Genomic DNA, 89,227 nt, shown 5'->3' on the forward strand with positions numbered 1-89,227 from the left:
CCCCCCTCCGGGGGGGGAGAAGAAAGATTCTGGGGGAGCGGGCGCGCCCGCGAAGGGCTGCAACGCAGCCCCAATCGGATCAGAACTCGACCTTGACCGCCTGCGAAGCACGGGTCGCCTTGGCACGCGCCGCTTCGACCGATTCGTCACGCGCCAGGCATACGCCCATGCGGCGGGTACCGTTGATTTCCGGCTTGCCGAACAGGCGAATGGCAGTATCCGGCTCGCTCAGCGCCGCACCCAGGTTGGCAAAGCTGGTCTGCTGCGACTGCCCCTCGGGCAAGATCACCGCCGAAGCCGAAGGGCCGAACTGGCGCACTACCGGAATCGGCAGGCCAAGAATGGCACGGGCATGCAGGGCAAACTGCGACAGGTCCTGGGAAATCAGGGTCACCAGGCCGGTGTCATGCGGGCGTGGCGAGACTTCGCTGAACCACACCTGGTCGCCCTTCACGAACAGTTCCACGCCAAACAGGCCACGACCGCCCAGGGCATCGGTGACCGCCTTGGCCACCCGCTGCGACTCGGCCAGCGCCTTCGGGCTCATGGCCTGCGGCTGCCACGATTCCTGGTAGTCACCCTTCTCCTGGCGGTGGCCGACTGGCTCGAGGAAGGTGGTGCCACCGACGTGGCGCACGGTCAGCAGGGTGATTTCGTATTCGAAGTCGATGAAGCCCTCGACGATGACCCGGCCTTTGCCGGCGCGGCCTCCTTCCTGGGCGTAGGCCCACGACTTCTGCAGGTCGGCATCGCTGCGCAGCAGGCTCTGGCCCTTGCCCGACGAGCTCATCACCGGCTTGACCACGCACGGGTAGCCGACATCGGCCACGGCCTTGGCGTAGTCTTCATAGGTGTCGGCGAAGTGGTACGGCGAGGTCGGCAGGTCCAGCTCTTCGGCGGCCAGGCGGCGGATGCCTTCACGGTTCATGGTGAGCTGGGTGGCGCGGGCGGTCGGCACCACGTTGAAACCTTCGTTTTCCAGCTCGACCAAGGTGGCGGTGGCGATGGCCTCGATTTCAGGGACGATGTAGTGCGGCTTCTCGGCCTCGATCACCGCGCGCAGGGCCACGCCATCGAGCATGTTGACCACGTGGCTGCGGTGCGCCACCTGCATCGCCGGGGCATTGGCGTAGCGGTCGACGGCGATCACTTCGACGCCCAGGCGCTGCAGCTCGATCACCACTTCCTTGCCCAGCTCGCCACAGCCGCAGAGCAGTACACGGGTCGCAGTAGGCGACAAGGGGGTTCCGATACGGGTCATTTCAGGTCCTCGAAGGCGTCCGGGGCCGCACCAGGCTTGGCGCCGCCCGCTGAAAAAGGACCGCTATTCTACACCATCAACCCGCCACGGCGGCCCGCCGGGCGCGAAATGCCATGGCCAGCCACACGGCGGTGACCCCGGCGAATTTCGAGGCCATGGCGGTGCCGATCACGGCTGGGGTCAGGGCACCGATCATGCCGAAGAAGATGAAGGTGTCGACCGGGATGCTCAGCGCCGAGCTCAGCCACAGGCGGTCGCGCAGCGGTCGGCGGGTGATGCTGAACACCAGCCAGTCGATCAGTTCGGAAATGAAGAAGGCGGTGGCGCTGGCCAGGGCGATGGCCGGTTCCGAGGTGACGTAGGACAGCACCAGCGCCGCCAGCATGGCGACCAGGGCGCCATGGCCGAAGCGGGTTTGCACCATGTCGCGCAGGATGAACACCAGGCCGCCCCAGGCGGACCAGATGATGTCCAGGTGCGGCGCGCTGGAGAAGGCGTAGTTGATCAGCACTACGCTGCTGATGTAGGCAATCAGATAGAACATGGCGGGTAGTCTGTGGGCAAGCGGCACAGATTACCGCTGGCTTCATCGGCAGGCAACGGTACAAGGTCGGCGATGAAGCCGACAAGGTATTTAGCCTCCGATAATCAGGCCGGCAGCTACTGCCCTTTCATGGCACAGCTTCAGCACCGCCCGGCGCTCGTCGTTGTCCATCCGCCCCCAGCGGCCGATCTCGGCCACGGTTCGCTGGCAACCTGTGCAGATATCCTGCTCGTCCAACGCACAGATACTCACGCACGGCGAGGCTACCGGTCGCTCCACTACATCACTCATCATCAACCACCAACTCCCGTGCATAACGCTGGGCATTGTGCACGTAATGCGCGGCACTGGCTTCAAGCATGCGTTTCTGCTGTTCGGTCAGCTCGCGCACCACCTTGCCCGGCGACCCCATCACCAGCGAACCGTCGGGGATCTCCTTGCCTTCTGCAATCAGCGCATTGGCGCCAATAATGCAATGCTTGCCGATGCGCGCGCCATTGAGGATGACCGCGTTGATACCGACCAGGCTGTAGTCGCCCACCGTGCAACCATGCAGCATGGCGTTGTGGCCAACGGTCACGCCCTTGCCCAGGGTCAGCGGCGAGCCCATGTCGGTGTGCATCACCGTGCCATCCTGCACGTTGCTGCCTTCGCCAATGTCGATCAGCTCGTTGTCCCCGCGCAGCACCGCGCCAAACCACACGCTGGCATCGGCCTGCAAGCGCACCTTGCCGATCAGCGTGGCGTTGGGTGCGGCCCAACTGGTGGGGTGGCTCTCGACCCGCAGGTCGCCCAGGCGGTATTTCATGCTTGCTCCTCAGGCTGCAACGCAGACGACGGGGTTGGCCCCGCTCAGTTTTCGATGTAACGCTCCGGGGGCTGGTGCAGGCTGATGCCGGCATCGAACAGCAGGTTGACCAGTTCGACGATCATGATCGCCGACAACCCCCAGATCTTGTATTCACCATAGCGATAGCTGGGCACATACCAGCTGCGCCCCTGGTAATCGATACGATGGGTATGGTCGCGCGGGTCCTGGCGGAAGAATTCCAGCGGCACGGTGAATACTGCCGCGATCTCGGCATCATTGGCACGGTATTCGACAAAATCGGGGATGAGCCCGACGAATGGCGTCACTTTCAGGCCGTGCAGCGAAATCAGCGGGCTGAGCGGGCCGATCACTTCCACCAGGCCTGGTGGCAGGCCAATTTCTTCTTCGGCTTCACGTAGCGCGGTGAACACCAGGTCCGGGTCTTCCGGGTCGCGGCGGCCACCGGGAAAAGCCACTTCGCCGCCGTGGGTGGACAGGCCCTTGGCGCGCAGGGTCAGGACCAGCTCGGGCGCTTCGCTGCGGGTAATGGGCAAGAGGACCGCCGCTTCGGGGAACCGCCGGTCGGTTTCCAGTGATGCGGGTTGGTGGTTGCTCATTCGGCGAAGTAGCTCGTCCAGCATTGCGCACGCTCATATCCAAGGCCTGCCTTGCATGATGCACCAAAGGCGCGAAGCACCCAAGCCCCGTGCGCTTGCGACGGCACGGCCGGCGCGCCAAGATAGCCCGGAGCAAAAGGAACGACACATGAAATTCTGCAGCGCGTGCGGCCAGCCGGTCACTCAGCGGATCCCCGAGGGCGACAGCCGCCTGCGGTATGTCTGCGAGGTTTGCCAGACCATCCACTACCAGAACCCCAACATCGTCGCCGGCGTGTTGCCGACCTGGGGCAGCCAGGTGTTGCTGTGCCGGCGCGCCATCGAGCCACGCCGCGGCTTCTGGACCCTGCCCGCCGGTTTCATGGAAAACGGCGAAACCCTGGACCAGGCCGCCCGTCGCGAAACCGTCGAGGAGGCCTGCGCCCGGGTCGGCAGCATGAGCCTGTACCAGCTGTTCGACCTGCCACACATCAACCAGGTGCACGTGTTCTTCCGCGCCGAGCTTGCGGACCTTGATTTCGCTGTCGGTGTCGAAAGCCTGGAGGTGCGGCTGTTCGAGGAACATGAGATTCCGTGGGGCGAGCTGGCTTTCCGCACCGTCACTCGCACACTAGAATGCTACTATCGCGATCGCATCAGGCAGCACTACCCCATAGGCCATGAATACCTGCCGCCGATGAACGTCTCGCCCACCACCTAGAAGCCTTCAGGGATACCGTTACATGCGCTGGTTGCTTGCCCTTTTCTGCCTTTGCGTTACCTCGGTGTCCCAGGCGGCCTTCACCGAGACCATCATCCGCAAGCCCCAGCCGGCAGTGCAAACCCCGTCGCCTTCGCAGCAGGCCATGCAACCGCTGATCGACAAGGTGCTGGTGATCAAGTCCGAGCGCCGTCTGCAACTGATCAGCCGTGGCGAACCGCTGAAGACCTACCGCATCTCGCTGGGCAAGCAGCCAAAAGGCGCCAAGGAGCGCGAAGGCGACAAGAAAACCCCCGAGGGCCTTTACTGGCTGGACTGGCGCAAGCAAAGCGACCGTTTCAACCTGGCCATACACATCAACTACCCGAACATCAACGACGCGGCCCGTGCCACTCGTGAAGGGGTGAGTGCCGGCAGCATGATCATGATCCATGGCACGCCGATCAACGACGAGTATCCGGAGTGGTACTTCCATACCCTGGACTGGACAGATGGGTGTATTGCCATGCGTAACCGCGACATGCAGGAAGTGTGGGACCTGGTGCGGGATGGCACGTTGATCGAAATTCGGCCCTGATAGCGGGCCTTTCAACTGATGCTGTAGGAAGCTTCCCACCATCAGGCAAGAACGCGCCCTACAAGCGCTTAGGCCGGGTACTGCATCCAGGCGAACCCCTTAATTTTTAGCATCCACGCAGACGAGTACGAAATCCGTACATCATTTGCGGGGTGCTTCAATGCCGTTCCACATTCATCGCGCCACCTGCTGGGCGCTCACCTGCTGCCTGTCAGGTTTGCTGGCCGCACCACAGGCGTTGGCCGACGACCCGGCCAGCCAGCAACTGCGCGATCAGCAGCGCGGGCTGCGACAGCTGGAACAGCAACAGCGCCTGGAACGCTGGCAGCGCCAGCCCGCCCCTGCCGAAAGCCACGACGCCACCGCCCCCCTCCCCCACGACCAGCGCTGCTGGGCCATCACCGGCGTACGCGTGGCCGGCAACCGCGAGCTTTCCGACTCGGCGCTAACGCCAACCCTCCGCAGGTTCATTACCCCGTGCATGGGTATCGCGGAAATCAACGGGCTGCTGAAAGCCATCACCCAGCGCTATGTGCAAGCCGGATACCCGACCAGCCGGCCCTACCTGCAGCAACCTCCACAAGACGGCGCACCGCTGAACCTGGTCATCGTCGAGGGGTTCGTCGAGTCCATCGAAATGGCCGGCCCCGAGTTGCCCCTGTCCCTCCCCGGCGCCTTTCCCGGCCTGCTCGGGCAGCCACTGTTCCTGCCAGCCCTGGAGCAAGGCCTCGACCAGCTCAACCGGCTGCGCGCGTATGACCTGTCCGCAGAGTTGCTGCCCGGCGAAATGCAGGGCGGCACCCGGGTTGTCGTGCAGCCGCGCAAGGTGGCCTCGCGCGGGCACCTGGACAGCCGCTTCGACAACCGCGGCAGCGACCTGACCGGGCGTCATCGCCTGAACCTCGGCTTCGGCCTGGACAGCCCGCTGGGCCTCAATGATGACCTGCGCCTGTCACTGAACGGCACGGTGCTCGATGCGCCCGGGCAAAGCCAAGGCATCTCGCTGTACTACAGCATCCCCTACGGCGCCTGGACCTTCGCGCTCAGCGCCAGCGAGCTGCGCTACGAGGCGCCGCTCCCCCACAGCCGCCAGGTAGCCGACGGCAGCAGCAGCTACCAGGGCCTGAGCGTCGAGCGGGTGCTGTGGCGCAACCAGCAAGGCATGCTCAGCGCCAGCGCCCGGCTGGACCGCAAGCAGATGGTCAACCGCAGCGCGGGCGCGGTGATCGTCCAGCAGAGCCCCACCCTGGTCTCCTTGGAAGCGGGTATCAACCTGCTGTGGCTCCAGGGCGGCCTGTGGAATGGCTACCTCGGTGTCGCCCAGGGTATCGACGCCTTCGGCGCCGACCGTTCACCGCTGGGAGCGGAACGCCTGCGCCCGGATTTTCGCAAGTACCGCGCCAACCTGCTGCACCTGCGCCAGGGCCCGGCCAGCCACCCATGGCGCTGGCAGAGTGAGCTGAGTCTGCAATACAGCAGTGACCCGCTACCCGCCGTCGAGCAGTTGCTGGCCAGCGACGATTCGGCCGTGCGCGGGTTTCGCCTGCGTACCTACTCAGGTGCCAGCAGCGCCGCCTGGCGCAACACCGTCAGTCAGCCGCTGCCGGAGCGCTGGACGGCTCCCCTGCAGGTACGCCCCTACATCGGCCTGGACCTGGGCTGGACCCGCACTGCCGAAGGCAAGCCTTCACAACGCCTCGCCGGGGCCACTGCCGGTGCCGAACTGAGCCTGCCCGGCAGCCACCTGCGCCTGGGCTACCAACGGGCACTGTACGCCAGCGACCTGCCCCGCCCGCTGCTGGAACCCGGCTTCTGGGTAGTGGAACTGGCCCTGACCATCTGAATCACCCACAACAAAGAGAACGAGAACATGCAAACACTCTCGCAGTCACCGTATTCCCGCCCGGATATCTTGCGCTGGGCCATCTTCCTCGGCCTGCTCGGGCCCGGCGCCGCACTGGCCCAGGGCGGCCTGGCAGCAACCAGCGGCCCCGGCGGTACACCGGTCATCAACGACGGCCACGGCGTCCCGGTCATCGATATTGTCGCGCCAAACGCCAACGGGCTGTCACACAACCAGTTCCTCGACTACAACGTCGACCGTTCAGGGCTGGTGCTGAACAATGCCACCCAGGCCGGGCAGTCGGAACTGGCCGGTGCCCTGGCGGCCAACCCGCAATTCCAGGGCCAGGCCGCCTCGACCATCCTCAACGAGGTGGTCAGCCGCAACGCCTCGCTGATCGAAGGGCCGCAGGAAATCTTCGGCCGCCCGGCCGACTACATACTGGCCAACCCCAATGGCATCACCCTCAACGGCGGCAGTTTCATCAACACCACACGCGCCGGCTTCGTGGTGGGTACTCGGTTAGCCGGGAAACACTGAGCGGTAACGACTATCGCCGGGATGTATCGATCGATGCGTCCAACTCGCCAGTGGACCTGGGCACCGCGGTGGCTGAAATGGCCAAGGGCAAGGGTGCGGCGGATGGGGAGAATGCACTGGATCTGGGGTTGTTGAGGACCAGTGGGCACAATCGCAGTGAGCAGTGGGCTTCGAGTGTGCAGGGCAAGAAAAACTGAGGCAGGCGCCGCGCCGGAGGGCACGGGCTTCGTGCCCTCTTTTAGTATTTGGGCCAGACAGTTGATTGGTTGTAGGAGCGGCCTTGTGTCGCGAAAGGGCTGCAAAGCAGCCCCCGGTTTCAGCGCATATGCACAAATTGCTGGGGCTGCTTTGCAGCCCTTTCGCGACACAAGGCCGCTCCTACACACGCCGAGCCAGCTTGCCGGCGATAACACCTGTCTACCAGCGCAAATTCCGCTGCCCTGCCAGCGCCTGCGGCCCAAGCCACTGCACGCCACGCAGCAAAGGCGTCAGCGCCGCTTCTGGCTGCAACTCCACCACCACTTGCGCCCGTCGCGCTGGCAGGTCAGCATCCACGGCCAACAGATGCTGCCCCGGCTGCGCCAACTGCCCGCGCAGGTGCCAGCCGCTGCGGCAGTCCATTTCCAGCCAGCCCTGCCCCAGGCCCAGTGACCAGGGCTCGCTCAAGGCAAGGTCGGTTACCGCGATGCGGCCTTCGCTGGCACGGCATTGCCGCCCTGCTCCCTGCACCCGCAACGCGCCTTGCCACTGGCCGGCCAAGCGGAAATCCGTCGTCACCGTCGTCTGGGCACCCATGGCCGTCGCCCCCAACCGCCAGCGCCATGGCCAGCCTTCGACGCGCAACCGCCAGGCCTGGCCCTGAAAGCCCAGCTGTGCATCCGCCTGCAAGCGCCAAGGCTGCACCGCCCAACGCAATGGCCCGACCGGCCCCAGTTGCTGCGCCTGGCCTTGCCACAGGCTGCCGCTGACCTCACGCGCAGGCAGGCCTATCCCGCGCACCACCCAGCTGGCCGGCAGTTCCACCAGCAATGTCACGGTGAATACCAACAGCACCCACGCCACACTTCTTCGGCTCATGGCCGCACCACCAGGTCGAAGCGCAATCTCTTTTCATGCTGTTCCAGCCCCCACTGCAATGGCTGTACGCCTTCTGCACGCAGGGTCTGCAACCAGCCTTGCAGCACTCGCTCGTCGGCCACCTGCCCACGCAGTTGCCAGGTCTTGCCCTGCGCATCGACCTCGGCCAGTTCGATCTGCCGCGCCTGGGCCGACTGGCGTAGCCGCTCCAGGCTCAACCCCGGGCCGCCTTGAAGGCTGGCGGCCTGTTCGGCCAGCCCGCGCCACTGGCTGAGCTCGCGCCATTGCGCAAGGCCTGCGCGCAGGGCCAGGAAGGCCAACAACAGGGCAATCAGTGCCCAGGCGAACTTCAAACGATGACGCTGTATCCAGTCCCGGTTCATGAGGCTGCTCCCAAGTCGAACACCACTTGGCCGTCCTGCACCTGGACAGAGGCCCCGGCGGCTGTCGACATGTCGCTCCATGGCGGCGCACCGCCCTCGCCTTCCAGCCGCAAGTGCCAGCGCTGGCCATCGAAGCGCACCGCTTGCAGGCGCCAGCCGGGGTGGTCACGCAGCCAGGCCTGCAACGCAGCCTGCAGGTCTTCGAGCTGGCGCGTGCGCAGCTGCTGTTGCAATTCACTTTCGCGCAGGCGTTTGAGGGCCTGCGCGGCGTGCCGGGGGCTGGCCTGCTCACCGGTCACGGCGATGACCTGGCTGCGCCAGAGTTGCGCCTGGGCCCACTGCTTGTTCAACCACAGCCCGCCCCAGACGGCAGCCAGTACCAGGCAGGCCGCGAGCAGCCGTTGCTGTGGCCGGGACACCACCGGCAGCGAACGCACCTTGCGGGTACGCTCGAACAGGCCGGGCAATGAATCGAGCGGTGCCAACGTACTGGGCCAGTCGCCGCTCAGCGAAACCTTTTGCAGCTCCGCCCACGGTTGCCGTGGCACCTCGCCCAGTGCATCCGGCCAGGCCAGCCAGTGCTCCTGCCTGTCTTCGGCCAGCCCTTTGTACAAATACATGCCGGGTGTGCGCTGCCATTGCCAGGCACATCCCGCCTCGGGCGGCGGCAGCAGCTGTAGTTCTACCCAGCAACGTGCCACCTGCAAGCCCCATTCGGCGCACTGCCCGCGCCAGTCGTCCAGTTGCTGACGGGCCACTACCAGTAACCGAAGGTGGCCTGGCTCGCGAGCCAGGCAGGCACATGTCACTTCGTCGACGGCCTGCAGCAAACGGTCTTCGAGCAACAGCGGCCATTCTTCACGCTTGAGCCCGGGCGGTGCCGGCACGCGGAAATAGCTGCAGGCCTCGGCAGGCAGGATCAACGCCACACGGGCCTGCAGGTTCGCCGGGGGCTCGCCCTGCCCATGGCGTTGCACAAGGCCGCCCTCGGCCAGCGCCCAGTGCCAGACAACGCCCGGTCGCAGCAACAGCCACGACTGGGCCGGGCTGCGCCGCCGCCATTCAAACTTCATGAGCGCCCCCACGGGAGGGCGAAAGTGCAGACATAGGGTGCTCCGTCACGCTGCAGTTCCAGACGCACGCCACGGCCGGGGTGCGCAGGTTGGTCGGAAGGCCAGGCCAGCCAGCGGCCGCCCTGGTAATAAAGAACATTCATGGCGCTGACCCGGTCGAGCCGCTCGCGCTGGACCCAGCGTGGGGCGGCGGCGGCATAGAGATCGGCCGAGCTTTCCAGCAGCAGGCGCTGCTCACGCGCCTCGAAGCGCAGGCGCTGGCGCTGCAGGCGCGAGCCACCTTCGGCTTCCGGCATGCCGGTAATGGCGACCCAGAGCAACTGGTTGCTTGCCGGTTGCCAGTCCAGCCAGCGGCTGGCCAAGGGCAGGCGCTGGTCGTAGACACGGCGCATTACCGGGCTGTCGAAGCGACGCTCCAGGGCCAGGCAGAAATCCAGCACCGAGGTTTCCTGATTGGTGACCTGCAGGCGTTCGCGAACCTTGAGCCAGCCGTTGACCAGGGCGGCGAGCATGATGCCGAGTACGGCGGTAAGTGCCAGGGCGACCATCAGCTCGATCAGGGTAAGGCCGGCCTGGCGGTGCTTGCGGGGCTGGGTCCGGGGCTGACGGGTATGCGCCCTCTCTGTGGGAGCGGGCGCGCCCGCGAACACCGGCGAAGCCGGTGCCATCCACCGAGTCGCCTGCTTCGCGGGCATGCCCGCTCCCACAGGGACCGCACAAGCTTCACGGTCTCTGTAACTCATGGCTGCTCCAGGGGCAGACACCTGCGCGGGGTGGTAATGGGCCTCTGTGGGAGCGGGCGCGCCCGCGAACACCGGCGCAGCCGGTGCCATGCACCGCGGTGCCTGCTTCGCGGGTAAACCCGCTCCTACAGGGACCGCGCAGGCTTCACGGTTTCTGGAACTCATGGCCGCTCCAGGGGCAGGCATCTGCGCGGGGTGGAACCGGGCCTCTGTGGGAGCGGGCGCGCCCGCGAACACCGGCGCAGCCGGTGCCATGCACCGCAGTGCCTGCTTCGCGGGTAAACCCGCTCCTACAGGGACCGCACAAACCCGCTCCTACAGGGACCGCACAAGCTTCACGGTCTCTGTAACTCATGGCCGCTCCAGGGGCAGGCATCTGCGCGGAGTGGAACCGGGCCTCTGTGGGAGCGGGCGCGCCCGCGAACACCGGCGAAGCCGGTGCCATCCACCGCGGTGCCTGCTTCGCGGGTAAACCCGCTCCTACAGGGACCGCGCAGGCTTCACGGTCTCTGTAACTCATGGCCGCTCCAGGGGCAGGCATCTGCGCGGGGTGGAACCGGGCCTCTGTGGGAGCGGGCGCGCCCGCGAACACCGGCGAAGCCGGTGCCATCCACCGCGGTGCCTGCTTCGCGGGTAAACCCGCTCCTACAGGGACCGCACAAGCTTCACGGTCTCTGTAACTCATGGCCGCTCCAGGGGCAGGCATCTGCGCGGGGTGGAACCGGGCCTCTGTGGGAGCGGGCGCGCCCGCGAACACCGGCGCAGCCGGTGCCATCCACCGCGGTGCCTGCTTCGCGGGTAAACCCGCTCCTACAGGGACCGCGCAGGCTTCACGGTTTCTGTAACTCACGGCTGCTCCAGAAACACGGTGTACTGGCCTAGCGGCAGGCGCTGGTCGCGGTCGGCGAACAACAGCAGCTCGCCACGGCGCAGGCCGCGTACGCCGGTGCGGCGCAGTTGCAGTTGCCAGTGGCAGCGCTGGCCGCCTTGGCTCAGTTCACCGCCAACCTGGTTTTCCGCCGGCCAGTACTGCTCAACGGCAAAGCGGGTTTGCAGTTCTCGCACGCATAGCAGGCCAAGGCGGTGTTGCTGCAGGTTGTCCTGCACCGCCAGGCGCTGGCGCAAAACCTGGCTGGTGATCACCGCCAGCACCGCGGCAATCGCCAGGGCCACGGTCACCTCCAGCAGGGTGAAGCCACGCTGATGCCGCTTCATGGGGCAACCACCACCTGCAAGCGGCCATCGCGGCTCCAGGCCCATTGCTGGCTGCCATCGGCCCAACGCCAGCACACCTTGCCTGGTTGCGCCCAGCCATGCGGAGTGAACAACAGGCGCGGCTGCGGGCTGGCCGGCCAGTCCGGGCGCAGCCCCTTGGGCCAGTCACCAAGGGCGACTGCCTCGACCACCCAGCCATTACCCTCGAGCCGGACGAACTCCGGACGCTGGCCATTCCAGCGCAGCCCGCGCAGCTGCCCGGCATGCCGGGCCAGCGCGGCCTGCGACCGGGCCTCGCTCGCCAGCCGTTGCAGCGCCTGGTCGACACTGGCCTGGCTGTTGCCGAACCCGGCCACCGCCAATCCGGTCATCAGCCCGGCGATGGCCAGCACCACCAGCAATTCGATCAGGCTGAAACCCCGCTGACGGCGCACCCGTTACAGCTCCCAGTTACCCAGGTCGGCATCCTGGCCTTCGCCGCCTGGCAGCCCGTCGGCACCCAGCGAGTACACGTCGACCCGGCCATGTTCGCCGGGCATGCGGTACTGGTAAGGGGTGCCCCACGGGTCTTCCGGCAGGCGGCGCACGTAGCCGTCGCTGCGCCAGGCCCGTGGCAGCGGCTCCTGGGCCGGCTTTTTCACCAGCGCGGCCAGGCCCTGCTCGCTACTGGGGAAGCGCAGGTTGTCCAGGCGGTACATGTCCAGCGCCTGCTCCAGGGTGGCCAGGTCGGCCATCACTTTCTGCTTCATGGCCTTGTCCTGGTTGCCCAGCACGCTGGGCGCGACCACGGCGATCAGCAGGCCGATGATGAAGATCACCACCATGATTTCCATGAGGGTGAAACCGCGCTGGCGGTTACGTCGATGCTGCATGGCAGTACTCCTTGTCGTCACAGTTGCAGGCCCTGGTTGAGTTGCATGATCGGCAACAGCACCGCCAGCACGATGAACAGCACCACGGCGCCCATCACCAGGATCATCAGGGGTTCGAACAGCGCCATGGCGGTATCGACCTGGCGGGCGAAGCCGCGCTCCTGGTCGTCGGCCACGCGCTCGAGCATGTCGGCCAAAGTGCCGCTGGCCTCGCCGCTGCCGACCATGTTCACCAGCAGCGGCGGGAACTGCTGGCTGGCATCCAGCGCGCGATGCAGGCTGGTGCCGCCCTGCACCTGCTGGCGCACCTGCTCCATGGCCAGGCGGATACGCCGGTTGCCGACGGTTTCGGTGGCCACTTGCAGGGCTTCGAGCAGGGCCACGCCGCTGCCGCTGAGGATTGCCAGGCTGCGTGCCAGGCGCGCGCTTTCCAGCACCTGAAGCAGGCTGCCGATATGTGGCAGGCGTAGCAGCAGCTGGTCGCGGCGCAGGCACCAGTGCGGCTTGCGCAGCAACCAGCCGCCGAGCGCGCCGAGCAACAGGGCCAGCCCCAAAAGCCAGGGCCCGGCCTGCACCAACCCTTGGCTCAGGCCGATCAACAGCGATGTAATGAGCGGCAGGCTCTGCCCGGCATGGGCGAATTGTTCGGTGAGCTTGGGTACGACGAAGGTCATCAGGCCTACCACCACGGCAAGCGAAACCCCCATCAACACGGTGGGGTAGATGAGCGCGGTACGTGCCTTGTGCTGCTGTCGTTGAACCTGCTCCAAATGGTCGGCGAGGCGGGTCAGCACCTGGGCCAGGCGACCGGACCGCTCGCCGGCCTCGACCAGCGCGCAGTACAGGCCGGTAAACGGTGCCCCCTGACGTGCCAGGCTGCGAGCCAGGCCCAGGCCTTCGGCCAACGAGCCGCGCAAGGCCACCAGCACACTGTGCAAGGCGGGCTGGCGCAGTTGCCGTTCCAGGGTAGCCAGGGCGTCGACCAGAGGGATACCGGCACCGGTCAGGGTGGCCAGCTGACGAGTCAGTTCGCATAGCTGGGCGCGGCTCAGGCGCTGGCGCCGGGGTTGCCGGGTGCCGGCTTCGTGACGCTGCAAGCGGCGGGCGAACAGGCCCTGCTCACGCAACAACTGGCGGGCATGACGTTCGCTGTCGGCCTGCAAGCTGGCCTTGCGGGTCTTGCCGGCGAGGTCGACGGCCTGGTAGCGATAGGTCGGCATGGCTCAGCCCTGCACCACGCGTAGTACTTCGGCCAGGCTGGTCTCGCCACGGGCCAGGCAGTCACTGGCCATCGCCACCAGGCTCTGCCGGCGCTCGGCCAGGTAGTCCTGCATGGCCAGTTCACTGGCGCCGTCGTACAACAGGCCGATCAGCCCGGCATCCAGCTCGATGAACTCATACAGGCCCAGGCGCCCGACATACCCGCTGCCCTGGCACTGCTCGCAGCCCACCGCGTGGTAGCTGCTGCCCAGCGCCGCCAGCTCGGGCCACAGGTCGCGTTCCGCCGGCTGCAGCGGGTGCGCCACGGCGCAACTGCACAAGCGCCGCACCAGGCGCTGGGCCAGTACGCCGCGCAGGCACGAGGCGATCAGGAACGGTTCGATGCCCATGTCGCGCAGGCGGGTCACCGCGCCCACCGCACTGTTGGTGTGCAGCGTGGACAACACCAGGTGGCCGGTGAGGCTGGCCTGTACGGCGATCTGCGCGGTCTCCTGGTCACGGATTTCGCCGAGCATGATCACGTCCGGGTCCTGGCGCAGGATGGCGCGCAGGCCGCTGGCAAAGGTCAGCCCGGCACGCGGGTTGATGGCAGTCTGGCCGATGCCGGCGATAGCGTATTCCACCGGGTCCTCGACCGTGAGGATGTTGCGGCTGCCGTCGTTGAGGCTGTTGAGGCTGGCATACAGGGTCGTGGTCTTGCCCGAACCGGTCGGCCCCGTGGACAGCACTATGCCGTTGGGCCGTGCCAGGCAACTGCGCAGGCCCTGCAACACCGCCGCCGGCATGCCCAGGTTGCCCAGCGCCAGCAGGTTGGCCTGCTTGTCGAGCACGCGCATCACCACCCGTTCGCCGTGGATGCCGGGCAGTGTCGAGACCCGCACATCCACTTCGCGCCCCGCCGCACGCAGGGTGATACGGCCATCCTGAGGCTGGCGCTTTTCGGCGATGTCCAGACGGGCCATGACCTTGATCCGCGACACCAGCATGGCCGACAACGCACGCGGTGGGCGCAACACTTCGCGCAGGTGGCCATCGACGCGCAAGCGCACCACCAGGCTCTGCTCGAAGGTTTCTATGTGAATGTCCGAAGCGCGCAGGCGCAGGGCCTGGCCGAACAGGCCGTTGATCAGGCGGATTACCGGGGCTTCGTCGTCGCTTTCCAGCAGGTCCTCGATGCGCGGCATTTCGCTCATCAGGCTGTCCAGGTCGACCTGGTCGCCGATGCCTTCGATCAGCGCCTCGGTGGCGGCATCGCCGGCCTGGTACAGCTGGCCGAGGCGTTCGTCGAACAGTGCAGGCTCCAGGTATTCGAGCAGGCTGGGCTGGCCGTGCACGCGCAGCAGCTCCTGCAATTGGGCGCTGTCGGCGTCATGCCGCAACCATAGCTGCCAGCCCTGCTCCGCAGGGGCCATGACCACCCCGCTCTGCCGTGCCTGGCGATAAGGCAGCATCACCAGTCACCGCCTTCCAGCCGTGCGCGGCTGGAGGGGAACACCTGCAACAGCGGCGTAGCGTTTTGCGCATCCGCCAGGTCGGGCAACTGCAGCGGCGTGGTCTGCTGCAAGGTGCGGTACTTGTCTTCGCTGAGCCCGGCCAGGCTCGGCCCATCACGCAGGATGCGCGGGCGGATGAACACCATCAGGTTCTGCTTGGTGTTCTTCGTGGCGTCGGAGCGGAACAGCCGGCCCAGGTAAGGGATATCGCCAAGCAGCGGCACACGCTGGTCGCTGGTGCTCAGTTCGTCGCTGATCAGGCCGCCGAGGATCACCAGGCCGTTGTCCTCGACCATGACCTTGGTCTTAATCTCGCGCTTGTTGGTGATCACGTCGCTGGCAGCCGTGGTGTCGGCAATCGACGACACTTCCTGGACGATGTCCAGGCGCACGCTGTTGTCGACGTTGATCTGCGGCTTGATGCGCAGCTTCACCCCGACTTCCTTGCGCTCGATGGTCTGGTACGGGTTGGCGTTGTTCTGCGTCACCGATCCGGTGACGAAGGGCACTTCCTGGCCGACCAGGATCGACGCCTCGGCGTTGTCCAGGGTCAGCAGGGTGGGCGTGGACAGCAGGTTGAAGCCGCTCTTGCCCTTCAGCGCGTTAACCAGCATGGCGAAGTTGAAGCCGCCGCCGAAATGGCCGATACCCGCCATGGCGCCGGTGGTGCTGGACAGCAAATCGCCAAGGGCCTCGTTGTCGCCGCTGGCAGCGGCCCCGGCGATGCTGGCGATGTTTACCCCGTTGCTACCGAAGTTGACGATGCCGGCACCGAACTTCTCGTCAGCGAACAGCCACTGCACACCCAGTTCCTGGGCGCTGCTGTCGGACACCTCGGCGATGATCGCTTCGACTACTACCTGGGCACGGCGGATGTCCAGCTGCTCGACGATGGCGCGGTAAGCGGCCAGCTCGCTGTCGGGGCCGACCATGACCACGGCGTTGGTGCCTTCTTCGTACTCCAGGCGGATGCCCGAACCCCCGGCGACAGGCACTACGGGCCTTTCCTTGCCCTCTGCTTCGCCCGCACCTTCAGAGGGCGCCATGCCTTCCTGGCTGAGCCCGCGCAACACCTTGACCACTTCACCAGCATTGGCATGGCGCAGGTAGATGACCTGGGTACTGCCACTGCCTGGTACGTCCTGGGGGCGGTCGAGCTGGCGCAGCAAGCTGGCGATACGTTCCAGGTTGCTGCGCCAGTCGGTAACTACCAACTGGTGCGCTGCCGGATAAGGTGTGATCACACCGACCCGTGGGTCGATCAGGGGCTTGAGAATGCCCAGCACCTGCTCGCTGGCGGCGTTACGCACATTGAATACCCGCGTAGCCACACTGTCGCTGCCTTCCCCCTGCTGCCCTCCCGCCTCCACCGGCACAGGCTCCAGGCGAGCGGCCTGGTCGGGAACGATCTTCACGCTGCCGTTGGGCAGGTCGACAGTGGCGTAGCCCTGGGCGCGCAGCTGGGCCAGAAAGATGTCGTAGATGGCATCGGCGTCGTGCAGGTCGACGGTGCGCACGGTGACCTTGCCCTTGACCCGGGGGTCGACGATGAAGGTGGTGCCGGTGATGCGCGACACGCTGTCGATGAACTCGCCCAGTTCGGTGTCGACGAAGTTCACCTCGTACATCGGCGTACCGTTGTCGTCGAACACCGGCTCTTCAGCACAAGCCATGGACAGGGCCAGGCTCAGTGCGGCCGCCACGCAATATCTAACAGGCATCGTTCATCCTTGCCGCTTGAAGCCGGTCACGGCGGGGCGTGGCGGCCAGGGCAGGCGTTCACGCCGCCCCTGGTTGTTGAAAATCAGGCCATCGCTGTCGATGTCCTGCAGCACGATCCCTGGCGCCAGGCGCTGGCCGCGGGCCAAGGTGCGCACCTGCTCGCCATAGCGCAGCACCACCACGCTGGAGGCCAGCGGCTGGGCCTTGAGGCCACCCAGGTATTGCAACGGCAGGCGGGTGATGGCGATGGCACCGTCGTCGACGGGTACCTGCCAATGGCCAACCATCAAGCCAGGCAGCGGCTTGTCGGGCGCGGCGGGCGCAGTGGCCGGTTGCGGGGGGGGGGGGGGGGGGGGGGAGGCAGGGGGGGGGAAGAAAGACACAAGAAGGGGGGCAGGAAACAACCGCGCGGCGGGCGCAGTGGCCGGTTGCGGCTGGCGGCCCAGTTGCAGCACGCACTGGGCCGCCAGCCAGCCGACCAGGGTCAGGCCAGCGCCAGTCAGCAGGCGCGAGGCGAGCATCACGAGGCCAGTTGCCTTGGGTGCCAGCCCGGGTGCCCCTGCACGTAGCGCACTTCGGGCAGTTGCAGCGGCGCCAGTTGCCAGTCGGTCGCCTGGCGGGCGAGCCAGGCTTCGACCCGTTGCCACAGCGGCTCGCCAGCCTGGTTTTCGAATTGCAGGCCAAAGGTGCGGCACAGGCCCTGCACCGGCTCCAGGCCACTGATGCGCTTGCCTTGCGGGCTGTAGCTGACACGCCAGGCCTGGCCCTGCCAGCGCGGCAGGTCCTGGCTGTTGTCCAGCAGCAGCGGGTCGCCGAACAGTTGCTCCGCGGCGTTTTCCAGCACTTGTTCGACCTGCCGGGCCGGCGCTTCGACCACCGGTGCCGGGTAGCCACCGGTGAGGCTGATCAGGTGTTCGCGGGTAATGGCCGCCCCGGCGGGCAGCGGGTAGTCATAGCGCAGGCCCGGCAGCAGTGCCGGCATGCTGCTGTCGTCGGCCAGGGCCTGATGCAGCAGGCGGTCCCAGCTGCCGCCTCGGGTGTCGCGGCGCCACAGCGCCTGGGGCGCGCGGGCCAGCGGTTGGTCGAGCCAGGCCGCGTGGCCGGCGCGCTGCTGGCGCAGTTCTGCCTGTAATGCCCCGATACGCTGCTGCGCGGCGGGTGCCAGCTGGTGCTCAAAGGCTGGGAAGAAACGCCCGTCGAACTGCCACAACCCGGCCACGCGCTGGCAGCGCAGGCGGAAGGCGCCGCTGCCCCGGCAACCGGCGAACAGCACCGGCACGCGGCGGCCGCTGGCCTGGCTCACCTGGACCGGCGCCGGCCACAGGTCCTGGCCGCGGGCGCACAGCAACACGTCGATCTGCGGCACCCGCTCGGCCAGCCACAGGCCCGGCCCGGTACCGACATCGGCCATGGCTACCACCAAGTCAGCATCGCGCCGCGCCTGTTCGAACACCGGCTGCAATGACTGGTACCACTGTTTAAGGGAGGCTTTCTGGTCCTGGGCGTAGGGGTCGGTCACGCCGACCACAGCAATACGTGCACCGCCACGTTCGAAGACGTGCAAGGCTTCCAGGCCCAAAGCCCGGCGTTGCGTGTCTGCCAGCCCGGCGCCCAGGGTAACGGTGCCAGCCTGGCGATACAGCGCCGGGCTGCGCTGTGGCCACAGCACGCGCTCGTCGCTGCTGACCCGCGCTTCGCTGCCCAGCAGCTGGCTGCCCTGCAGGCCGCTTTCGCCCTGGGTCAGGTAGGCCAGGCCACTGCCATTCCAGCCCTGGCCGTTCTCCAGGGTCAGGCTGTTGCCCGCCCCAGCCTCACCGCGCAGCTGCTCGAGCAACGCCGCCAGCACCGCATAGCCGCCCAGTTGGGCAGATGCAGCCTGGCTGGCATCGAGCAATGGCGCCAGTTGCGGGTAGGCGATGCTGGCACTGCTGCCGGTCATCCATGGGGCGCGGCCCAGGTGGCTGACCGGCCCCAGGCGGGTGGCCGGCACCACGGCCTGGCCAGGCTGGCGGGCATCGAGGGTGTCGGCCACGTACAGCAGGTCGAAGCTGGCATTGCCGCCCTGCTGCCCAGGAAGGGCGGAGCAGGCGCCGAGCAACGGTGCCAAGGCACCGATACCCATCCAGCTGATCACTTCGCGCCTGTGCACACTGCTTGCCATCGAACCCGCCATCCTTATCCATGTTCATTCAGGGCACCGGATGTTGCGGCGTTGGCATTACAGTTTGATGGCAGAAATCCGACAGCCATTCCAAATTGATCTGTAGAGCACGCTTCTAAGAGCGAGTTGTTTTAAAACCCCTTTAACATTTCTGCCAATGAATCATCATATTTGCGCACTAAAGTCGCGGTTCCTCCAACTCAGCCAACATAAGGACACCCTGATGAGTCGAGATACCGGCGACAACCTGGACCGGAACCAAAGCGGCAACCTGCCGATGGCCAGCGTCATGGACGCCTACCTGAGCCGCCGCAGCGTGATGCGCGGCAGCCTGGGCGCCGCCATCGCCATGATTGCCGGTACCGGCCTGACAGGCTGCTTCGACGGTGGTGGTTCCGACCACGATGACCCGGTCACCGAACCGCCAGTGACCGAGCCCCCCGTGACTGAGCCGGAAGTGCCGAAACTGGCACTGGGCTTCCAGTCCATTCCGGGCTCGCGCACCGACGCCTGCGTGGTAGCCGCCGGTTACAGCGCCTATGTGCTGGCGCCCTGGGGCACGCCGATCAACAGCAACGGCAACCCGTGGAAATCCGACGGCAGCAACACCTCGACCGACCAGGCCAACGCCATGGGCATGCACCATGACGGCATGCACTTCTTCCCCATCAACGGCAGCTCCGAAGACGGCCTGCTGGCGATCAACTTCGAGTACATCGACACCGCCGCCCTGCACCCGGCCGGCCCGACCACCGATGTGAACGGCAAGCGCCCGGTCGAGGAAGTGCGCAAGGAAATCAACGCCCATGGTGCCGGCGTGGTGCGCCTGCAGAAAATCGGCGGCCGCTGGCAGGTGGTCGACAACGACCCGCTCAACCGCCGCTTCACTACCGCCTCGCGCATGGAAATAACCGGCCCCCTGCGCGGCACCGATCACGTGAAGACCAAGTATTCGCCGGACGGCACCCACTGCCGCGGCACCAACAACAACTGCGGCAACGGCTACACCCCCTGGGGTACCTACTTGACCTGTGAAGAGAACTGGCCAGGCATCTTCGTCAACAAAGGTACCCGCCCTGAAGACCAGCGCCGCATTGGCGTGGGCACCTCCAGCGGCCAGTACAAGTGGGAAACCGCAGCCGGTGACAGCAGCGAAGTGGCAGATGAGTTCGCCCGTTTCGACGTCACCGTAAAAGGCGCCAGCGCTACCGACGACTACCGCAACGAAGCCAGCACCTACGGCTACATCGTCGAGATCGATCCGTACAACAGCGCCACACTGGCCACCAAGCGCACCGCGCTGGGCCGCTTCCGCCACGAAGGTTGCTGCCCGGGCCTGGCGGTCGCCGGCAAACCGCTGGTGTGGTACATGGGTGACGACTCGAACAACGAGTACCTGTACAAGTGGGTGTCCACCGCGGTGTGGGACGCCGCCGATGCCAACCCGGCCGACCGCCTGGCCACCGGTGCCAAGTACCTCGACCAAGGCAAGTTGTACGTCGCCCGCTTCAATGCCGACGGCACCGGTGTATGGCTGCTGCTGGACGTAGGCACCGCCACCACTGGCGGCAGTACCCTGGGCGCACTGTATGGCGACCTGCCGGGCATCATCCTCAACACCCGTGGTGCTGGCGATGCCGTGGGCGCAACGCCGATGGACCGCCCGGAATGGACCACGGTCAACCCGCTCAATGGCGACGTGTACCTGACCCTGACCAACAACAGCGCGCGCACGCCGGAAAAGGTCGATGCAGCCAACCCACGCGGCCCGAACCGTCACGGCCACATCATCCGCTGGCACGACAGCGATGACCAGCTGAGCTTCACCTGGGACATCTTCGTGTTCGGCGCCAACGCTGCCGGCACTGCCGACATCAACCGCTCCGGCCTGACCGAACTGAACCAGTTCGCCAGCCCGGATGGCATGAGCTTCGATAGCCGTGGCGTGTTGTGGTTCGAGACCGACAACGGCGAGAGCACCGTGACCGACTACACCAACGACCAGCTGCTGGCAGTGATCCCCACCAACCTGGTGGATGCCAGCGGCAAGCAGGTGCCGGTGAACGCGCAGAACCAGGTGGACCTGCGCCGCTTCTTCGTCGGGCCGAATGGCTGCGAGGTGACCGGCATCACCTTTACCCCGGACAACAAGACGCTGTTCGTCAACATCCAGCACCCGGATAACTGGCCGTATACCGACAAGGCCACCGATGCCACCCCGGCAGGTGCCACGGTAAGGCCGCGGGCTGCGACCGTGGTGATCCAGCGTATCGATGGCGGGGAGATCGGCACCGCCTGATTGATCTGCGCACGGGGGCCGCTTTTGCGGCCCTATCGCGACACAAGGCCGCTCCTACAAGGAATCGCATTCCCCTGGAGGAGCGGCCTTGTGTCGCGATGGGCTGCAAAGCAGCCCCGGCCACCTTACCAGACTATTGGATTTGAGCCACGCACCCGCACTTGCTGCGCAGTACCCGGGGAACTGCCCAATCACCGGCAAACCATTTCCTCAGAAGTGGAACCAGCTGAGTGCGTCAACACCAAGTCGACTACGGATTTGGTCTGCGTGCTCTCTGATATTGGACATGGCTCGCTCATAATCTAAACGTAGTTCGGTGCCTTCTGCCAAATATGAAAGATTCTGACTAAAGGTTTGTTCGTATCTATTCATGTCAATAAGTTGCTGATACAGAGACTCTGCCTGATCGAGGTCAAGTAGCTGTGGTCCCGCAGCTTCATGGCGGGGCGGAGTTCGACCCCCGTTGCCCGATGGCAGCTGTTGATCTGTACTAACTGCTGGTGCACGACGGTTAGCCAGATACTCTGTACCCGGCTGAGCCATAGGGTTTCTCAGTGTTTGCGTAACAGCTTGTGTGGGCATTTGTTGCCGCTGTAGTCTGGCACGTAGTGCCTCCACACGCTGTTCTGCAGTCTGCCGCTGAGCGTCTTGGTCCCCTGCCCTTCGCGGTTGCTTCAATAGCGTTCGCGGTACTCTACGCAGACCGCTTAGATCCGCGTGACCACTTGGATCCGACCCCATGACTGGATTTCCAGAGCAATAGCTATAAGCATTTCGTCCGCCTGCACCAAAAGGACTCCAGCCATCAGGTGAAAGAAATCGCCTCAGGGCTGGGCTGTAAGCCCGATAACCATTGCCTAGCAGGTAGGTGCCGGAACGGCAGTCTTCTCGCTCACCATTGTAGCCAAGCATGAATGCCGAGCTAGCTTGGTTTGGGTGGTGCCCGTAAGGGCAATAGGCACGCAGAGCTACTGACACAAGGTTTGGCCTCGCAAGACGGCGAGCTGAAAGTTTTGGTCTTTCCGAGGCAAGGCGCAACTAGCAAGACTATCAGTACACGCGGCTGGTTTCAGCTCACGATCACAGGTCCTGAATACCGTGCAATTCCCGTATGTGGCTGGCTTGCCGGCGATTGGGCTGCAGAGCAGCCCCGGCTATTTCAAGCCTTACCAGGCTATCGGCTCGCGGCTACGCACCCGCACTTGCTGCGCCGGTACCCGGGCATGCCATTGCACCACCCCCAATGCCTCCACCTGGAACTCGCTGCGTATCACCCGCCCCTCCTCCGCGAACGACAGTTGCAACAGGAAATACCCGCTGTTCAGCAGCAGCCCTTCGCTCAAGCGCTCGAAGGTTTCGTCATCCACCGCCCCCAGAGCCTGGCGTAGCGCAGTTGCATCCACATACCCCGACGCCGGCCGGCCGCTGATGATGCGGCTGAGCAACGAGCGCGGATAACGCCCTTCATACAGCGCTTCCAGCAACGGCAGATGCTCCAGCCCCAAGGCATTGGCATTCAGCCGCCAGCCGGTGGTCTGCGGCAAGGCGCACAGCATCGGGTAACGGCTTTGGCGGCTGGGGTCCGGCTCCAGTAGCAGGTTCAGCTCGCTGGTATCGAGCATTGGCTGGTTGGCCGCCAGGCGCGGTGGTTGCTGGCGCAGGTACTGGGCGCTCTCGGCGCCCTGCAGGCGGGCATCGCTGTCGGCATCCAGCCAGTCGGCCAGGGCATCGACCAGGCGCTCGGCAGCCATGTCGCCGCCCAGCAGGTAACGCAACTGGCGCTCAGCACGCTCGCCGTCAGCGCCGAGCAGCGCATTCACGTTGAAACAGGTGTGCTGGTCGCGCACCCGCAACTGCGCCTGACCAGCGCCAAAATCGTAGCTCAGCGGCTGCCCGCGCAGGGCCTGCCAGAACAGCGGGCTCAGCCGCCAGGCCGGGTCACGCAGGGCCTGTTCGGCGTAGGCCAGGCCAGCCTGCTCCATCGCTCGCGCCTGAACCCGCTGGTGCAACAGGCGCACCTCATCGACCTGGCGCCGGCCGTCTTCCACCAGCCAGGCCATGCCCGCCGCCAGCATCGCCAGCACCACCATCACCATCAGCAGGGCCGCGCCCTGCTGTTGCCTGCCACCCATCCGTGCGTGCCTCCCTCGCTGAACAAAACGCCAGTCAACACGTCCGGTGTTGCAGGTAGATGGCAGTGACCGTTCGTCATGTGTACGTCATCTGCACGAGGCAGGATTGTCTTTCCTTTTCATGACCTTACAGGAGTGGTCGCAATGGGTGGCATTGGAATCTGGCAACTGGTGATCGTACTGCTGATCGTATTCCTGCTGTTTGGTACCAAGCGCCTCAAGGGCCTGGGTAGCGATGTGGGCGAGGCGATCCAGGGTTTTCGCAAGTCCATGGGCGGTGACACTGACGCCACTCCCCCAGCGCATACGCAGGTGCAGCAACAGTGCCCGCTGACCGGTCAGGGCACGCAGCAACCGCAAGCGGACCGTCAGCCCTGATGTTCGAGGTAGGCTTCAGCGAGTTGCTGCTGGTCGGCATCGTCGCGCTGTTGGTTTTAGGCCCGGAGCGCCTACCGGTGGCGGCACGCACCCTCGGGCGCGGCCTGGGCCAGGCGCGCAGGGCCATGCACGCCCTGCGCACGCAGGTGGAGCGGGAGATCGAACTGCCCGCTGTCGAGCTACCCAATCTCGACAGTGCGCCTTTGCAGCGCCTGGAACAGGAGATCCGCCAAGGCATCAGCCTGAAAACGGAGCCGGCCAATGATGCGGCCACGGTCGCTCCCCCCAAGGAAAACCTTTCATGAGCATTGCCATGGACCCGGCGGCGAGCATGCCGCTGACCGAACACCTGCGCGACCTGCGCAAACGCCTGGTGCGTTGCCTGGCGCTGGTGGCGCTGGTGTTCGCCGGCCTGTTCCCCTTCGCCCAGACGCTGTACACGCTGATCTCCGAACCGCTGCGGCGTTTCTTGCCGGAAGGCGCGAGCATGATCGCCACCAGCGTCACTTCGCCGTTCCTGACGCCGTTCAAGCTGACTGCGATGTGCGCAGTGTTTATCGCCATGCCACTACTGCTGCACCAGGCCTGGGGCTTTCTGGCGCCAGGGCTGTACCGCCGTGAACGGCGCATTGCCCTACCGTTGCTGGTATCGAGCATCGTGCTGTTCTACGCCGGCATGGCCTTCGCCTTCTTCCTGGTGTTCCCGATGATGTTCGGCTTCTTTGCCAGCGTTACACCAGAGGGCGTGGCGATGATGACCGATATCAGCCAGTACCTGGACTTTATCCTGGCGCTGTTTCTGGCGTTCGGGCTGGCGTTCGAGATCCCGGTAGCGACGTTTATCGTGGTCTGGGTGGGGTTGGCCGATGTGGCCTCGTTGCGGCGCAGCAGGCCCTACGTGATCGTGGGGTGCTTTGTGGTGGGGATGATATTGACGCCGCCGGATGTGTTTTCGCAGACGATGCTGGCGGTGCCGATGTGGGTACTGTTCGAGGTAGGGTTGCTGGCGTGCACCGGGCTGCTCACAAAACGCTGACAGCTGCGGGCACGCTACAGGTTTACCACCTCAGCATGACCGCCGTTGCGCCGCCAGTGCGCGGGGGCGCCTGCCAATGTCGATCCAGAACGGCACGACAGGCAGATCATCCACCAACTGCGGCTGAGAAATTATCCGGGTAGTGACCCCCATTCGCCTGAGCAAGCGTTCATTGCCCGGCGCACTGAACGCGATCAGGCGCCTGGCCCCCAGTTCGTGCGCCACGCCAATGACTTTACGCATGAACCACGTGGTGTCATGCCAGCACGGAGCCGACTGCGCGCGGTGCATCAATGAGCGCCGGCTTGAGAAGCGTGACAACTCCCAGACCCGTCTGGAGGATGGCAGTGGCGTGTCTCCCATCAACTGCGGAAAGACCTCGCCCAACAAGAACGGGCGATCCGTTGGAATCAGGCGCGCGCATCCTACAATTTCCCTGCTGGCATCCCGTGCAAGCACGTATACGGTATCTGGGCGATCGAACTGGTCCACCTCCTCGCCTTTGGCGCAGGGCAAAGCCCACCCCATCTGCTCGATGAACACTTCATAACGGTACCGTGTCAGCGCCGAGAATACTGTGGGGCACATCTGCCCGCGGTTACCCGCGATCACTTCGAGCATCGGCTTGCCTCCAGCACGCACGGTCCCATGAAGCGTGTGATGGCCGCTACTACCTCGCTGCCGCGCTCCAGGTATGGCACATGCCCGGTGCCCTCGATCACCTGGCTGCTGGCGTCAGGTAACGCGCGTAACAGCGACTCCAGCACTGCAATGGAAAACACCTGGTCGTCGCTTCCCCAGATCACCAGTGTCCTGCAGGCAATGTTCGGTAACTGGCCAACCAGTATGTCCAGCCCTTCGTGTCGGGTATCGGCTACAACTTTCTGCAACGTCGTGTAGCGGGCGCGGCCGCTGGCGGCGAGTGCCCTTGCAATCCGGCCGGTCACCTGAGGCGGCCGGACAAACAGCAAGCGCCAGAAACGCTGCATCTCCTCGACTGAACGGTAACCAAAGTTGCCGTCCTGGCCGTCACGCAGACTGGCCTGGAACACCGGCCCCAACACTGCCTCACCCAGCCCGGACGGAGCCAGGAGTACCAGCCGCTCGACACGTTGCGGTTTCCTGGCAGCATAAAGCGCTGCCACACAGCCGCCCAACGAACTGCCAATCAAAACGACAGGGCGTGCCGACAGCCGATCAAGCAGGCTTGCAAGTTCGGTCAGCATTGCCTGCGGCCCCAGACTCTGGTCGGCCAGACAAGTGGACTGGCCATGCCCTGGCAAGTCAATGAACAGGCAATGGTGCTTGCGGGCGAGCTGATAAACCTCTGGGCCCCATTGATCCTTGCTTGCCCCCAGGCCATGCAGAAACACCAGGCTCGGCCCCTCCTGCCGCGTACTTTCCAGGTAGGCCAGGCGACCTTGGCGCCTGGGTTTCAGGGCAAAGCGCCAGCGATTGAGGCAGCGCAGACCGGCCAGCAGCGCACGATCAACGACGTTCATCGACCGCCTCCCGCCCTGTGCTATCTGTAACCGCCAGGTTATTACGGCTTGGCAGCCGCAACTGGCACAGTGCAACCCCCAGCAAGGTCAGCACGGCCCCGAGCAACAGGCGAGGCCCGAAGCCCTCGGCAAGCAGCGCCTGGCTTACAGCGATGGCAAAGACTGGCACCAGCAGCAGATACGGCGTCAACTGTTGCATGCTGTTGCGCCCCAGCAGCCAGAACCACAAGCCGAACCCCAGCAAACCACCACTCAGCGCCGTGTAGACCATGGCCAACCAGGCCTGAGTGCTCGCATTGGCTACCGCTGACCACTGGTCCCCTTCCTGGACCAAAGACCAGACCAGTAATTGTGGCGCTGCGACCACTGCCGTCCAGGCACTGAGTGCCAGCGGGTCCAGCGGCCCCATGCGCTTGGTCAATACAGACCCGGTGGCAAACGCCAATGCCGCCAGCGCCACCAGCAACATGCCGGTCAGGGTGCCTGAAGGGGCATCACTGACGAGCAACACCAGCACCCCGAAGAATGCCAGGGTGATACCGGCTACCACCTTGAGCTTCAAAGCCTCACCGAGCAGGAGGCAGGCCAGGATCAAGGTGAATGGTGTGGCCAACTGGTAGATGATCGCTGAAGTCGAAGCATCGACCCGAGCGATGCCGCAATACAGCAAGCCAAAATGCAGCGTACCCGTCACCGTTGCAACCAATGTCATCGAGACCATTTGCGTGCGCTTGCAGCGTCGCAGGAACGGAAAAAGAAACAGCGCCATGATCGCGTAACGCATGGCGAGCATGAGGATCGGTGGCAACTCGGCGCCGCCGATCTTGACTGCAGTGACTTGCGCGCCCCAGAGGAAGGCGACCAGCAGGGCAAGCATGGAATCTTTCAATGACATGGCGATCATCCCTTCAGGAATTGTATCGGGCGAACCACGCCTGGCACTTTGACCTGCGGGCGCCAGGTGGAGTTGAGCCTGTTGTAGTGTTCAAGAAGCCGGTCAAGGGTTTCGCAGAGCGCCTGTTCGGCTTCTGGGTCATGTGCAAGCTGGGTCTGGAAGCAAGGTGGGAACCCCGAACCGACCAGGATCATCTTGTTCAGCAGTACGTTTAGGACAACCTGTGAGAACACTGCCGTATGGCCATAACGGCGTCCGACGACGGCAATGGCGGCAAGCTTGTCCCGCAAGGGGCGATTCCGGGGGCGCATGAAGCCGTACCCCACGCGCTCGAGAAAGGCCTGAAAACGGCTGTTGAGGCCATAGGCATGCATGACCGGCACGTACAGCAATGCGTCCGCACGGTCCAGCCGCGCCACCAGCTGCCCGACATCATCGGGTACGGCACAGTCCTCGAGAGAGCAGGCGTTATCCGCATCGCAATAGTCGATGCGATAATCCTTCAACCAGATTTCATCGACCTCGGCCCCCTCGCCCAGGTGGCGGCGCACAAGTGCCACCACCCGTGCACTGACACCACAAGGCCGGCTTGACCCGACTATGACGGCCAGTTTCATCACTCAGGAAGCCTCACGCATGCTGTCCTCGCCCGCCAGATAGGCACGCAGGGCCTCCTCCAGCAGTTGCCCGGTCAGCCACAAGGTGACGCGCGCCACTTCCTTGATCTGCCGGCGCTCTTCCTCGGTCTTCACCGCACGTTCCATGGCCAGGCGAACTTCCTCGGAGTGCTTTTCGTCGATGGTCGAATGCGCGACGAAGAAGGTCATCTGCTCGTCCTTGAGCTTCAAGTCACTGCGGAAGCGATCAAGCACCGGCTGGATATGCTCATAGACGTCCTCGGCCCAGTAGCTGTAGCCCAGCCGGGCGATCGGGCCCTTGCGGATCGCTACATCATTGAGGAATGCGATCAGAGCCTGGGTGGGTGCCAGCGGTGCGGGCATCTGCTGTGGCAGCAGGCCGACAGCCTCCAGATCGCGCAGGACCATGCGCTCATGGCCAAGCTCCTCCAGTGCATGCTTGTAGACGAAACGAAGCAAGGTGGTTTGCTCCGGGTCGGCGCTGAATGCACAGGCAGCCTGGTTTACCGAGTTGTAGCGTGTGTAGTGATAAACCTGCAGCATTACCTGCTGGTACAGCGCTGGTGGGGTGGCATTGGCCAGGCTGAACTTCCAGTATTCACCCTGCTTGATCTGGGCCCAGCCCGCTTCGACGATGGCGTCGAGTTCCTTGAAGAATGCCTGCATTTCAATTGCCTCCTTTGACGGTTTGGTAAACGTGTTCAAGCTCCAGGTAAACCAGGCTGTAGCGCCGCTCGGCCTGAGCTGTAGCCCAGGTGATGTCATCCGCGAGCACTCGCCCGCCTAGCCCGACATACAGCGCGGCCAACTGGCCCCGGCACAGCGCTGAAATGAATCGCAAATGGGTGTTGGCCTTCAGCCAGATAGCCGCTTGCAGCAAGAAGGTGCGCAGGTGTCGGCCGCCGCGGTAGCGCTCGTCCAACACCAGGCGATTAGCGTCGAAGGCATCGGTGGGTATCGGAAAGTGCACATGCACATCAACCGCGCGCTCGGCAAAACTCAGACCGTGGCCCAAAGGGGTTGCACGCAGCGTACCGACCACATGGCCGTCATCCAGGTACACCAGGTGGTAGGAAAGGGCATCGCGCAGCGCTTCGCGCCGCTCGTAATCATCCTCTTGCGCAGGATTTTCCCCCAGATAGCGCGCCCGAAGCTGCCTGACAGCTTCGAACAACTCGCTGGCGGAATCGATCACACATACGGACAGACCCATGGCTGCGCTCACCGACCTTTGCGTTGATCAACGATGCGGGCCTCTTTCCAACTGAACCAGCTGCCCAGGTTCACATGCTCGGCCAGGTCATCGACGACCATGACTGTGGCTTCGACCCCCAGGCGTTCGCGTAACCGCTCTTTGACAAGCAGCACCAGGCGCCCCCGATCACCTTCGAAGAAACGCGACATCTCCAGTTTGGCAATGACGGTATCGCGATCGTTGGCGCGGCTGAGGACGACCTGGTAGCCGAGGCACTGCTCGACCCCTTCGAGCAAGGCCTGCTCGATCTGCGCAGCAGAAAACGCGCGGTCATTCAACTGCACCGCATCCTTGACGCGCCCGACCACCTTGACAACCTGGCGCATGGACTGCGCAAAGCCAGGGCGCGACTGGATCGATACCAGGTCACCGGTGCGATAACGGATAAGTGGTTTGCTGCCGGGTATCAGCATGGTCACGCACAGTTCACCCTCCCCGGTCGCCCCTTGGCTCTGGCCCGTAACCGGGTCCAGCACCTCGATGAGGTAGTTCAGACGATGAGGCACCAACTGGTCATTGGCATTGCAAGCCGCAATAATCATCGCTTCCTGCGAGCCATACAGGCTGTTGTAGGCTTCTGCTCCCCACAGGCTGAAAAGGTTGTTCTTGAGTGCCGGCGTACACAGTTCGCCGCTCATCATGAATGCGCGCAGGCTGAAGTCTTCGCGCGGATTCAATCCTTGACGCTCGGCCTCCTTGGCCATGGCCAGCAACAGGCCAGGCGCCGATGCGAGGACCCCAATGCGCAGATCCTTCAGCAGCTGCAATGCCTTGGGCCAGCCGATTACCGGCGAATGCGGCCAGATCTTGGCGTTGCACAGTTCGAGTTGGGTACAGACGTCGCCCAGGGTATCGCCAAAGGAGTGAACTTCGGTCGGTCCCATGATGCCAACCACGGTCTTCTCGCCCGGAAAGTGCTTCTCCACCACGGCCTGATAGGCCATGGCCAATTGACGATTGCTGGCATGGCTTTCTTTCCGATCCCGTGGGCAGGGTGTCGCCGGGCCGGTGGTGCCGGTGGTTTCGTAGTAGAAGATGGCATCTTCAAGTGGCCCAGAAAGGATATCGAAGCCCGCTTCGCGCAAGTCATCCTTGGTAGTGAAAGGCAAGGTCGTCAACGCGTCGAGGGACAGGTTGCCAGCATCGACCTGGGCCAGGTGCCGGGCGTAGAAGGGAGAGTTGCGCTTGACGTGATCGACTACCTCTCGCAGCTGTTGCTGATGCCATTCGGCCAAGGCGGCATCGGTCAGCGTGTCAGTCCAATATGCATGGTGAATCGGGTCATAGCGTTTCTTGAAGGTGTCCAGTTGTTCTTTCATCTCAGGCGCTCCGGTTGAGGGGGACTGCAACTCAGCGACCGGTACCTTAGTGGTTGAACTTGCAGTTACCCAGCTGCGCTATTCCACAGTTGCGCGCACCTTCGAATCTTGATATGGCACGGTGCCATACGCGATCTGGTATTATTTACCGCGCAAACTATTGCGACTCTATAGTTTCCGCCTGCCTGACTATTCATGCGGCAACTGTTGACACTGTACAACCGCGCTGGTAGTTTCGGTTCACTGTGGTCTTCTACCGCAGTGCTTAGCCAAGACTGGGATGTCTAAACATGTACTATCACCTTTCTGCTATCCGCTCCTCCCTCAGCTACCCTGTTAGCTGCTCTCGTGCCGTCCTGGCCATTTTCAAAAGCAATACCTGGCGTCGCTAATACAGCGAAGACCAGTGCTGGCTGTCTGACAGCCGTCTCCTGATCTTTTTTCTCCGTACCTGGGCAACCGCCCTCCAGCCTTGCCGGCTATTCGTCAGCATGCCTGTCAGGCTGCGCGACGCGTGGCAGCGGCGGCGGTCGCCGGTATCCGGTATCCGGAACATAACTTTCAGACCCAATTAAAGTGCTCGAGCACTTTAAATCCGTTGGCGCTTTCTGTTGAAAGCGCCTGAACCGCTTCACCCTGAAAATGGTATTAACCGTGAATAATCATTTACTCCGCGTGGCCACACTTCGCCATGAAGAACGTCGCGCTACCGATGCACTTGGTATTTATGCGCATGCACTTGAGCAACTCGGCCGTGAATCGGTGTTCATTCTCGAGTCGCTCTCTGGCCCGAGCCGTGACCGACGCGCCACCATCATTGGCCTGGAACCACTATTTGAAGTCTGTATCGATGAACGGCACGCTTACCTTCGTGGCCAGCCTGAACTCTGCGATCACCTGTATGGCTGCCTGCGTCAGCACGGCCTGAATATCAGCGCGGATTTGCAAATCGAATTACAGGACCGCGAAGCCGCTTGGGATCTACTTCGTTACATTCAGAAATTGTTCCTGCCTTCGCCGGGCGCGGCCCACAGCCTCGCCTACTTCGGCTATTTCTCGTACGACAGTGTACGGCTGATCGAGCGCCTGCCCGCTCTGGCCGAACAGACCCATGACTATCCACTCATAGCCTTGTCGGTTTACCAGACGCTGGTGTACTTCCACAGCAATGGCACGGTAGAGACCCTGATCAACAACAACGCGTTGTGGCCTGCACGCAGCCTGGCGGCTTATCCATTCCTGCAGGCCCCTGCACCTGCCATCTCGCAGGCGCAGCCCCATTACCCGCAGGTATTCGAAGAAACCCGAACAGTCACCCCGGAGCAGTTCAACCAGCGGGTGGAAGTGGCCATGGAGCATATCCGCGCCGGGGACGTGTACCAGATCCAGCTGGGCCACGAGATCCGCATCCGCTCGCAGGTCACGCCATTCGATGTCTACAAGAGCCTGCGTACGCGCAACCCTTCTCCTTACATGTACCTGGCACATGTCGGCGGGATCGACTTGATCGGTGCCAGCCCCGAACTGTTCGTCAGGATCAAGGATGACCTGATTGAAATGCGCCCCATTGCCGGAACTGTAGGCAAGAAACCCGGCGTCGATCCGACCGACCTGGTACTCGAACTTACCCGTTCGGAAAAAGAGCGCGCGGAGCACCTGATGCTCATTGACTTGTGCCGTAACGACATTGGTCGGGTATGCCAGGCAGGGTCGCTGGAGGTCGATGAATTCATGCTGGTGGAAGAATATTCGCACCTGTACCACATGGTTTCGAATGTGCGCGGGATCTTGCGCCCAGGCCTGGATGCCTACGACGTGATCAAGGCGTCATTCCCGGCCGGGACCATGTCAGGCGCCCCCAAGGTCAGGGCGATGGAACTGATCGAAGCGATGGAAAGCAATCGCAGGGGCATCTATGCAGGCGCCCTAGGCCTGATCGGCTTCGATGGCAGTGTCAACACTGCACTGTGCATTCGCTCCACCGTACATGACCAGGGCACCTATCACCTGCGGGCCTCCGCAGGCGTGGTAGCGGACTCGACGCCCGAAATGGAGTGGAAGGAAACGCTTTTCAAGATGGGTTCCGTTTACCGCGCAGTGACCGGCAAGGAGATTGCACTGTGAAAGTCTTTTTGATCGATGCCTACGACAGCTTTGTCTTCATAATCAGCCAGTACCTTGAACAACTCGGGCTGGAAACCCGCGTCGAGCGCCATGATCAGCCTGACCTGATCCAGCGGATCGAGGCCTTCGCGCCGGACTTCTGTGTACTGGGACCCGGCCCTGGGCACCCTGCGGATGTTGGCTACATCGAAATCATCGAGCATTTTCAGGGACGCCTGCCGCTACTCGGCGTCTGCCTGGGCCATCAAGCCCTGGGGTTGGCGTTCGGCGCCCAGGTCTGCCGCGCTGCACATGTCATGCACGGCAAGGTGAGCGAGATAGAAAACGATGGCAAAGGCGTGTACGCCCATACGCATGGTCGTTCGATCAAGGCAACCCGCTATCACTCCCTCATGATCGCAGAACAAGGCCTGCCCGAGTGCCTGCAAGTGACCTCACGGTCCACCGACGATGGCTACATCATGGGCGTTCGTCATCGCACGCTGCCAATCGAAGGCGTTCAGTACCACCCGGAAAGCATCCTCACGGAAAACGGGCTGGACGTGTTCCGAAGCTTCATCAGGCAGTACCTGGGCTGACGTGTAAAACGGCATGGAGCCATGTCATGGCACCGCTTGCCTGAGGGCCGGACCGGCCCCAATCCCCGGAAAACCGAACGGCATTCCATGGTTTGTGCAGGGCCGACACCGCCCTGTCAAACCATGGCATTCCCGCAGACGCAGGGCACGCCGTGTAACCGGACGATGTCACGTGGGCGCCGGACCAATGCGGTATCAACAGGAGCGAATTGTTTATGGACAAGCACACCGTATCGTTTTCTGCTCACGGGCAGACCGAGGTTTCTTCATCAATGAGCACTTTCATGAGTCTCGCCAAGGATACCAACCGCTCTGACTGGGAGCGCCTGCTGAAAAAAGTATTGCGCAAACTGGGCTTCGCCAGCTTCCTGATCAGCCTGGGGCCTGCCCGTCCACTGGACGCGAACCCGTTACAGGGGGTTATCACGACCTTTCCCAGGCAATGGCTGGAGCAGTACTGCAGCGATGGGCTCATCGAAATAGACCCTATCCTCAAGCACTGCCACCGGGAACTGGTACCGATTTTCTGGGCTGCCGAACGCCGGAGGGCACGCGGTCGCTCGCGGCACTTTTGGGACCAACGAGAACAGTTCGGGTTACGCAGCGGTGTCAGCATACCGCTGCGCTACGAACTGTTCAGGGGCACCTTGAGCGTGGCATTCGACGACAGCCAGGCCGCAAGCCAGCCAGACTTCTCCAACCCGGCAGTCAGCCAGCTGTTCATGCTGGTGCCCTACCTGCTAGCCGGCTTGCGTTACCAACTGCATGCCGGTATGCCAGTACGCCAAGACCTGACGCCCAAGGAGACGGAGTGCCTTTACTGGGCCAGTGCCGGTAAGACCAGTTGGGAAATCAGCCATATACTTGATTGCTCAGAGCGTACCATCGACTTTCACCTGCTCAACGCCCGACACAAACTTGGCTCGGTCAGCCGGCAGCAGGCGGTTGGTACCGCCGCCGCCAGCGGGCTTATTACGGCAACCCGTAGCCCGCTCGGCTATAACCGCCAGAAGTGATAACCCTGAGCTTCGTAAGCGTTGCGATCCAGCACCGATTTGACATCGACGACGCAAGCACCAGGCAGCAGCTTTTCATGCATCGCGCTCATGGCTTTGCTGCGATAGGCCTCATGAGGCACCGCGACAATCATTGCATCGGCAGCAGGCAACCGTTCCCAGGCGGTCAGCTCGAAACCGTACTGCCTGGCAACCATCACCGAGTCGGCCAACGGATCATGCACATGCACGTTGACGCCATAAGCGCGCAGCTCGACAACAATGTCATTGACCTTGGAGTTGCGTACATCGGCGCAGTTTTCCTTGAAGGTGAAACCCAGCACGTTCACGGTGGCGCCCTTGACAACGCGGTTGGCGGCGATCATCTGCTTGATGGTTTTTTCGACGATCCACTTGCCCATGGCATCGTTGATGCGCCGCCCTGCCAGGATCACCTGCGGGTGATAGCCATGTGATTCAGCCTTGTAGGTGAGGTAATAGGGGTCCACACCAATGCAGTGCCCACCCACCAGGCCCGGCTTGAAGTCCAGAAAGTTCCACTTGGTGTTGGCGGCCTCGAGCACTTGGCACGTGTCGATCTTGAGCTCGGAAAAAATTACCGATAGCTCGTTCATCAGCGCAATGTTCAAATCGCGCTGGGTATTCTCGATCACCTTGGCAGCCTCGGCCACCTTGATCGAAGGTGCCCGATGCACACCGGGACGAATGATCAGTTCGTACAGCCCGGCCACTGTAGCAAGGCTTTTCGGTGTATCTGCCGATACCACCTTTACCACTTCGCACAGAGTATGCTTACGATCACCTGGGTTTATGCGTTCAGGTGAATAGCCCACATTGAAGTCTTCTTTCCAGCGCAGGCCGGACACTGTTTCCAATACCGGGATACAGCGCTCTTCGGTGGCACCCGGGAACACCGTGGACTCGAAGATTATCAAGGCGCCCCGCTTCATATGCGTCGCCACTGTCTCGCTGGCTTTCAACAATGGCGACAGGTCGGGCTGATTGGCCGCGTCGACCGGCGTCGGAACCGCGACAACGATAATGTCGGCATCACGCAACACCGCCGGGTCTTCGCTGTAGACAAGGTGAGTGGCCTGTTGCATCTGCTGGGCGGTCAGCTCCCCGGCAGGGTCGATCGCATCACGGTACTGCTCGATGCTGCGTCGGCAGATATCGAACCCGATGGTGGGCAGGTGCCTGCCGAACTCCACTGCCAGCGGCAGCCCGACGTAACCCAACCCCACTACCGCTACGGTGCCCAAAGTCGTGTCCATCCTTAGCTCCTTATATCCCGTGCCTTGCCTTCAGTTGCGCAGCCCTTGGGTAAATGACAACAACGATTCGTAGGCATGCATGGCCTGCCCGCTATCCACTGCTCGCGCCGCCATCGTTACGCCTTCGGCCATGCTGGCAACCTTGCCGCATACATGGAGCGCTGCGGCACTGTTGAGCAGAACGATGTCGCGGGGCGCTCCCGGTTGCCCCTGAAGCACGTCGAGGAACATCTGTCGGGCTTGAGCGACACTTTTCACCCTCAAGGCGTCCAGTGCTTGCGGGACCAGACCGAAGTCGGACGGGTGCAGCAGGTATTCGCTGATGCAGCCGTCCTTGAGTTCGGCGACAACAGTGGCGCCAGACAGTGAAATCTCGTCCAGGCCATCCAGCCCGTGGACTACCATTGCCCGCTCGCTGCCCAGCGCATCGAGAACCTGGGCCATGATCGGCACCAGTTCAGCGCTGAATACCCCGAGTAGCTGGCGATCAACGCGTGCAGGGTTGGTCAGCGGGCCGACGACATTGAAGATGGTGCGCATGGCCAGTTCGCTGCGCACCCTAGTCAAGCCAGGCAATGCCGGGCGATGCACAGGCGAGAACATGAAACCGATGCCGATCTCTTCAAGGCACCTGGCAATCTGTTCAGGTCCCAGGTCAAGGTGCAGCCCCAGTGCCTCCATGACATCGGCACTGCCGCAGGTGGAACTGACACTGCGATTGCCGTGCTTGGCAACCCGTACCCCAGCGGCAGCTACCACAAAGCTGCTGGTAGTCGAGACATTGAAGGTGGAGCGGGCATCGCCACCCGTACCGCAAAGATCTATCAAAGGCCCCTTGCATGCATGCTGTACCGGAATCAGATGCTCACGCACGACCCGTGCGACGGTTTCGATTTCATCTGCCTGAAAGCCCCTGACCTGCATGGCGGTCAACAGGGCGGCAATCAGCGAATCGGGCAGCCGCCCTTGCATCAATGCACCAAATGCACCCTGCAACTGCGCGGCTGGCAAAGACTCTCCCTGGCTGTATCTCATCACCAGATCTCGTACATTCTGCGGCATGTTCAGTACTCGTCAGTTGGGCCGGAGGCCTGATTGCGCGGCAGCGACACCGTGGCGTGCATCGACCAGGCTGGCTTGCTGCGTACCTCGCGCGTTGTGGGAAAAGGCCAGCCGGGCATTGGTGCAGAACGCTTCTATGGCCTGGGCTGACTTGCACCCCGCCGAGGTCTCGACCCCCGAAGAGACATCCACGCCAGCAGGCGTCAAAGCCCGTACCATGGCCGCGACATTGCCCACCTGAAGGCCACCGGCGATCATCGCCGCACGGTAGTCTCCCACCGGCCAGCGGTGGGCTATGCCATCCCCCGCGCCAGGGTCGAGCAATGGCAGTTCGCTGCTGCTGGGCCCTGCCCGATAAGCTGTCGGTTGAATGCGGCGGATCAGCGGCAGCCCCAGGTTCGCCCAGCAGCAACCCCGTTCACTGCCGTGCAATTGCACCAGGTCCGGGGCAAGCGCAGCACAGGCCTGCCTCACATGCTCGAACGGCTGATCCATGAAGACAGCAACCACCCGGGCCCGCCCCGCCACCTGCTTGCGCAGCGCTACCGCTTGCTCCACGGTCAGGTAGCGCTTCGAGCCAGTTACCAGCACCAGGCCTATCAGGTCGACGTCAGCATGCAAGCAAGCCTCGACATCTTCATGGCGGGTAATGCCACAGACTTTTATCGTGCCCTGCGGCCACACCACAGTCATGCGCGCCCCCCGTTGAACGCCGCCAGGTATTGCTTCGCCTGTTCCGCCGCATCAACCGGATTGGCCAAACGCCTTGCCAGGGCGCTGCCGATGATCACGCCCTCCGCCTGCTGCCACATGAGCCTGGCCTGCTCTGGCGTACCTATGCCAAAACCCACCGCCAACGGCAGGCTGGTCACCCGCCGCACCCGCTCGACGAATGGCGTGATATCGGCCAACTGATCGCGTTCGCCAGTGGTGCCCAATACTGAAACCAGGTAGAGAAAGCCCCTTGCGTGTCGGGCAATAGTTGCCAGGCGATCGTCGCTCAGGTTTGGCGTAACCAGGAACACTTGATACAGCCCCTGAGCTTCCAGCGCTGTACGCAGAGGTTCACTGTGCTCTACAGGCATGTCAGGAACGATCACGCCACTGATCCCTGCCCTAGCCGCTTGCTCGGCGAATTTCGCGTACCCGTGATTGAGCAGCAGATTGGTGTAGGTCATGACCACCAGCGCAGGCGACTGCCCGTCGCGAGGCAGGCTGGCGATCTGCTCCAGCGCCAACGACAGCGTCATGCCATTGGTAATTGCCGTATGGCTGGTGTGCTGAATGACAGGGCCGTCGGCTACCGGGTCTGAGAACGGGATGCCCAGCTCCACGATGTCGGCCCCGCCCTGCTGCACGGCCAGCATCAGTGCCGGCAGGCTGTCTAGCGCGGGGTAGCCCACAGTCAGGTAGGGCATCAGCGCCTTTCTGCCCTGCCACGCCAAGGTGGCGAAACAGCTGTCGATTCGGTTCATTGCAGATTCTCCTTCACTGTGGTGAGTTCTGTGATGGTCTGCATATCCTTGTCACCACGACCGCTAAGGTTGACGATGATGCGTGCGCCTTCAGGCAAGCGAGGCGCCAGCATAATTGCGCCAGCCAGGGCATGCGCGCTTTCCAGCGCCGCGATGATGCCTTCGCTGCGTGCCAGCAGTTGCAGGGCATGCAAGGCCTGCGCATCGCTGGCCGAGAGGTAGCTGGCCCGACCACTGTCATGCAGCTGCGCGTGCTCCGGGCCGACCATCGGGTAATCCAGGCCAGGCGCCATGCTGTGGGTCTCGCCGATCTGGCCATGGCAGTCCTGCAGTACATAGGAACGGCAGCCTTGCAGTACACCTGGGCGGCTTTGCCCGCCACCACTGAAGCGGATCGAATGCTGCCCGCTGTCTTCACCCTGCCCTGCGGCCTCGATACCGAAAAGTTGCACGGATGCGTCGTCGACGAATGCCGAGAACAGGCCGATGGCATTGGAACCGCCCCCTACGCAAGCAACTACGGCATCGGGCAACGCACCCTGTTCGAAAGCCATGAACTGGCGCTTGGCCTCATCGCCGATAACGCTCTGGAAATACCGCACGATCGCCGGGTAGGGATGCGGTCCCAAGGCTGAACCCAGCAAGTAGTAGGTGTCATCAGCGTTGGCCACCCAGTCACGCAGTGCTTCGTTGATCGCATCCTTGAGTGTCTGCGTGCCACTACTTACCGCAACCACCTTTGCCCCCATCAAGCGCATGCGCTGTACGTTCAGTGCCTGGCGATGGGTGTCGCGAAGGCCCATGTAGATGACGCACTCGATACCCAGCAAGGCGCAGGCTGCCGCCGTCGCCACGCCATGCTGGCCGGCGCCGGTTTCGGCCACCACGCGGCGCTTGCCCATCATCTGGGCCAACAACGCCTGCCCAAGGGCATTGTTGATCTTGTGCGCGCCGGTGTGGGTCAGGTCCTCACGTTTCAGGTAGGTTTTCACGCCGATCTCGCGCGAGAAGTTTTCCACCAGTGTCAACGGCGTGGTACGGCCAACATAGTGTTCGAGCAATTGCCGGTAGCGAGCCTGGAACTGAGCACTGCCAATAACCTGCCGGTAGCACTCCGTAAGCTCACCGATGGGGGGCGAAAGGGTTTCTGCAATGAAGCTGCCGCCATGCTCGCCAAACCACGGGCCTTGATGCCGCAGCGCCTCAAGGGCCTCGCCGCCCTTGCTCAAACGCCGCGCGGCCAGCTTCAGTGCCGCGGCCACCGGAGCGGTTTCCAGTGGCGACAGGACGCAGCCAAGCAGCAGCAGTTCACTGCAGGACGGCCTGACCGCCGTATGCTCGGTGTCTCGAATGGAAAACAGGGACAGCACCTTGCTGGCATCACGCAGTACCAGTTGCCCTGCCGGTAAGGCTTCCGCGCCCTGCCCGCCTACAGGTAGAAACGCTTCGCCTTCGGTCGAAATATCCAGCCTCAACTTGCCTTCGATCGCCTTGGCATCGAAGGCCCCCAGAGAAGTCATGGTCGACACTGCAACCCAGTTCACCGTGTCGACCAGCGCATTGATCTGCGGTAGACGCGCCTGTGGTCGGCCAAACGCCCGGTAGATGAATCCGGCGACCGAAGGCAGCTGCTTGCGTGGATTGATACCGGCCTGCTGGTAGTAGGCCGCAAACGGGGCAACTGCGGGGTGGGCGAGCAAACGGTCCTTGTCCACGCCCGCCCATGCGGCTTCGCTAGCGGACCAGTCCAGTGCATCGCTGTAGCCATGACCAACGCCCGGCACACGCAGCGCCAGCACTCGCGCACCTGGGAAGTGGTCTTGCGCAGCGGCAGTGACGTCAATTTCGAAAATCTCGTTCATCGTTGCTCCTCGAAGTGCAGAACGCTGCCAATCCCGGCATCGTTCAGCGTGTCTGCCGTCATCAATCTGTGCGTGGCAATCAGGATGTTGTAATGATTGGGAAAGTGGCACTCGTCGAAACCCAGGACCCAGCCAAGGCAGGCATCCCCCGACCACAGCAGATCACCGCGCTCGATGACCCCGGCTTGCTGGATTTCCACAAAGCCGATAAAGCCGACCCGGTCGATTCGGCTACCGGCCTGGGCATCCAGTTGGTCGGTGCTCACCACCTCATGCAGTTCTCCCTGGCGCACGCAACGCGAAGCATGTTCGATCAAGGTCATGCCACGGTCATGCCGGGTATGGAACAACAGCTTGACCAGCTTGCCGTCCAGCCGCGCTTTCGAAGGCCTCGGGCTCCGCTCAACGACCATCACTGGCCTCCAGCGCATAGGTATCACGCACCAGCCTCACTGCATCGATGCCGATCGTCCCGTCTTCGGCGTTGCCGCGGATGCTGCTGGCCAAGTGCGCCAGCACGCCCTCGTATTCGTGGTAGAGCGAGGTCTTGAACCCTTCACTACCTTCGAGCATGTCGATGATGAACTGGCTGCCATCGGCATATTCGATCAGCAGGTCTTTCTGTTCGCCAAAGGGGTAGTCCCAGCTCAGCTCCGCACTTACCGCCAGCCCGCCCGGCCCGGCCAGTGAAATTTGCGCACCCATGTCGACGCCCATCGCGTTGCGCCTTATCTCGGCCCTCTGGACCTGCAGCGTTCCCAGCGCGAAGCTGAGGGTGTCGTATACGTTGGGGCCGTTGTCGGCAACACAGCCGCCACCGCACGAAGCACTGTCCAGGTACCAGGTATCACGACCGGCATGCTCTTCGATGCGTTCGTGATAGCGCGCTGTAACCTGCCGCGCGCCTTCAAACCGGCCTTGCTCCAGTGCCCGTAACAGATGATGGTTGTAGCGGCGATGAAAAGCCGTCAGCAGCGTCAGCTGGTAACGCCGGGCCATGTCCCTGAGTTGCAGGGCCTGCTGCAGGTCCAGCGTCAGGGGTTTTTCGCAGCAGACGTGTTTGCCTGCCCGCAGCGCCGCCTTGCAGGCGTCGAAATGCAAGTGGTTGGGCAGGTTGATGATGACAGCGTCAAGCTGCGGGTCGTCGAGCAAGGTGGCATAGTCATCGTGACAGGCCACCGGGCTGGCCGCGAAAGGTGCCAGGCGCTCCTGTGAGGTATCGCACACCGCCCGCAGCTCGCACACCGTGCTTTGCTGCAACGCTTTAAGGTAGTAATGGGAAATGACTCCCATACCGATGATGCCAAGCTTGATAGTCATGCAGCTGTCCTCTTCAGGGGCGCGATGCCGAGCCTTGCGGCGATATCATCGAGTTGTGCCAGCAGGGCCTCGTCGACCGGTACACCGAGACGCAGGCGTTCCTCACGCACTTGCGCATCAGGCTCGCCGGGGTAGCGCAATGGCTCGAAGCCCTCATGCACGGGCGCGTCGTGAATGAACTTGAGCAGGCGGTCCATGGCTTCGGTAAACGCGTTGGAACTGCCGAATGCGTCAGGGCGCAGCACAAGGAAGAAGTGCCCGATGTCGTTACGCCCTGCCGCCATCTGGTCCGCGCCGGTCTGGGCACCACTGAGCGCTCCGCAAAGGATGTCAACCATCAGCCCCAGACCGAATCCTTTGTGCCCGCCCTGCTCGAACCTCGAACCGCCAAGCATCGGCAACATGCCGCTGCCGCTCAGGTAACTGCGCGGATCTTCAACGGCCCGGCCCTGGGCATCGAGCAGCCAGCCTGGCGGCAACGTTTGCTGCCGCCGAATGGCCTGCTTCACCTTGCCACTGGCACAGACGGTAGTGCTCATGTCCAGCCAAAAGGGAGCAGCCGCCCTTGCAACCGGTGAGGCCAGACTGATGGGATTGGTACCGATCAATGGCGCCACGCTGCCCATTGGGTGAGCTACCGTTTCGCGGCCCAGATTGGTCATGGCCATGCCGATCATCTGGTGCTCAAGCGCCAGCCCGGCATAGAAGCCGGCGGCGCCGAAGTGGGAGCTGTTGCGCACCACGACACAACCGACGCCGTAGTCGCGCGCCTTGTCTATTGCCCGGGTCATTGCCTGGCGGCCAGCCAGCAAGCCGAGACCACCACCGGCATCCAGGGTGGCGCAGGCGCCCAAGTCGCATGCCCAGCGCGCTTCGGCCAACGGATTGATGTCACCGCCGAGGATACCGGCCATGTAGACATTGCCCAGATTGGCAATACCGTGGGTGTCGTGACCAGCAAGGTCGGCATGTTGCAGTACCTGGGCCGCGTCCTGGGCCTTGTGCTCTGGCACCCCGCAGGCGGACAGTGCCGCGACCGTGAAACCGTGCAGCTCACTGGCTGCGATGCGTTGAAACTCCATGTCAATCATCCTTGTTTGGCAGCACGGGTTGCCTGCCGGGCGACAGTTATCAGCAGCGTTTGAACAGCCTGGGCGAAATGCTCCAGCTCGGGGAGCGTGACATGCTCCCTGCTGGTGTGCGCTCCGTTGGCGGCCAACGACCCCGGCCCCCAGACGATGCTGTAGGCATGCGGGCCTTGGGCCCACATGGCATCGCAGGTAAACGCCTGCGCCGGATCGGGATTGGCCAGGATGCCAGCCTCGGCCAGCAGGTGTTGCAGCGCCACGTCGTGGTTATCCAGTACCGGCAAACCACGCTTGAGCCACCGCGCCTGGCAGGTTGCCTGCAACCGCTCTACGGTCCTGGCGAACGGCTGACAGCCGGCAAACCTTGCCTGGCATTCCTGCAACGCATGTTTGAACGCCTCGTCCACCAAACCTTCGGCGTCACGGGCCAGCGTCGCGCTACGGTAGGCAAAATTGAACAGGCAGCGCCCGCTGCCATAAACCCTGTTGTGGTGCATGCCGGTGTGCAGCCCAGCCAAGGTCATTTTTACCTGCAACTGCTGCAAGGGCGCAGCCAGCCGCGCCGCCATCGACTGGGCAACGAAGCCCAGCACCAGCGTTGCGTTATCGCCTCGTTGAGGAAAATCATCCGTCGAGTCCTCGCCATCCATGCTTACTTCATATGTCATGGAGGTGGTGGAAGCATCGAAATAGCCGCCACCGGTTGGCTCGACGAACACATTCAGGCGCCCTTGATAGCCCAGCGCGCAAAGGTGCCGCGTGCCATAGATACCCATGGCGCCGCCTTCCTCACCAGCTACCACCTGTATCAGTACCCGTACCTGGTCCAGCACTTGCGGATGGCGCAGACGCAAGCCGTCGAGGGCAGCGAGCAAAGCAAGGCCAGGGCCCTTGTTGTCCACTGCCCCTCGCCCATGCACGCAAGTGCCGTCCACCCGCACCGGCAAATGGGGTGAAACCGTGTCCATATGGAAGTTGAACATCACCGTGTGCGGCGCTGTGCCCTGGCCGACTTCCAGCACCAGATGTGGCTGGCTCTCGAGAAAACCCGGCATGTCCGCCATGCGTCGTTGCACCGGTACTGGAACCTGCCCGGCAGCTGGCAAAGCACCCACACCGTTGAATACCTCATGCATGCCAATCTGCTGCGCCCATTGCGAAAAACACGCATTGGCCTGGGCAATGGATGAAGGCTCGCCGGTTTCCATCGGTGTTACCGTGTCGATGCTCAGCAACGTTTCCAGCTTGGCGACATATTCAGGCGTGAACAGCATGGCGAACCTCCTGACACGAAGCGAGCAGGTCCGAGGCCTTCCTGGCGTATGCCTGGTAGGTCTGCCATTGCTGATGTGCATCAGCACCCTGCAGTTGCAGGTGGGGAATCAGGCACAAATGCGGTTCTATGGAGAACCAGCCTGCGTAATCATGCTCAAGCAACAAGTCGATGCAGGTGCGGGCCTGGGCGTGGCCATCGCCAGGAAAGCTGTAGTGCACCTGCTGCTGCGCCTTGTAGCCATCTTTCAGGTGTACATGCACCACATGCGGCAGCACCTGGCGCAGAAAGTCCAGTGCTTCGTAGCCATAGCTGAGGCCATTGCCAATGTCGAAGAGCAGTTTCAGGTGCGCTGAGCCAACGGCATCGAGCAATTGCAGCGTATGCTCGGCGCTCTGCCCGCCCCAACCTGCGCAGTTTTCATGAATCAGCACTACATCCGCCTGTTCGGCCATTTCGACCAGCCGCTTGAAGCGCTCGACCACCGCGTTCTGCCAGTTCGCTTCGCTCAAGCCGCAATTGGGATATGACATCACCCGGATCATCCCACAGCCCAGGCGCGATGCCATCTGTAGCAGCCGTTGCAACTCGTCCATGTCAGCCTGGAACTGGCCATCGATGCGGCTGCCCCAGTTACCGATCTGTGAGGCCAGTGCCACCACTTCAAAAGATTGTCTGCGCAGTGCATCGCACAGCGAAAGGCGTGAACGCTCCGACAGGTTGGCCACCGGTACATTGTCGACACTGCGCAATTCGAGGTGCTTCCACCCCAATTGCGTATGGCATTCCACCTGCTGCGCAAGCGTGGGGCAGCCCTCGTCGGATACGCCGGTGAGCTTAAGCGGCATAAGCATGGGAGAACGCCTCCAAGGCTGCCACCACGAGGGAAACCTGCTTGTCATTCATGCCAGGGCACAGTGGCAGTGCCAGGCACTGACGCGCCAGCATTGCCGCCACCGGGTAGCTGCCTTGCGACCAGGCGGCAAAAGCAGGTTGCGCCGGCAGAGGTGCGGAAAAATGCACCTTGGTCGCAATACCTCGAGCTGACAAGTGATGGTTCAGCTGCTCACGCTGGGCACAGCGCAGGACATAGGCATGGGGTGAAAAATTTGCCGAGCCTCGCTCTTGCCCTGCAAACAAAGGTCCAGCTGCTTCAATCGCCTGGTCGTAGCGCCTGGCAATGGCTTGTTTTCGCGCGAGTTGTACGGCGTTGTCTGGCAAATGGCGCAGCAACCAGGCCGCATTGACCTCATCCATCCTGCTGTTCATACCCAGCAGTTGGTGATAAAAGCGCCGCTTACCGTCCTGGCCATGATTGCGCAGCATCCTGACGGTGTGTGCCAACTGATCATCGTTGGTGACCACAGCGCCACCGTCCCCCAGCCCACCCAACGGCTTGGCCGGGAAGAACGAATAGACGCCCACATCCCCCAGGGTTCCACACCTGCGACCGCGCAAGCGGGCGCCAAATGCCGTTGCGCTGTCTTCAAGCAGCAGTACCCTGTCTGGCAACACGCCCCGTATGGCATCGATGTCGGCTACCCCACTGAACAGGTGGGCAACCAGCACGGCCCGCGTCTTCGCCGTCACCGCCTCGGCCACCGCTTGCGCGTCCAGCATGCAGGTGCCGGGATGAACATCGACAAACACGGGTGTCGCGCCTGCGCGTACAATCGCCGAAGCCGCCGACACATAACAGAACGCAGGGGTTATCACCTCATCGCCTGCGCCGATGCCGGCAGCGATCAACGACAGCGTCATGGCGGAAGTCGCTGAGCTCACACACACGACATGCCTGGTCCCCACCTCGTTCGCCAACGCCAGTTCGAAGTCCTGAACGTTCTGCTTGAGAATGAAATCACCTTGGCTAACCTGGCCAACAAGAACATCGAGGATTTGCTGCGGCGCGTGCGGGTAACGTCGCTGGAAGTCCTGGTACTGGATCATGGCTTGGCTCCGTTCAATGCGTAGAATTCGCAAATGGCCTGACAGACCAGCGCAACATCGGCCGTGGTCAGGTCGGCATACAAAGGCAGGCCCAGCGCTCTGGTGGCGGCGCGCTCTGCTACCGGGAAACTGCCGGGGGCATGGCCGTGCGATGCGCAAACCGGCTGTAGGTGGAGGGGCAACGGGTAGTAGCTTTCTGTACCGATGCCACGTGCAGTCAAAAAGGCTGCCAGGGCATCACGAGACTCGGCCTCGATCAGGTACACGTAATCCACGCAGCGTTGCTGTGCAGACCTGGGCAGCGTGAGCGGAAGCTCGAGCCACTGATGCAGCGCTGCAAGCCCTTGGTCATACGCCCGCCTAAGCACAGCTCGTCGCTCGATGTCGGCCTCCAGCTCTGGCAGTCGCGCCCGCAGCCACAACGCTTGCAAGTCATCCATCCGGCTGTTGTAGCCCAGACACTGTGCCAGCCCTTGGGCATCGCGCCCGTTGTCCAGTATTTGCCGCGCCCGCCTGGCGAGTTCTGCATCCTGGGTCAGGATCATGCCGGCATCACCCAGCGCCCCGAGCGTTTTTGTGGGGAAGAACGACAGCACGCCCATCTCGCCGATCAGCCCCGCATGGGTACCATTCCAGCGCATGCCGATACCTTCCGCGCTGTCCTCCACAACGTACAGGCCATGGCGGCGGGCGATACTCATCACACGGTCCATGTCAGCCATCTGACGGAACAGGTGGACCGGCATGATGGCCTTGGTCCGGGGTGTGATCCGCGCCTCGATCTGCTGGCAATCGAGCGCATAGCTGTGCACCTCGACATCGACGAACACAGGCGTGGCGCCAACCTGCAACACGCAGGACACCGAGGCGAAGAAGCTGTAGCACGGCACAATGACCTCATCACCAGGGCCAATACCGAGTGCCATCAGGCATATCACCAACGAGTCCGTGGCATTGCCGGTAGCAATGGCGTGAGCCGCACCGGTGTAGCTGGCCAGCGCCTGCTCAACTGCACGCACTTGCTGGTCATTTACCCAGCCAGCCTGGCCGTGCAACTGTTCAAGCCCCTCCTCCAGCAACGGTAAGGCGCGGCTCAACCCCTCGGTGATCCGGAAAAATGGAACAGTCATCAAAAGGCCTCCTTGGCCAGGGCGTCATGGGGCGAAGTCGAACTGGCTGGCGCTGCTGCGGCGCGCGCCATATCCAGCAGCGCAACCACCTGCTGATTGAATGCCAGCGTGCTGCCCAGCGGCGCTTCATCGGCATTTCCGGCAAGGTACTCAGAGAAATGCTGGTAGTACCGGCCCAGGCAAGCGGTCAGCGGTTCATCGGCAAAAGCGTCCAGCGCTGCTGCTGTGGAACACCTGAACTGCGCATAGCTGTCGTCGGCACTGACCGGGAAAAACCCTTCACACCAATGGCCATCGTCCAGCTCAAGCCGGATGCTGCGCTGCCGCACAGGGCTGGACAGGTCGGAGTTCAGCTGCACTTCGATTGCCTGTTCATCCACCCAGTGGATCAACCCGCTTTTCATGGCTGGTCGCAGGCAACCTTGCAGTTGCAGGTCCTGCACGGCGCACTGCATGGCATCGCGCGGCGCTTTGGCGAACAGTAGGGCGAGGCTGACCTGGTGCGGCATTTCTATATCGAACAGGTGCTCATCGCTCCGCGCCAGGGTACGAGAAAAGCGCGGCTTGTGATGTTCTACCCGTATCCTTCTCAAGCTGTCTTCGCGGCCGTGCAACCACTGCCTCAACCGCGGCACCAACTGGCTGTGGCTCCACACTGAAACGACAAGAATGCGTGCTTGGTAAAAGGCTTGCAGCGCCAGCAACTGCTGGCATTCGGTCAGGTCCATGGCCATTGGTTTTTCAAGAATGATGCAGCGGTAGCCCGCTTCCAGCGCCTGGCGCACATGCTGCAAATGCATGGCCGGTGGCGTGCAGACATGCACCACACCGTGCTTGCCCGAGAGGGACGCTGCGTCTGGGAGCTGGCGTTGCTTGCTCACTTGCTCAGGCACGGCAGCACTGACGGCCGGGTCGACGGCAATGATGCTGTAGTCGACATTGCCCAGCCGCCCCTGCCGATGCAGCGTACGCAGGCTTGCCAGATGCAGGTTCCTGCCGCAGTGGCCGAAGCCAACGATGATTGGCTGAATCATGCTGGCACGCCCAGCCCAAGCAGGTGCCGGATTTCCAGTTGGGGGTCCGGCGCCGCCAACAGGCGCTCGCCGATCAACGTCGCGCTAAAGCCGATGGCCTCTACGGTGCGCATGTCCTCGCGACCAGCGATGCCACTTTCGGCCACTGCAATGACCGAAGCGGGCAACCGCCCGAACAGCTGTGCAGTGCGGTCGAAGTTGACCTGGAACGTGTCCAGGTCTCGGTTATTGATGCCGATGATTGATGCGTCCGCCGCCAATGCCTGATCGATGTCTGCTTCATCGAACGTCTCGACCAGCACTTGCAGGCCCAATTCCGTAGCTAGCCTGTGCAGTCGCCCAAGGGTGTTTGCCGGCAGGCAGCGCACGATCAACAGTACAGCGTCCGCCCCGAGGGCGCGGGCCTCGAAGACCTGGTACTCATCGACAATGAAATCCTTGTACATGACCGGCAGCGTCAGACCAGGATGGTTGGCCAACTGTCCGACAATGTGGGGGGCATTGCCGAAGAACCGGCTGTCGGCAATAACCGAAAGCGCGCTCGCACCGCCAGCCTGATAGTCAAGTGCCAGTTGCAACGGATCGTAGTCGGCGCGCAAAACGCCCCTGGAGGGAGAGCGGTATTTGCACTCGGCGATAATCGACACCCCTTGGCCAACCAGCCGGGCAGCAAAGTCGCGTGGAGGACGCGCACCTTCAATACGGCTGAGCATTCGGTCTATGCCGAAGGCTTGCTTGCGCTGAGTGGTTTCAGCGACCTTGTACCTGACGATTTCTTCGAGCATGGCCTTCCCCTTGGCAAATCCGAGACGACGCCGGGGTCGATGCCTAGCGATGGAAACCACTGCGTCAGCCCGGGCGAACGGGGAGAAAACCTACTGGCGGCTGGCCATACTGACTACCTACCCAATCAGGTAGGTTCGCGCGCTGGTGCCACCAATACTTTTCATGGCAGTTTTACTGGGGTATAAAAAACACGGAAAGGCATCAGAAATGGAGATTCGATGCGCACCTGGATCAACGGGCTTTTGGCGTGGACCAACTCGATAGAATGCGAGCACGACCTGTTCACGGGGGTGCAGGGTTACACCAGAGAAATGGAATTCGAGTGGTTTTCGTTTGGTGTACGCACTTGCCTGCCGTTTTCCAACCCTGTCATGCAGATGCGCTGCAACTTCCCGCCAACCTGGCAGCGCCGCTATCACGATGCCAGCTACCTGCAAATCGACCCTTCGGTACGGCGCGCCTGTGCCAACCCCTCGCCGTTCGTCTGGGATGACGACATGTTCGACCAAGCCCCCGAGTTCTGGGAAGAAGCCAAGTCGGAGGGATTGCGCATTGGCTGGGCGTGCTCGCTCACCCACCCTTCACGCCAACAAAGCATGGTCACCCTGGCCCGAGGGCACAACCGATTGCTGGCATCCGAGCTCGATGCCAATGAACTGAAAATGCGCTGGCTGCACGAATCCATCGCTCCGTGCATCGAGCGGCTACTGGTCCCCCGCGTTTACCAAGCCTGTCAGTACCACCTGACCGCTCGGGAAACAGAAGTACTTCGCTGGACTGCAGACGGTAAAACCCTAGACGAAATTGCGCAGATCCTCGCGATTTCAGTCGATACGGTCAAATTCCATGTGAAGAATGCCATGAACAAGCTTGGCACCACGAACAAGACTGCAGCCGTAGTCCGGGCTGCCGCCATGGGAATGATCAGTTGAACCTATCACTCGAAGGAGCGTTTCCGTGTTTCCGATGAAAATCTGGCTCGCCTACACCACAGCCTGCCTGCTGTTGGTCATCTCGCCTGGCCCGGACAACTTGCTTGCAATTGGCCGCGGGCTCAGCCAAGGGCGAATGGCGGCATTGGTTTCCGGTCTATCGTCTGGCATGGGTATCGTGTTTCATGTCACCGCTGCCTCGCTGGGGTTGACCCTGCTGATCCAGACCTCCGAACTGGCATTCTGGGTGGTCAAACTGGTTGGTGGCGCCTACCTACTGTGGCTTGGTATCAAAGTCTTGCGCTCGCGCAGCCTGATAACCTTTGCACCCGCAGCCCGGCAACCGTTGCGTAGTATTTTTCTCACCGGTTTCCTGTCGGCAGCACTCAACCCCAAACCCGGCCTGTTCGTACTGGCGTTTATCCCCCAGTTCATCAGCCCCTCACTCGGCTCGGTAACCGTGCAAATGCTGGTCTATGGACTGTGGTTCGCCCTGCTTACCGCTACCGGGTTCGCCTTGATGGGGGTGTTTGCTACCCGGCTTTCAGGGTGCATCCGCCAGCGTCCACGCCTTGCCAACGGACTTAATCTGGGGGCCGGATTGACGTTCATCGCATCGGGCTTGTCGATCGCAGCACTTAGCCAGCGATAAGCTACGTAACAACCACAGGCGGCCAATAACGGGCCGCCGATGGTTGCGTAGTGGGGACAGGCCATTGCAAAAAGGCCTGGAAGACTTCAGAAGTTCATCAGCTCATAAACTTCGTATGCAGGTGTTTCATAGGGGTGGCTGTGCTTGAGCGCAGCGACGACCTGAACAATCAGCTCGTCAGCCACCACCAGCTCCACCTTCCACTCTTCCACCACCTCGACCTGGCCGGTTTGCCCGAGGAACGGCTGGCTGCCGTCCAGCGGGCGGAACTGGCCCTGGCCCAGCGTCTGCCAGGCGCAGTGGTCATAGTCGCCGATGCGCCCGCCACCCGCGGCAAACACAGCGGCCTTGACCACTTCGACGTGGCTGGCGGGGACGAAGAAGGCGAGCTTGTACACGCCTTAGTTCACCCACACCCGTGCGTTACGGAACATACGCATCAGCGCGGCATCTTCCTGCCACTCATCCGGGCGCCAGGAGTTCTGCACGGCACGGAACATACGCTCCGGGTGCGGCATCATGATGGTCACGCGGCCGTCGCGGCTGGTGAGGCCGGTGATACCACGCGGCGAGCCGTTCGGGTTGGCCGGGTAGGCTTCGGTGACCTTGCCGTGGTTGTCGACGTAGCGCAGGGCCACGCAACCGGACAGGTCGGCTGCCAGCAGTGCTTCTTCGCTGGCGAACTCGGCATGGCCTTCACCGTGGGCGATGGCGATCGGCATGCGCGAACCGGCCATACCCTGCAGGAAGATCGAGTTGGACTTCTGCACTTCGACCATGGCCACACGCGCCTCGAACTGCTCCGAGCGGTTGCGCACGAAGTGCGGCCAGTGCTCGGTGCCCGGGATCAGTTCGTGCAGGTTGGACATCATCTGGCAACCGTTGCACACGCCCAGGGCGAAGCTGTCGGTGCGCTCGAAGAAGGCCTGGAAGGCGTCACGGGCGCGGCTGTTGAACAGCGCCGACTTGGCCCAGCCTTCACCGGCACCCAGCACGTCACCGTAGGAGAAGCCACCGCAGGCGACCAGGCCCTTGAAGGCTTCGAAGTCGACACGGCCGGCGAGGATGTCGCTCATGTGCACGTCGATGGCGGCGAAGCCGGCGCGGTCGAAGGCGGCTGCCATCTCGACCTGACCGTTGACGCCCTGCTCGCGCAGGATGGCCACTTGCGGACGCACGCCCTTCTTGATGTACGGGGCGGCGATGTCGTCGTTGACGTCGAAGCCCAGCTTGACCGACAGGCCCGGGTTGTCTTCCTCGAGCAGCAGGTCGAATTCCTGGTCGGCGCAGTCGGCGTTGTCACGCAGGCGCTGGATCTGGTAGCTGGTCTCGGCCCACTGGCGCTGCAGCATGCGGCGGTCGTCGTCGAACAGCACTTCGCCGTTCAGGCTGATGGACACTTCACCGTTGTTGACCGGCTTGCCGATCACCGCGACGCAGCCTTCACCCAGGCCAGCGGCGCTGAACTGTGCCAGTACGTCCGGGGTGGCATCCTGGCGAACCTGGATGACCGCGCCCAGTTCTTCGTTGAAGAGGATGGCCGGCACGTCGCCTTTGCTGTCGGTCAGCGGGTCGAGGTGCAGGTCGAGGCCGCAGTGGCCGGCGAAGGCCATTTCCAGCACGGTGGTGACCAGGCCGCCGTCGGAACGGTCATGGTAGGCCAGCAGGTGACCATCTTCGTTCAGGCCCTGGATCACGGCGAAGAACGCTTTCAGGTCTTCGGCATCGTCGACGTCCGGTGCCTGGGCAGCGATCTTGCCGTAGGTCTGTGCCAGGATCGAAGCGCCCATGCGGTTCTTGCCGCGGCCCAGGTCGATCAGGATCAGGTCGGTCTCGCCCTTGTCCATGCGCAGTTGCGGGGTCAGGGTCTTGCGGATGTCGGTGACCGGGGCGAAGCCGGTGATGATCAGCGACATTGGCGAGGTAACGCTCTTCTCTACGCCCTCGTCGCTCCACTTGGTCTTCATCGACATCGAGTCTTTGCCGACCGGAATGGTAATGCCCAGCTCCGGGCACAGCTCCATGCCGACAGCCTTGACGGTGTCGTACAGGCGGGCGTCTTCACCTGGGTGGCCGGCGGCAGACATCCAGTTGGCCGACAGTTTGATGTCGGACAGCTTCTCGATGCGCGAGGCAGCCAGGTTGGTCAGTGTCTCGCCAATTGCCATGCGGCCGGACGCCGGGGCATCCAGCAGAGCCAGCGGGGTACGCTCGCCCATGGCCATGGCTTCACCGGTGTAGACGTCGAAGCTGGTGGCGGTGACGGCGCAGTCGGCCACCGGTACCTGCCACGGGCCGACCATCTGGTCACGAGCTACCAGGCCGGTGATGGTACGGTCGCCGATGGTGATCAGGAAGCTCTTGCTGGCCACGGCCGGGTGGCTGAGGACGCGCTGAACGGCGTTGTCCAGGTCCAGCTTGCTCGGGTCGAAGTCATCGCCCAGCTCGGCTTCGCGGGTAACCGAACGGTGCATGCGTGGCGGCTTGCCCAGCAGTACGTCGAGCGGCATGTCTACCGGCGTGTTGCCGAAATGGCTGTCGCTTACGGTCAGGTGCTTCTCTTCAGTCGCTTCACCCACTACGGCAAACGGGCAACGCTCACGCTCGCAGATTGCCTTGAAGCGCTCGAAGTCGACGGCGCTGACGGCCAGCACGTAACGCTCCTGCGATTCGTTGCTCCAGATTTCGTGCGGGGCCATGCCCGGCTCGTCGTTGGGCACGTTGCGCAGTTCGAAGCGGCCACCACGGCCACCGTCGTTGACCAGTTCTGGGAAGGCGTTGGAGATACCACCGGCGCCAACGTCGTGGATGAAGGCGATCGGGTTGTTGTCGCCCAGCTGCCAGCAGCGGTCGATGACCTCCTGGCAACGGCGCTCCATTTCCGGGTTTTCGCGCTGTACCGAAGCGAAGTCGAGGTCAGCCGAGCTGGCACCGGTCGCCACCGACGAAGCGGCGCCGCCGCCCAGACCGATCAGCATGGCCGGGCCGCCGAGCACGATCAGCTTGGCGCCGACAGTGATCTCGCCCTTCTGCACGTGGTCTTCACGGATGTTGCCCATGCCACCGGCCAGCATGATCGGCTTGTGGTAGCCGCGCACTTCTTCACCGTGCGGGGTGTTGATGGCCTGCTCGAAGGTACGGAAGTAGCCGGTCAGGGCCGGGCGACCGAATTCGTTGTTGAACGCAGCGCCACCCAGTGGGCCTTCGATCATGATGTCGAGGGCGTCGACGATACGCTCAGGCTTGCCGTAGGCCTGCTCCCACGGCTGCTCGAAGCCCGGGATACGCAGGTTGGACACGGTGAAGCCGGTCAGGCCAGCCTTGGGCTTGGCGCCACGGCCGGTCGCGCCTTCGTCGCGGATTTCGCCGCCGGAGCCGGTGGAGGCGCCGGAGAACGGGGCGATGGCGGTCGGGTGGTTGTGCGTCTCGACCTTCATCAGGATGTGCACCGGCTCCTGCACCGCGCCGTACTGGCGGGTTTCAGGGTTCGGGAAGAAACGGCCGGCAACGTTGCCGACGATCACCGAGGCGTTATCCTTGTACGCAGACAGCACGCCTTCGTTGTGCATCTGGTAGGTGTTCTTGATCATGCCGAACAGGCTCTTTTCCTGAGCCTGGCCGTCGATGTCCCAACTGGCGTTGAAGATCTTGTGGCGGCAGTGCTCGGAGTTGGCCTGGGCGAACATCATCAGTTCGATGTCGTTCGGGTTGCGCTTGAGGCCCTGGAAGGCGTTGACCAGGTAGTCGATCTCGTCTTCGGCCAGGGCCAGGCCCAGGTCGATGTTGGCCTTGGCCAGGGCGTCACGGCCACCGGCGAGGATGTCCACCGAGGTCATCGGCTTGGGCTGGGCATGGCTGAACAGGTCGGCGGCCTGCTCCAGCTGGCCGAGCACGCGCTGGGTCATGCGGTCGTGCAGCTCGGCGGCGATCAGTTCGGCGTCGGCTTCGCTCAGGCTGCCGGCAACGTAGTAGGCAATACCGCGCTCCAGGCGCTGGATCGACTGCAAGCCGCAGTTGTGAGCGATGTCGCTGGCCTTGCTGGCCCACGGCGAAATGGTGCCCAGGCGCGGCACGACCAGGAACAGGCGGCCGCTCGGCTCCTGTACCGGCACGCTCGGGCCGTACTTGAGCAGACGCCCCAGCACCTGCTGCTGGTCGGCGGTCAGCTCGCCGTCGACATCGGCGAAATGGGCAAATTCGGCATACAAACCAGTAACAGCGGGGACTTTCTGGCTCAGTTGCTCGAGTAATTTACCGTGGCGAAAGGCAGAAAGGGCAGGAGCGCCGCGCAGGATCAACATCGTCGGGACAGCCTCAGGAAGGGGTGTGCTTAGAGGCCGTGCATTCTAGCCTAATTCGAAGGGTTTCGGCACCCGCTCTAAGCCACGGCTGCCGGGCGGCGGAACCGGACTTGCGGGTCAAAAAAAATTGCCTTGTGTTGCCTGCTCCGGCCCTATCGCCGGCAAGCCGGCTCCCACAGGTATACCACCACCCTCAAGGCCTGCGTTGTACCTGTGGGAGCCGGCTTGCCGGCGATAGGGCCGGTAAAGCACAGAACCTGCTACCAGACAAGCTAACAGTTGTCGAGATATGGTTGGGCCAGTCCTTTGCGTATACTGCAACCTATGTTCGCCCACACTGCTTTGCGCCAGCGTTGCGCCAGATGGCTTTTCGCAACCGGACTCTTTCTGCTGCTCGGTGCCTGCGTTGAAAAACCCAGCACCCTCGAGCGCGTGAAGGAGGATGGCGTGCTGCGCGTGATCACCCGCAACAGCCCCGCCACCTACTTCCAGGACCGCAACGGCGAAACCGGCTTCGAATACGAGTTGGTCCAGCATTTCGCCGAAGATCTGGGCGTGAAGCTGCAGATCGAGACCGCCGACAACCTCGACGAGCTGTATGACAGCCTCGGCAAGCCCTCCGGCCCGGTGCTGGCAGCGGCCGGCCTGGTCACCAGCGAACGGCGCAAGGCCCAGGTCAGGTACTCCCACCCTTATCTGGAAGTGACCCCACAGGTCATCTACCGCAACGGTCGCACGCGCCCCACCAACGCCAAGGGCCTGGTCGGAAAGAAGATCATGGTGCTCAAGGGCAGCAGCCATGCCGACCAGCTGGCCGAGCTGAAAAAGCAGTACCCGGGCCTGGAATACGAGGAATCCGACGCCGTCGAGGTGGTCGACCTGCTGCGCATGGTCGACGAAGGCCAGATCGACCTGACCCTGGTCGACTCCAACGAGCTGGCGATGAACCAGGTGTACTTCCCCAACGTGCGGGTTGCCTTCGACCTGGGCGACACCCGCGACCAGCGCTGGGCGGTGGCGGCCGGTGAAGACAACAGCCTGCTCAACGAGGTCAACGAGTTCCTCGACAAGGCGCAGAAGAACGGCACCCTGCAACGCCTGAAGGACCGCTACTACGGCCATGTCGACGTCCTGGGCTATGTGGGTGCCTACACTTTCGCCCAGCACCTGCAGCAGCGCCTGCCCAAGTACGAGAAGCACTTCAAGAGCTACGCCAAGGTCGAGCAGGTGGACTGGCGCCTGCTGGCCGCCATCGGCTACCAGGAATCGATGTGGCAGCCCGAGGTCACCTCCAAGACCGGCGTGCGCGGCCTGATGATGCTGACCCAGCGCACCGCCCAGGCCATGGGCGTGTCCAACCGCCTGGACCCGAAGCAGAGCATCCAGGGCGGCGCCAAGTACTTCATGAAGATCAAGGAAGAGCTCGACGACAGCATCCAGGAACCGGACCGCACCTGGTTCGCCCTGGCTGCCTACAACGTCGGCACCGGCCACCTGGAAGACGCCCGCACCCTGGCCAAGCGCGAGAAGCTCAACCCGAACAAGTGGCTGGACGTGAAGAAGATGCTGCCGCGGCTGTCGCAGAAGCAGTGGTATCGGCAGACCAAATACGGCTATGCACGTGGCGGCGAGCCGGTGCATTTCGTGGCCAACATCCGTCGCTACTACGACATCCTCACCTGGGTGACCCAGCCGCAGCTCGAAGGCCAGGTGGCCGAGGGCAGCCTGCATGTGCCCGGGGTGAACAAGGACAAGCCGGCGGAGCAGTCGCCGCCGATGTAGCCTGTAAGGGCCCTATCGCCGGCAAGCCAGCTCCCACAGGCTCTCCACTGCCCCCAAGGCCTGCAGATATCCTGTGGGAGCTGGCTTGCCGGCGATAGGGCCCTGACAGGTTACCCCTTGGCCCGGCGAGCCTTGAAGAAGTCACTGAGGATCTGCCCGCACTCCTCCGCCAGCACCCCGCCCTCCACCATCACCCGGTGGTTCAGGAAACCCTGCCCGAAGAACTGCCCCTGGCTCTGCACGATCCCCGCCTTGGGCTCCAGCGCACCGAATACCACCCGCATCACCCGCGAATGCACGATCAACCCCGCACACATGCTGCACGGCTCCAGGGTCACATACAGGGTGCTGCCGGGCAGCCGGTAGTTACTGGCGGATTTCGCCGCCGCGCGAATGGCCACCATCTCGGCGTGCGCACTGGGGTCACTGTCGATGATCGGCCGGTTGAAGCCCTGCCCGATCACCTGCCCATGCTGCACCAGTACTGCGCCCACCGGCACCTCGCCCATGGCCGCACCTTCGGCGGCCAGGGCCAGGGCCAGGCGCATGAATTCCTGATCGCGACTGCGATCGATGATCTGCGGGCGCATCAGACCACCGCGATCGCGGCCATCAGGCCGGTTTCCATGTGGTCGATGACGTGGCAGTGGAACATCCAGGTGCCCGGGTTATCCGCCACCAGCGCCACCTGGGCGCGCTCGTTCTTGCCCAGCAGGTAGGTATCGGTGAACCACGGCTCCTTGATGTCATGACGGTTGGAGCCGATCACCTTGAAGCTCATGCCGTGCAGGTGGATCGGGTGCTGGTATTGGGTCATGTTCTTCAGCTCGAAGATGTAGCTCTTGCCCTTCTGCAACGTGGCAATGGGGCGCTCGGCGCAGGTCTTGTCGGTGATGTCCCAGGCCTGGCCGTTGATCTGCCACATGCTCGACGGCTTATCCTGGTCCGTAGTGACCGAGACTTTCGCCGCCCACTCGAAATTGAAGTTGAGCTTTTCGGCATTCTCCAGGTCCGGCTCGGCGATCGGGTTGGGCGGTAGCGCCGGCGGCCAGTCACTTGGCGCGTCGTTGCTGGCAACCGAACGCAGGGTGCCCAGGCGCACGAAACCGTCGCGCAGGGAGATCTCCTCCCCCGCTTCGGGAATACGGACAGCCAGGCAGATACGCATGCCTGGGCCGAGCCAGTAGTCATCGTCCAATGGGCGCGGGGTTACCGGATTGCCGTCCAGAGCATAGATTTTTGCCTCGCAGTTGCCCTTGAGGTTGATGCGGTAGGTCCAGGTGTTGTCCAGATTAAGCAGACGCACCCGCACAACCTGGCCGGCTGGCAACTCGGTGACCGAATCGGCCTGGCCATTGATGGTGATCAGGCGCCCGGCGGTACCGTTGCGCGCCGCCTCACGCGGGATGCTGAACGGCAACCAGGCGCCCTGCTCGTCCACGTGCCAGTTCTTCAGGCTGAGCGTGCGTTCATGCTGGAAGCCGGTCGGCTCGCGCTCCTCGACGATCAGCGGGCCGACCAGGCCACGGCCCAGCTCTTCGGAACTGCTGACATGCGGGTGGTACCAGTAGCTGCCGGCGTCCGGCACACGGAACTTGTAGTCGAAGTACTCGCCCGGCTTGACCGGCAGTTGCGACACATAGGGCACGCCGTCCATTTCCAGCGGCAGGCGGATACCGTGCCAGTGGATGGTGGTTTCGACCGGCAGGTGGTTGATGAAGCGCACCCGCAGCCAGGTGCCCTGGCGTACGCGCAACTCGGTACCTGGTGCCGACGGGCCGAAGGCCCAGGCTTCGGTCTTGAAACCCGGTACCAGTTCCACATCCAGAGGCGCGGCAATAAGCTCGTAGTCGTGCCCTGCGTTCTCGTCCTCGACCTTGCCCAGCCAGTAGCGGGCCGCGCCTCCGGCGCCCAGGCCCACCACAACCAGGCCAGTGAGGCCTTTGAGCATTTGTCGACGAGTAAAGGACATCGGTGCGGGTACCTCATTCTGCGCAATCAGTCTGCCAGCAGGGGCTGGCGATGAAGGGCGAATACGATACACCTGCATTTGCGAAAGATTAAGTGAAGTCTTGTCGCACGACCGGTTATCTGCCCCGACCACCTGTGGCAACCTGCTCCCCCTCGGTACCAAACTGACGTCCAGGGGCTGACTTGCCCGATTCAGGGTGGGCTGCTTAAGTTCAACAGACGGGGTGCACAGGTGCTGGCCTTCTGCCCGCCTCTCGCTTCAGACAAGACGCCTGCTCTGTGAATGCGAAGGTTTGACACCATGTGGCACAGGAATTCATTACTGTATTTTTCGCTGCTGCTCACTTCAGGCCTTCTTCTGGCACCGAAGATCATCCTGATCGAGTTTTTCTCCTATCGATGGGTGGAGACCGGTGTTCTCGATATTGCCCTGTACTTGCTTCAAGACGTGCTACTGGTGGTCGCCTTCTTTGTGATTGCTGCCACCACCATTACCAGAAACAAATTCAATTTTTATCTGTTAAGCATCGCCTCAGGCGCCTTGCTGCTGTTCCTGCTGGTGGACATGCGAGTTCGGGAGCTATGGCTGAAGCCACTGGACTGGCAACTGATACGCTACAGCCTGCAGAACGCAAGCAACCTGACCTCCGGAGCCGAGGTGTTCCTCGCCCAAGCCGCCGGGTTCGGGCAAACATTCAGGTTCATTGTCTTTGTGCTATTTCTTGCCTACCTGGTGACCTGGTCTTTCGCTGGGCTGGCAACGTACATCGCTTATAAAGAACAGCGCACGGTCCCAATAAAGAAAAGACAACACCTCTGGGCGTCGCTGCTGGTGATAGGCGCCCTGCTCATCGGCTCCATCCATGCCAAAGACGCACGCTATTACCTGAACGAAAATATTGTCGTCAGCCCGCTGGTCACAACACTCAGAAGCACGACTCCCTTGAATGCAGCTCCGCATAGACCGCCGCTGCCATTCGAACAACCCGCCTACCCGCTAACCAGCGTCAACGACATCCGAAAACTTCAATCTCATGCCACACCAGACTTCAAGAACCTGGTCTTCATCATTCTGGAGTCGGTGCGCTGGAACAGCGTTTTTGCGCCCGACATCAAAACCGCCGAGAGGTATCCCACCTTCGATAAGCTCTCTCGGGAGGGCATGCTCTTCAAAACGTACGTATCTGTGCCTCACTCGTCCAAAGGCTACCACGCGATCCTGACGGGGCTGCACGCCTACCCAGATATTGAAATCAAAGAGGCCATGTACCTGCTACAACCCAGCGTCATCCATGAGCTGAAAAACAGGAAAAACATGGAAGCCGTCGCATTCAGCTCGCTGTACCTGCAATTCGAAAACATGGAGGGCTTCCTGAAGTCCATCGGCGTATCGAATGCCTATGCAGTTTCGGAGATCACCCATGCCGGAAATCGCTCACAACACGCCAGTAGCTTCGGAGAGAGTGATGAACAGCTGTTTTCGTCCAGCATCTCTTACCTGGAGAAGATAAAAAAGAATGGCCAGGGTTTCATCGCACTCTACTTCCCAAGCGCAGCCCACTACCCCTACCAATGCAGCCAAGGGCCCCCATTACTGAGCGAGCTGGAAAAGTATGAAGACTGCATAGCCAGAACAGACAGCGTACTGGGTGAAATGCTGACATCATTCGACAAGCAAGGCCTTCTGGACTCGACATTATTCGTGCTCGTGGGTGACCACGGTGAGTCGTTTGGTGAGCACGGTCTCTTCATTCACAACGCTTCCATGCACGAAGAAGAAGTGACCGTACCCCTGATTTTCTGGGCCAAGGAAAAGTCACTGCCCAAACCCGCCACAACGACCAGTCACCAGATCGATGTTGCGCCCACGGTCGCCGACTTCTTTGGCGTGACCGAGTCGCCCCTGTCTGTCCAAGGCATCAGCTTGTTGAGGGAACATGGCAAGCGCACATTCTTCATGTCCACGTTCTTTGACCAACTGGCGTCAGCCTTGGTGGAGCACCCTTACAAATACATATACGAATTCAGTTCGGACACCCTGACCAAATACAATATCGAGAATGACCCGCAGGAAAAGCACCCGCAGCGCGTGGAGGGCGATGAGTTCGTCGCGGTGAAGAGCAGGTTGCTTTCCTATAATGTCTACCAGAAAGCGCTATTTGCCAAAAAGCCAAAAGAATAAGCAAATCTGAATGAGCAAGAACCAGAAAGCCCGCAATTATGCGGGCTTTCTGGTGTATCCGTGCCTACGGGTACCAGCCTGAGCTGGCTACCCGATCATTCCCACTCGATAGTCGCTGGCGGCTTGCTCGACACGTCGTAGGTAACGCGCGAGATACCATCGATTTCGTTGATGATACGGCCGCTGACGGTTTCCAGCAGCTCGTACGGCAGGTGCGCCCAGCGCGCGGTCATGAAGTCCACGGTCTCGACGGCACGCAGGGCCACGACCCAGGCGTAGCGACGGCCATCGCCAACGACGCCTACCGACTTGACCGGCTGGAACACCACGAATGCCTGGCTGGTCTTGTGGTACCAGTCGGCCTTGCGCAGCTCTTCGATGAAGATGTGGTCGGCGCGACGCAGGATGTCGGCGTATTCCTTCTTCACTTCACCAAGGATACGCACGCCCAGGCCCGGGCCCGGGAACGGGTGGCGGTAGACCATGTCGTACGGCAGGCCCAGCTCCAGGCCGATCTTGCGCACTTCGTCCTTGAACAGTTCACGCAGCGGCTCGACCAGCTTGAGGTTCATTTCCTCCGGCAGGCCACCGACGTTGTGGTGCGACTTGATCACGTGGGCCTTGCCGCTCTTGGCGCCCGCCGACTCGATCACGTCCGGGTAGATGGTGCCTTGGGCGAGGAACTGGATGTTTTCCAGCTTGCTGGCTTCGGCATCGAACACGTCGATGAAGGTGCGGCCGATGATCTTGCGCTTCTTCTCCGGGTCGGCTTCGCCGGCCAGGTTGTCGAGGAACTGCTTTTCAGCGTCGGCGCGGATGACCTTGACGCCCATGTTCTCCTTGAACATGGCCATCACCTGGTCACCTTCGTGCAGGCGCAGCAGGCCGTTGTCCACGAATACGCAGGTCAGCTGGTCGCCGATGGCGCGGTGCAGCAGTGCGGCAACGACGGAGCTGTCGACGCCGCCGGACAGGCCCAGCAGGACGTTGGCCGAACCGACCTGCTCACGCACCTGGGCAATGGCGTCTTCGACGATGTTGGACGGAGTCCACAGGGCTTCACAGCCGCAGATGTCCTGCACGAAGCGGGACAGGATGCGACCGCCCTGCTTGGTGTGGGTCACTTCCGGGTGGAACTGCACGCCGTAGTAGCCGCGCGCGTCGTCGAACATGCCAGCGATCGGGCAGCTCGGGGTGCTGGCCAGCACGTGGAAGTTGCCCGGCATCTGGGTGACCTTGTCGCCGTGGCTCATCCACACGTCCAGACCCAGCACGCCGTCGGCGTCGATGTGGTCTTCGATGCCGTCGAGCAGGCGGCTCTTGCCAACCACGTCCACGCGGGCATAACCGAATTCACGCAGGTCGGAACCTTCGACCTTGCCGCCCATCTGCTCGGCCATGGTCTGCATGCCGTAGCAGATGCCCAGCACTGGTACGTTCAGGTCGAACACCGCCTGCGGGGCGCGCGGGCTGTTGGCTTCGTGGACCGACTCGGGGCCGCCGGCGAGGATGATGCCGCGCGGGTTGAATTCGCGGATCGCTTCATCGTCCATGTCGAACGGATGCAGCTCGCAGTACACGCCGATTTCGCGCACGCGGCGGGCGATCAGCTGGGTGTACTGGGAACCGAAATCGAGGATCAGGATGCGGTGAGCGTGAATGTCGAGGGCCATGACTCAATCTCGTCAGTGGAAATCGGAAACGACGCGGGGCTGTCATGACAGCCCCGCTTTCTGTTGTAGCTGGAAGCCTCAGCCTACGCGGTAGTTAGGGGCTTCTTTGGTGATCTGCACGTCATGCACGTGGGACTCGGCCATGCCGGCACCGGTGATGCGCACGAATTCCGGCTTGGTGCGCATCTCTTCGATGGTTGCGCTGCCGGTGTAGCCCATGGACGAACGCAGGCCGCCCATCAGCTGGTGGATGATCGCGGCCAGCGCGCCCTTGTAGGGAACACGGCCTTCGATACCTTCCGGTACCAGCTTCTCGGCGCCGGCCGAGGAGTCCTGGAAGTAGCGGTCGGACGAGCCTTGCGCCTGTGCCATGGCACCCAGCGAGCCCATGCCGCGGTAGGCCTTGTAGGAACGGCCCTGGAACAGTTCGACTTCACCCGGAGCCTCTTCGGTACCGGCGAACATCGAACCCATCATCACGCAGGAAGCACCGGCAACGATGGCCTTGGACAGGTCACCCGAGAAGCGGATGCCGCCGTCGGCGATCAGTGGCACGCCAGTGCCTTCCAGTGCAGCGGCAACGTTGGCGATGGCGCTGATTTGCGGCACGCCTACGCCGGCAACGATACGGGTGGTGCAGATCGAGCCTGGGCCGATACCGACCTTGACCGCGTCAGCGCCAGCTTCGGCCAGAGCCTTGGCGGCAGCGCCGGTGGCGATGTTGCCGCCGATCACCTGCACTTGCGGGTAGGTTTCCTTGACCCAGCGAACGCGATCGATCACACCTTTGGAGTGACCGTGGGCGGTATCGACCACAACCACGTCAACGCCAGCAGCCACCAGGGCGGCAACACGCTCGCCGGTGTCCTTGCCGGTGCCGACCGCGGCGCCGACGCGCAGGCGACCCTGGTCGTCCTTGCTGGCCAGCGGGTAGGCCTTGGCCTTTTCGATGTCCTTGACGGTCATCATGCCCTTGAGGTTGAACTTGTCGTCAACGATCAGGACTTTTTCCAGGCGGTGCTTGTGCAGCAGCTCGCGGACTTCGTTCTTGTCGGCGCCTTCGCGGACGGTGACCAGACGCTCTTTCGGGGTCATCACGTCGCGGACCTTGGCGTCCAGGCGGCTTTCGAAGCGCACGTCACGGGAGGTGACGATGCCGACCAGGTCGCCGTTCGCCAGCACCGGAACGCCGGAGATGTTGTTCAGGCGGGTCAGATCGAACAGATCGCGCACGGTGGCGTCGGCGTCGATGGTGATCGGGTCCTTGACCACGCCAGCCTCGAACTTCTTGACCTTGCGGACTTCGCTGGCCTGCTGTTCGATGGTCATGTTCTTGTGGATGATGCCGATGCCGCCTTCCTGGGCCATGGCAATGGCCAGGCGCGCTTCGGTCACGGTATCCATGGCAGCGGATACCAGCGGAATGTTCAGCTCGATGCCACGGGTCAAACGGGTCTTGAGACTGACTTCATTAGGCAGTACCTCGGAATAGCCAGGTACAAGGAGGATATCGTCGAAGGTCAGGGCTTCTTGGCTGATACGCAGCATCGCGGGGGCTCCCGGGCGGGAAAAATGGAAGCGCGCCATTATACTCATGCACGGCGCGCCGCTCAATGCAAAATAAGGGCCTTCGGTCAGCCTTGTGGCAGTTTTACCTGTACCACGGCCACCGGCTGGTCGAGCCAGTCGGCGAAGCTGTCGAGAAAGGCCTGGGTGAACCCGGCCTCGCCCCAGTTGTTGAAGATGAACCCCAGGTTGGAAAAGGCACATGGCTGCAGGTAAATGAAGCCATTGATGTCATCTTCGAAGCCGCACAACGGGCAGGTGAAGTTGTCGCTAACTGCCGGCATCCATTCTTCCAGGCTCTCGAACAGCGGCTCACCCACCTCGCGCCGGCACTCGGGGCAACCGGCTTCTTCGAGGAAACCTTCGGTAGGGGTATAGATGCAGCGCTTGAGCATCACCTCCAAGCCGTTGACCTGTTCGCCGAAGGGCAGTTTCTCCGGATGCAGGGCCACTTTGCGGGCACCTTCGGCCAGGGCATGGCCCATGCGGTTGCCGGTGCGGCCACAGGTGGTCAGCTGTTCCTCGACGACTTTCTCGCGCACCAGCCAGCGCAGGATGGCGCGGGCACGGGCCTCGTGCACCGGGACGGTAGACAGCTTGGGAACGATGATGCTCTGGGTGTTCATGAACGGGACAAGCCTGAAAAACTGCGGTAATAGCGCAATTCTACCGCCTGCTCAGGCGCTCAGGTAGCGACCGATCAACGCCAGGCCGCTGGCCAGCACCAGCCAGGTGACCAGGCGCACAAAGGCTTCGCGAGACAGCCGATGGGTAAGCCTGCGCCCTGCCCAGAGGCCGACGAGCATGACCGGCAACAGGCAGGCGGCGAGCAACAGCAGGCTCTGGTCGGCATAGACGCCTGCGATAAGGAACAGCGTCAGCCGCACCACCGTACTGCAACTGATCAGCGCGCTCTGGGTAGCGCGCACCTGCTCCTTCACCTCCAGCCGCGCGCTCAGGTACAGCGCATAAAGAAAGCCGCCGCTGCCGAACAAGGCGCCGAACAGCCCGCCTGCCGTGCCCATCGGCATTGCCCAGAAACCCGACAGACTGGCCGGCCGTACCTTCACCGCCAGCCCGTACAGGGCATACGCCGTAACGAACAGCCCCATCAGCAGCAGCAACAGGTCTGACTTCAGCTGCAGCAGGAATACCACACCCAGCGCGCAGCCAATGGCCATGAACGGCAGCAGCCGCAGCAGTTCGCCGCGCACGACATCGCGGCGCGAGGGCAGCAGGTTGCCGAAGGCGGCGACGAAGTCCAGTAGCACCAGCAGCGGAATGATCCGCGACAGCGGCATGAAGTGGATCAGCACTGGGCCGGCCACCAGCGCGGTGCCGAAACCGGCGATGCCGAAGACGATGTAGGCAGCGCCGACACCAAGCAGGATAGGCAGCCAGTCGAGGCCGGAAAACGACAGTTGGGCGAGCATGGCAGCAGTTCCTGGGAAGACAGGCAAAGGTTAGCCAGCCATGAGCCATGCCGACTAATATGCCTTTGTCGCCACACTCATCTCGAAAAGGCATGACATGACGTCGATCCGCCAATTGCGTTACTTCGTGGAAATCGCCGAATGCGGCAGCTTCAGCGCTGCCGCCGAGCGGCTGTACATCGCCCAGTCGGCGCTGAGCCGGCAGATCAAGGAACTGGAGCAGCAACTGGGCACGCCGCTGTTCGAACGCACCGCGCGCCTCCCGCGCCTGACACTGGCTGGCCAGTCCTTTTTGGAACGGGCGCGGCGCTTGCTGGCCGACTTGGCGCAGGCCGAGCGTGTAACCCGCGATATTGGCGAAGGGTTGCAGGGCAGTCTGCGCCTGAACCACTCCAGTACAGTGCCGCTGACCGGCCCGCTGCTGGCTCGCCTGGGTGGTTACTTGCGCGACAACCCAGGTGTTTCGCTGGAAATTGCCCAGCAGTCGTCGGAGGCGCAGTTGGAGGATATCGCTGCCGGGCGGTTGGATATCGGCCTGCTGCGCTTGCCAGTACTGCGCCAGTATGAAGGGGTGGTGCTGCATGAACTGTTCAGCGAACCCCTCCTGCTGGCGGTCGCCGCCGGGCATCTCTTGGCCCGCGCGCCCCAAGTGAGACTGGAACAACTGCGGGAAGAGCGCTTCATTTCGATTCCGCACCGGGACCGTGGCGGGCTGAGCTACCTGTCGGCCTCGATGTGCATGGAGGCAGGCTTTTTCCCGCGCGCAGCGCAGGTGCTGTCGCGCAAGACCACCCAGTTGCAGTTGATTCAGGCGGGGTTTGGGGTGGCGTTGTTGCCGGAATGCATGCGAGAGATTGCCCCGGCGTCGGTCAGCTTCGTGGCGCTGGAGGGGGGGTGTGAGAGTACTGTGGCGATGGCTTGCAGGCGTGATGCGGGGCAGATGGTCAGGCAATTCGTGGCAGCGATGCAGGGTTGATGGCACCGACGATGCCGATGTTCGTGGGTATAGTGTCAACTCGAAGCCAGCGCAGCCCCTGTGGGAGCGGGCGTGCCCGCGAAACAGGCAGCGCCGTGGATGGCACCGGCTTCGCCGGTGTTCGCGGGCTCGCCCGCTCCCACAGAGATCGCGATAGGGCCGGGACAGACAACCGGGGCCGATGTCCTTTATGATGCCCGCCATGATCAGAGACCCTTTCGAACGACTTGGCCTGGACCGCGAGGTCCTTACCGTCAGCCAACTCAACGGCCGTGCCCGCGTGCTGCTGGAAGACGTGTTCCGCAGTGTGTGGGTGGAAGGCGAGATTTCCAACCTCGCCCGCCCGGCGTCCGGCCACATGTACTTCACCCTCAAGGACAGCGGCGCACAGGTGCGCTGCGCGCTGTTCCGGCAGAACGCCACGCGGGTGCGCCAGGCCCTGCGCGACGGCCTGGCGGTGCGGGTACGCGGCAAGGTTTCGTTGTTCGAAGGGCGTGGCGACTATCAGCTGATTCTCGACACCGTCGAGCCGGCCGGCGATGGCGCCCTGCGCCTGGCCTTCGAGGCATTGAAAGAGAAGCTCGGTGCCGAGGGGCTGTTCAGCGCCGAACGCAAGCAGCCGCTGCCGGCCCACCCGCAGCGCATCGGCATCATTACGTCGCCCACCGGCGCAGTGATCCGCGACATCATCAGTGTGTTCGGTCGCCGCGCCCCGCAAGTGGAACTGAACCTGATCCCCACCGCAGTGCAGGGCCGCGAAGCCATTGCACAGATCGTGCGCGCGATCCGCCTGGCCGATAGCCTGGGGTTCGATGCGCTGATCCTGGCCCGGGGCGGCGGCTCGCTTGAAGACTTGTGGTGCTTCAACGAAGAAGCGGTGGCGCGGGCCGTGGCCGCCTGTGTCACGCCGATTGTCAGCGCCGTGGGCCATGAGACCGATGTCTCGATCAGCGACTTTGTCGCCGACGTGCGCGCGCCTACACCGTCTGCTGCCGCCGAGCTGCTGGCCCCCGACAACAGTGGCCTGCAGCAACGCCTGGATGGCCTGCAACGGCGCCTGCTGCTGCGCATGCAGAACCGCCTGACCCACGACCGCCTGCGCCTGGAGTCGCTGACCCGGCGCCTGCGTCACCCGGGCGAGCGCCTGCGCCAGCAGGCCCAGCGCCTGGACGACCTGGACATGCGCTTGCGCCGCGCGTTCATGCTCAACCTAAACCAGCGCCACGAGCGCCTGGCACGCCTGGACACCCGCCTCGCCGCGCAGCACCCGGGGCGAACCCTGAAACTGCTGGGCCAACGCCTGGACAGCCTGGCCGAGCGCCTGCCACGGGCCATGCGCGAGGTGCTCAAGGACCGCCGCCAGCGCTTCCAGGCCCAGTTGCAGACGCTGCAGGTGGTCAGCCCGCTGGCCACCCTCGCCCGCGGCTACAGCATCCTGCTGGACGAACAGGGCCAGGCCATCCGCAGCGCCGAACAGACCCGCAATGGCCAGCGTCTGACCGCCCGCCTGAACGAAGGCGAGCTGTTGGTGCGGGTCGAAGACAACCACCTGACCCCGGTCACCCTCTCACTTCTGGACTGACACATGCCCCGCCTGCTCGCGCCCCTGCTTGCCCTTTCCCTCCTGCTGCTGGCCGGCGGCGCCCAGGCCAGCTACATCACCCGCACGCTGAACAAGCCGGTACCCGGCGGCGTGGCGGTGGTCGACCTCGGCCCCGCAGCCAGCGCGCCCAGCGCCCGCTTCGACGGCAAACCGGTGCTGGTGGTGAAAGAGCAGGACAACTGGCTGGCCATCGTCGGCATCCCGCTGACCCAGAAGCCCGGCACCGCGATGCTGAGCCAGGGCGGCCGCACCCTGCCCTTCACGGTCGGTAGCAAGAAATACCCCGAGCAGCGCATCACCCTGAAGAACACCCGCCAGGTCAACCCGAACCCGGCCGACCTCAAGCGCATCGATCGTGAGCTGGCCGAGCAGATCAAGGCTTACCGCAGCTTCAGCCCGACCCTGCCCAGCAACCTGATTCTCGACAAGCCGGTCAGTGGCCCGCTGTCGAGCAAGTTCGGCGTGCGCCGTTTCTTCAATGGCGAAGAACGCAACCCGCATGCCGGGCTGGACTTCGCGGTACCGGCCGGCACGCCGATCAAGACCCCGGCCAATGGCAAGGTGATCCTGGTGGGCGATTACTTCTTCAATGGCCGTACGGTGTTCGTCGACCACGGGCAGGGCTTTATCAGCATGTTCTGCCATATGTCGAAGATCGATGTGCAGGTGGGGCAGCAGCTGCGCCGGGGCGAGGTGGTCGGGCGCGTGGGCTCGACCGGGCGGGCTACCGGGCCACACATGCACTGGAACGTCAGCCTGAACGATGCGCGGGTGGATCCGGCGATTTTCATTGGCGCGTTCCAGCCCTGAGATCGCGGCGCCTGCTTCGCGGGCATGCCCGCTCCCACAGGTCCCGTGCAGGATTCGAGGCCTGTGGTAATCCTGTGGGAGCTGGCTTGCCGGCGATGAGGCCAGAGCAGGTAAACTCGCTTCCAAGGTGTTGCGCCATCGAAAAATACTGCGCAAAAATCGAGAAGCACTCAGAAAATTACAGCGATAAAATCTCGCCTTTCAGCTTTTTTTAAGCATTCCTCTCAATTTTTTCTGAACGCTTGCCATCACCCACCCCACTGGTTAGGGTTGAAGGCATGAAAACCTACAGCACCCTCATCCTGCTCCGACAACATCGCAGCCTCTGCCTGGTCAGCGCCCGACTACCAGGCTGAATCGCGTCGCCTCGCCTTTTATCTCGTTATCGCTCGGCAGGCCCGATCTCGGCCGCACACAAAAGGATTGCTTCCATGACCATGCTCAAAGACCCTTCGAAGAAATACCGCGCTTTCCCGACCATCGACCTGCCTGACCGTACCTGGCCGTCGAAGACCATCACCGCCGCGCCAATCTGGTGCAGCTCCGACCTGCGTGATGGCAACCAGTCGCTGATCGAGCCAATGGATTCGGAGAAGAAACTGCGCTTCTGGAAGACCCTGGTGCAGGTTGGCGTGAAGGAAATCGAAGCCTCGTTCCCGTCCGCCTCGCAGACCGATTTCGACTTCGTGCGCATGCTGATCGAAGACGGCCACATCCCGGACGACACCACCATCCAGGTGCTCACCCAGGCCCGTGAAGACCTCATCGCCCGCACCTTCGAGTCGCTGCGCGGGGCGAAGAAGGCCATCGTCCACCTGTACAACGCCACCAGCCCGTCGTTCCGCCGCATTGTCTTCAACCAGGACAAGCAAGGCGTGAAGGACATCGCGGTGAACGCAGCCAAGCTGTTCGTCAAGTACGCCGCCCAGCAGCCGGAAACCCAGTGGACCTTCCAGTACTCGCCGGAAACCTTCAGCGCCACCGAGATGGAGTTCGCCAAGGAAGTCTGCGACGCGGTCATCGAGGTGTGGAACCCTACCCCCGAGCACAAGATCATCCTCAACCTGCCGGCCACCGTGGAAGTGTCCACCCCGAACATCTACGCCGACCAGATCGAATGGTTCTGCCGTAATGTGAGCCGTCGCGACAGCGTGATCATCAGCCTGCACTGCCACAACGACCGTGGTACCGGCATTGCCGCCACCGAACTGGGCCTGATGGCCGGTGCCGATCGTGCCGAAGGCTGCCTGTTCGGCAACGGCGAGCGTACCGGTAACGTCGACCTGGTGACCCTGGCGCTGAACCTCTACACCCAGGGCATCGACCCGCTGCTGGACTTCTCCGACATCGACGGCGTGCGCAAGGTGGTCGAAGAGTGCAACCAGCTGCCGGTGCACCCACGCCACCCGTACGTGGGCGACCTGGTCCACACCGCGTTCTCCGGCTCGCACCAGGACGCCATCCGCAAGGGCTTCGCCAAGCAGCAGGAAGGCGAACGGTGGGAAGTACCTTACTTGCCGATCGACCCGGCCGACATCGGTCGCAGCTACGAGGCGGTAATCCGCGTCAACAGCCAGTCGGGCAAAGGCGGCATCACCTACCTGCTCGAGCAGGAATACGGCATCAGCCTGCCGCGCCGCATGCAGATCGAATTCAGCCAGGTAGTACAGGGCGAAACCGACCGCCTGGGCCTGGAAATGACCGCCCAGCAGATCTACAGCCTGCTGCACAAGGAATACCTGCAGGCCAACTCCCCGTATGCGCTGGTCAGCCACCGTCTGCAGGAAGAGAACGGCCACAGCGCCGTGGAAGTGGAAGTCGCCGGTGAAGGCGAAACCACCCTGCACTGGCGCGGCAAGGGCAACGGTGCACTGGAAGCACTGGTGGCCGGCCTGCCGATTGCCGTGGAGATCATGGACTACAACGAGCATGCCATTGGCGCCGGCACCAATGCCAAGGCCGCGGCCTATATCGAACTGCGCGTGGCCGGTGGCCGCCCTGTGCATGGTGTGGGTATCGATGAAAACATCACCACGGCCAGCTTCAAGGCATTGTTCAGCGCGCTGAACCGCTCGCTGAGCCAGCAGGAAGCCAAGGCGGCCTGAGCCATACCGCATGAATGAGAAAGCCCGCATCGTTTGATGCGGGCTTTTTTGTTGGCCTGTGCCTGCCTCTTCGCGGGCTTGCCCGCTCCCACAGGTACTGCACAGCTGCCGAGAGCGGCGCAATCCTGTGGGAGCGGGCGAGCCCGCGAAAGGGCCCGCACAGGCAATGCAAAAACTGCAGGCAAAAAAAGGGGCGCCGACCAAGCGCCCCACAAGCCGTAAAGCACACAACAAATTCAGTTGGCGTCCAGCAGCGCCATCGCTTCCGCACTGCACGCCTCGATCCGCGCCCAGTCGCCGTTCTTGATCCAGCTGCTGTCGAGCATCCAGGTACCACCCACGCACATCACATTGGGCAACGCCATGTAGTTGCGCACGTTGGCCGGGTTCACCCCGCCCGTAGGGCAGAAACGAATATCGCCGAACGGGCCGCCAAAGGCCTTGATCGCCGCTACCCCGCCGCTGATCTCCGCCGGGAACAGCTTGAAGCGGCGGTAGCCCAGGGCGTAGCCCATCATGATTTCAGACGGTGTGCTGATGCCTGGCAGCAGCGGGATCTCGCTGTCCACACCAGCTTCGAGAATGTCCTGGGTAATGCCTGGGGTAACGACGAATTGCGCACCCGCAGCTTCAACCGCGGCGAACATGCCGCGATCGAGCACGGTGCCGGCACCGACACAAAGCTCCGGGCGCTGCTCGCGCAACACCTGGATGGCCTTCAGGCCATATTGCGAGCGCAAGGTCACTTCCAGGGTACGGATACCGCCGGCGGCCAGGGCATCAGCCAGCGGCAGGATGTCTTCCTCACGGGCGATGGTGATCACCGGCAGGATGCGCGCCTTTTCGCAAATGGCGTCGATCCGTGCGGCTTTGTCGGCCATCGAGAGCTTGGGCTGTGGGCGTTCAAGGGTGGTCATGACTGTGGATCCTTGGCTCATGGGCACCAGTAGATGTCCAGGGGGGCGTGAAGAAAAGCGCGTATCGGCATTTCGGAAAGGTCGGTGCCAGCCAGCGCGGCGCGCAGGGTAGCGAGTTTGCCCTGCCCTTGTACGGACAGCGCGATAAAGGCGGAACTGGCCAGCAGCGAGCGGGTCATCGAAAGGCGCTGGCGCGGCACGCTCGGTGCCAGCAAAGGCAGGCAGCGGCGTGGGTTGGCCAGGTCGAGGCCTGCTTCCAGGTTGGGGCTGGCGGGGAACAGCGAAGCTGTATGGCCATCATCCCCCATGCCCAGCACCAGTACGTCAATTGGCGGCAGCTCGGCCAAGGCCTGATCGGCCTTGCCTGCAGCGGCATCAAGGTTCTCCGCCTGCTGGTAAAGACCAACGAAGCGGGCCTTGGCCGCCGCGCCCTTGAACAGGTGGCGCGCCAGCAGGCCGGCGTTGCTGTCGGCATGCTCCACCGGCACCCAGCGCTCATCGGCCAGGCTGACGGTGACCTTGGCCCAGTCGAGGTTTTCGCTGGCCAGCTTCTCGAGAAACGGTACCGGGCTACGGCCGCCGGATAGCACCACGCAGGCCTGGCCCTTGGCGGCAATGGCTGCGCGCAGGCGCTCGGCCACGTCATGGGCCTGGGCTGCGGCCAGAGCCTTGGCATCCGCCAGCTCATGTACCGTCACAGTCGCTGGCAGTTTCAGTTCAGATATCCCCATACCACGCCCTCCCATCGCGTGTGATCAGTGCAATCGAGCTCATCGGCCCCCAGGAGCCTGCGGCGTACGGCTTGGGCGCATCGCCTGCGTTACGCCAGCCAGCAATCAGCTGGTCGCACCACTTCCAGGCATACTCGATTTCATCCTTGCGCACGAACAGGTTCTGGTTACCGCGCATCACTTCGAGCAACAGCCGCTCGTAGGCATCCGGGATCCTTGCACTGCGCCAGGTATCGGAGAAATTCAGCTGCAACGGGCCGCTGCGCAGTTGCATGCCTTTATCCAGGCCCTGCTCCTTGGTCATCACCCGTAAAGAAATGCCTTCGTCCGGTTGCAGGCGGATGATCAGCTTGTTACCGATCTGCAAACGCTGTTCCGGAGCGAAGATGTAGTGAGGCGTTTCCTTGAAGTGGATGACGATCTGCGACAGTTTCTGCGGCATGCGCTTGCCGGTACGCAGGTAGAACGGCACCCCCGACCAGCGCCAGTTGCGGATGTCGGCACGCAGTGCGACGAAGGTTTCGGTGTCGCTCTGGGCGTTGGCGTTGTCTTCTTCCAGGTAACCGGGCACAGGTTTGCCATCGCTGTAGCCGGCGATGTACTGGCCGCGCACCACACGGGTGCTCAACCCTTCGCCGGTGATCGGTGCCAGGGCCTTGAGTACCTTGACCTTCTCGTCACGGATGGCGTCGGCCGACAGTTCGCTGGGCGGGTCCATGGCGATCAGGCACAGCAGCTGCAGCAGGTGGTTCTGGATCATGTCGCGAAGCTGGCCGGCCTTGTCGAAGTAGCCCCAGCGGCCTTCGATACCGACCTTCTCGGCGACGGTGATCTCCACATGGGAGATGGAATTCTGGTTCCACTGGGTTTCGAACAGGCTGTTGGCGAAACGCAGGGCGATCAGGTTCTGCACTGTTTCCTTGCCCAGGTAGTGGTCGATGCGGTAGACCCGGCTCTCTGGGAAGAACCGAGCCACAGCATCATTGACCCGGCGCGACGACTCCAGGTCGTGGCCAATGGGCTTCTCCAGCACCACTCGGGTGCGTGCGGCCAGCCCGGCCTTGTCGAGGTTTTCGCAGATGGCCCCGTACACCGCCGCAGCGGTTGCGAAGTAGGCAATCAGCGGCAGCTCGTCCGGCAACTGCTCGGCCAGGGCCTGATAGCCCTCGGGCTGGAGGAAATCCAGGTGCTGGTAGCTCAGCCTGGCGAGGAAACGGCCCAGTGCGGCGGGTTCGATATCGGCCTCGGGCACATGCCGGCGCAGGTGCGCCTCGATGCTGTCCAGGTGGCCCTGCGCGCTACCGGCCTCGCGGGCCAGCGCCAGCAGGCGGGTTTCCGGGTGCAGCAGGTTGGCCCGGTCGAGCTGATAGAGGGCAGGAAACAGCTTGCGCAATGCCAGGTCGCCTAAGGCGCCAAACAGGGCAAAGGTGCAAGGTTCGACACTGATCGCAGCCATGATGTTGGTTCTTTCCTAAAGTTGGTCTAGGAATACCGCTTTCACATACGGTTTTCAAGGGATAATGTAGTAAAAACCACAACATTACACACAAGTGTTACAGACAAGTGGTACGTCAAACGCGCCGACAGTACGATAGACGACCGTGCAAAAAGCCTGCTGCTCCAACAGCCGGCTGCCTTCCCGACCCAAGGACACACCCATGGACCGCGTGCGAAACCTCCTGGAACAGATCCAGGGCCGCCTCGACGAGCTGAACAAGGCCGAACGCAAAGTCGCCGAAGTCATCCTGCTCAATCCGCAACAAGCCACCCGTTTCAGCATCGCTGCGCTGGCCCAGGCGGCCAAGGTCAGCGAACCGACCGTCAACCGCTTCTGCCGCTCGTTCGGCGTCAGCGGCTACCCCGAGCTCAAGCTGCAGCTGGCGCAGAGCCTGGCCAGCGGCGCCGCCTACGTCAGCCGCGCGGTGGAGGCTGACGATGACCCGGCAGCCTACACCCAGAAGATCTTCGCCAGTGCCATCGCCTCGCTCGACAGCGCCTGCCAGCAGCTCGACCCGCAACAGGTCAGCCGTGCCGTGGACATGATGATCCAGGCCCGGCAGATCCACTTCTTCGGCCTGGGCGCCTCGGCCCCGGTGGCGCTGGACGCCCAGCACAAGTTCTTCCGCTTCAACCTGGCAGTATCGGCCCACGCCGACGTGCTGATGCAGCGCATGCTGGCCTCGGTGGCGCACACCGGCGACCTGTTCGTCATCATCTCCTACACCGGGCGCACCCGCGAACTGGTCGAGGTGGCCCGCCTGGCCCGGGAAAACGGCGCCTCGGTACTGGGCCTGACCGCTGCCGGTTCGCCACTGGCCAATGCCTGCAGCCTGAGCCTGCACATTCCGCTGCCGGAAGACACCGACATCTACATGCCGATGACCTCGCGGATCATCCAGCTGACCGTGCTCGATGTGCTGGCCACTGGCATGACCCTGCGTCGCGGCGTGGACTTCCAGCCGCACCTGCGCAAGATCAAGGAAAGCCTCAACGCCAGCCGCTACCCGATCGAGGACGACGAGCTCAACTGAGCCGGTGTGCCTGCAGGCGCAGGTGGGCACGCTGCCCCGGCGCCAGGCTCAGGCCCTCGCCACTGCCGCTGGCGGCCTCGACACAGACGAAGCGCTGGCATTCACGCCCGGTCACGCCCATCAGCGGGCGGTTGCCCGGGTGCCACACCACCGTGTCATCGCTGTCACCGGTATCGATGCACAGCTCGCGCTGCCAGGCCGGGTCCTGCAATTGCACCCGCGGCGTGCCGGGGTAGACCTTCTGGCAACCGCCCTTGAGCTTCAGCGCGCCATCTTCACGGCAGGCCTGGCGGTTCAGGCGGTCGTAGCCTTCGATATCCTCCAGCCCGGACAGCGCTATCTCGGACACGTCACTGATGCGCCAGTAGGCCAGCAGGGCATGGCTCAGCTGACAGGGTTCGCTGTCCTGGTGCTCGGTGCTCAGGCTCAGCTCCATGCGGCTACCCAGCCGGGCATGCAGGTCGACCTGCCAGTCGCACAGGTTCAGCCGCCATTTCAGGGTTACGCCCTCCTCGTCCTCGCGGCTGTCCACCAGCTTCCAGTCGAGCAAGCGCGCCCAGCCATGGGCGGGCCACAAGTCCTCGCTGGGGTGGCGGCCATACCATGGCCAGCACACCGGCACACCACCGCGGATCGCCCCCACCTGCGGCCACTGCTCGGCGCACCACAGCCAGGGCCGTTCACCCGCTGGTTGAAAATGCAGCAGTTGCGCACCCTGGCGGCTGAACACCGCCTGGCAACGGGGATGGTCGATGATCAGCACATCGCGCTGCTGGTAACGCTCCCACTCGAATGTCGGCCGGGGCCGCTGCGAGGTGAAGAAGCGATGGAGCGGATGTTCGGGCATGGTTCAGAGCTCTTGTTGTTTGAGATAGCGCTGTCTCGGCCTATCCCCGACAACCACTGAAGACCAGTGGTTGCCGGGTACCGAAGTGGATTGGCGTAAATTTACAACAATTGCTCTCAGAATGACGACTGAATCTTCAACCCTGCGACCAGCGCGTTATCCACCTCATCCACGCCGCCGGGGCTCTTGATGTACTGCAGGTTGGGCCGCACGGTCAGCCAGTTGGTGACGTGGAAGCCGTAGTAGAGCTCGGCGTTGTACTCGGTACGCTGCAGCGGCACGAAGCCTGGGTTGTCGTAATCGCTGATACCGCTCTGGGCGTTGAGCAGTTCGGCGCGTTTCTTCACATCGTCATTCACATGAATGCGCGCCACGCCAAAGCCGATATCGTCCTTGGGCCGGGCGTCGAATGCGCCTTTGTAGACCAAGCCCAGTTGCTGATAATTGTCGACGACGTTGGTAGCCTTGTCGTGCACGGTGAAGTTGGCGAACAGGCTCAGGCCACGGTTTACATCGCCGCCATGGGCGGTGACCTGCTGCTGTGCCACCACCCACCAGCCATGCTTGCTGGAGTGCGACTTGAAGGCCTCGCCCGTCAGCGCCTGCGGGTTGCCGTTGACGTCATCGAACACATCGTCGGCCTTGGCCGTGCTGTAGTAGTAACCCAGGCGGTACTCGCCCGGCAGGCCATTGACCTTGGGTGACCACACCGCTTCCACCGGCAGGATCGCGCCTTTGGTGCCGCTGCCACTGAGCTTGAAGCCGTTGCCGGTTTCCAGGTTGGAAGGGTTCTGCTCGAAGGCACCGACCTGAACGAAGAATTCCGGGGTGATGTTGTATTTCACCCGCAGCGCCCACTGGCTGACCGGCCAGTTGTACCAGATGCCGCCAACCCAGTTGCCCACCTGCGAGCCGCAGAAGGCCAGGTTCTGGAAGTCGCAGGGGAAACTGTTGAAGTCCTCGCCCTCGCCGAAGCGGCCGAATTTCACGTCCAGCGCACCGTCGAAGTACTTCTGCTTGACCCACATCTGGGTCAGGCGCCAAGTCTGGCCGCGGCCCCACACTTCCTGCACCGAGCTGAACTGCCCGGCGCGCGGGTCGCTGATGCGGTCGTTGGACAGGTTGCGGCCGCTGCGCTCGGTGATCGCCAGCTTGAACTCGGCGTCGTGCCAGCCAAAGATTTTCTGCAGGTCCAGGTGCGCGCCGAGGGCGAACTGGTCGCTGTAGCGCGCAGTCTTGTCGTCGTTGTATCCACCGTGCAGGTTACCGGCAACCTCGCCGACGTAATCGAGGGTGAAGTCATAGCCCTTTTCCAGCAACTCGGTGCGGGTGCCGCCCCAGTCGCCGGTCATCCACTTCGATTCGCTGGAAAAAGCTTCGGCAGCCTGAGCGCTGCTGCCAACAGCCATCGCCAGTGGCGCGAGCAAGGCCAGCGAGCCCAATGTCCTGATGCGTTTGCGCTGTTCCATCCCTTTGCGTCCTCTTTTTCTTATTTGATGGTGTAGACGAGTTATCGGCCCTTGAAGTGCGCCACGTTGTCTTTCATGGTTGCAGCAGTGGTGGCCAGGTGCAGGCGCTCGCCGCTGGCGGCGTCGAACAGCAGCACCCGGGCTGGGTCGAATTGCAGGTTCAGGTTATCGCCGCCCCGGCACGCCACATCCGGCGCCAGGCGGCAGCAGACCTTGGTCTGGTTGAGGGTGACGAATACCAGCAGGTCTGGCCCGGTGGGCTCGGTCACCTGCACCTCGGCGCGAATGCCGGGCAGGCCATTGCCCTCGGCTGCACCCAGGGCAATCTGCTCGGGGCGGATGCCGAGGATGACCTCGCGGCCATCCATCTCGTCCGCGGCCATTCCCAAGGGCAGCTCGCAACGCGCCTGGCCGCTGTCGAGCACGGCCAGCAGGCGCCCGTCCTGTTGCGTGAGGCGCACCGGGATGAAATTCATCGGCGGCGAGCCGATGAAGCTGGCGACGAACTGGTTGGCCGGATCGTTGTAGATCTGCTGCGGGGTGCCGAACTGCTGGATGATGCCGTCCTTCATCACCGCCACCTTGTCGCCCAGGGTCATGGCCTCGATCTGGTCATGGGTGACGTACACGGTGGTGGTCTTCAGGCGCTGGTGCATCAGTTTCATTTCGGTGCGCATCTCGACGCGCAACTTGGCATCGAGGTTGGACAGCGGTTCATCGAACAGGTAGATCTTCGGCCGCCGTGCCAGCGCCCGGCCCATGGCCACGCGCTGTTGCTGGCCACCGGACAGCTGCGCCGGCTTGCGCGCCAGCAGGTGCTCGATCTGCAACAGCTTGGCCACCCGCGCCACTTCCTCGTCGATTGCAGCTTGCGGCAGCTTGCGGATCTTCAGGCCGAATTCGATGTTCTCGCGCACGCTCATGGTCGGGTACAGCGCGTAGGACTGGAACACCATGGCGATGTCGCGGTCCTTGGGGCTCATGCCGCTGACGTCCTGCTGGTCGATGAGTATCGCGCCGCCGGTGATCTGCTCCAGCCCGGCGATGCAGTTCATCAAGGTCGACTTGCCGCAGCCCGAGGGGCCGACCAGGATCAGGAACTCGCCATCCTTGATCGACAGCTGGATGTCCTTGAGGGTGTCCGGCAAACCGCTGCCGTAGGTCTTGTTCACATTGCGAAGTTCGAGCGTTGCCATGACTTACCCCTTTACCGCGCCAGCAGTCAGCCCGCGGACGAAATATTTGCCTGCCACCACGTAGACCAGCAGGGTTGGCAGGCCGGCGATCATCGCCGCCGCCATGTCGACGTTGTATTCCTTGGCCCCGGTGCTGGTATTGACCAGATTGTTCAGGGCCACGGTAATCGGTTGCGAATCGCCGCTGGAGAACACCACCCCGAACAGGAAGTCGTTCCAGATCTGGGTGAACTGCCAGATCAGGCAGACCATGATGATCGGCGTGGACATCGGCAGGATGATGCGGCGGAAGATGGTGAAGAACCCGGCACCGTCCAGACGCGCGGCCTTGACCAGCGCATCGGGGATGCTTACGTAGAAGTTGCGGAAGAACAGCGTGGTGAAGGCCAGGCCGTAGACCACGTGCACCAGCACCAGGCCGGTCGTGGTGCTGGCCAGGCCGAGCTTGCCGAGGGTGAACGAGGCCGGCAGCAGTACGGTCTGGAACGGCAGGAAGCAGCCGAACAGCAGCAGGCCGAAGAACAGCTGCGAACCGCGGAAGCGCCACATCGACAGCACATAGCCGTTCAGCGCGCCGATGGCGGTGGAGATAAGCACCGCTGGCACGGTGATCATGATCGAATTCCAGAAGTAACCGCTGACCGTGCTCCAGGCCTTGACCCAACCGATGCCGGTAAATACTGCCGGCCAGCTCAGCAGGTTGCCGGTGCTGATGTCTTCCGGGGTCTTGAAGCTGGTCAGCAGCATCACCACCAACGGTACCAGGTACAGCAGCACCGCCAGCAACAGCACCGCGTGGATGGCGATGCGGCTCGGGCTCAGCACCGCTTTGTCGAGAGGGCTATGCATGGCGTTTGCTCCGCAGCTCCGAGTACAGGTAAGGCACGAGGATCGCCAGGATCGCCCCGAGCATCAGGATGGCGCTGGCCGAGCCCATGCCCATCTGGCCGCGGCTGAAGGTGAACGAATACATGAACATCGCCGGCAGGTCGGACGAGTAGCCTGGGCCGCCGGCAGTCATCGCCGCCACCAGGTCGAAGCTCTTGATGGCAATGTGCGCGAGGATCATCAGCGAGCTGAAGAACACCGGGCGCAGGCTGGGCAGTACCACGCGCCAGTAGATGCGCGGCAGGCTGGCGCCGTCGATCTGCGCGGCACGGATGATCGACGGGTCGACGCCACGCAGGCCGGCAAGGAACATTGCCATGATGAAACCCGAGGCCTGCCACACGGCAGCGATCACCAGGCAGTACACCACCCGGTCGGGATCAATCAGCCAGTCCAGGCGAAAGCCCTCCCAGCCCCAGTCACGCAGCAGCTTGTCCAGGCCCATGCCGGGGTTAAGCAGCCACTTCCAGGCGGTACCGGTGACGATCATCGACAGCGCCATGGGGTACAGGTAGATGGTGCGGATGAAACCTTCGCGACGGATGCGCTGGTCCAGCAAGACCGCCAGCACTACGCCGATGACCAGGCTGATGGCGATGAACAGGCCGCCGAACAGCACAAGGTTCTTGCTTGCCACCCACCAGCGGTCGTTGTCGAACAGCCGGGCGTATTGCGCCAGGCCGGCCCATTTGTAGGTCGGCAGGAAGGTCGAGGTGGTGAAGGACAGAACGAAGGTCCAGAGGATGTAGCCGTAGAAGCCCACCAGGATGATGAACATGCTAGGCGCCAGCACCAGCTTGGGCAGCCAGCGCTGTAGCGCGTCCAGGGGTGAGGCCCGCAGTTGGGCGGTTGCTGTGGTCATGGTTCACCTCAAAGGCGCCGCACTCCCTGTAGGAACGGCCTTGTGTCGCGATGGGCTGCGCAGCAGCCCCAACGGACTCAAGGTCGATTACCTACCTTAAAGATCGAGTGCGCAGGTTATGGGGCTGCTGCGCAGCCCATCGCGACACAAGGCCGCTCCTACAACGGAATCGCGTCAGCTTTACTGGGCAGCCTTGATCGCCGCCGCCAGCTTCTTCGCCGCATCGGCCGGGTCGGCCTTGGGGTCGTTGATGTAGTTGGTCACCACATCGAAGAACGCGCCCTGCACGGCCAGCGTGGTGGCCATGTTGTGCGCCATGCTCGGCTGCAGGCCGCCATTTTTGGCATCGGCCAGGAAGTCCTTGGCAGAGGTCTGCGCGCAGGCGTCGAAACCATACTTGCCCATGTCGGCCAGCATGTCGTTGCGCACCGGGATCGAGCCCTTGTTGCTGCTGAAGACCTTCTGGAAGTCCTCACCCAGCACCTTGCGGGCAATGTCCTGCTGGCCGGCAGACGTGCCGGCGTCGTTCTGCTTGAACACCACCAGCGAGTCGATGTTGTACAGGAAGGCCTTTTCGGTGCCGGGGAACGGCACGCACTGGTAGTCCTTGCCAGCGGTTTTCTTCGCCAGGGTCCATTCGCTCTTGGCCCAGTCGCCCATGATCTGCATGCCGGCCTTGCCGTTGATGACCTTGGCCGCTTCCAGGTTCCAGTCCTGGCCTTTGCCATCCGGGTCCATGTAGGTGGCGACCTTTTTCAGTTCGGTCAGCGCCTTGACCATCTGCGGGCCGGTCAAGGCCGTGCTGTCGAGGTCGACCAGGGCCTTCTTGTAGCCATCGGCCCCCATGACCGCCAGCACCACGCTTTCGAACACGGTGCTGTCCTGCCACGGCTGGCCGCCATGGGCGAGCGGGATGAAGCCGGCGGCCTTGAGCTTGTCGGCGGCGGCGTAGAATTCGTCGAGGGTGGCTGGCGCCTTGTCGATCCCGGCCTTCTTGAAGACCTCGGGATTGATCCACAGCCAGTTGATTCGGTGGATGTTCACCGGCACGGCGACATAGTCACCGTCGTACTTGACGGTGTCCGCGACTTTCTTGTCGAGCAGTGAGTCCCACTTTTCTTCCTTGGCCACATCCTTGAGCACATCGGCGTCGAGCAGGCCGGTGGCAGCCCAGTCCTGGATGTCCGGGCCCTTGATCTGCGCGACACCCGGCGGGTTGCCGGCCACGGCGCGGCTCTTGAGCACGGTCATGGCGGTGGCACCACCACCACCGGCGACGGCGCCGTCCTTCCAGGTGAAGCCATCCTTTTCAACCTGGGCCTTGAGCACATCGACCGCCGCTTTTTCACCACCGGAGGTCCACCAGTGCACGACCTCGACACTGCCTTTGGCATCGGCAGCCAAGGCACTCAGCGGGAACAAGGAGGCCAGTGAGATTGCGGCAGCGAGACGGAGCGTGGAATTCATCGAAGCACCTTTCTTGTTGTTATGCCGTGCAAGTCGATCGCTTGCGTTGCATGAAGTCTAAACAGCGTGCTCGCCTCGCCAGGTAACGAAGCGATGCGCGAATGTCATCGTTTGGTTACATTGACGGCCAGGCTGCTGGCCAGGCTGGGTGCCAGTGGCAAGCCCGGCAGCAGCAGCGCCTGGTAGGCATGGTAGAGGTCGGGTTTGCCTGGCCAGATGGTCGCAGCGGGCTGGTTGTGTGCATCGAGCTCGTGGTGCCAGCTGCCGGCGCCATGGTCGATGAAATGGTTGGCGATGAAGTCCCAGCAACGGCGGTACCACTGTTCGTAGTGCCTGTCGCCCGTGCGCTGCAACAGTGCTGCTGCGGCGGCGCAGGCTTCGGCATGCACCCAGTGCAGGCGTGCGCGCACCACCGGGCGATCGGCCCAGTCCAGGGTGTAGACGAAACCAGGCGTGCCATCGACGCTCCAGGCCTGCCGGCAGGCTGTGTCGAATAATGCGCGGGCGCAGTCTGGCAGCCACTGCGGGGCTTGCAAGCCGGACCGTTCCAGGCTGGCCTCCAGGTGCAGCAGCAACCGCGCCCACTCCAGGGCATGCCCGGGCGTGGAGCCATAAGGCCGGAAGTGGTCTGCCGGGTGCGCCTGGTTGTAGTGCGGCAGCGGCTGCCAGAGGGCGTCGAAATGCTCGATTACCCGGTAGCCGTTGGCGGCGGCATGGGTATGGATGATGCGTTCGGCGATGCGCAAGGCACGTTGCAGCCACAGGTTGTCGCCAGTTACGTCTGCCAGGGCCAGGAAGGCCTCGACCGCATGCATGTTGCTGTTGGCGCCACGGTACTGCTCGGGCAACTGCCAGGCGCGGGAGAAGGCTTCCCGCAGGGCACCCTCCTCTTCGCTCCAGAAATGCGCTTCGAGCACCTGCACCGCATCTGCCAGCAGGGCTGGTGCACCACCAGCGCCTGCCATCACCGCCGAGCTGGCGGCCAGGGCGACAAAGGCATGCAGGTAAGCCGCCTTGCCGCTGTCGTCATGGCCACCGGGGTGGGCGAACCAGCCGCCGTAGGTGGCATCCTGCAGCGCGCCACGCAGTGCGGCCACGCCGTGTTCGGCATAGGCCAGGTAGCCGGGCACCCCCTGCAGGTGGGCCAGGGCAAAACAGTGGGTCATGCGGGCGGTGATCAGGGTTTCGGCGCGGGCACCGGAGGCAAGCAGGCCTGCGGCGTCGAGGCTACCGAAGCCATCGGGCAGTTTCGAAGCCGTGGCGAAGGCCAGCAGGCGTTGCCCTTCTGCCATGCGCCAGGCGTTGTGGGCCGGGGCGTCGAGCCAGCGGGTGGAAGCCAGGTTGGAGGTGCTCATGGGCCAGCTTGATCCTTGCCAGTCGTCTGCGAATTCTAGTGAGCGGGCCTGGATGGGAATGTCACCAAGGAGGGTGGATTTGTCACCAGTCAGTGACATTTGTGTTGCCTGTGCCTGCCTCTTCGCGGGTAAACCCGCTCCTACAGGTTTTTGCGTCAGCCTCGGAGTCTGTATGGACCTGTGAGGTCTTTGTGGGAGCGGGTTTACCCGCGAAGGGGCCAGTAGAGGCAATACAACCCTTCAGTCCATGCCCCGCGGCAGGTACAAGGTCACCCGCAACCCGCCCTCACGCAGGTTCAGCAAACTCACCTCCCCGCCATGGCTATGGGCAATGTTGCGCGCAATCCCCAACCCCAGCCCGTACCCCTGCTGCTGCCCGGCCAGACGGAAGTGCGGCTCGAACACCTGCTCCAGTTGCTGCTGCGGCACCCCCGGCCCCTGGTCATCCACCTGCAGGACAAACCCCTCGGCATTGTCGATGATGCGCAACCGTGCCCGCTCGCCGTACTTGATGGCATTGTCGATCAGGTTGCCGATGCAGCGCCGCAACGCCAGCGGCTTGCCCGGGTACGGCGCCAGCGCCCGGCCTTCGAGCGTTATGCGGCCATCGCCCAGGTAAGGCTCGGCCAGGATTTCCAGCACCTGGTTGAGGTCGACCGGCTCGATGTTCTCGTGGATGTCGGTGTCCTTCACGCACTGCAACGCGCCTTTGACCAGCAGTTCCAGCTCGTCCAGATCCTGGCTGAACTTGGCCTGCAGGCGCTCGTCCTCCAGCAGCTCGACGCGCAGGCGCAAGCGGGTGATCGGCGTGCGCAGGTCGTGGGAAATGGCACTGAACAGCTGGCTGCGCTCGGTCAGGTAGCGGCTGATGCGCTCGCGCATGCTGTTGAACGCACGCCCCACCTCGACCACCTCGCTGCCACCGCCTTCGGCCACCGGCGCTACATCGGCGCCCAGCGACATCTCCCGCGCAGCCCGCGCCAGGCGCTTGAGCGGCCAGCTTTGCCAGTGCACCAGCAAGCCGATGAACAACAGCAGCAAGGCCGTGGTCAACACGATGAAGCCGATCTGCTGACGCGGCAGGCGCTCGGCCTCCAGGCTGGTGTAGGGCTCGGGCAGCAGCGAGGCGATGTACAGCCACTCACCCTCGCCCAGGCGGATCTGGGTGACCAGCACCGGCGGGTTGAGTGGCTCCAGGGTCAGCGAGTAATGCGCCCAGGAGCGTGGCAGTTCGTCGAGCTTCAGGCCGCTGTTGAAGATACGCAGGTCGTCCGGCCCGACGAACTCCACGGAAATTTCCATCTGCGAACCCAGGCGCTCATGCAGCACTTGCTGGAACACATCGATCACCGCCTGCTTGCGTGGGGTAACGGGCAGTAGCGGCATGTCCAGCGGCTTGGCGTTGAGGGACACGAAAAAGCGCGTGCCACCCATGCTGCGCAGCTGGTCGAGGACCATCGGCCGGTACGCCACCGGCAACGAGCGGAAGTAGCTGACACTGGCACTCATCGAATGAGCCAGGCTGCTGGCGCTGGCACGCAGGCCCTGCAACTGGCTGGCGCGCAATTGGGCAACCCAGATGATGCTCGACAACCCCTGGGCCAGCAGCACTACCAGCAGGGTCAGCAGCAGCATGCGCCCCAGTAGCGAACGCGGCAGCAGACGCCAGCGCCGCTCAGGGCGCATTGCAGACATGGGCAGCCAACAGGTAACCGCTGCCGCGTACGGTGCGGATCAGCCTGGGTGGTCTGTCGGTATCGCGCAGGCGCTGGCGCAGGCGGCTGACCGCCATGTCGACGATGCGGTCCAGTGGCATCGGCTCGCGACCACGGGTGGCGTTGCCGATGGTGTCGCGGTCGAGGATCTGCTGTGGGTGGTCGAGGAACAGCTTGAGCAGGGCGAAGTCGGCGCCGGAGAGAATCACTTCCTCACCGTCGCGATGGAACAGGCGGTGGCTGACCGTGTCCAGGCGCCAGTCGTCGAAGGCCAGCACCGCACTGCCCGGTGCCGCCTGGCCGAACTCGGCGCGGCGCAGCAGAGCCTTGATCCGCGCTTGCAGTTCGCGGGGGCTGAATGGCTTGCCCAGGTAGTCGTCGGCGCCCAGCTCCAGGCCGATGACCCGGTCGGTTTCGTCGGAGCTGGCGGTGAGCATGATGATCGGTACCCGTGCCTGTCGCGGGTGCTGGCGTACCCAGCGGCACAAGCTGAAGCCGTCTTCGTCGGGCAGCATGACATCGAGGATGACCAGGTCGCAGGGGGTGGTTTCCAGCGCGCGGCGAAAGCCCTTGCCGTCGGCTTCGGCATGCACCTGGAAGCCGGAGCGGCTCAGGTAGGTTTGCAGCAGTTCGCGGATTTCCTGGTCGTCGTCGACCATCAGGATCGATTTGCCGGCAGTGCTCAAGGTGGTCCTTCCTTTTGTTAGTTACAGGTCTTTGTTGCCTGTTTCTTATTGGGGCCGCTTTGCGGCCCTTCGCGGGCTTGCCCGCGAAGGGCTGCAAAGCAGCCCCAGTCAGTGATCCAGCGCCTGCTGCAAGGCCACCCCGGCCCCCAGCAACCCGGAAAACTCCGCCGTCACCAGCCAAACCGGCACGCCAGCGAAATAGCCACTCATGCAGCCCTTGTCGGAAAAACTCTCGGCAAACCCGCTGCGCAGGAACAGCTCGGCAAAGCGCGGGATCACGCCGCCGACAATATAGACCCCACCCCGTGCGCCCAGCGTCAGAACATTGTTACCAGCGACTCGGCCGAGGAACCGGCAGAACTGCTCGATCACCGCCAGCGCCCGCGGCTCGCCGCTGAGCGCGGCATCGGTGATCTGTGCCGGGGTCTTGTGTCGGGGTGTGTCGCCGTCCAGCGAGCAGATTGCCTGGTACAGGCGCAGCAGGCCACCGCCACTGAGCACGGTCTCGGCGCTGACATGGCCGATCTGCCCGTGAATCTGTTGGTGAATCGCCGCTTCGCGGGCATTGCCCACCGGCAGGTCGACGTGCCCGCCCTCTCCCGGCAAGGCATGCCAGTGCTGTTCGCCCAGGCGCAATAGCGCGCCAACGCCCAGCCCGGTACCCGGGCCAATGACCAATGCCGGCCGAGACAGGTCCGCCTGGCCTGGGCACACTTCGCGGAACTCGCCGGGGCGCAGGCGGGTCATGCCCAGCGCCATGGCGGTAAAATCGTTGATCAGCAGCAGCCGCTCGACCTGCAATGTCTGGCAGAAGGCCACGCGGCTGAGGCGCCAGTGGTTGTTGGTGAAGCGGAACTCATCGCCATCGACCGGCCCGGCCACCGCCAGGCAGGCAGCAGTCACGCCGCCGCGGGGAATGCCCAAGCCTTCGAGGTAAGCCTCGATGGCCTGTTCCGGGCTGGTGTAGTCCTCGGTGGCAAAGACCTTCACTTCATGCAGCTGGTTGTCACGCCACAACGCAAAACGGGCATTGGTGCCGCCGATGTCGCCAACCAGCAGGTCCTTCATTTGAGGTTCTCCAGGGCCGAGGTGAACGCACTGGCGCCCTGCTCTGCCGGGCTGAACGCCATGCGCATGAAGCCGAACAGCTCGCGCCCGCAGCCCAGGTCGTTGCCCTGTGGCGCTGGCGGCAGGTCGCGGCTGGCCAATTCTTCAGCCGACACCATTACCCGCAGCGTGCCTTCGACACCATCGACCCGCACCATATCACCATCGCGCACCCGTGCCAGCGGGCCGCCGTCATAAGCCTCGGGGCAAACGTGAATGGCCGCCGGGATCTTGCCCGAGGCACCGGACATGCGACCGTCGGTGACCAGCGCCACCTTGAAGCCACGGTCCTGCAGCACACCGAGGAACGGTGTGAGCTTGTGCAGCTCCGGCATGCCGTTGCAGCGCGGGCCCTGGAAGCGCACCACGGCGACGAAGTCACGCTCCAGCTCGCCGGCCTTGAACGCATCGGCCAGCGACTGCTGGTCGTGGAACACCCGCGCCGGGGCCTCGACCACCTGGTGCTCGGGGGCAACAGCGGACACCTTCATCACGCCGCGGCCGAGGTTGCCCTCCATCACCCGCAGGCCGCCTTCGGCCGAGAACGGCCGCGCCACCGGGCGCAGGATGCTTTCGTCCAGGCTGTGCTGCGGCCCTTCGCGCCACACCAGCTTGCCGTTGTCGAGGAACGGCTCCTGGGTGTAGCGGCGCAGGCCATGGCCGGCCACGGTGTTGACATCTTCGTGCAGCAGCCCGGCATCGAGCAGCTCGCGGATCAGGAAGGCCATGCCGCCAGCGGCCTGGAAGTGGTTGATGTCGGCCTTGCCGTTGGGGTAGACGTGGGACAGGGTCGGCACCACCTCGGACAGGTCGGCCATGTCCTGCCAGGTCAGCTGGATACCCGCAGCCTGGGCAATCGCCGGGATGTGCAGGGTATGGTTGGTCGAGCCGCCGGTGGCATGCAGGGCGACGATGGAGTTGACCAACGCCTTCTCGTCAACGATTTCACCCAGCGGCATGAAGCTGCCGCTGGCCTTGGTCATGCGCGTGACCTGCTGCGCGGCCTCGGCGGTGAGCGCGTCGCGCAGCGGTGTGTACGGGTTGACGAACGAGGCGCCCGGCAGGTGCAGGCCCATCACCTCCATCACCAACTGGTTGGTATTGGCAGTGCCGTAGAAGGTGCAGGTGCCAGGACTGTGGTAGGACTTCATCTCCGACTCCAGCAGCTCTTCGCGGCTGGCCTTGCCTTCGGCGTAGCGCTGGCGCACATCGGCCTTCTGCTTGTTGGAAATGCCGGAGACCATCGGCCCGCCCGGAACGAAGATGGTCGGCAGGTGGCCGAAGCGCAGCGCCCCCATCATCAGGCCGGGGACGATCTTGTCGCAGATGCCCAGCATCAGCGCGGCGTCGAACATGTTGTGCGACAGGGCCACGGCAGTGGACATGGCGATCACTTCGCGGCTGGCGATGGCCAGCTCCATGCCCGGCTCGCCCTGAGTCACGCCATCGCACATGGCTGGCACGCCACCGGCGAACTGGCCGACCGAGCCGACTTCACGCAAGGCCTGCTTGATCTGCTCGGGGAAGTGCTGATACGGCTGGTGCGCCGAAAGCATGTCGTTGTAGGCCGAGACGATGGCCACGTTGGCCGCGTTCATCAGGCGCAGGGTCTGCTTGTCGTCGCTGCCGCAACCGGCCACGCCATGGGCGAAGTTGGCGCACTGCAGGCTGGCACGCATGGGGCCGTCACTGGCCGCGCCGCGAATCAGTTGCAGGTAGCGTTCGCGGGTGGCACGGCTACGTTCGACCAGCCGCTGGGTGACCTCAAGGATGCGCGGATGCATGTACTGGACTCCAGGCTAATTGTAAGGGCGGTTTACCGGGCATTTCCCCTCCAAACGATTGCGGCCTAGGCTCAAGGTAGAGGAGCCCGCTGCATCGGTGGAGGCACGTCGCCCAACCACTCGTTGTATGTTTAAACAAAATACTGCCACTAAAAAGGCTTGTTTTCTATCGGCAGGTGAATAATCTTGTAATTCCAACAACAAAACCGTTTCAGTGAAGCTCCTTTGTGCCACAGGTTTCACTCGGACTGCCAGAGGTACTGCCATGACCCTACGCATCGCCATCAATGGATTCGGCCGCATCGGGCGCAACGTCCTGCGCGCACTGTATACCCAAGGCTACCGCCAGGACCTGCAGGTCGTCGCCATCAACGACCTGGGCGACAGCGCCATGAATGCCCACCTGCTCAAGTACGACAGCGTGCACGGCACCTTCGACGCCAGTGTCGAGGCCGACCACGAAAGCCTCACGGTCAATGGTGACCGTATCGCGGTCAGTGCCATCCGCAACCCGGCCGAACTGCCCTGGAAGGCCGAGGCGATCGACGTGGTGTTCGAATGCACCGGGCTGTTCACCGAGCGCGCCAAGGCCGCCGCACACCTGGCTGCGGGAGCTGGCAAGGTGATTGTCTCGGCACCGGCCAAAGGCGCCGATGCCACCGTGGTGTACGGGGTCAACCATGACATCCTGCGGGCCTCGCACCAGATCATCTCCAATGCCTCCTGCACTACCAACTGCCTGGCACCGATTGCCCAGGTGCTGCACCGCGAGTTCGGCATCGAACAGGGCCTGATGACCACCATCCATGCCTATACCAACGATCAGGTGCTGACCGATGTGTACCACGGCGACCCGTACCGTGCGCGCTCGGCGACCCAGTCGATGATCCCGAGCAAGACCGGCGCTGCCGAGGCCGTGGGCCTGGTATTGCCGGAGCTGGCCGGCAAGCTGACCGGCATGGCGGTACGGGTGCCGGTGATCAACGTGTCGCTGGTGGACCTCACGGTCAATCTCAAGCGCGAGGCCACGGCCGAACAGGTCAACCAGCTGTTCCTCGAGGCCAGCAAGCATTCCAGGGTATTGGGCTACAACGCCTTGCCGCTGGTTTCCTGCGATTTCAACCACAACCCGCTGTCGTCGATCTTCGATGCCAACCATACCCGGGCCAACGGGCGCATGCTCAAGGTGCTGGCCTGGTATGACAACGAGTGGGGGTTCTCCAACCGCATGCTGGATAACTGCCTGGCGTTGTGCCGCGCCGGCTGAGCTTCTCAGCCTGGCGGCCAATGTGGGTGTGCCCCTTGTGGGAGCGGCCTTGCGTCGCGAAAGGGCTGCAAAGCAGCCCTCGGACCTCAGCGGTGGTGCTGAGACCTCCGGGGCCGCTTTGCGGCCCTTTCGCGACGCAAGGC

Annotated in this window: 82 protein-coding genes and 2 pseudogenes; 21 read left to right on the top strand and 63 right to left on the bottom strand. The window is 63.2% G+C overall.

What is annotated here, in order from left to right; translation table 11 throughout:
* Positions 1–79: 79 nt before the first annotated feature.
* The 5 genes from purT to ACLCGK_RS03920 all read right to left on the bottom strand — a co-directional run bounded on the left by purT (position 80) and on the right by ACLCGK_RS03920 (position 3,257).
* Entirely contained in the window at positions 80–1,261 is a 1,182-nt protein-coding gene (gene purT, locus ACLCGK_RS03900; RefSeq protein ID WP_013971185.1) for a formate-dependent phosphoribosylglycinamide formyltransferase, read from the bottom strand.
* Positions 1,262–1,337: 76 nt separating this feature from the next.
* The gene (locus tag ACLCGK_RS03905) at positions 1,338–1,805 is read right to left on the bottom strand and encodes a VUT family protein (protein WP_003252131.1); all 468 of its coding nucleotides are present in this window, start codon (positions 1,803–1,805) and stop codon (positions 1,338–1,340) included.
* Positions 1,806–1,895: 90 nt separating this feature from the next.
* Positions 1,896–2,099 (bottom strand): DUF1289 domain-containing protein, encoded by a 204-nt coding sequence (locus tag ACLCGK_RS03910; protein ID WP_410951310.1) that lies wholly within the window; start codon positions 2,097–2,099, stop codon positions 1,896–1,898.
* Complete coding sequence (locus tag ACLCGK_RS03915) at positions 2,089–2,613, bottom strand: gamma carbonic anhydrase family protein (protein ID WP_015269134.1); 525 nt, start codon at positions 2,611–2,613, stop codon at positions 2,089–2,091. Before ACLCGK_RS03915 ends, ACLCGK_RS03910 begins: the two co-directional genes overlap by 11 nt.
* A 44-nt stretch (positions 2,614–2,657) precedes the next feature.
* A complete protein-coding gene (locus ACLCGK_RS03920) occupies positions 2,658–3,257 on the bottom strand; it encodes a CoA pyrophosphatase (protein ID WP_003252125.1) in 600 nt (199 codons plus the stop codon).
* A 124-nt stretch (positions 3,258–3,381) separates the two neighbouring features.
* Here ACLCGK_RS03920 and ACLCGK_RS03925 point away from each other — a divergent pair, with 124 nt between their 5' ends.
* The 4 genes and pseudogenes from ACLCGK_RS03925 to ACLCGK_RS03940 all read left to right on the top strand — a co-directional run.
* The gene (locus ACLCGK_RS03925; protein WP_061303194.1) at positions 3,382–3,933 is read left to right on the top strand and encodes an NUDIX hydrolase; all 552 of its coding nucleotides are present in this window, start codon (positions 3,382–3,384) and stop codon (positions 3,931–3,933) included.
* A 22-nt stretch (positions 3,934–3,955) separates the two neighbouring features.
* Positions 3,956–4,510: a murein L,D-transpeptidase family protein gene (locus ACLCGK_RS03930; protein ID WP_013971179.1), complete on the top strand. Its 555-nt coding sequence runs from the start codon at positions 3,956–3,958 to the stop codon at positions 4,508–4,510.
* Between the two features lie 160 nt (positions 4,511–4,670).
* Positions 4,671–6,353, top strand: coding sequence for a ShlB/FhaC/HecB family hemolysin secretion/activation protein (locus tag ACLCGK_RS03935; protein ID WP_410951311.1), 1,683 nt, complete (start codon positions 4,671–4,673; stop codon positions 6,351–6,353).
* A 27-nt stretch (positions 6,354–6,380) separates the two neighbouring features.
* A pseudogene (locus ACLCGK_RS03940) lies at positions 6,381–6,872 on the top strand (filamentous hemagglutinin N-terminal domain-containing protein); the annotation flags it as partial.
* A gap of 438 nt (positions 6,873–7,310) precedes the next feature.
* On the opposite strand, the gene ACLCGK_RS03945 reads toward ACLCGK_RS03940, so the two are convergent.
* The 12 genes from ACLCGK_RS03945 to ACLCGK_RS04000 form a co-directional block, all read right to left on the bottom strand.
* Positions 7,311–7,970 (bottom strand): hypothetical protein, encoded by a 660-nt coding sequence (locus tag ACLCGK_RS03945; RefSeq protein WP_410951312.1) that lies wholly within the window; start codon positions 7,968–7,970, stop codon positions 7,311–7,313.
* Positions 7,967–8,353 carry a type II secretion system protein GspM gene (gene gspM, locus ACLCGK_RS03950; RefSeq protein WP_085720732.1) on the bottom strand — a complete coding sequence of 129 codons (387 nt, stop codon included), beginning with the start codon at positions 8,351–8,353 and terminating at the stop codon, positions 7,967–7,969. The genes ACLCGK_RS03945 and gspM overlap by 4 nt, the downstream gene beginning before the upstream one ends.
* Positions 8,350–9,426 (bottom strand): type II secretion system protein GspL, encoded by a 1,077-nt coding sequence (gene gspL, locus ACLCGK_RS03955; RefSeq protein ID WP_410951313.1) that lies wholly within the window; start codon positions 9,424–9,426, stop codon positions 8,350–8,352. Before gspL ends, gspM begins: the two co-directional genes overlap by 4 nt.
* Complete coding sequence (locus ACLCGK_RS03960; protein WP_410951314.1) at positions 9,423–10,121, bottom strand: prepilin-type N-terminal cleavage/methylation domain-containing protein; 699 nt, start codon at positions 10,119–10,121, stop codon at positions 9,423–9,425. Before ACLCGK_RS03960 ends, gspL begins: the two co-directional genes overlap by 4 nt.
* 894 nt (positions 10,122–11,015) lie before the next feature.
* Positions 11,016–11,384 (bottom strand): type II secretion system protein GspI, encoded by a 369-nt coding sequence (locus ACLCGK_RS03965; protein ID WP_410951315.1) that lies wholly within the window; start codon positions 11,382–11,384, stop codon positions 11,016–11,018.
* A complete protein-coding gene (gene gspH, locus ACLCGK_RS03970; protein WP_410951316.1) occupies positions 11,381–11,818 on the bottom strand; it encodes a type II secretion system minor pseudopilin GspH in 438 nt (145 codons plus the stop codon). Before gspH ends, ACLCGK_RS03965 begins: the two co-directional genes overlap by 4 nt.
* Positions 11,819–11,821: 3 nt before the next feature.
* Positions 11,822–12,256, bottom strand: coding sequence for a type II secretion system major pseudopilin GspG (gspG, locus tag ACLCGK_RS03975; protein ID WP_013971171.1), 435 nt, complete (start codon positions 12,254–12,256; stop codon positions 11,822–11,824).
* A 17-nt stretch (positions 12,257–12,273) separates the two neighbouring features.
* Positions 12,274–13,476 (bottom strand): type II secretion system inner membrane protein GspF, encoded by a 1,203-nt coding sequence (gene gspF / locus ACLCGK_RS03980; protein WP_410951317.1) that lies wholly within the window; start codon positions 13,474–13,476, stop codon positions 12,274–12,276.
* 3 nt (positions 13,477–13,479) lie between these two features.
* Positions 13,480–14,928, bottom strand: coding sequence for a GspE/PulE family protein (locus ACLCGK_RS03985; RefSeq protein ID WP_410951362.1), 1,449 nt, complete (start codon positions 14,926–14,928; stop codon positions 13,480–13,482).
* Complete coding sequence (gene gspD, locus ACLCGK_RS03990; protein WP_410951318.1) at positions 14,928–16,691, bottom strand: type II secretion system secretin GspD; 1,764 nt, start codon at positions 16,689–16,691, stop codon at positions 14,928–14,930. Before gspD ends, ACLCGK_RS03985 begins: the two co-directional genes overlap by 1 nt.
* Before the next feature lie 3 nt (positions 16,692–16,694).
* Positions 16,695–17,213, bottom strand: coding sequence for a pilus assembly protein PilZ (locus ACLCGK_RS03995; protein WP_410951363.1), 519 nt, complete (start codon positions 17,211–17,213; stop codon positions 16,695–16,697).
* Positions 17,213–18,853, bottom strand: a complete 1,641-nt coding sequence (locus ACLCGK_RS04000) for a lipoprotein UxpA (protein ID WP_410951319.1) — start codon at positions 18,851–18,853, stop codon at positions 17,213–17,215. The genes ACLCGK_RS03995 and ACLCGK_RS04000 overlap by 1 nt, the downstream gene beginning before the upstream one ends.
* 223 nt (positions 18,854–19,076) lie before the next feature.
* Here ACLCGK_RS04000 and ACLCGK_RS04005 point away from each other — a divergent pair, with 223 nt between their 5' ends.
* Positions 19,077–21,152 carry a PhoX family protein gene (locus ACLCGK_RS04005; RefSeq protein ID WP_410951320.1) on the top strand — a complete coding sequence of 692 codons (2,076 nt, stop codon included), beginning with the start codon at positions 19,077–19,079 and terminating at the stop codon, positions 21,150–21,152.
* Positions 21,153–21,362: 210 nt separating this feature from the next.
* Here the strand turns inward: ACLCGK_RS04005 and ACLCGK_RS04010 are convergent, their stop codons facing one another.
* Together ACLCGK_RS04010 and gspK are read right to left on the bottom strand one after the other, a co-directional pair.
* Entirely contained in the window at positions 21,363–22,130 is a 768-nt protein-coding gene (locus tag ACLCGK_RS04010) for an RHS repeat-associated core domain-containing protein (protein ID WP_410951321.1), read from the bottom strand.
* Positions 22,131–22,318: 188 nt separating this feature from the next.
* Positions 22,319–23,284, bottom strand: a complete 966-nt coding sequence (gspK, locus tag ACLCGK_RS04015; RefSeq protein ID WP_410951322.1) for a type II secretion system minor pseudopilin GspK — start codon at positions 23,282–23,284, stop codon at positions 22,319–22,321.
* A gap of 144 nt (positions 23,285–23,428) precedes the next feature.
* On the opposite strand from gspK, the gene tatA reads away from it, so the two are divergent.
* Genes tatA through tatC form a run of 3 tightly spaced genes read left to right on the top strand, consistent with a single transcriptional unit; the run spans position 23,429 to position 24,698 of the window.
* Positions 23,429–23,662: a twin-arginine translocase TatA/TatE family subunit gene (gene tatA, locus ACLCGK_RS04020; RefSeq protein ID WP_013971163.1), complete on the top strand. Its 234-nt coding sequence runs from the start codon at positions 23,429–23,431 to the stop codon at positions 23,660–23,662.
* On the top strand, positions 23,662–23,967 hold the full coding sequence (gene tatB / locus ACLCGK_RS04025) for a Sec-independent protein translocase protein TatB (protein WP_410951323.1): 306 nt from the start codon (positions 23,662–23,664) through the stop codon (positions 23,965–23,967). Before tatA ends, tatB begins: the two co-directional genes overlap by 1 nt.
* Positions 23,964–24,698, top strand: a complete 735-nt coding sequence (gene tatC / locus ACLCGK_RS04030; protein WP_410951324.1) for a twin-arginine translocase subunit TatC — start codon at positions 23,964–23,966, stop codon at positions 24,696–24,698. The genes tatB and tatC overlap by 4 nt, the downstream gene beginning before the upstream one ends.
* A 30-nt stretch (positions 24,699–24,728) precedes the next feature.
* On the opposite strand, the gene ACLCGK_RS04035 is transcribed toward tatC, so the two are convergent.
* Genes ACLCGK_RS04035 through ACLCGK_RS04065 form a run of 7 tightly spaced genes read right to left on the bottom strand, consistent with a single transcriptional unit; the run spans position 24,729 to position 30,307 of the window.
* Entirely contained in the window at positions 24,729–25,319 is a 591-nt protein-coding gene (locus tag ACLCGK_RS04035; protein WP_410951325.1) for an acyl-homoserine-lactone synthase, read from the bottom strand.
* A complete protein-coding gene (locus ACLCGK_RS04040; protein WP_410951326.1) occupies positions 25,307–26,200 on the bottom strand; it encodes an alpha/beta fold hydrolase in 894 nt (297 codons plus the stop codon). Before ACLCGK_RS04040 ends, ACLCGK_RS04035 begins: the two co-directional genes overlap by 13 nt.
* On the bottom strand, positions 26,187–27,095 hold the full coding sequence (locus ACLCGK_RS04045; protein WP_410951327.1) for a DMT family transporter: 909 nt from the start codon (positions 27,093–27,095) through the stop codon (positions 26,187–26,189). The genes ACLCGK_RS04040 and ACLCGK_RS04045 overlap by 14 nt, the downstream gene beginning before the upstream one ends.
* Positions 27,096–27,100: 5 nt before the next feature.
* The gene (locus ACLCGK_RS04050) at positions 27,101–27,712 is read right to left on the bottom strand and encodes an NAD(P)H-dependent oxidoreductase (RefSeq protein WP_410951328.1); all 612 of its coding nucleotides are present in this window, start codon (positions 27,710–27,712) and stop codon (positions 27,101–27,103) included.
* Between the two features lie 3 nt (positions 27,713–27,715).
* A complete protein-coding gene (locus tag ACLCGK_RS04055) occupies positions 27,716–28,399 on the bottom strand; it encodes an iron-containing redox enzyme family protein (RefSeq protein ID WP_410951329.1) in 684 nt (227 codons plus the stop codon).
* 1 nt (position 28,400) lies between these two features.
* Complete coding sequence (locus ACLCGK_RS04060) at positions 28,401–28,946, bottom strand: acetyltransferase (protein ID WP_410951330.1); 546 nt, start codon at positions 28,944–28,946, stop codon at positions 28,401–28,403.
* A gap of 8 nt (positions 28,947–28,954) precedes the next feature.
* Positions 28,955–30,307, bottom strand: coding sequence for a phenylacetate--CoA ligase family protein (locus ACLCGK_RS04065; RefSeq protein ID WP_410951331.1), 1,353 nt, complete (start codon positions 30,305–30,307; stop codon positions 28,955–28,957).
* Positions 30,308–30,961: 654 nt separating this feature from the next.
* On the opposite strand from ACLCGK_RS04065, the gene ACLCGK_RS04070 reads away from it, so the two are divergent.
* From ACLCGK_RS04070 to ACLCGK_RS04080, 3 genes are all read left to right on the top strand, one after another.
* Positions 30,962–32,431 (top strand): anthranilate synthase component I family protein, encoded by a 1,470-nt coding sequence (locus tag ACLCGK_RS04070; RefSeq protein WP_410951332.1) that lies wholly within the window; start codon positions 30,962–30,964, stop codon positions 32,429–32,431.
* The gene (locus ACLCGK_RS04075; RefSeq protein WP_410951333.1) at positions 32,428–33,009 is read left to right on the top strand and encodes an anthranilate synthase component II; all 582 of its coding nucleotides are present in this window, start codon (positions 32,428–32,430) and stop codon (positions 33,007–33,009) included. The genes ACLCGK_RS04070 and ACLCGK_RS04075 overlap by 4 nt, the downstream gene beginning before the upstream one ends.
* A gap of 284 nt (positions 33,010–33,293) precedes the next feature.
* On the top strand, positions 33,294–34,025 hold the full coding sequence (locus tag ACLCGK_RS04080; protein WP_410951334.1) for a helix-turn-helix transcriptional regulator: 732 nt from the start codon (positions 33,294–33,296) through the stop codon (positions 34,023–34,025).
* On the opposite strand, the gene ACLCGK_RS04085 is transcribed toward ACLCGK_RS04080, so the two are convergent.
* From ACLCGK_RS04085 to trpC, 15 genes and pseudogenes are all read right to left on the bottom strand, one after another.
* The gene (locus ACLCGK_RS04085; protein WP_410951335.1) at positions 34,007–35,299 is read right to left on the bottom strand and encodes a nucleotide sugar dehydrogenase; all 1,293 of its coding nucleotides are present in this window, start codon (positions 35,297–35,299) and stop codon (positions 34,007–34,009) included. The genes ACLCGK_RS04080 and ACLCGK_RS04085 overlap by 19 nt on opposite strands.
* A gap of 30 nt (positions 35,300–35,329) precedes the next feature.
* The gene (gene trpD, locus ACLCGK_RS04090; protein WP_410951336.1) at positions 35,330–36,361 is read right to left on the bottom strand and encodes an anthranilate phosphoribosyltransferase; all 1,032 of its coding nucleotides are present in this window, start codon (positions 36,359–36,361) and stop codon (positions 35,330–35,332) included.
* A 12-nt stretch (positions 36,362–36,373) separates the two neighbouring features.
* Positions 36,374–37,054, bottom strand: coding sequence for a phosphoribosylanthranilate isomerase (locus tag ACLCGK_RS04095; RefSeq protein ID WP_410951337.1), 681 nt, complete (start codon positions 37,052–37,054; stop codon positions 36,374–36,376).
* Positions 37,051–37,836, bottom strand: coding sequence for a tryptophan synthase subunit alpha (gene trpA / locus ACLCGK_RS04100; RefSeq protein WP_410951338.1), 786 nt, complete (start codon positions 37,834–37,836; stop codon positions 37,051–37,053). Before trpA ends, ACLCGK_RS04095 begins: the two co-directional genes overlap by 4 nt.
* Positions 37,833–39,065 (bottom strand): tryptophan synthase subunit beta, encoded by a 1,233-nt coding sequence (trpB, locus tag ACLCGK_RS04105; protein ID WP_410951364.1) that lies wholly within the window; start codon positions 39,063–39,065, stop codon positions 37,833–37,835. Before trpB ends, trpA begins: the two co-directional genes overlap by 4 nt.
* 24 nt (positions 39,066–39,089) lie before the next feature.
* Positions 39,090–39,698 (bottom strand): annotated as a pseudogene (locus ACLCGK_RS04110) (phenylalanine--tRNA ligase beta subunit-related protein); the annotation flags it as partial.
* A complete protein-coding gene (locus tag ACLCGK_RS04115) occupies positions 39,695–40,111 on the bottom strand; it encodes a DUF6917 domain-containing protein (RefSeq protein WP_410951339.1) in 417 nt (138 codons plus the stop codon). The pseudogene ACLCGK_RS04110 and the gene ACLCGK_RS04115, both read right to left, overlap by 4 nt.
* Entirely contained in the window at positions 40,101–41,018 is a 918-nt protein-coding gene (locus ACLCGK_RS04120; protein ID WP_410951340.1) for a Gfo/Idh/MocA family protein, read from the bottom strand. Before ACLCGK_RS04120 ends, ACLCGK_RS04115 begins: the two co-directional genes overlap by 11 nt.
* A complete protein-coding gene (locus ACLCGK_RS04125) occupies positions 41,015–42,100 on the bottom strand; it encodes an Ldh family oxidoreductase (protein WP_410951341.1) in 1,086 nt (361 codons plus the stop codon). The genes ACLCGK_RS04120 and ACLCGK_RS04125 overlap by 4 nt, the downstream gene beginning before the upstream one ends.
* Positions 42,101–42,105: 5 nt before the next feature.
* Entirely contained in the window at positions 42,106–43,380 is a 1,275-nt protein-coding gene (locus ACLCGK_RS04130) for a M20/M25/M40 family metallo-hydrolase (RefSeq protein ID WP_410951342.1), read from the bottom strand.
* Complete coding sequence (locus ACLCGK_RS04135) at positions 43,364–44,233, bottom strand: sugar phosphate isomerase/epimerase family protein (protein ID WP_410951343.1); 870 nt, start codon at positions 44,231–44,233, stop codon at positions 43,364–43,366. The genes ACLCGK_RS04130 and ACLCGK_RS04135 overlap by 17 nt, the downstream gene beginning before the upstream one ends.
* Complete coding sequence (locus ACLCGK_RS04140) at positions 44,217–45,326, bottom strand: DegT/DnrJ/EryC1/StrS family aminotransferase (protein WP_410951344.1); 1,110 nt, start codon at positions 45,324–45,326, stop codon at positions 44,217–44,219. Before ACLCGK_RS04140 ends, ACLCGK_RS04135 begins: the two co-directional genes overlap by 17 nt.
* Positions 45,323–46,456, bottom strand: a complete 1,134-nt coding sequence (locus tag ACLCGK_RS04145) for a DegT/DnrJ/EryC1/StrS family aminotransferase (RefSeq protein WP_410951345.1) — start codon at positions 46,454–46,456, stop codon at positions 45,323–45,325. Before ACLCGK_RS04145 ends, ACLCGK_RS04140 begins: the two co-directional genes overlap by 4 nt.
* Positions 46,456–47,490, bottom strand: a complete 1,035-nt coding sequence (locus tag ACLCGK_RS04150) for a Gfo/Idh/MocA family oxidoreductase (protein ID WP_410951346.1) — start codon at positions 47,488–47,490, stop codon at positions 46,456–46,458. Before ACLCGK_RS04150 ends, ACLCGK_RS04145 begins: the two co-directional genes overlap by 1 nt.
* Complete coding sequence (gene trpC / locus ACLCGK_RS04155; protein WP_410951347.1) at positions 47,487–48,275, bottom strand: indole-3-glycerol phosphate synthase TrpC; 789 nt, start codon at positions 48,273–48,275, stop codon at positions 47,487–47,489. Before trpC ends, ACLCGK_RS04150 begins: the two co-directional genes overlap by 4 nt.
* A 219-nt stretch (positions 48,276–48,494) precedes the next feature.
* Here trpC and ACLCGK_RS04160 point away from each other — a divergent pair, with 219 nt between their 5' ends.
* Complete coding sequence (locus tag ACLCGK_RS04160) at positions 48,495–49,208, top strand: autoinducer binding domain-containing protein (RefSeq protein WP_410951348.1); 714 nt, start codon at positions 48,495–48,497, stop codon at positions 49,206–49,208.
* Positions 49,209–49,233: 25 nt separating this feature from the next.
* Positions 49,234–49,860, top strand: a complete 627-nt coding sequence (locus ACLCGK_RS04165; RefSeq protein ID WP_410951349.1) for a LysE family translocator — start codon at positions 49,234–49,236, stop codon at positions 49,858–49,860.
* An 86-nt stretch (positions 49,861–49,946) separates the two neighbouring features.
* Here ACLCGK_RS04165 and ACLCGK_RS04170 read toward each other — a convergent pair whose 3' ends face one another.
* Together ACLCGK_RS04170 and purL are read right to left on the bottom strand one after the other, a co-directional pair.
* A complete protein-coding gene (locus tag ACLCGK_RS04170) occupies positions 49,947–50,258 on the bottom strand; it encodes an NGG1p interacting factor NIF3 (protein ID WP_410951350.1) in 312 nt (103 codons plus the stop codon).
* A 3-nt stretch (positions 50,259–50,261) separates the two neighbouring features.
* Positions 50,262–54,161: a phosphoribosylformylglycinamidine synthase gene (gene purL / locus ACLCGK_RS04175; RefSeq protein WP_410951351.1), complete on the bottom strand. Its 3,900-nt coding sequence runs from the start codon at positions 54,159–54,161 to the stop codon at positions 50,262–50,264.
* Between the two features lie 324 nt (positions 54,162–54,485).
* Between purL and mltF the strand changes: the two genes are divergently transcribed.
* Positions 54,486–55,943 (top strand): membrane-bound lytic murein transglycosylase MltF, encoded by a 1,458-nt coding sequence (gene mltF / locus ACLCGK_RS04180; RefSeq protein WP_013971158.1) that lies wholly within the window; start codon positions 54,486–54,488, stop codon positions 55,941–55,943.
* 110 nt (positions 55,944–56,053) lie between these two features.
* Here mltF and tadA read toward each other — a convergent pair whose 3' ends face one another.
* A complete protein-coding gene (gene tadA, locus ACLCGK_RS04185; RefSeq protein ID WP_051096678.1) occupies positions 56,054–56,533 on the bottom strand; it encodes a tRNA adenosine(34) deaminase TadA in 480 nt (159 codons plus the stop codon).
* Positions 56,533–57,915 (bottom strand): multicopper oxidase family protein, encoded by a 1,383-nt coding sequence (locus tag ACLCGK_RS04190; RefSeq protein ID WP_410951352.1) that lies wholly within the window; start codon positions 57,913–57,915, stop codon positions 56,533–56,535. Before ACLCGK_RS04190 ends, tadA begins: the two co-directional genes overlap by 1 nt.
* Before the next feature lie 300 nt (positions 57,916–58,215).
* On the opposite strand from ACLCGK_RS04190, the gene ACLCGK_RS04195 reads away from it, so the two are divergent.
* Positions 58,216–60,096 carry an LTA synthase family protein gene (locus ACLCGK_RS04195; RefSeq protein WP_410951353.1) on the top strand — a complete coding sequence of 627 codons (1,881 nt, stop codon included), beginning with the start codon at positions 58,216–58,218 and terminating at the stop codon, positions 60,094–60,096.
* Positions 60,097–60,191: 95 nt separating this feature from the next.
* Here ACLCGK_RS04195 and guaA read toward each other — a convergent pair whose 3' ends face one another.
* From guaA to ACLCGK_RS04215, 4 genes are all read right to left on the bottom strand, one after another.
* Positions 60,192–61,769: a glutamine-hydrolyzing GMP synthase gene (gene guaA / locus ACLCGK_RS04200; protein ID WP_013971139.1), complete on the bottom strand. Its 1,578-nt coding sequence runs from the start codon at positions 61,767–61,769 to the stop codon at positions 60,192–60,194.
* Positions 61,770–61,847: 78 nt separating this feature from the next.
* Entirely contained in the window at positions 61,848–63,317 is a 1,470-nt protein-coding gene (guaB, locus tag ACLCGK_RS04205; RefSeq protein WP_013971138.1) for an IMP dehydrogenase, read from the bottom strand.
* An 86-nt stretch (positions 63,318–63,403) separates the two neighbouring features.
* Positions 63,404–63,961 carry a hypothetical protein gene (locus tag ACLCGK_RS04210; RefSeq protein WP_003257977.1) on the bottom strand — a complete coding sequence of 186 codons (558 nt, stop codon included), beginning with the start codon at positions 63,959–63,961 and terminating at the stop codon, positions 63,404–63,406.
* 51 nt (positions 63,962–64,012) lie between these two features.
* Positions 64,013–64,768: a sulfite exporter TauE/SafE family protein gene (locus ACLCGK_RS04215; RefSeq protein WP_013971137.1), complete on the bottom strand. Its 756-nt coding sequence runs from the start codon at positions 64,766–64,768 to the stop codon at positions 64,013–64,015.
* A 97-nt stretch (positions 64,769–64,865) separates the two neighbouring features.
* On the opposite strand from ACLCGK_RS04215, the gene ACLCGK_RS04220 reads away from it, so the two are divergent.
* The 4 genes from ACLCGK_RS04220 to leuA all read left to right on the top strand — a co-directional run bounded on the left by ACLCGK_RS04220 (position 64,866) and on the right by leuA (position 70,262).
* Entirely contained in the window at positions 64,866–65,744 is an 879-nt protein-coding gene (locus ACLCGK_RS04220; protein ID WP_410951354.1) for a LysR family transcriptional regulator, read from the top strand.
* Between the two features lie 202 nt (positions 65,745–65,946).
* The gene (gene xseA / locus ACLCGK_RS04225; protein ID WP_061303230.1) at positions 65,947–67,326 is read left to right on the top strand and encodes an exodeoxyribonuclease VII large subunit; all 1,380 of its coding nucleotides are present in this window, start codon (positions 65,947–65,949) and stop codon (positions 67,324–67,326) included.
* A gap of 3 nt (positions 67,327–67,329) precedes the next feature.
* The gene (locus ACLCGK_RS04230; protein ID WP_015269103.1) at positions 67,330–68,157 is read left to right on the top strand and encodes a M23 family metallopeptidase; all 828 of its coding nucleotides are present in this window, start codon (positions 67,330–67,332) and stop codon (positions 68,155–68,157) included.
* 431 nt (positions 68,158–68,588) lie between these two features.
* Positions 68,589–70,262: a 2-isopropylmalate synthase gene (gene leuA, locus ACLCGK_RS04235; protein ID WP_410951355.1), complete on the top strand. Its 1,674-nt coding sequence runs from the start codon at positions 68,589–68,591 to the stop codon at positions 70,260–70,262.
* Between the two features lie 236 nt (positions 70,263–70,498).
* Here the strand turns inward: leuA and ACLCGK_RS04240 are convergent, their stop codons facing one another.
* From ACLCGK_RS04240 to zwf, 3 genes are read right to left on the bottom strand one after another with little or no spacing between them, the layout of a single operon-like run.
* Positions 70,499–71,179 (bottom strand): bifunctional 4-hydroxy-2-oxoglutarate aldolase/2-dehydro-3-deoxy-phosphogluconate aldolase, encoded by a 681-nt coding sequence (locus tag ACLCGK_RS04240; protein WP_025337874.1) that lies wholly within the window; start codon positions 71,177–71,179, stop codon positions 70,499–70,501.
* A 17-nt stretch (positions 71,180–71,196) separates the two neighbouring features.
* Positions 71,197–71,910 carry a 6-phosphogluconolactonase gene (pgl, locus tag ACLCGK_RS04245; protein WP_410951356.1) on the bottom strand — a complete coding sequence of 238 codons (714 nt, stop codon included), beginning with the start codon at positions 71,908–71,910 and terminating at the stop codon, positions 71,197–71,199.
* Positions 71,897–73,366, bottom strand: coding sequence for a glucose-6-phosphate dehydrogenase (gene zwf / locus ACLCGK_RS04250; protein WP_013971130.1), 1,470 nt, complete (start codon positions 73,364–73,366; stop codon positions 71,897–71,899). The genes pgl and zwf overlap by 14 nt, the downstream gene beginning before the upstream one ends.
* Before the next feature lie 211 nt (positions 73,367–73,577).
* Between zwf and hexR the strand changes: the two genes are divergently transcribed.
* Positions 73,578–74,441, top strand: coding sequence for a DNA-binding transcriptional regulator HexR (gene hexR / locus ACLCGK_RS04255; RefSeq protein ID WP_169774905.1), 864 nt, complete (start codon positions 73,578–73,580; stop codon positions 74,439–74,441).
* Here hexR and ACLCGK_RS04260 read toward each other — a convergent pair.
* From ACLCGK_RS04260 to edd, 11 genes are all read right to left on the bottom strand, one after another.
* Positions 74,434–75,288 carry a D-hexose-6-phosphate mutarotase gene (locus ACLCGK_RS04260; protein WP_410951357.1) on the bottom strand — a complete coding sequence of 285 codons (855 nt, stop codon included), beginning with the start codon at positions 75,286–75,288 and terminating at the stop codon, positions 74,434–74,436. The two genes, hexR and ACLCGK_RS04260, sit on opposite strands and share 8 nt — an antisense overlap.
* A 116-nt stretch (positions 75,289–75,404) precedes the next feature.
* Complete coding sequence (locus ACLCGK_RS04265; RefSeq protein ID WP_410951365.1) at positions 75,405–76,697, bottom strand: carbohydrate porin; 1,293 nt, start codon at positions 76,695–76,697, stop codon at positions 75,405–75,407.
* Between the two features lie 101 nt (positions 76,698–76,798).
* Positions 76,799–77,953 (bottom strand): ABC transporter ATP-binding protein, encoded by a 1,155-nt coding sequence (locus ACLCGK_RS04270; protein WP_410951358.1) that lies wholly within the window; start codon positions 77,951–77,953, stop codon positions 76,799–76,801.
* A 3-nt stretch (positions 77,954–77,956) separates the two neighbouring features.
* Positions 77,957–78,802 carry a carbohydrate ABC transporter permease gene (locus ACLCGK_RS04275; protein ID WP_003257967.1) on the bottom strand — a complete coding sequence of 282 codons (846 nt, stop codon included), beginning with the start codon at positions 78,800–78,802 and terminating at the stop codon, positions 77,957–77,959.
* Positions 78,795–79,703 (bottom strand): carbohydrate ABC transporter permease, encoded by a 909-nt coding sequence (locus tag ACLCGK_RS04280; protein WP_217190040.1) that lies wholly within the window; start codon positions 79,701–79,703, stop codon positions 78,795–78,797. The genes ACLCGK_RS04275 and ACLCGK_RS04280 overlap by 8 nt, the downstream gene beginning before the upstream one ends.
* 180 nt (positions 79,704–79,883) lie before the next feature.
* Positions 79,884–81,170: an ABC transporter substrate-binding protein gene (locus tag ACLCGK_RS04285; protein WP_039612764.1), complete on the bottom strand. Its 1,287-nt coding sequence runs from the start codon at positions 81,168–81,170 to the stop codon at positions 79,884–79,886.
* A 104-nt stretch (positions 81,171–81,274) separates the two neighbouring features.
* The gene (locus ACLCGK_RS04290; protein WP_410951359.1) at positions 81,275–82,525 is read right to left on the bottom strand and encodes an AGE family epimerase/isomerase; all 1,251 of its coding nucleotides are present in this window, start codon (positions 82,523–82,525) and stop codon (positions 81,275–81,277) included.
* A 240-nt stretch (positions 82,526–82,765) separates the two neighbouring features.
* Positions 82,766–84,220 (bottom strand): ATP-binding protein, encoded by a 1,455-nt coding sequence (locus ACLCGK_RS04295; protein WP_043935373.1) that lies wholly within the window; start codon positions 84,218–84,220, stop codon positions 82,766–82,768.
* On the bottom strand, positions 84,201–84,926 hold the full coding sequence (gene gltR / locus ACLCGK_RS04300; RefSeq protein ID WP_410951360.1) for a two-component system response regulator GltR: 726 nt from the start codon (positions 84,924–84,926) through the stop codon (positions 84,201–84,203). Before gltR ends, ACLCGK_RS04295 begins: the two co-directional genes overlap by 20 nt.
* 108 nt (positions 84,927–85,034) lie before the next feature.
* Positions 85,035–85,994 (bottom strand): glucokinase, encoded by a 960-nt coding sequence (locus tag ACLCGK_RS04305; protein WP_410951361.1) that lies wholly within the window; start codon positions 85,992–85,994, stop codon positions 85,035–85,037.
* On the bottom strand, positions 85,991–87,817 hold the full coding sequence (gene edd, locus ACLCGK_RS04310; RefSeq protein WP_015269093.1) for a phosphogluconate dehydratase: 1,827 nt from the start codon (positions 87,815–87,817) through the stop codon (positions 85,991–85,993). Before edd ends, ACLCGK_RS04305 begins: the two co-directional genes overlap by 4 nt.
* Before the next feature lie 265 nt (positions 87,818–88,082).
* Here edd and gap point away from each other — a divergent pair, with 265 nt between their 5' ends.
* On the top strand, positions 88,083–89,084 hold the full coding sequence (gap, locus tag ACLCGK_RS04315; protein WP_003257961.1) for a type I glyceraldehyde-3-phosphate dehydrogenase: 1,002 nt from the start codon (positions 88,083–88,085) through the stop codon (positions 89,082–89,084).
* The last annotated feature ends 143 nt before the right edge of the window (positions 89,085–89,227 follow it).

The sequence above is a fragment of the Pseudomonas sp. S1(2024) genome (genome assembly GCF_046557535.1).

Bases quoted from the DNA above. Each gene is read 5' to 3' on its own strand.
- ACLCGK_RS04295 (WP_043935373.1), bottom strand. From the start codon at position 84,220: ATGTCTGCAATGCGCCCTGAGCGGCGCTGGCGTCTGCTGCCGCGTTCG.
- ACLCGK_RS03945 (WP_410951312.1), bottom strand. From the start codon at position 7,970: ATGAGCCGAAGAAGTGTGGCGTGGGTGCTGTTGGTATTCACCGTGACA.
- ACLCGK_RS03935 (WP_410951311.1), top strand. From the start codon at position 4,671: ATGCCGTTCCACATTCATCGCGCCACCTGCTGGGCGCTCACCTGCTGC.
- edd (WP_015269093.1), bottom strand. From the start codon at position 87,817: ATGCATCCGCGCATCCTTGAGGTCACCCAGCGGCTGGTCGAACGTAGC.
- ACLCGK_RS04285 (WP_039612764.1), bottom strand. From the start codon at position 81,170: ATGAATTCCACGCTCCGTCTCGCTGCCGCAATCTCACTGGCCTCCTTG.
- zwf (WP_013971130.1), bottom strand. From the start codon at position 73,366: ATGGCTGCGATCAGTGTCGAACCTTGCACCTTTGCCCTGTTTGGCGCC.
- ACLCGK_RS03915 (WP_015269134.1), bottom strand. From the start codon at position 2,613: ATGAAATACCGCCTGGGCGACCTGCGGGTCGAGAGCCACCCCACCAGT.
- trpD (WP_410951336.1), bottom strand. From the start codon at position 36,361: ATGCCGCAGAATGTACGAGATCTGGTGATGAGATACAGCCAGGGAGAG.
- ACLCGK_RS04130 (WP_410951342.1), bottom strand. From the start codon at position 43,380: ATGCTGTTCACGCCTGAATATGTCGCCAAGCTGGAAACGTTGCTGAGC.
- purL (WP_410951351.1), bottom strand. From the start codon at position 54,161: ATGTTGATCCTGCGCGGCGCTCCTGCCCTTTCTGCCTTTCGCCACGGT.
- ACLCGK_RS03960 (WP_410951314.1), bottom strand. From the start codon at position 10,121: ATGCCCGCGAAGCAGGCGACTCGGTGGATGGCACCGGCTTCGCCGGTG.
- ACLCGK_RS04050 (WP_410951328.1), bottom strand. From the start codon at position 27,712: ATGAAACTGGCCGTCATAGTCGGGTCAAGCCGGCCTTGTGGTGTCAGT.
- ACLCGK_RS04115 (WP_410951339.1), bottom strand. From the start codon at position 40,111: ATGGTCGTTGAGCGGAGCCCGAGGCCTTCGAAAGCGCGGCTGGACGGC.
- ACLCGK_RS04125 (WP_410951341.1), bottom strand. From the start codon at position 42,100: ATGGAGTTTCAACGCATCGCAGCCAGTGAGCTGCACGGTTTCACGGTC.
- ACLCGK_RS03925 (WP_061303194.1), top strand. From the start codon at position 3,382: ATGAAATTCTGCAGCGCGTGCGGCCAGCCGGTCACTCAGCGGATCCCC.
- ACLCGK_RS03985 (WP_410951362.1), bottom strand. From the start codon at position 14,928: ATGCTGCCTTATCGCCAGGCACGGCAGAGCGGGGTGGTCATGGCCCCT.
- ACLCGK_RS04065 (WP_410951331.1), bottom strand. From the start codon at position 30,307: ATGAAAGAACAACTGGACACCTTCAAGAAACGCTATGACCCGATTCAC.
- purT (WP_013971185.1), bottom strand. From the start codon at position 1,261: ATGACCCGTATCGGAACCCCCTTGTCGCCTACTGCGACCCGTGTACTG.
- ACLCGK_RS04210 (WP_003257977.1), bottom strand. From the start codon at position 63,961: ATGAACACCCAGAGCATCATCGTTCCCAAGCTGTCTACCGTCCCGGTG.
- ACLCGK_RS03910 (WP_410951310.1), bottom strand. From the start codon at position 2,099: ATGATGAGTGATGTAGTGGAGCGACCGGTAGCCTCGCCGTGCGTGAGT.
- ACLCGK_RS04150 (WP_410951346.1), bottom strand. From the start codon at position 47,490: ATGATTCAGCCAATCATCGTTGGCTTCGGCCACTGCGGCAGGAACCTG.
- ACLCGK_RS04035 (WP_410951325.1), bottom strand. From the start codon at position 25,319: ATGCTCGAAGTGATCGCGGGTAACCGCGGGCAGATGTGCCCCACAGTA.
- ACLCGK_RS04140 (WP_410951344.1), bottom strand. From the start codon at position 45,326: ATGATCCAGTACCAGGACTTCCAGCGACGTTACCCGCACGCGCCGCAG.
- ACLCGK_RS04160 (WP_410951348.1), top strand. From the start codon at position 48,495: ATGCGCACCTGGATCAACGGGCTTTTGGCGTGGACCAACTCGATAGAA.
- ACLCGK_RS03965 (WP_410951315.1), bottom strand. From the start codon at position 11,384: ATGAAGCGGCATCAGCGTGGCTTCACCCTGCTGGAGGTGACCGTGGCC.
- ACLCGK_RS04240 (WP_025337874.1), bottom strand. From the start codon at position 71,179: ATGACCACCCTTGAACGCCCACAGCCCAAGCTCTCGATGGCCGACAAA.
- trpC (WP_410951347.1), bottom strand. From the start codon at position 48,275: ATGCTCGAAGAAATCGTCAGGTACAAGGTCGCTGAAACCACTCAGCGC.
- guaB (WP_013971138.1), bottom strand. From the start codon at position 63,317: ATGCTGCGTATCAGCCAAGAAGCCCTGACCTTCGACGATATCCTCCTT.
- ACLCGK_RS04085 (WP_410951335.1), bottom strand. From the start codon at position 35,299: ATGGACACGACTTTGGGCACCGTAGCGGTAGTGGGGTTGGGTTACGTC.
- ACLCGK_RS04135 (WP_410951343.1), bottom strand. From the start codon at position 44,233: ATGCTTATGCCGCTTAAGCTCACCGGCGTATCCGACGAGGGCTGCCCC.
- ACLCGK_RS04095 (WP_410951337.1), bottom strand. From the start codon at position 37,054: ATGACTGTGGTGTGGCCGCAGGGCACGATAAAAGTCTGTGGCATTACC.
- ACLCGK_RS04060 (WP_410951330.1), bottom strand. From the start codon at position 28,946: ATGGGTCTGTCCGTATGTGTGATCGATTCCGCCAGCGAGTTGTTCGAA.
- ACLCGK_RS04145 (WP_410951345.1), bottom strand. From the start codon at position 46,456: ATGACTGTTCCATTTTTCCGGATCACCGAGGGGTTGAGCCGCGCCTTA.
- tatA (WP_013971163.1), top strand. From the start codon at position 23,429: ATGGGTGGCATTGGAATCTGGCAACTGGTGATCGTACTGCTGATCGTA.
- trpA (WP_410951338.1), bottom strand. From the start codon at position 37,836: ATGAACCGAATCGACAGCTGTTTCGCCACCTTGGCGTGGCAGGGCAGA.
- ACLCGK_RS04045 (WP_410951327.1), bottom strand. From the start codon at position 27,095: ATGTCATTGAAAGATTCCATGCTTGCCCTGCTGGTCGCCTTCCTCTGG.
- ACLCGK_RS04040 (WP_410951326.1), bottom strand. From the start codon at position 26,200: ATGAACGTCGTTGATCGTGCGCTGCTGGCCGGTCTGCGCTGCCTCAAT.
- ACLCGK_RS04270 (WP_410951358.1), bottom strand. From the start codon at position 77,953: ATGGCAACGCTCGAACTTCGCAATGTGAACAAGACCTACGGCAGCGGT.
- ACLCGK_RS04190 (WP_410951352.1), bottom strand. From the start codon at position 57,915: ATGTCCTTTACTCGTCGACAAATGCTCAAAGGCCTCACTGGCCTGGTT.
- gspF (WP_410951317.1), bottom strand. From the start codon at position 13,476: ATGCCGACCTATCGCTACCAGGCCGTCGACCTCGCCGGCAAGACCCGC.
- ACLCGK_RS04080 (WP_410951334.1), top strand. From the start codon at position 33,294: ATGAGTCTCGCCAAGGATACCAACCGCTCTGACTGGGAGCGCCTGCTG.
- gspD (WP_410951318.1), bottom strand. From the start codon at position 16,691: ATGCCTGTTAGATATTGCGTGGCGGCCGCACTGAGCCTGGCCCTGTCC.
- pgl (WP_410951356.1), bottom strand. From the start codon at position 71,910: ATGGGGATATCTGAACTGAAACTGCCAGCGACTGTGACGGTACATGAG.
- ACLCGK_RS04120 (WP_410951340.1), bottom strand. From the start codon at position 41,018: ATGACTATCAAGCTTGGCATCATCGGTATGGGAGTCATTTCCCATTAC.
- ACLCGK_RS04055 (WP_410951329.1), bottom strand. From the start codon at position 28,399: ATGCAGGCATTCTTCAAGGAACTCGACGCCATCGTCGAAGCGGGCTGG.
- ACLCGK_RS03930 (WP_013971179.1), top strand. From the start codon at position 3,956: ATGCGCTGGTTGCTTGCCCTTTTCTGCCTTTGCGTTACCTCGGTGTCC.
- gap (WP_003257961.1), top strand. From the start codon at position 88,083: ATGACCCTACGCATCGCCATCAATGGATTCGGCCGCATCGGGCGCAAC.
- tadA (WP_051096678.1), bottom strand. From the start codon at position 56,533: ATGCGCCCGCAGATCATCGATCGCAGTCGCGATCAGGAATTCATGCGC.
- ACLCGK_RS04275 (WP_003257967.1), bottom strand. From the start codon at position 78,802: ATGCATAGCCCTCTCGACAAAGCGGTGCTGAGCCCGAGCCGCATCGCC.
- guaA (WP_013971139.1), bottom strand. From the start codon at position 61,769: ATGGCCCTCGACATTCACGCTCACCGCATCCTGATCCTCGATTTCGGT.
- tatB (WP_410951323.1), top strand. From the start codon at position 23,662: ATGTTCGAGGTAGGCTTCAGCGAGTTGCTGCTGGTCGGCATCGTCGCG.
- ACLCGK_RS03905 (WP_003252131.1), bottom strand. From the start codon at position 1,805: ATGTTCTATCTGATTGCCTACATCAGCAGCGTAGTGCTGATCAACTAC.
- ACLCGK_RS04305 (WP_410951361.1), bottom strand. From the start codon at position 85,994: ATGAAGGACCTGCTGGTTGGCGACATCGGCGGCACCAATGCCCGTTTT.
- ACLCGK_RS04000 (WP_410951319.1), bottom strand. From the start codon at position 18,853: ATGGCAAGCAGTGTGCACAGGCGCGAAGTGATCAGCTGGATGGGTATC.
- ACLCGK_RS04220 (WP_410951354.1), top strand. From the start codon at position 64,866: ATGACGTCGATCCGCCAATTGCGTTACTTCGTGGAAATCGCCGAATGC.
- tatC (WP_410951324.1), top strand. From the start codon at position 23,964: ATGAGCATTGCCATGGACCCGGCGGCGAGCATGCCGCTGACCGAACAC.
- ACLCGK_RS03995 (WP_410951363.1), bottom strand. From the start codon at position 17,213: ATGCTCGCCTCGCGCCTGCTGACTGGCGCTGGCCTGACCCTGGTCGGC.
- gspK (WP_410951322.1), bottom strand. From the start codon at position 23,284: ATGGGTGGCAGGCAACAGCAGGGCGCGGCCCTGCTGATGGTGATGGTG.
- xseA (WP_061303230.1), top strand. From the start codon at position 65,947: ATGATCAGAGACCCTTTCGAACGACTTGGCCTGGACCGCGAGGTCCTT.
- ACLCGK_RS04280 (WP_217190040.1), bottom strand. From the start codon at position 79,703: ATGACCACAGCAACCGCCCAACTGCGGGCCTCACCCCTGGACGCGCTA.
- gspG (WP_013971171.1), bottom strand. From the start codon at position 12,256: ATGCAGCATCGACGTAACCGCCAGCGCGGTTTCACCCTCATGGAAATC.
- ACLCGK_RS03920 (WP_003252125.1), bottom strand. From the start codon at position 3,257: ATGCTGGACGAGCTACTTCGCCGAATGAGCAACCACCAACCCGCATCA.
- ACLCGK_RS04215 (WP_013971137.1), bottom strand. From the start codon at position 64,768: ATGCTCGCCCAACTGTCGTTTTCCGGCCTCGACTGGCTGCCTATCCTG.
- ACLCGK_RS04290 (WP_410951359.1), bottom strand. From the start codon at position 82,525: ATGAGCACCTCCAACCTGGCTTCCACCCGCTGGCTCGACGCCCCGGCC.
- ACLCGK_RS04260 (WP_410951357.1), bottom strand. From the start codon at position 75,288: ATGCCCGAACATCCGCTCCATCGCTTCTTCACCTCGCAGCGGCCCCGG.
- ACLCGK_RS04265 (WP_410951365.1), bottom strand. From the start codon at position 76,697: ATGGCTGTTGGCAGCAGCGCTCAGGCTGCCGAAGCTTTTTCCAGCGAA.
- ACLCGK_RS04230 (WP_015269103.1), top strand. From the start codon at position 67,330: ATGCCCCGCCTGCTCGCGCCCCTGCTTGCCCTTTCCCTCCTGCTGCTG.
- gspL (WP_410951313.1), bottom strand. From the start codon at position 9,426: ATGAAGTTTGAATGGCGGCGGCGCAGCCCGGCCCAGTCGTGGCTGTTG.
- leuA (WP_410951355.1), top strand. From the start codon at position 68,589: ATGACCATGCTCAAAGACCCTTCGAAGAAATACCGCGCTTTCCCGACC.
- ACLCGK_RS04005 (WP_410951320.1), top strand. From the start codon at position 19,077: ATGAGTCGAGATACCGGCGACAACCTGGACCGGAACCAAAGCGGCAAC.
- mltF (WP_013971158.1), top strand. From the start codon at position 54,486: ATGTTCGCCCACACTGCTTTGCGCCAGCGTTGCGCCAGATGGCTTTTC.
- gspM (WP_085720732.1), bottom strand. From the start codon at position 8,353: ATGAACCGGGACTGGATACAGCGTCATCGTTTGAAGTTCGCCTGGGCA.
- ACLCGK_RS04195 (WP_410951353.1), top strand. From the start codon at position 58,216: ATGTGGCACAGGAATTCATTACTGTATTTTTCGCTGCTGCTCACTTCA.